This is a genomic window from Pseudomonas sp. NY15437 (assembly GCF_048068435.1).
GTDB classification, from domain to species: domain Bacteria; phylum Pseudomonadota; class Gammaproteobacteria; order Pseudomonadales; family Pseudomonadaceae; genus Pseudomonas; species Pseudomonas nitroreducens_B.
This window is the reverse complement of the sequence record NZ_JBLUQC010000004.1, coordinates 169068-284410: the sequence shown is the minus strand read 5'-3', so window position 1 is coordinate 284410 and position 115343 is coordinate 169068. Positions and strand designations below refer to the sequence as shown.

Below are 115343 nucleotides of genomic sequence, written 5' to 3'. Positions count from 1 at the left end.
CGAGCGCCGTGCCGGCAAGCAGCAGAACGAGCAGGGTCTTCAACTTCATAGGGAAACTCATGTAGGACAGGCGGACACGGAAGCGCCGGATTATCCGCCCCGATTTCCGAATGTTCCAGATCACCCTCCAGAAGCTGCGGCTATCCGCCGCAGCCGCGCACGTTTCGTTCAGCCGGCGTTCAGGCCCGTATACCGTCAGGCCGACACCACGAAGATCGCGATGATCAGGCCCATGCCGAGGAACCAGACCAGCGAGCGCAGCAGCGCCAGGTCGGCGATGTAGAAGATCAGGTAGAGCAGGCGGCTGGTGACCCAGGCGATCGCCAGGCGGTCGATGGTGGCGGGTTCGGCGTTGTTGACCACGTAGGCGATGATCACCGCGGCAGCGAAGGCCGGCGTCACCTCGAAGCTGTTCATCTGGAAGGCATTGGCGCGCTTGCGGTAGCCCTCCAGGGTGGCGAGGAAGGTGCGCGGGTCATGGTTCTGCCGCGGGCCGAAGCCGCCGCCGGTGAACTTGGCGATGCTGGTGCCCACGTAGGGCAGGAAGATCGCGATCAGGACGCACCAGAAGGCAATGGGCATGGCGATACTCTCGTCGAGGGGAAAGCGCGCAGCTTAGGCCATTGATGCAGGCTGGGTCCTTGACCGGCCTGGCACCCCGGCACGTAGCGCGAGCCAATTCTCAGAGCTTCATCACCAGCATGCCCGCCAGCACCAGGCTGCACGCCGCCAGTCGCGGCAGGCCGAAAGGCTCCTTGAGGAAGCGCATGCCCAGCAGCACCACCAGCAGCACGCTGGTCTCGCGCAGGGCGGCGGCCTCGGCGATGGAACCCAGCTGCATGGCCCAGAGCACCAGCCCATAGCTGAGCAGCACGCAGAAGCCCACGCTCAGGCCGAGCTTCCAGTCGTTGATCCAGAATTTCGCGAAGGCCCGGGTGCGCCCCACCAGTGCGACCAGCGGGAACGGCAGGCCGGACAGCAGCGACAGCCAGACCAGGTAGTCCAGCGGCCGAGGCCAGAGCTTCAGCGCGTTGCCGTCGGTCCAGGTGTAGCTGCCGATGCACAGGCCCATCAGCAGCACGGTGGGATAGGCGATCCACGGCAGCGTCGAGCCGCCGCCCCCCTTGAGCAGGAACAGCATGCCGAGGGGGATCAGCAGGATGCCGAGGATCTGCTTGTCGCTCAGGTGCTCGCCGCCGAAGGTCAGGGTCAGCGCCAGCACCACCAGCGGCGACAGCCCCCGCATCAGCGGGTAGACCAACCCCAGGTCGCCGACCTTGTACGCCTGGATCAGCAGCACCCGGTAGACCAGTTGCAGGGCGACGGCGGTCAGCAGCCAGGGCCAGACCGCGGCCGGCGGCACCTCGATCCACGGCAGCAGGAGCAGCGCGGCGGCCAGGCCGACCACGTCCATGCAGGCCACCACCAGCAGGCGGTCGTTGCTGAACTTGACGAGGGTGTTCCAGGTGGCGTGCAGCAGGGCGGCGAGCAGCACCAAGGTGGTGGCGAGCACGAAGACGAACTCCTGGTATAGACCAGCCTGATTCTACCCCGAGCCACCCTGTCGCCGGCAAGCACGGGGTATTTCGGACATTTCCATCTGACTCCTCAGCGGTAACTGGCCTAGACTGGGCATTTTCGCCAGCACGAGCACCTGCCATGCCCCGCTTGATCAAGTTCCTCACCGGTTACATCCTCGTCACCCTGCTCTCCGGCTGCGGCTACAACGCCATGCAGGCCGGCGACGAACAGGTGAAGGCCGCCTGGTCGGAGGTCCTCAACCAGTACCAGCGCCGCGCGGACCTGATCCCCAACCTGGTGGGTGCCGTGAAGGGCTACGCCGCCCATGAGGCCAGCGTCCTGACCCAGGTGACCGAGGCGCGCGCCAAGGTCGGCAGCACCACGATCAATGCCGACCAACTGGACGACCCGGAAGCGGTCAAGCGCTTCCAGCAGGCCCAGGGCCAGCTCAGTTCGGCGTTGTCGCGCCTGATGGTGGTGTCGGAGAACTACCCGCAACTCAAGGCAGACGCCCTGTTCCAGAACCTGCAGACCCAGCTGGAAGGCACCGAGAACCGCATCACCGTTGCCCGTGGCCGCTACGTGAAGGCCGTGCAGGAATACAACGTGATGATTCGCCAGTTCCCGCAGGTGATCACCGCGAAGATCTTCGGCTACAAGCCCAAGGCCAACTTCAGCGTGGAGAACGAAGCGGCCATCTCCACCGCGCCGAAGGTGGACTTCGGCACCCCGCCGGCGCAACCCGCGCAATGACCTTGCCGCGCTGGCTGCTGGCCGCCCTGCTGCTGTGCTGGGCGGCCTTGCTGCAGGCGGCGCCGGTCGCCATCCCGCCGCTCAGCGCCCGCGTCACCGACCTCACCCAGACCCTCGACACCGCCCAGCGCGTGCAGCTGGAAAGCCAGCTCGCCGCCCTCGAACAGCGCAAGGGCGCGCAACTGGCCGTGCTGCTGATTCCCACCACCGGCGAGGACAGCATCGAAGCCTACGCGGTGCGCGCCTTCGAGCAGTGGAAGCTGGGCCGCAAGGGCGTGGATGACGGCGTGCTGCTGGTGGTCGCCAAGAACGACCGCACGCTGCGCATCGAGGTCGGCTACGGCCTGGAAGGCACCATCACCGACGTGCAGGCCGGGCAGATCATCCGGGAACAGATCGTCCCGCACTTCAAGAGCGGCGACTTCGCTGGCGGCGTCCAGGCCGGCGTGGACAGCCTGATCGCGCTGATCGAACCGCCTGCCGTAGCGCCCGCCCCGGACAGTGCCGACGACGAGCTTCCACGGACCGGACCGGCCGAGCATTACAGCGACGCCTATTCCAACCACAACGCCAGCGCCGCCGCGGACATCCCGCCGGCGCGCCTGCTCGGCCTGCTCGCCCTGCTGGTGGGGGTGCCCCTGCTGTGCCTGCTGTTCCCGGTGCAGTGGCTGCGCCAGCGCAGCATGGGCCGCTACCTGCTGTGCAGTGCACTGGTCGGCAGCGCGGCCTCGGCCGTGCTGCTGTTCAGCGAAGCCAATCCGGCCGCCTTGCAGCAGCAGATGATAGGTTCCTTCTCGATCCCGCTGGTGCTGTACATTTTCTTCCTGCCACCGATGTGGCTGACCTCGGGCGTACTGCAGCTGCTGTGGATGATCCTCAGCTCGATCGGCCGAGGCGGCCGGGGTGGCGGCGGTGGAGGCGGCGGCGGTGGCTTCCGTGGCGGCGGCGGCTCCAGCGGCGGTGGCGGTGCCTCGGGCCGCTGGTAACCTGCCCTACAGGGCGGAAACGCCCTGTTCTTCCTCGCGGATCGAACGCAGCACCTGGCGCTGCAGGTCGATGAACTCGGCGCTGGCGGCCATGTCCTCGTGGCGTGGGCGACCGAGCTTCACGTCGAAGGTGGTCTTGATCCGCCCCGGCCCCAGGCCCATCACCACGATGCGGTCGGACAGGTACACCGCCTCTTCCACGTCGTGGGTGACGAACATCACCGTCAGCCGGTGGGTTTCCCAGATGCGCGTGAGCAACTCCTGCATCTGGTGGCGGGTCATGGCGTCCAGCGCGCCGAAGGGCTCGTCCATCAGCAGGATCTTCGGCCGATAGGACAGCGCACGGGCAATCGCCACGCGCTGCTTCATGCCGCCGGACAGCTCGTTCGGATAGGCCTCGGCGAACTTCGTCAGCTTCACCAGGGCCAGGTGCTCGTCGGCGATCTCGCGGCACTGCGCGCGGGGCAGGCCGGCCGCCTTGAGGGCGAACTCGACGTTCTGCCGCGCGGTGAGCCAGGGCAGCAGGGTGTAGGACTGGAACACCACGCCACGGTCCAGCCCAGGCCCGCTGATAGGCACGCCATCCACCTTCACGCTGCCGCTGTCGAAGTCCTCGAGACCCGCGGCGATGGACAGCAGCGTGCTCTTGCCACAGCCCGAAGTGCCGACGATGGAGACGAACTCGTTGTCCGCCAGGGTCAGGTCGATATGGCGCAGCACCTCGCGGCGCGACTGGCCGACGGCAAAGCTCTTGTTCAGGCCGGAGATTTCCAGGGTCGCCATCAGCTGCGCCTCCGGTTGTAGCGGAACAGGACCTTCTCGCCGGCGCGCATGGCCTGGTCGGTGACCAGCCCGAGGAAGCCCAGCAGGAGGATGTAGCCGATGATGGTGTCGGTCTGGAAGAAGCGCTGGGACACCGTGATGCGGTAGCCCAGGCCGGAGGTGGCGGCCACCAGTTCGGCCAGCACCAGCCAGGTCCAGGCCCAGCCGAGGCTGATCCGCAGGGCATCCCAGATGTCCGGCAACGCGCTGGGCAGGACGATCTTCAGGAGAATGCGGCGATCCGGCATGCCCAGGGTGCGGCCGAGGCCGACGAAGTCCGCCGGCACGCGCTTGATGGCATCCATCACCATCAGCACCTGCTGGAAAAAGGTGCCGATCCAGATGATGAGGAATTTCTGGAAGTCACTGGTACCGGCCCAGAGGATGGTCAGCGGGACGAAGGCGACCACCGGCATGTAGCGCACGAAGTCCACCAGCGGTTCGCTGGCGGCCTTCCAGAAGCCATAGCAGCCGGCAAACACGCCGATCACGATGGACATCGCCGAGGACACCACGAAGGCCACGGCAATGCGGTACACGCTGACCTTCAGGTCCGCCCACAGGGTGCCGTCGGCGGCCAGCTTGAGCATGCGCGCCCAGACGTCGCCGGGCGCCGGCAGGAAGATCTTCGGCACCGCGCCGCTGGCGCCAGCCAGCCACCAGAGCAGCGCCAGCAGGACGAACACGGCGCCGCCGATGAGCAGGAAATGACGCTGTGCGATCGGCTTGCCAATCGTGAACAGCGGGTGGGATTTACGGGCTTTCATGTGCGGCTCGTCGAACGGAGGAAACGCGCGCCGGCCCCGGGGCTGGCGCGCGCAGTGCTTCAGAGGATCAGAGCGCCTCGACGAAACGCGCGTCGATGGCCTGCGCCGGAGTGACCGGCTGCTGCAGGATGCCGGCTTCGCTGGCGGCCTTCTGGATGTGCTCGAAGGAGCCTTTCTGGAAGGCGCCCTTCAACTCGGCCTGGTTCTCCTTCACCGAGTAGAAGTGCACGCCGTCAAAGGCGCTGGTCAGCTCGGCCTCGTCGGCGCCCACGCCCTTGGCGATGGCGGCGCGGCCTTCGGCCTTCTGCTCGTTGAAGTGTTTCAGGCCGGCTTCCCAGCTCTTGATCAGCGCCAGCACCTGGCCGGGACGCTCCTTCAAGACTTCGTCGCGGACCACGAACACGTCGCTGATGATGCCCGGGTCATCCGAGCCCTTGTACAGCAGGTTGACCTTGGGGTTCTGCTGCTTGGCGGCGGACAGGTACGGCTCATAGGTCACGGCGGCGGGCACTTGCCCTGCGATCAGCGCGCTGCCGGCGTTGGCGGCGGGCATCGGCACCGGCTGCACGTCGGCGAGGGTCAGGCCGGCCTTGCGCAGGGCGCTGTGCAGGAGGATGTCGCTGGTGGTGCCTTCCTCGTAGGCGACCTGCTTGCCCTTGAGATCGGTCAGGGTCTTGATCGACGGATCGACGATCAGCGCGTCGGCGCTGGTGCTCTGGTCCAGCAGCAGGACGATCTTCACCGGCAGGCCGGCGGCGACCATGGCCATGGCGGTGTGGGTGGCGAGGTTGCCGCCGTCGATCTGGCCGCTGGCCAGGGCGGCGTTCATGTCCTTGTCTTCGGTGAAGTTGACCAGTTCGACCTGCTCCAGGCCGTTGGCCTTGAAGGCGCCGGCCTGTTCGGCGACGTACCACTGGCCATAGCCCAGCCAGGGCTGCATGCCCATCTTGAAGGTGCCGGCTTCGGGCTTGGTGTCGGCCTTGATCGCGGCGGCGTGCGCGGCGCCGGCCAGCAGCAGGCTGGCGCAGGTGGCCACGGCCAGTTGGCGCAGTGCGGAGGCGAAGGTGGTGTGCATGGTCTCTCCCCGGTCGTTGTTGTGCAGACACATTCTAGGAAACGAGTGCTGCTGGAGCGGCGGGGAGCTCGCGTCGGCCCATGCCCGCCGTGGGCGGGCAAAGGCTCACATTCAATCGACGCAAATGCAAAGGTTTTCGCCGCGGTTCGGCTTGGCTCCGGGCACGCTGGCAATCACCGGTGGGCGTCAGCCATCACGGCTGGGGAATGGCGTCGTCCTTGAACTGGTCCTTGATGTAGAGGATCTCGGTGCGGCCGTGGGGCGCCGGCTGGCCGTCCGGGCCGATGTTGACGAAGACCATCTTGTCGACCGTGAGGATGCTCTTGCGGGTGATCTTGTTGCGCACTTCGCAGGTCAGGGTGATCGAGGTGCGGCCGAACTCGGTGGCGGTGATGCCCAGCTCGATGATGTCGCCCTGGCGCGCGGAGCTGACGAAGTTGATCTCGGAAATGAACTTGGTGACCACGCGCTGATTGCCCAGTTGGACGATGGCGTAGATCGCCGCTTCTTCGTCGATCCATTTCAGAAGGCTGCCGCCGAACAGGGTGCCGTTCGGGTTGAGGTCTTCAGGCTTGACCCATTTGCGGGTGTGGAAATTCATGGAAGCTCCTTCTTGGGAGGGGTGCGCCTCGTGAGCGCGATGACGGGGAAAGCCCCGCCGGCTATGCAAGTCTGGCCCTGGTTGGCGACCGGCAGCTTGCCGTAGCTCAGTGCCTGTTCCAACGCAGTCATGCCGGCGCGCAGCCGATGTTCAGCCGAGGCCGGCTTCGGCGCGGTACCGCGCCGCCTCGTCGACCAGCCAGTCGCGGAACGCGCCCAGAGTGGCCGACTCCACCTTGCGTTCGGGAATCATCAGGTAATAGGCATTTTCGCTCAAATAGGCATGTTGCATCGGCACGATCAGCCGGCCATCGGCCAGTTCCTGCTGGATCAGCATCGGCGGAATCAGCGCCACGCCCATGCCATGCATGGCCGCCTGGGCGAGCATGGAAAACAGCTCGTAGCGGGTGCCGCTCATGTCGTGGGCGACGCTCATGCCCAGCGAGCCGAACCACTGGCGCCAGGCGTAGGGCCGGGTGGTCTGCTGCATCAGCGGCAGTTCGGCGATCTGCGCCGCGGACAGTTCCCTGCGCCCGCCCAGCAGCTCCGGGCTGCACACCGGCACCGGGTTCTCGTGCATGAGGAAGTTGGCCACCGTACCGGACCACACCCCGTCGCCAAAATACAGCGCGGCATCGAACTCGGTGTCGGCGAAGAGGAAGGGCCGGGTGCGGTTGGTCAGGTTGACCGTGACTTCCGGGTGCAGGCGCTTGAAGTCCTTGAGCCGGGGCAGCAGCCACTGGGTGGCGAAGGTCGGCACCACCGCCAGCTCCAGCGTACCGCCACCCTGCTGGCCCATCACCGCCAGGGTGTCGCGCTCCACGGCGTCCAGGCGCTGGGCGACGCGGCGGCTGTAGTTGAGCCCCGCCTCGGTCAGTTTCACCCCGCGTCGCGAGCGACGAAACAGCTCGACGCCAAGGAACTCCTCCAGCGTGGCGATCTGCCGGCAGATGGCGCTCTGGGTCAGCGACAGCTCATCGGCGGCCTTGGTGAAGCTCTCGTGGCGGGCGGCGGATTCGAAGGCGACCAGCGCCGCGGTGGTCGGTATCTTGCGTCGCATCGAATGCCTCTTCGGAATATCGTGATGCACAGGAGTCGCCAAGAACGCCTTGATTAAAGGCTTACTGGCGCTCACAGCGGAAACCAGGCAATTACGGAGTGAGAAAATAGCACAACAGCGTGCGAATTAGTCGGTTGCCCGGCTTCCCGACGGCTGACTAGGATGGCCCACACCTGGCCCGCCTAGACTTGTCGGGTCCTTACATTGTCTGTTCGAGGTTTCCATGGCCACCAAAGCAAGCTTCAACTGGGAAGATCCGCTGCTGCTGGATCAGCAACTCACCGAAGAAGAGCGCATGGTGCGCGACAGCGCCCACCAGTTCGCCCAGGACAAGCTGGCCCCGCGCGTGCTGGAAGCCTTCCGCCACGAGCAGACCGACCCTGCGATCTTCCGCGAGATGGGCGAAACCGGCCTGCTCGGCGCGACCATTCCCGAACAATACGGCGGCAGCGGCCTGAACTACGTGTGCTACGGCCTGATCGCCCGTGAAGTCGAGCGCATCGACTCCGGCTACCGCTCGATGATGAGCGTGCAGTCTTCCCTGGTGATGGTGCCGATCAACGAATTCGGCAACGAAGCCACCAAGCAGAAATACCTGCCGAAACTGGCCAGCGGCGAATACATCGGCTGCTTCGGCCTGACCGAGCCGGACCACGGCTCCGACCCGGGCTCGATGATCACCCGCGCGAAGAAAGTCGACGGCGGCTACCGCCTGACCGGCGCCAAGATGTGGATCACCAACAGCCCGATTGCCGACGTCTTCGTGGTCTGGGCCAAGGATGACGAAGGCCAGATCCGTGGCTTCGTCCTGGAGAAAGGCTGGGAAGGACTGTCCGCCCCGGCGATCCACGGCAAGGTCGGCCTGCGCGCCTCGATCACCGGCGAGATCGTGATGAACAACGTGTTCGTCCCCGAGGAAAACGCCTTCCCCGACGTGCGCGGCCTGCGCGGCCCGTTCACCTGCCTGAACTCCGCCCGCTACGGCATCTCCTGGGGTGCCCTGGGCGCCGCCGAAGCCTGCTGGCACACCGCCCGCCAGTACACCCTGGACCGCAAGCAGTTCGGCCGCCCGCTGGCCGCCAACCAGCTGATCCAGAAGAAGCTGGCCGACATGCAGACCGAGATCACCCTCGCCCTGCAGGGCTGCCTGCGCCTGGGCCGGATGAAGGACGAAGGCACCGCCGCGGTGGAAATCACCTCGATCATGAAGCGCAACAGCTGCGGCAAGGCCCTGGACATCGCCCGCATGGCCCGCGACATGCTCGGCGGCAACGGCATCTCCGACGAGTTCGGCGTGGCCCGTCACCTGGTCAACCTGGAAGTGGTGAACACCTACGAAGGCACCCACGACGTCCACGCGCTGATCCTCGGCCGCGCCCAGACCGGCATCCAGGCGTTCTTCTAAGCGCCTCGCGCCGGCCGGCTTCTTCAGAGCCGGGCCGGCGCCCGTTTTACCTCTCGCCCGAGAGGCCCCGGGGAGGACCGTGGCGTCCCCGCACTGCGCCCTCCCCGCCCCTATTCCCGTTGCAGGTGATTCCATGTCCGGCGCCCTTTCGCACATCCGTGTCCTCGACCTCTCCCGCGTTCTCGCCGGCCCCTGGGCCGGGCAGATCCTCGCCGACCTCGGTGCGGAAGTGATCAAGATCGAGCGTCCCGGCAGCGGCGACGACACCCGCGCCTGGGGCCCGCCGTTCCTCAAGGACGCCGAAGGCCGCGACACCAGCGAAGCGGCGTATTACCTGTCGGCGAACCGCAACAAGAAATCCCTGACCATCGACTTCACCCAGCCCGAAGGCCAGCGCCTGGTACGCGAACTCGCCGCCCAGTCGGACATCGTGCTGGAGAACTTCAAGGTCGGCGGGCTCAAGGCCTATGGCCTGGACTACGAGTCGCTCAAGGCGCTCAACCCGAAGCTGATCTACTGTTCGATCACCGGCTTCGGCCAGTTCGGCCCCTACGCCAAGCGCGCCGGCTACGACTTCATGATCCAGGGCCTGGGCGGCCTGATGAGCCTGACCGGCCGCTCCGACGCCGAGGAAGGTGCCGGCCCGGTGAAGGTCGGCGTGGCGCTGACCGACATCCTCACCGGCCTGTACTCGTCCACCGCGATCCTCGCCGCCCTCGCCCACCGCGACGTCAGCGGCATCGGCCAGCACATCGACATGGCGCTGCTGGACGTGCAGGTCGCCTGCCTGGCCAACCAGACCCTGAACTACCTGACCACCGGCAAGCCCCCGCGCCGCCTGGGTAACGCGCACCCGAATATCGTGCCGTACCAGGACTTCCCCACCGCCGATGGCGACTTCATCCTCACGGTTGGCAACGACGGCCAGTTCCGCAAGTTCGCCGAGGTGGCGGGCCACCCGGAATGGGCCACCGACGAGCGCTTCGCCACCAACCAGGCGCGCGTGGCGCACCGCGAGGTGCTGATCCCGCTGATCCGCCAGGCCACCGTGATGCGCACCACCGCCGAGTGGATCGCCGTGCTCGAACAGGCCAGCGTGCCCTGCGGTCCGATCAACGACCTGGCGCAGGTGTTCGCCGACCCGCAGGTGATCGCCCGCGGCCTGCGCGTGGACCTGCCGCACCCGCTGGCCGGCAGCGTGCCGCAGGTGGCCAGCCCGATCCGCCTGTCCGAGACCCCGGTGCAATACCGCAACGCACCGCCAACCCTCGGCCAGCACACCCACGAGATCCTCGAAGGCGTGCTCGGCCTGGACGAAGCGGCGATCGGCAAGCTGCGCGAGAGCGGCGTGATCTGACTCTCACCGTCTTGCGATGAACCGCCCGTAGGGCGAATAACGCTCCAGGCGTTATCCGCCGCCCGTCGACTCCGAAGCTCGGAACGGCGGATGAAGCGTGCCGCTTCATCCGCCCTACGACCGATATTCGGCGCCCGCCCGTGCGGGCGCCCAACGATCCCCGCACGACGCCCGCGCCAGGGTTTTCACGGCCCCTGGCGCGGGCGCGACGGGGAGCCTGGGCGCGACCGATTGCGCGAACGCGACCAAAAGCCTTTGGCTTGTCCGGCGCCATGGCTATAATCCGCAGGCTTCACTAACGACCGGCACAGCCCGGTCGTTCCCGCCACCCGTCCGAGGGGCGCTGCAGCAGGTCGATTCGCTTCGGCTTGTCAGGCTCGGATGGGGCGCGTCACGGTCGGCATCGCCGATCGCCAAACGCATCAACGGCGCCCATTCGCAGACAACGAATGGAGAGTTACAGCATGAGCGCTGTCATGACGCCTGCCGGTTTCACCGACTACAAAGTCGCCGACATTTCCCTGGCCGCCTGGGGCCGCCGCGAGCTGATCATCGCCGAGTCCGAAATGCCGGCACTGATGGGCCTGCGCCGCAAGTACGCCGCCAGTCAGCCGCTGAAAGGCGCGAAGATCCTCGGCTGCATCCACATGACCATCCAGACCGGCGTCCTCATCGAGACGCTGACCGCGCTGGGCGCGGAAGTCCGCTGGTCGTCCTGCAACATCTTCTCCACCCAGGACCAGGCCGCAGCCGCCATCGCCGCCGCCGGCATCCCGGTATTCGCCTGGAAGGGCGAAACCGAGCAGGAATACGAGTGGTGCATCGAGCAGACCATCCTCAAGGACGGCAAGCCGTGGGACGCCAACATGGTGCTGGACGACGGCGGTGACCTGACCGAGATCCTGCACAAGAAATACCCGCAGATGCTCGAGCGCATCCACGGCATCACCGAAGAGACCACCACCGGTGTGCACCGCCTGCTCGACATGCTCAAGGCCGGCACCCTGAAAGTCCCCGCGATCAACGTCAACGACGCGGTCACCAAGAGCAAGAACGACAACAAGTACGGCTGCCGCCACAGCCTGAACGACGCCATCAAGCGCGGCACCGACCACCTGCTGTCGGGCAAGCAGGCCCTGGTGATCGGCTACGGCGACGTGGGCAAGGGCTCCGCCCAGTCCCTGCGCCAGGAAGGCATGATCGTGAAGGTTTCCGAGATCGACCCTATCTGCGCCATGCAGGCCTGCATGGACGGCTTCGAGCTGGTCTCCCCGTACAAGAACGGCCTGAACGACGGCACCGAAGCCTGCGTTGACGCCGCTCTGCTGGGCAAGATCGACCTGATCGTCACCACCACCGGCAACGTCAACGTCTGCGACGCCGGCATGCTGAAAGCGCTGAAGAAGCGCGCCGTGGTGTGCAACATCGGTCACTTCGACAACGAGATCGACACCGCCTTCATGCGCAAGAACTGGGCCTGGGAAGAGGTCAAGCCGCAGGTGCACAAGATCCACCGCACCGGCGCTGGCGCCTTCGACCCGGCCAACGACGACTACCTGATCCTGCTGGCCGAAGGTCGCCTGGTGAACCTGGGCAATGCCACCGGCCACCCGAGCCGCATCATGGACGGCTCCTTCGCCAACCAGGTGCTGGCGCAGATCTTCCTGTTCGAGCAGAAGTACGCTGACCTCTCCGCGCAGAAGAAAGCCGAGCGTCTGACCGTCGAAGTACTGCCCAAGAAGCTGGACGAAGAAGTGGCCCTGGAGATGGTCAAGGGCTTCGGTGGCGTCGTCACCCGCCTGACCCCGAAACAGGCCGACTACATCGGCGTGACCGTGGAAGGCCCGTTCAAGCCGGACACCTACCGCTACTGATGCGCCGGAGGGCAGACGAGCAATCGTCTGCCCTCTTTGCCATCTGGAACACGACCGCATGAACCTGCCGGACAGCTACAACCAGGCCTGGCTCTTCGCCGCCGGCGCTCACGCCGGGCAGACGCTGACCGCCTCGACGCTGCCCTATGCCGTGCACCTGGCGATGGTCGCCAACGAAGTCATGGCGGCCGACCGCGAAGCGCCTGTCGAGCGCCTGGCGGAGACCGTCCAGATCGCCCTGCTGCACGACGTGCTCGAAGACACCGCGGTGCCCTTCGAGGAACTGCAGGCGCGTTTCGGCGAGTTCGTCGCCGATGGCGCCCGGCACCTGAGCAAGGTGCTGAATGGCCAGAAGCTGTCGTTGGACACCCAAAGGCTGGCGACCGGCGCGCCGCAGTATGCGATCGTCAAGCTGTGCGACCGGATCACCAACCTGCAGCCGCCACCCTCGACCTGGGCGCGGAGCAAGATCGCCGACTACCACGTGGAGTCGCAGTGCATTCTGGATGCCCTCGGCGATGTCCACGGGCCCAGCGCCGAGCGACTGCGTGCGAAGATAGACAACTACCGCCGTTACTTCTGAAGTCGACGGCACATGCCGGCAGCCACGCCATGACGGGGCGCCGAAGGAACGACCATGAGTCAGAAAGAACGCCGTTTCAGCTTCGAGTTCTTCCCCGCCAAGACCGAAGCCGGCCATGAAAAACTGCTGGCCACCGCGCGCCAGCTGGCCGCGAAAAAACCCGACTTCTTCTCCTGCACCTACGGTGCCGGCGGCTCCACCCGCGACCGCACCCTGACCACCGTGCTGCAACTGGACGGCGAAGTGCAGGTGCCGACCGCGCCGCACCTGTCCTGTGTCGGCGACACCAAGGGCGAGCTGCGCGCGCTGCTGGCCCACTACAAGGACGCCGGCATTCGTCGTATCGTCGCCCTGCGCGGCGACCTGCCCTCGGGCATGGGTATGGCCAGCGGCGAGCTGCGCTACGCCAACGAACTGGTGGAATTCATCCGCGCCGAAACCGGCGACCACTTCCACATCGAAGTTGCCGCCTATCCGGAAGTTCACCCGCAGGCACGTAATTTCGAGGATGATCTGGCGAATTTCGTGCGCAAGGTCAAAGCCGGCGCCGACTCTGCCATCACACAATACTTCTTCAACGCCGACAGCTACTTCCATTTTGTCGAGCGAGCGGAGAAACTCGGTGTCAGCATTCCGGTCGTACCGGGTATCATGCCGATCACCAACTACACCAAACTGGCCCGCTTCTCCGACGCCTGTGGCGCGGAAATCCCCCGTTGGATTCGCAAGCAGCTGGAAGCCTACGGCGACGACATCGCCAGCATCCAGGCCTTTGGTGAGCAGGTCATCACCGACATGTGCGAACGTCTGCTCGAAGGCGGCGCACCCGGTCTGCATTTCTACACCCTGAACCAGGCTGAACCCAGCCTGGCGCTCTGGAACAACCTCAAGCTCCCCCGCTGAGGATCATTGCTCCGGGCTTACCGTCCGCGATCCCGGCCAGCGCAACGCCGGCGCATCGTGGACGGAGTGCTTCCAGCCAGCGGCTGAGCGCTCGCCCCGAGCTTGAAATCACGCGCCCTCGAGCCGGCAGGTCGCCGGCCTACAGGAACCCCGCATGTCCTTTTCTTCCCTCGGTCTCTCCGAGGCCCTGGCTGGCGCCGTTGAAGCCGCCGGCTACGCGCGCCCCACTCCCGTTCAGGAACGCGCCATCCCCGCCGTACTGCAAGGCCGCGACCTCATGGTTGCCGCCCAGACCGGCACCGGCAAGACCGGCGGCTTCGCCCTCCCGGTGCTCGAACGCCTGTTCCCCGAAGGCCACCCGGACCGCGAACACCGCCACGGCCCGCGCCAGGCCCGCGTCCTGGTCCTGACGCCGACCCGCGAGCTGGCTGCCCAGGTGCACGACAGCTTCAAGGTCTACGCCCGCGACCTGCCCCTGAAAAGCGCCTGCATCTTCGGCGGCGTCGGTATGAATCCGCAGGTCCAGGCCGTCTCCAAGGGCGTCGACGTGCTCGTCGCCTGCCCCGGTCGCCTGCTCGACCTGGTCGGCCAGGGCAGCATCGACCTGTCCCACGTGGAAATCCTCGTCCTCGACGAAGCCGACCGCATGCTCGACATGGGCTTCATCCACGACGTGAAGAAGGTTCTCGCCAAGCTGCCGCCCAAGCGTCAGAACCTGCTGTTCTCGGCGACCTTCTCCAAGGACATCGTCGACCTCGCCAACAAGCTCCTGCACAACCCGGAGCGCATCGAGGTCACCCCGCCGAACACCACCGTCGAGCGCATCGAGCAGCGCGTATTCCGCATCCCGGCGGTGCAGAAGCGCGCCCTGCTGGCTCACCTGGTGACCATGGGCGCCTGGGAGCAGGTGCTGGTGTTCACCCGCACCAAGCACGGCGCCAACCGCCTCGCCGAATACCTGACCAAGCACGGCCTGCCGGCCGCCGCGATCCACGGCAACAAGAGCCAGAACGCGCGCACCAAGGCCCTGGCCGACTTCAAGGCCAACGACGTTCGCATCCTGGTCGCCACCGACATCGCCGCCCGCGGCCTGGACATCGACCAGTTGCCCCATGTGGTGAACTACGAGCTGCCCAACGTCGAGGAAGATTACGTCCACCGTATCGGCCGTACCGGCCGCGCCGGCCGTACCGGTGAAGCCATCTCGCTGGTCGCGCCGGACGAGGACAAGCTGCTCAAGGCCATCGAGCGCCTGACCAAGCAGCGCATCCCCGATGGCGACATGCAAGGCTTCGACCCCGACGCCGTGCTGCCGGAAGTCCAGCAGCCCGAGCCGAAGGAAGCCCCCCAGCGCCAGCCGCGCAAGGACAAGGCCAAGCGCGGCGAGCGCAAGGACCGCAACAAGGACAAGCCGCAGCAGGCCCAGGCCGAAGCGCAGCAGCACCCTGCCGCTTCCGACGCCGCCGAAGGCGCCGAGGGCGACAAGCCCGCCGGCAAGCGCCGCCGTCGTGGCGGTCGCGGCAAGAAGAAAGGCGATGGCCAGGGCGGTGACGCCCAGCCCAACTCCAACGCCAATGCCCAACCGCGTCAGCCCCGTGAGCCGCGCCAGCCCCGCCAGGAGCAGCAGGCCAAGCCGGCCCGCGCGCCGAAAGTCGATGGCAACCGCGATCCGGAAGAATTCCTCGACGACGATTTCGACAACTTCGGCAACCGCGCCGACTATGTCAGCCCATTCCCGGACAAGGACCAGCAACGCGGCCAGCGCCGCCGTGGCGGTCAGGGTCAAGGCCAGAGTCAGGGCCAGGGCCAGCAGCGTCCCCGCGGCCAGGGCGGCCAGGGCGGCCAGGGCAGCGGTCAAGGCCGTGGCCAAGGTCAAGGTCAAGGTCAGGGCAAGGCCGCGCGCAAGCCTAACGGCACCGGCCGCAGCCAGGGCCAGGGCGGCAACGGCCAGGGCAAGCCCGGTCAGCGCAAGCGTGGCGGCAAGGCCCCGGCCTCGCGCATGAATGACGCTCCGCTGCGCGAACCGAGCGAGTACGGCGCCGCCAAGCCGACCCGCCAGCCGGTGGTGATCAACAAGCGCGACCTGGTCCGCTCCGACCGCTTCCCCACGCCGGAGCAGTTGGAAGAGCTGGAACCGCGCCGCAAGACCGAGCGTCCCGCGCTGCTGACCCGCAACCGCGACTGATGCTGCAGAAGAAACCGCCCTCCGGGGCGGTTTCTTTTTGCGCGCGATTCCGGCAATGCCCAATCCTGCAAGAGCGCCCCATGGGCGCTAATCGCGGGCATGGCCCGCTCCTACAGTTACCGGCCGGCTCCGGCGTGCCCCCTGTGTGTAGGAGCGGACTCCGTCCGCGATCAGTTCCGCGCGAGGGATCATCGCGGACGAAGTCCGCTCCTACGAGAGCCAATCCAGCCCCGCCGATCAGGCACAAAAAAGCCGCCCGAAGGCGGCTCTTTCAGCGTGGCACACGCCTCACAGCACCTGCCGCAGGAAGGACTGCGCACGCGCGTCCTTGGGCTGGGCGAAGAATGCCGCCGGGGCGGCGTCTTCCAGCAGCTTGCCGTGATCGAAGAACAGCACGCGGTCCGCCACTTCACGGGCGAAGCCCATCTCGTGGGTCACGCAGACCATGGTCATGCCTTCCAGCGCCAGGGTCTTCATCACGTCCAGCACCTCGCCGACCATCTCCGGGTCGAGCGCCGAGGTGGGCTCGTCGAACAGCATCACCTTCGGGTCCATGCACAGCGCACGGGCAATCGCCACGCGCTGCTGCTGCCCGCCGGAGAGACGCGACGGGTATTCGTTGGCCTTCTGGCCGATACCGACCTTCTCCAGCAGCGCGCGGGCCTTGGCTTCTCGCTCGGCCTTGCCGCGCTTGCGCACGACCTTCTGCGCCAGGCACAGGTTCTCCAGCACGGTCATGTGCGGGAACAGGTTGAAATGCTGGAACACCATGCCGACTTCGCGGCGGTAGGCGTTGATGTCGGTCTTCGGGTTGGCGAGGTCGACGCCGTCGATGCTCACCGAACCGGAGTCGAATTCCTCCAGGCCGTTGAGGCAGCGCAGGAAGGTGGACTTGCCCGAGCCGGACGGCCCGATCACCACCACCACTTCGCCCTTGGCCACGCCGGTGGTGACGTCATCCACCGCGCGCACGACGTGCCCGCGGGTGTCGAAAACCTTGGTCAGGTTACGCACTTCAATCACTTTGGCCGAGCCTCCGCTCTAGGCGCCCCGCCAGATGCGACAGCGGCAGGTTGATCACGAGGTAGAGCGCGGCGACGCAGAACCAGATCTCGAAGGTGGAGAACGAGGTGGTGATCGCTTCGCGGCCACTCTTGGTCAGTTCGGTAATGGCGATCACCGAGACCAGGGACGTGTCCTTGACCAGGCTGATGAACTGCCCGGCCAGCGGCGGCAGCACGCGCTTGAATGCCTGCGGGAGGATCACGTGGCGCATCGACTGCGCGGCGTTCAGGCCCAGGGAGCGCGCGGCTTCGTCCTGGCCACGGGCGATGGACTGCACGCCGGCGCGGACGATCTCGGCCACGTAGGCGCCGGTGAACAGCGCCAGCGCCGCCACCCCGGCGAATTCGCGGGAGAGGTTCAGCACGGTGCCGATGAAGAAGTAGAAGATGAAGATCTGCACCAGCAGCGGCGTGCCGCGCACCAGTTCGACGTAGAGGGTCGACAGGTCGTGCAGGGTCGGGTTCTTCGACAGTCGGCAGAGACCGGTGAACAGGCCGATGACCAGGCCCAGCGCGCCGGAAACGAAGGAGATCCACAGCGTGGTCCACAGGCCCCAGGTCAGCGGGCCGGCGGCCCAATGGCGGGTCGAGCCGACCACATCGCCCTCGGCGACGTCATCGTTCTCCGAGAACTGCAGGCTGTCGGCGGCCACGGTCAGCACCTGCTGCTTGCCGTCTTCCTCCACCAGCGTGACGCGGGCGTTGCCGCCCTGCTCCTCGATCTTCTCCACCCGCGAAATGCCTTCAGCGCGCTGCGGCTCTTCAGCCTGGTAGGCGAAGTACTGCGGGACGCGGTTCCAGCGCCACTCGTAGGAAATCAGCGATGTGGAGTACCAGAGGGCCAGACCGATCAGCAGGAGGATCAGTCCGGTCAGCCCGTGCCAGGGCCAGGTTGCGCGTTTCGTTCTAGCCACGAATCTCTACCGTGAAAATGCGAACGCGCAGGCTCGGGGCCTGCGCGTCGGGTCGACCTGCGTCAGACGTGGATTATTCCATGTCCTTGAGCCAGTCGGCGTTCTTGAACCACTTGTCGTGCAGACGATCGTAGGTGCCGTCCTCACGGATCTGCTTGAGGAAGTTGTTGATGAAGTTGATCGAGTCGTAGTCGCCCTTCTTCAGGCCGAAGGCCAGCGGCTCGTAGGTGAACGGCTGGTCCAGGTGCACCAGCTTGCCGGCGCCGAACTTGCTCACGCCGACGACGTTGTAGGGCGAGTCGTAGATGAAGGCATCGGCCTTGCCATTGACCACGTCCATGACCGCTTCGGGCTCGTTGTCGAAGCCGTGGTACTGGGCCTTGGAAAGCTGCTTCTTGGCGACGAATTCGCCGGTGGTGCCGATCTTCGAGGTGATGCGGTATTTCGCGTCGTTCAGGTCCTTGTAGGACTTGATCTCGCCTTGCAGCTCCTTGCGGATCAGCAGGGTCTGGCCGACCACGATGAAGGGATCGCTGAAGTTGACGCGCAGGTTGCGTTCCTGGGTCAGGGTCATGCCCGAGCCGATCATGTCGAACTTGTCGGTGAGCAGGGCCGGGATGATGCCGTCATAGGCGGTGGAAACCAGCTCCAGCTTGACGTTCATCGACTTGGCCATGGCCTTGAGCAGGTCCACTTCGAAGCCGACGATCTGGCCGCGCTTGTTGGTCATCTCGAACGGCATGTAGGTCGGGTCCATGCCCACGCGCAGGGTGCCGCGCTTGGCCGCTTCATCGATGGCGCCGGCCTGAGCCGCGCTCACGCTGACCAGGGCGCAGACGCCCATCACCAGCGATGCCAGGTACTTTTTCATCCCCATACTCCCAAGCAAGTGAAAGAACGTATTGTTTTGTCCAGCGATCGAACCAGGCGCGGCAAGGGCCTGCCGAGCGCGCAAAGGGAGCGAAGCGTACCCGATGCGGCGGATATCTCAATCTTTTCTGGATAGCTGGCGCAGGGTACCAGCAGCGGAGCGAGGGGAAAACAGGCTAAACCGCCGCGCCGCCCCCACCCGTGCAGGATGGGGGCGGCGCGCGATCAGGATTGCGCGGCGGGCAGGGCCATGGCGCCCTGGTCCGCGACCGGCGCCAGGGGCACGGCGGGCGCGTGGGCGTCCGTCTTCAGCGAATGGCGCCACGGGCCGATCCACTGCTCCTTGTCGCCCTGCCAGAGCGCCAGGTGCAGGCGCGACAGCGCCACCGGGTCGCTCAGCAGCGCCAGGCGGCGGTTGCCGTCGAGCTGCTCGGGGCCGGCCTCCAGGGCCTTCTCGACCAGCGCGGCGCGGGTCGCCTCGATGGCCGCGGAGTGGCCATGACGGGCGGTGCCCATGGCGCAGGCCAGGGCGTTCAGCACCGGGTCCACGGCGGACCGGACGAAGCCGTCCTTCAGGGCCTGCCAGCGGTTCTGGTAGGTGTATTCGTCGGTGGCACGCAGCTCGCGCGGAGTGTCGTATTCCTCGGGAATGAGGAACAGCTTCTCGTCACGCGAGGCCAGGCCCAGCTTGACCCGGCTGCTGATCACCGACACCGGAATGGACAGCATCAGCGCGCCGACGATGGGCGAGAGCCACCACAGGAAGCGCGGGTTCAGCCACGCCACCAGCAGCGCCCAGCACAGGCCCAGCAGGGTTTGCAGGCCATGGCGACGGATCGCCTCGCTCCACGGGGTGTCGTCGTCATCACGCTGCGGCGACTTCCACTGGGCTTCCCAGCCGAGGAACGCGGCCAGCACGAAGCGGGTGTGGAAGAGCATGCGCACCGGCGCCAGCAGCACCGAGAAGAACATCTCCAGGAGCATGCTCAGCGTCACCTTGATCACGCCACCGTAGGCCTTGGCGCCCTTGGCCCAGATCAGCATGACGCTGAGCAGCTTGGGCAGGAACAGCAGGGTCAGGGTGGTGGAGAACAGCGCGATGGCCTTTTCCGGGTGCCACTGCGGCCAGATCGGGAACAGCTGGCGCGGCTCCAGGAAGTACTGCGGCTCCATCAGCTGGTGCACCGCCAGCAGCGCGGTAGACAGCACCAGGAAGAAGAACCACAGCGGCGCCGACAGGTAGGACATCACGCCGGTGAGGAACACCGCGCGGTGCACCGGATGCATGCCCTTGACCAGGAACAGGCGGAAGTTCATCAGGTTGCCGTGGCACCAGCGGCGGTCGCGCTTGAGCTCGTCCAGCAGGTTGGGCGGCAATTCCTCGTAGCTGCCTTCCAGGTCGTAGGCGATCCACACGCCCCAGCCGGCACGGCGCATCAGCGCGGCTTCGACGAAGTCGTGGGAGAGGATCGCACCGGCGAAGGAGCCCTTGCCCGGCAGCGGCGCCAGGGCGCAGTGCTCGATGAAGGGTTTTACCCGGATGATCGCGTTGTGGCCCCAGTAGTGGGATTCGCCCAGTTGCCAGAAGTGCAGGCCGGCGGTGAACAGCGGGCCGTACACGCGGGTGGCGAACTGCTGCATGCGCGCGTAGAGGGTGTCCATGCCCGACGCCTTCGGGGCGGTCTGGATGATGCCGGCCTCGGGGTTGGCCTCCATCAGGCGCACCAGCTTGGTCAGGCAGTCGCCGCTCATGACGCTGTCGGCGTCCATGACGACCATGTACTTGTACTGGCCGCCCCAGCGACGGCAGAAGTCGTCGATGTTGCCGCTCTTGCGCTTCACCCGGCGCCGACGGCGGCGGTAGAAGATGCGACCGAAGCCCAGAGCTTCCTTGCACAGCTCGATCCAGGCCTTTTCTTCGGCCATGGCGATGTCGGGCTGGTTGGTGTCGCTGAGCACGAAGAAGTCGAAGCGATCCAGCTCGCCGCTGGCCGCCACGGACTCGTAAGTCGCCCGCAGGCCGGCGAAGACGCGCGGGACGTCCTCGTTGCAGATCGGCATGACGATGGCGGTGCGCGCATCGGCGGCAATCGGCTCGCTGCCCGCGCTGCTGCCGGAGATACGGTAGCGGTCGCGGCCGGTGAGCAGTTCCCAGAAGCCCATCAGGGCCGTCCAGAAGCCGGCCGACACCCAGCAGAAGAGGATGGCGAAGAGCGCCAGCACGCCGAACTGGATGACGTAGGGCAGCACCTGTTCCAGGGTCTGCAGGAAGGTCTGGCGGTTGATCTCTTCGAGATCGACGAAGGCCCAGCCCTGGTAGGGCAGGATGCCTTTCATGTAGTAGGTGGCGACGCTGGTCTGGCCCAGCATGAGCAGGACCAGGATGAACCGGCGCAGCGAGCCGACCCGCTGCCAGCGCGCCTTGGGCAGGTCACGGACCGGCTTGGACGGGTTGCTGCGGCCGGTCAGGCGGCGCCAGCCGCGCATGAGCGGGTTGGTGCGCCAGGGTTCGGGGATCACCTTGGTGCGCTGGATCGGCGGCGCGGCCTTGAGGTAGGTGCGGCCGTTGTCGTCCATGCCCAGCATCTGGGCGTCGTCCAGGTCCTGGCCGTAGCCATGGCGCAGGCGCGCGCCGACCGAAGCCAGCGCCGCGTCCTCACCCTGAACATCGCCAGCGAGCCGCTCGTGCAGCTCGCTGAAGGAACCGGCCTGGGCCAGCGCCTCACGCTCCTGCGCCGAAAGAGGCAGGTGCGCGAGGTAGTCGGCCACCGGCGCGGTGGTAGCGGAAGAGTTATTCATCGGCAGGCAGCTGGTAGCTCCAGGTTTCGGAAATGGTCTGGCCGCCGTTCACCAGGGCAGCGCGCATTTCCGTCGGCTTCTTCGGATCCTTGACCTTGATCCGCAGCGTCAGGCGCCATCCCTGGGTAACTGCGTTGTAGCGCAGGCTGTTTTCCTTCACCTCGGCGTTGTCGTCGGTGCTCACCTGGGTGCTCACCGGCGCATCGCCAGCCAGGGCCTTCAGGGTCGGGCCGACGAAATCGACGACCAGGGCCACGCTGCCATCGGGCTGGCGGATCAGGTTCTTCTGCTTCACGTCACCGACCGAGCGCAGGGTCTGCATGACCCAGGCGTTCTTCGGATCGTGCAGGGCCTGCTCGTCCTTGGTCCAGCGCATGCGGTAGGCGAAGTCCAGCGGCTCGCCGGCTTCCGGACGCTTCTCGGGGTTCCAGAAGGCCACGATGTTGTCGTTGGTCTCGTCCGGCGTCGGGATCTCCACCAGCTCGATGGTGCCCTTGCCCCAGTCGCCCTGCGGCTCGACCCAGGCGGACGGACGCAGGTCGTAGCGGTCGTCCAGGTCTTCGTAGCGGGAGAACTCGCGGCCGCGCTGCAGCAGACCGAAACCTTTCGGGTTCTCGACGCTGTAGGCGCTGACGGACAGGTGTTTGGGGTTGTTCAGCGGGCGCCAGATCCACTCGTCGTTGCCAGCATGGATCTGCAGGCCGGTGGAGTCATGCAGTTCCGGACGGAAGTTGTGCTCCGCGGAGGGCTGGTTGGAGCCGAACAGGAACATGCTGGTCAAAGGCGCCAGGCCCAGCTTGCTCACCTTGTCGCGCAGGAACACGCGGGCCTTCACGTCGACCACGGTGTCGTTGCCCGGACGGATGGTGAAGCGGTACGCGCCGGTCGCACGGGGCGAATCCAGCAGCGCGAAGATCACCAGGTGCTTGTCCTTGGGCTTGGGCTTCTCGATCCAGAACTCGCGGAAGCGCGGGAATTCCTCACCCGAGGGCAGCGCGGTATCCAGCGCCAGGCCGCGGGCGGAGAGGCCCCACCACTGATCCTTGCCGATGATGCGGAAGTAGCTCGCGCCCAGGAAGGTAGCGATTTCGTCCTGCTTGTCGGGGGAGTTGATCGGGTACAGCAGGCGGAAGCCGGCATAGCCCAGATCCTTGGTGGCATTGGCGTCGAACTTCAGCGAACCGAAGTCGAAACGAGAGGGATCGTACTTGATCTCCTTGACGTCGGTCGCCGTCACCTCGTTGATCTTCACCGGGGTATCAAAGTGCATGCCCTGGTGATAGAAGCTGATCTTGAAGGGGGTCTTGTCGCCGGCCCAGTAAGCCTTCTCGTTACGGAAGCGGATCTGCTGGTAATCCGCGAACTTCATTTCGCTGAATTCCGATGGCAGGTTGCTCGTCGGTGCGCTGTACTTCTCTGCAGCCAGCGACTTGGCCTTTTCGCCAACGTCGTCGAGATCGAAGGCCCAGGCGTGGGTAGCGCTCAACGCCAACAGGGCGGAGCCGACCAGTCCGCGAAGGATGTGGCGCGAAAGCGGTTGTTGAACGGAACGGAAAATCACGAGTCCCCCTCGTCCGTGAACACAAAACGATTAAAGCCAGCAAAGGCGATGCCAATCTGCTGGCGATTGAATTCCGACCCCAGTGAGCCTGAATGATTCCCCGCTTTTTTACACGGGTACTTCGGGCTCCCGGAGACGCATTGTTCTAAGTACATAGCCCTAACCATCATCCCACGGCGATATGACAAGCTGCCGCGCGTTCAAGCCTCCAGTAGAAAGGTCACCGGGCCGTCATTGACCAGGTGGACCTGCATGTTGGCGCCAAAACGGCCGGTGGCGACCAGCGGATGACGCTCCCGCGCCTGCTCCACGAGTAGATCGAACAACGCGGCGCCCTTTTCAGGTGGCGCCGCGCTGGAAAAGCTTGGACGCAGCCCCTTTCGGGTATCCGCGGCCAGGGTGAACTGCGAGACCAGCAGCAGGCCGCCGCCGACATCGCTCAATGAAAGGTTCATTTTACCTTCATCGTCGCCAAACACTCGATAGTTAAGCAGCTTGTGCAACAAACGGTTCACGCAGGCCTCGTCATCCTGGGGTTCGACCCCCACGAGAACCAGCAAACCGTGGTCGATGGCGCCGACGATTTCGCCCTCGACCTCGACGCGGGCGCCGCGCACCCGCTGGATCAGCCCCTTCATTCAGCCTCCGGCGGCAGGTTCAGCAGGCGCCGGCCGATCTCGTTGGTGGCCCGCACCAGCGCATCGGTAATGCCCGGCTCGCCCGCCACGTGGCCGGCGTCGCGGACGATCTGCAGTTCGCTGTTGGGCCAGGCCTTGTGCAGCGCCCAGGCGTTGTCCAGCGGACAGACCACATCGTAGCGGCCATGCACGATCACTCCCGGCAAGTGGGCGATCTTGTGCATGTCGCGCAGCAGCTGGTCCGGTTCGAGGAAGCCGTCGTTGACGAAGTAGTGGTTCTCGATGCGCGCGATCGACAGCGAGCGGTGCGGGTCGGCGAAGCGCTCCACTACCGCCGGGTTCGGCCGCAGCGTGGCGGTGCGGCCTTCCCAGGTGGACCAGGCGCGCGCGGCGTGCATCTGGGCGATCTGGTCAGGGCCGGTCAGGCGGCGGTGGAAGGCGTGCAGCAGGTCATCGTGTTCATCGGCAGGGATCGGCGCCAGGTAGTCCTCCCAGTAATCGGGGAACAGGCGGCTCGCGCCTTCCTGGTAGAACCAGCGGATTTCCTGCGGGCGGCAGAGGAAGATGCCGCGCACGATCAGCGCCAGCACGCGGTCGGGGTGGGTCTGGGCGTAGGCCAGCGACAGCGTCGAGCCCCACGAGCCGCCGAACAACACCCACTTGTCGATGCCCAGGTGCTCGCGGATGCGCTCGATATCCTGCACCAGGTGCCAGGTGGTGTTGTTCTCCAGGCTGGCGTAGGGCGTGGAACGGCCGCAGCCGCGCTGGTCGAAGGTGACGATGCGGTAGATGTTCGGATCGAAGAAGCGCCGCGACATGGCATCGCAACCGGAACCCGGGCCGCCATGGATGAACAGAACCGGCAATCCGTCGGGCGTACCGCTCTCGTCTATATAGAGAACGTGCGGCTCCTCGACGGCCAGTTCATGGCGGGCGTAAGGCTTGATTTCCGGATACAAAGTTTGCATGGCTCGCTCCTGGATCAGTGCGTACGGTCGCTCCGGACCAGTAACCATCCTAGGGCCTGTCGCTCATTGGAGAGAACGTCGCGTTGCCGCGGCGCGACTTCCATCGACAGTCTTCGGCCCCCACGGTGTCGGGCATGATACTCGGGCCAGCGCAAAACCCATACGGGAGTTAGTGAGCCATGCCACGGAAGTTGTTTCTTTCTCTACTGCTCGCGCTGTTCGCCCTCGCCGGTTGCGGCCGGGACGACCCGCGGGCGCAGCTGGATGCGGCGGTCAAGCAGTTGCAGGACAACCTCGAGGCCAAGAATAGCGGGGCGGTGATCGATCAGCTCGCCGGCGACTTCCGCGCCAACGGCGAGTTCGACCGCGACTGGGCGCGGCGCACCATGGCGCTGCTGTTCCTGCGCCACCAGCAGGTCAAGGTGATCCTGCTGCGCAGCACCAGCCAGCTCGATCCGACCTACCCCAATCGCGGCCATACCGTCGCGCAGGTGGCCCTCACCGGCGCCGAGAACCTGATTCCCGACAGCGCCGGGCATTATTCGGTGAAGCTGGAATGGTGGCGCGACGGCGCCCAATGGAAACTGGCGAGGCTGGACTGGCAATGACGTCTCCCCTGCAACACCGTATCCGCGCCGCCGGCCTGCTGGTGCGCCGCGACGAGATCCTGCTGGTGCGCCATGAGGTGGGCGGCGACGTGTACTGGATTCCACCAGGGGGCGGTTTCGAGTCGGACAAGGACCAATCGACCCGCGACACCGTGCGCCGCGAATGCCGGGAGGAAACCGGGCTGACGGTGGACGTCGGCCCGCTGGTGTACGTGCGCGAGTTCGCCGAGCCGCTGGCCGGGCGCTTTCACATGGAGCTGTTCTACCGCGTGGACGCCTGGGACGGCCGCGTCAGCCTGGACAACCTGCGCGGCCTGGGCGGCGACGAGTTCGACATCCGCGAGGTCGCCTGGGTCCCGCGCCAGGAACTACCGCGCCTGCCCTCCTACTACCCCGCCGAACTGCTCGACGACGTGTGGGAGCGCCTGGCCGAGGCGCAGCCGCTGATCCGCCACCTCGGCCTGCAGCGCTAGCGGCGTTACTGCACCGGTTCGCTGGTGGGCTTGGCGATGATCGCCTGCAGCTCGGCGGTCATGGGGAATTCCAGGTTGAGGTTCTTCGGCGGGATCGGCTGCTCGAACCAGCGCTGGTAGATGCCCTTGATCTCGCCGGACGAATAGAGGTCGGCCAGGGTCTTGTTGACCAGGGCGAGGAACTGCGGATCGTCCTTGCGCACCATGCAGGCGTAGATTTCCCGCGACTGCGGCTCGCCCACCACCACCCAGTGGTGCGGGTCGCGGGCCTTGGCCTTCTCGCCGTAGAGCAGTGCGTCGTCCATGTAGAAGGCCACGGCGCGGCCGGACTGCAGCATGAGGAAGGCCTCGCCGTGGTCCTTGGCGCTGACCACGTTCATGCCCAGCTTGTGCTCGGCGTTGTAGGCCTTGAGGTAGCGCTCGTTGGTGGTGCCGGCGGTGGTCACCACGTTCTTGCCCTTGAGGTCGTCGAAGCCCTGGATGCCGCTGTCCTTGGCGGTCAGCAGCTGGCCCTTCACGTAGATGAAGCCGTAGGAGAAGGCGACCTGCTTCAGGCGCTCGGCGGTGACGCCGGTGGAGCCGCACTCCAGGTCGACCGTGCCGTTCTGCACCAGCGGGATGCGGGTCTGCGACGTCACCAGGTTGTACTTCACCGCCAGGTCCGGCTTGCCGAGCCGCTGGCGGATGCGCTCGACCACCTTGCCGGCCAGCTCCACCGAGTAGCCCATGGGTTGGCCGCTGTTGTCGCCCAGGTAGGAAAACGGGACCGAGGCGTCGCGATAACCCAGGGTTATCGTGCCGCGCTCGGCGACTTTCTTCAGCGTACCGTCCAGGGCCTCGTTCGCCTGCGCCAGTGCGCAGACCAGGCTGGACGCCGCCAGCATTCCGAGTACGAGTCGTTTCATGGGTTCGATCCCTCTTGTTGTTGTGAGTCGTGGTTCAAGGCCGAGCGGCGATGACGGTGATTTCCACCCGCACGGACGGTCGCGCCAGCAGCGCCTGCACCGTGGTGCGGGTCGGCGCGCAGCCGTCGGGCAACCAGGCGGACCAGACAGCGTTCATGGCCTCGAAGTCGGCCGCGATGTCCTTGAGGTAGATGGTCGCACTGAGGAGGTTCGCCTTGTCGGTGCCGGCCTCGGCCAGCAGTGCGTCGATCTTCGCCAGCACCTCGCCGGTCTGGCCCTGGATGTCGGTGGCCTGACCCGGCACCTGCCCGGAGAGGAACACCAGCGAGCCGAAGACCATGGCGCCGGAAAGTCGGTCGTTGGTGGCGATACGGGTGAGTTGCATGGGGAGTCTCCTGTCCGAGGGAATCAGCCGGCCAGCCGCTCGGGCGTCAGGCCGCTGGTGTCGATGCCGGGTTTGCGCCCACCGATCTGCGCGGCGATCAGTTGCGCGCTGCCGCACGCCAGGGTGAAGCCGAGCGCACCGTGGCCAAGGTTCAGCCACAGCCCGCGTGGCCCGCAGGCGCCCACCAACGGCACGCCGGTGGGCGTCGCCGGGCGCATGCCGGCCCATTCGATGGCCGCGCCGTAATCACAGGCTTCGGGCAGCGTATCCGCCGCCTGCTGGCGAATCAGCGCCAGCCGCTTGGGCTCCAGGCGCGGGTCGAAACCGACGATGTCGACCATGGCGGCGATACGCAGGCGGTCGCCGATGCGCGCGTAGACCACCTTGCGGTCGTAATCCGTCAGGCTCACGTCCGGCGCGTGGTCGCCGGCACGGATCGGCGCGGTCAGGCTGTAGCCCTTGAGCGGATAGAGCGGCAGGCGCGGCCCGCCCGGCAGCAGCGCCGCGCTGCGGTAGCCGGCGGCGAGCACGACATGATCGGCCGCGACGCTCTCCCCGCCCGCCTCCACGCCGATCACGGCGCCATTGCGCAGCGTCAGCCGCGACGCGGGATGGCCATAGAGAATCCGGCAACGGCCAGACGCTTCGAGCCGCTCGGCCAGCCGCTGGCAGAACAGGAAACAATCGGCGACCTCCTCGTCCGGCGTATGAATGCCACCCACGAAGGGCGCCCGCTCCAGCGCCGGGTCCAGCGCGCGGCACTGCTGCGCTGAGAGCACCAATTGCGCGGCCGGATCCGACAGGCTCTGCCGCGCGCTGCGGAAACTGCCTTCGTCGCGGAAGGCCACGAGCTTGCCGTTGCGCCGCCAGTCGAAGCCATCCAGCCCGCCCTCGCGCCACTGCGCCAGGGTGGCCTGGCTGAACAGCGCGAGGCGCAGGAGGTGTTTCGCGTTGGCTTGGTTCACCGAGCGCCGGCAGGCGGCAGTGAATTCCAGCAGCCAGCGCCACTGCGCCGGGTCCAGGCGCGGGCGCAGGCGCAGCGGGGAGTCCCCACGCAGCAGCCAGCCCAGCGCCTGCTGCGGCACGCCGGCATCGGCCAGCGGCGCGACATAGCGGTAGGACAACTGGCCGCCGTTGGCGAAGCTGGTTTCCAGCCCGGCCTGATCCCGCGCCTCCAGCACGGTGACGTCGAAGCCTTCGAGGACCAGCGCGTGCGCCGTGGCCAGTCCGACCACGCCCGCGCCGATGATGCAAACCCGCTGTGCCATTGCCGCCTCACTGCCCTTTCGATCCTGGCCTCGACCTTAGTGCCGGGTGACAGGCGGCGAACAATGAATAAACATGGGCAACTCATAACCTTGCGTTATACACGCGCGATATCCACACGAGGGAAGCCATGCGCCTGCGCCATATCGAAGTGTTCCAGGCCATCCGCGAGACCGGCTCGGTCAGCGGCGCCGCGCAGTTGCTGCACGTCTCGCAGCCGGCAGTGACCAAGGTGCTGCAGCATGCCGAGCAGCAACTGGGCTTCCCGCTCTTCCTGCGGGTTCGCGGAAAGTTGCAGGCAACTCCCGAGGCACTGGAGCTGGAGCGCGAAGTGGCCAAGGTCAGCGAAAGCCTGCAGGGCGTCCGACGCCTGGCGCAGAGCCTGCGCGGCCAACCGGAGAACCGCCTGCGCGTGGGCGCCACGCCAGCCATGGCGTTGTCGCTGCTGCCGCCGGTGATCCGCGAATGGACCAACCGCTATCCGCAGAGCAGTTGCGAGCTGGCCACCCAGCACTCCCGCGAACTGGTGCAGAACCTGCTGATGCGCGAGCTCGACCTCGCCCTGACCCTGCAACAGACCGACCATCCCGGCCTGCGCTCGCAGCCCATCGCCAGCGGCCCGCTGGCTGCCCTGGCGCCGCGCGGCCACTGGCCGGACGAGCGCCTGGGCCAGCCCCTGACGCTGGACGAACTGGCCGGCGAGCCGATGATCGGATTGTCCACCTCCGACCCGCTGTCAGCCCGCCTGGAAAGCCACCTGGCCAACGTCGAACCGCCGCCGCGCGTGCGCATCGCGGTGCAGACGTACGCCCTGGCGCGCACACTGGTGGAAGCGGGAACAGGACTGGCGCTGGTGGATCCCTTCACCGCGCTGGGTGCGGACGCACGCCTGACGGTGCAGCGCACCCTCACGCCCACTGTGAAAGTGACGCTCTACGCCCTGACCCGCGCCGACGAAACGCCGCCGCATACCCAGGCGCTGCTGTTGGAGATGCTGGTGCGGCATGCCGAGGGGCAACTGGCGCAGCATCGCTTGGAATAAAAGACAGCCCCTGCCGCCCCGGGGCAACGCCGCCGGGATGCGTGGTCCGGCGGCGCCGCGCCGACGGTCCGGTGCGGCAGGAAGCTGCGTAAAACTCAGCGGCCGTAGCGCTCGCGGCCCCAGGCGAGGAAGGTTTCCAGCATCTTGCGGAGCACCTGGGCGGTGGGCGCGGCGAGGTCCTCGCGGTAGCCGAAGGGCGCCTGCTCATCCATGTAGTTGCACTGGGCGAGTTCCAGCTGCACGGCATGGACGTTGTCCTGCGGCTGGCCGTAGTGGCGGGTGATGTGTCCGCCCTTGAAGCGGCCATTGAGGATGTGCCGGTAGGCCGGGGCGTCAGCGCAGACGGCGACCAGTCGCTCGGCCACTTCCGCATCGCAGCTCGCGCCGCTGTGGGTGCCGATGTTGAAATCCGGCAGCTTGCCGTCGAACAGGTGCGGGATCAGCGAGCGGATCGAGTGGGCATCCCACAGCAGCGCGTAGCCGAACTCGGCCTTCAGGCGCGCCAGCTCGTCGGCCAGGGTGCGGTGGTACGGCGTCCAGACCTCGGCGAGATAACGCGCGCGCTCCTCGGGCGACGGCGCCAGGCCATCCTTGAACAGCGGGCGGCCGTCGAACAGGGTGTCCGGGTAGAGGCCGGTGGTGGCGGTGCTGTACAGCGGCTTGTCATCGGACGGGCGGTTGAGGTCAATGACGTAGCGCGAGTAGTTGGCGGCCAGGGTGCTGGCGCCCAGCTCCTCGGCGAAGGCGTAGAGCCGCGGGATGTGCCAGTCGGTGTCGTCCAGCCCGCGGGCCTCGTCCACCAGGCCGGCTTCCACGGCCGGTGTCAGGCGCGTGCCGGGGTGCGGCATGCTGATCAGCAGGGGCACGCGGCCGCGTTTGAATTCGAGAACGTTGTCCATGGGGTGCTATCTCCAAACCTAGCGAGATGTATTCGTTGTTCTTGGGAGCAGCGGTTTCCTGCTGCAAATCCGTGCCACGGCTCCCTCTCCCCCGCCCTCTCCCTGAAGGGAGAGGGGGCTGTCCGTGCCGGCTGATGGTGCAGTTTCATCCCGCACCGAACGGTCCCCTCTCCCGCTTGCGGGAGAGGGTTAGGGAGAGGGGCCTTTGCGTTTGGCTCCGCAGCGTGGCTGTTCGCGAGCAAGCTCGCTCCTACGAAAAGCAAGCTCACTGCTCTTCGCCGTGACGAATGACGCGCTTGGGCAGGTCGCCGCCGAGCCAGTAGGCGAGTTCGGCGGGGCGCTGGATGTCCCAGGCGATGAAGTCGGCCACCTTGCCTGCTTCCAGGCTGCCGTGGCTGTCGGCCATGCCCAGCGCGCGCGCGGCGTTGAGCGTGACGCCGGCCAGCGCTTCTTCCGGAGTCAGGCGGAAGGCGGTGCAGGCCATGTTCAGCATCAGGCGCAGCGACAGCGCGGGCGAGGTGCCGGGGTTAAGGTCGCTGGCGATGGCGATGTGCACGCCGTGCTTGCGCAGGGCCTCCATCGGCGGCAGCTGGGTTTCCCGCAGGACGAAGAAGGCGCCCGGCAGCAGCACGGCGACGGTGCCGGCCTCGGCCATGGCGATGGCGTCGCTCTCGTCCATGAATTCCAGGTGGTCGGCGGACAGTGCCCCGTAGCGCGCAGCCAGGCTGGAGCCGTGCAGCGAGGACAGCTGTTCGGCGTGCAGCTTCACCGGCAGGCCCAAGCGCTTCGCCGCCTGGAACACCCGCTCGACCTGCGCCGGGGAAAACGCCAGGTGCTCGCAGAAGGCGTCCACCGCGTCCACCAGGCCTTCCTCGGCCAGCGCCGGGAGGATGTGATTGCACACCTGCTCGATGTAGTCGTCGGCGCGACCGGCGTACTCCGGCGGCAGCGCGTGGGCGGACAGGCAGGTGGTGCGCACCGTCACCGGCAGCTCCTGCTCCAGCCGGCGGGCCACGCGCAGCATGCGGCGTTCGCTGTCCAGGTCCAGGCCATAGCCGGACTTCACTTCCAGCACGGTGACGCCGTCGGCCAGCAGCGGCCGGGCGCGCTTGATGGCGCTGGCCAGCAGTTCGTCCTCGCTGGCCTCGCGGGTGGCGCGCACGGTGCTGGCGATGCCGCCGCCGGCAGCGGCGATCTCGGCATAGCTGACGCCGTTCAGGCGCTGCTCGAACTCGCCGCTGCGGTCGCCGCCGAACACCAGGTGGGTGTGGCAGTCGATGAAGGCCGGCGTGACCCAGGCGCCGCCCAGGTCGGTGCTCTGCACGGGGCGCTCGGGCAACTCGGCGCGCGGGCCGATCCAGGCGATGCGCTCGCCTTCGGTGATGATCGCGGCGTCCTCGATGATCGAGTAGCGCCCATCCTTCATCGTCGCCGCGTGGCAGTGCTGCCAGAGGTGTTTCATTGCAGTCTCCCGATGCTCGCGCCCACGCTGTTCAGGGCCGCCGGGTTGGCCAGCAGCTCGGCGGTGCGGGCGATGTCCGGCGCCAGCCAGCGGTCGCTGTCGTAGGCCGGCACCTGCTCGCGCAGCAGGCTCCAGGCGCAGTCGGTGCCGACGCCGAAGCGCTGCGGCTTGAGGAATTCGAAGGCCTGGGCGGCCAGCAGGAATTCAATGGCCAGGATGCGCCGGCTGTTGTCCAGGGCACGGCCGAGCTTGAGCGCGGCGCTGGTGCCCAGGCTCAGGTGGTCTTCCTGCAGACCGGAGGTGACGAAGTTGTCCAGCACGGCGGGTTGCGCCAGCTGGCGGTTCTCGCCGGCCAGGGAAGCGGCGACGTACTGGGCGATCATCATCCCGGAGTTGACGCCCGGTTGGCTGACCAGGAAGGCCGGCAGGCCGCTGACCAGCGGATTCACCAGACGGTCCAGGCGGCGCTCGGAAACCCCGCCGAGCTCGGCCACGGCGATCGCCAGCAGGTCGGCGGCCATGGCCACGGACTCGCCATGGGGGTTGGCCTGGGACACCACCCGGTAATCGTCCGGCGTGCCCAGCACCAGCGGGTTGTCGGTGGCGGAATTGAGTTCGGTCTCGATCTGCTTCGCCGCGTGCTCCAGCTGGTCGCGGCAGGCACCATGGATCTGCGGCATGGAGCGGATGCTCAGGGCGTCCTGGGTGCGGATGCCACGGCTCGAGGCGATCACCTCGCTGCCTTCGAGCAGCGCCCGCAGGTTGGCGCCGACCTTCTGCATGCCCGGGTGCGGCTTGAGCGCGATGATCTGCGCGTCGAAGGCGTCGATCTGCCCGCGCAGGGCTTCGAAGCTCATGGCGCCGATCACGTCGGCCCACTGCGCGAGGCGGGTCGCCTCGTCGAGGGCGAGGCAGCTCAGGCCGGTCATGCACGGCGTGCCGTTGACCAGGCAGAGCCCGTCCTTGGCGCCCAGCTGCACCAGCTCCAGCCCTTCGGCGGCCAGCGCCTGGTAGGCCGGCACCACGTCGCCGCGATAGCTCACCTCACCGATGCCCAGCAACGCGACGCCAACGTGGGCCATGTGGGTCAGGTAGCCCACCGAGCCCTGCGCCGGCACGCGCGGGGTGATGCCGTGGTTGAGCAGCGCCACGAGCGCTTCCACCACGCGGCGGTGCAGGCCGGATTTGCCGTGGCTGTAGTTGGCAATGGCGGCGGCGATGATGGCGCGGGTCTGTTCGTCCTTCAGCGGCTCGCCGACGCCGCAGGCGTGGCTGAGCAGGGTGTTGCGCGACAGCTGCGCCAGTTGCTCGCCCTGCAGCACCACGTTGCACAGCGCACCCAGGCCGGTGCTGATGCCATAGGCCCGCTCACCCCGGCTGACGATGCGCTCGACGATGCCGTGGGCGTTGTCGATGCGCGCCCAGGCGGCCGTCGACAGTTGCAGGCGTGCACCCTGGCGCGCCACCGCGACCAGGTCCTGCCAGCGCAGCGGGCCGTTGCCGAAGGTGATGGTGGTAGAGGACGACATGCAAGACTCCTGTAGGCGGGGAAGCGCCTTCCCCGCCGGCGAATGGTGTTACAGCGCGGCGACGCGGCGCTGGACGAAGCGGTCGACGTACTCGTCGGCGGGCTTGTGCAGGATGTCGGTGGGCGCGCCCACCTGGATCAGCTGGCCGTCCTTGAGGATGGCGATGCGGTTGCCGATGCGCACGGCTTCATCGAGGTCGTGGGTGATGAAGACGATGGTCTTGTGCAGGGTCTTCTGCAGCTCCAGCAGCTGGTCCTGCATGTCCGCGCGGATCAGCGGGTCGAGGGCGCTGAAGGCTTCGTCCATGAGGATGATGTCGGTGTCCGCGGCCAGTGCGCGGGCCAGGCCCACGCGCTGGCGCATGCCGCCGGAGAGCTGGTGCGGGTAGGACTTCTCGTAGCCCTTCAGGCCCACGGTGGCGATCCAGTGCAGCGCGCGCTCCTGGCACAGCGCCTTGCTCTCGCCGCGGATCTTCAGGCCGTAGGCGACGTTGTCGAGCACGCTCTTGTGCGGCAGCAGGCCGAAGCTCTGGAACACCATGCTGATCTTGCGCCGGCGGAAGTTCTCCAGCGCGGCGGCGTCGTAGGCGAGCACGTCCTCGCCATCCACCAGGATCTGCCCGCTGGTGGGGTCGATCAGGCGGTTGAAGTGGCGCACCAGGGTCGACTTGCCGGAACCGGACAGGCCCATGATGACGAAGATTTCCCCGGCCTCGATGGACAGCGAGAGGTCGTTGACGCCGACCACGCAGTCGGTGGCGGCGAGCACCTCGGCCTTGCTCTTGCCCTGGCGGATCATCGCCAGGGCGGTGTCGGCCTTGGCGCCGAAGATCTTGTAGACGTTCTTGACCTGGATCTTGCTCATTTGCTGGCCTCATGGTGGCGCGAGCGGCCGTAAGCCTGGGTGATGCGGTCGATGACCACGGCGAGGATGACGATGGCCAGGCCCGCTTCCAGGCCCTTGCCGACGTTGAGGGTCTGGATGCCCACCAGCACGTCCTCGCCCAGGCCACGGGCGCCGATCATCGAGGCGATGACCACCATCGACAGGGCCATCATGGTGGTCTGGTTGATGCCGGCCATGATGCTCGGCAGCGCCAGCGGCAGCTGCACGCCGAACAGTTGCTGGCGGCGATTGGCGCCGAAGGCGGTGATGGCTTCCATCACCTCGCGGTCGACCTGGCGAATCCCTAAGTCGGTGAGGCGGATGAGCGGCGGCGCGGCGTAGATCACGGTGGCGAAGATCGCCGGCACCTTGCCCAGGCCGAACAGCATCAGCACCGGGATGAGGTACACGAAGCTGGGCATGGTCTGCATGATGTCCAGCATCGGCAGCAGCACGGCGCGGAAGCGGTCGCTGCGGGCGGCGACGATGCCCAGCGGGATGCCGATCAGCACCGAGATGATGGTCGCTACCATCATCAGCGCGAGGGTCTGCATCAGCTTGTCCCACAGGCCCACGGCGCCCACCAGGAACAGCAGCCCGACGATCACCACGGTCGGCAGGATGCGCCGGGTGGCGTGCCAGGCGATGCCGGCGACGATGGCCAGCATCAGCCACCAGGGCGTGGCTCGCAGCACACTCTCCAGGTTGACGATGGCCCACAGCAGGGTGTCGGAGATGTGGCGGAACACGTCGCCGTAGTTGGTAACCAGGGCATCGACCCAACCGTTGACCCAGTCGGCGATGGAGAAAGTGAAGCGTTCGGGAAACATGGTACGTACTCGTCAGGAGTGGGCATCACCGGAAGGAGCGGGCTCCCTCCGGATTCGACGGCTTGAGCGTCTGCCTGATCTGCTGCGCTCGGCCAGGCGGCGTTGAAAGCCGGCTCGGACTGCTCATTTACCACGGGTAAACTCCGCGTCCTCACCGTCTCTCGCCTTGCCTGGCCGTCGCTCGCGACGATCAGGGATCAGGCGCTCAGAGCGCGGCCTGGACCTTCTTCGCAGCGTTCTCGCTGACCCAGGTGGTCCACACCTCCGGGTGCTCCTTGAGGAAGGCCTTGGCCAGTTGCTCGGAGGTGAGCTTTTCCTTGGCCATCTTCGCCAGGTTCTGGTTCAGCAGGTCAATCGGCAGGTTGACCTTCTCCAGCACGGCCACCAGCTCCGGGGCCTGGTCGTGGAAGGTCTTGGACAGGCCGACCTGGATCTTCACGTCCTTGTTCACACCCGGCTCATCCAGCTTCACCAGGTCGGCCTGGCCCATCAGCGGCGTCGGCGACCAGTAATAGAAGAGAATAGGCTCCTTGCGCTTGTAGCTCGACAGCACGGCGGCATCCAGGGCCGGGCCGGTGCCGGGACGGAAGTTGGTGTACTTGTCCTCGAGGCCGTACTTCTTGAGCATCTCGGAGTTTTCCAGCTCGCAGGTCCAGCCGGCCGGGCAGTTGTAGAAGCGGCCCTTGCCCGGCTCTTCCGGGTCGCGGAACAGTTCGGCGTACTGGCCGAGGTCGGTGACGGACTTGAGCTTCGGCGCCTTGGCTTCGATGTTGCGCGCCTTGTCGCCCTCGATCACGAAGCGCGGCACGTACCAGCCCTCGGTGGCGCCGACGATGGGCGCACCCACGCCGACCACCTTGTTGGCGGCGGCGGCCTTGTTCCAGGCGTCGCTGCGGCCGACCCACTCTTCGCTGAAGATCTGGATGTCGTTGTTCGCCAGCGCCTGCTCCATGGTGATGGAGTTGCCCGGCAGGCTGTCGGTGTCGCAGCCGTAGCCGTTCTTCAGGATGATCTGCATGAGGTCGGTGAGCAGCATGCCGCTCTCCCAGTTCAGACCGGCGAATTTCACCGGCTTGCCGCTTTCGCACCAGCCGGCGGCCTGCGCCGACGCCATGGTGCCGCCCAGCAGACCGGCGGAAAGGAACAGGCCCAGCAGCGTCTTCTTGGTGTTGTTCATCTGATGCTCCTAAACGTGAATGAGGTTGGGGCAGTGCAAGGGCCGCGCCTGCTTGTGGCCGCGCGGCCGGCCGGGTCTGTTCAGGTGCGGGCCGGCAGGATCAGCCGGTCCGGTACTGCCCGCGTAACGCGGCGGGCGACCAGGTAGTAGAGAACGGCCGGGACCACCAGGCCGATGATCCAGGAGATATCCACGCCGCCCAGGGCGTCCACCAGCGGGCCGGTGTAGAACTTGGTGGAAATGAACGGCAGCTGCACCAGCACGCCGATCACGTAGACGCTGATGCCGGGGAGGTTCCAGCGGCCGTAGCGGCCCTCCGGGTCGGCCAGCGCCGGCACGTCGTAGTGCTCGCGGGTGATGCAGTAGTAGTCCACCAGGTTGACCGCACTCCACGGGGTGAAGAAGGCCAGCAGGAAGAGGATGAAGGACTTGAACGCGCCGAGGAACGAATGCTGGCCGAGCAGCGCGATCAGGGTCGCGGCGCCGACGATCAGCAGGACGAACACCAGGCGCTGCAGGCGGCTCACTTCCAGGTGACCGCGGAAGCCGCTGATCACCGTGGCGATGCACATGAAGCTGCCGTAGGAGTTCAGCGTCGAGATGGTGATCTTGCCGAAGGCGATGCTGAAGTACAGCAGCGCGGCGACCGCGCCACTGCCGCTCAGGCCGACAATGTAGGCCACTTCATGGCCGGCGAACTGGCCGTTGGCGCCGGCGGCGGCGAACACGCCGAAGATCATCGCCACCTGTGCGCCGATCACCGAGCCGGCGCCCACGGCGAGGAAGGTCTTCAGCGAGGAGGTGCTGCTGGGCAGGTAGCGCGAGTAGTCGGCCACGTAGGGCCCGAAGGCGATCTGCCAGGACGCCGCCAGGGACACCGCGAGCAGGAAGCTGCTCCAGCTGAAGTGGCGGATCTGCAGCAGCGCGCCGACGTCGCTCTGGCTCATCAGCCGGCTGAACAGGTAGACGAAGGCGATCACCCCGATGACGCTGGCGATGCGGCCGATGACGTGGATCACCCGGTAGCCGAGCACGGTCACCAGCACGATCACGCTGGCGAACATCAGGATGCCGACGCTGTCGCTGACGCCGAACAGCTGGCCCAGCGCCTGGCCGGACAGCACCGTGCCGGTGGCGGTGAAGCCCAGGTACATCAGGCACACCAGCACGATCGGGATCGCCGCGCCGTAGACGCCGAACTGCACGCGGCTGGAGATCATCTGCGGCAGGCCGAGCTTCGGCCCTTGCGCCGCGTGCAGCGCCATCACGCCGCCGCCGAGCAGTTGGCCGATGAGCAGGCCGATCAGCGACCAGAACACGTCGCCGCCCAGCACCACGGCCAGGGCGCCGGTGACGATGGCGGTGATCTGCAGGTTGGCGCCCAGCCACAGGGTGAACTGGCTGTAGAGCTTGCCGTGGCGCTCGGCCTCGGGGATGTAGTTGATCGAACGGACTTCGATCAGGGGTTTGGAGCTATCACTGGCCTGGGACATCGTTATTGTTCTCCCGAAGGGAATTCTTTTCTGTCGATGTACTGCTGCTTGACGGACCGGGCCGCCGCACCACGCCGTGCGGCGGCCCTCTCCCTGGTCCTGCGTTTCTGCTACTGCGTTACTTGCCGGTGATCATCGGCAGGTTCAGGCCCTGCTCCTTCGCGCAATCGATGGCGATCTGGTAGCCGGCATCGGCATGACGCATCACGCCGGTGCCTGGGTCGTTGGTCAGCACCCGGGCGATACGCGCCGCCGCTTCGTCGGTGCCGTCGCAGACGATGACCATGCCCGAGTGCTGGGAGAAGCCCATGCCCACGCCGCCGCCATGGTGCAGCGAGACCCAGGTGGCGCCGCTGGCGGTGTTCAGCAGGGCGTTGAGCAGCGGCCAGTCGGACACGGCGTCGGAGCCGTCCTGCATGGCTTCGGTCTCGCGGTTCGGGCTGGACACCGAGCCGGAATCCAGGTGGTCGCGGCCGATCACGATCGGTGCCTTCAGCTCGCCGCTGCGCACCATCTCGTTGAACGCCAGGCCCAGCTTGGCGCGCTGGCCCAGGCCAACCCAGCAGATGCGCGCCGGCAGGCCCTGGAAGCTGATGCGCTCCTTGGCCATGTCCAGCCAGCGGTGCAGGTGGGCATCATCGGGGATCAGTTCCTTCACCTTGGCGTCGGTCTTGTAGATGTCCTCGGCGTCGCCCGACAGCGCGGCCCAGCGGAACGGACCGACGCCACGGCAGAACAGCGGGCGGATATAGGCCGGGACGAAGCCGGGGAAGTCGAAGGCGTTGGCCACGCCCTCTTCCTTGGCCATCTGGCGGATGTTGTTGCCGTAGTCGAAGGTCGGGATGCCCTGCTTCTGGAATTCCAGCATGGCGTTGACGTGCACGGCCATGGACTGCTTGGCGGCCTTCACCACGGCGGCCGGCTCGGTCTGCGCGCGGTCGCGGTACTGCTCCCAGGTCCAGCCGGCCGGCAGGTAGCCGTTGAGCGGGTCGTGGGCGGAGGTCTGGTCGGTGACCATGTCCGGACGCACGCCGCGCTTGAGCAGCTCCGGGAGGATTTCCGCGGCGTTGCCCAGCAGGGCGATGGAGATGGCCTTGCCTTCGGCGGTGTACTTCGCGATGCGCGCCAGGGCGTCGTCGAGGTCCTTGGCCTGCTCGTCGACGTAGCGGCTGGCCAGGCGGAAGTCGATGCGGCTCTGCTGGCATTCGATGTTCAGCGAGCAGGCGCCGGCCAGGGTCGCGGCCAGCGGCTGGGCGCCACCCATGCCGCCCAGGCCGGCGGTGAGGACCCAGCGGCCCTTGAGGTTGCCGTCATAGTGCTGGCGACCGGCCTCGACGAAGGTTTCGTAGGTGCCCTGGACGATGCCCTGGCTGCCGATGTAGATCCAGGAGCCGGCGGTCATCTGACCGTACATGGCCAGGCCCTTGGCATCCAGTTCGTTGAAGTGCTCCCAGTTGGCCCAGTGCGGCACCAGGTTGGAGTTGGCGATCAGCACGCGCGGGGCGTTGGCGTGGGTCTTGAAGACGCCGACCGGCTTGCCGGACTGCACCAGCAGGGTCTCGTCTTCATTCAGTGCCTTCAGGGTCTCGACGATCTTGTCGTAGCACTCCCAGTTGCGCGCGGCGCGACCGATGCCGCCATACACCACCAACTCCTTCGGGTTCTCGGCGACTTCCGGGTCGAGGTTGTTCATCAGCATGCGCAGCGGCGCTTCGGTCAGCCAGCTCTTGGCGTTCAATTGGGTGCCGCGCGGGGCACGGATTTCGACGTCGCGGAATTTGGTCACGGAAGGCTCCTTCGCTTGCTCGGATCGTTTAAGCCGGTGAGGGCTTGGCGGTTCGTTCGACAGTTTCGAAGGACTCGAAACCATCATGTCTATGCTTGTATGTACAAGTATAAGCAAAGCGAGGGCCAACCTTGCCTGGGGACGGTGCCGGGCAGTTGGCCAGAAAGGTCAAGCTATTGATTTAAAAGAAATAAAAATTGATCGCCGAGTTTCGAGAATGGCTGAAGGACATTTCCATCCTTCAGACAATTGCACCAGAAGAAAGCTTCACTGCACCGTTTCGTTGCGTTCGGTAACACCGCTCGCTACCAAGGGCCACAGATTGTATAGACAAGCTGATGCCGAGTGCGAAAATTGAAGCCCGCAGCGGCGTCGTTCGCGAGCAAGCTCGCTCCTACGAAGAGCGCACCGGTGCTTACCTGTAGGAGCGGGCTTGCTCGCGAACCGCTTCCCGCCGTGCTATTTCAACGCCGCATCGATCCGCGTCGCCGCCTCCGCCGTCACCCACTTCGACCACAGCTCCCGATGCTCGCGGAAGAACTTCGCCCGCACGTCCGCCACATCACGATGGTGCTCGGCCATGTCCGCCAGCAGCGCGTTGAACAGCGGCAGCGGCAGCTCGACCTTCTCGAACACCTGCACCAGCGCCGGCGCCTTGTCGTGGAAGTCGCGGGACACGCCGATGCTGATCTTCGCCGGCAGCGAGCGCGAGCCCTTCGGGTGCGGGTCGTTGGGGTCGGTGAGGGTCTTCCACGCCGCCTCGTCGAACGGCGGCTCCTCCAGTTGCACGAGCTTGAAACGGCCCAGCAATGGCGTCGGCGCCCAGTAATAGAACAGCACCGGCCGCCCCTGGGCGATGGCCGAGCTGATGGCCGCATCCAGCGCAGGGCCGGCGCCGGTGCGGAAGTTCACGTAGCTGCTCTCCAGCCCATAGGCCTTGAGCTTCTGCGTATTGACGATCTCGCACGTCCAGCCGGTGGGGCAGTTGTAGAAACGGCCCTTGTCCGGCTCCTCGTCGTCCTTGAACAGCGCCTTGTACCTGGGCAGGTCGCTGACGGATTTCAGCCCCGGCGCGGCGGCCTTGATGCCGCGCTTGGCATCGCCGTGGACCACATAGTCCGGCACCCACCAGCCTTCGCTGGCGCCCTTCACCGTCTCGCCGACGGAGAACACCTGGCCGGCCTGCTCCGCCTGCTGCCAAACGGTGCTGCGCCCGGCCCACTGCTCGCCGGTCACCTGGACGTCGTTCTGCTTCAGCGCGTTCTCCATGGTCACGGTGTTACCCGGCAGCGCGTCGGTCTGGCAGCCGTAGCCCTTCTCCAGGATGAAACGCAGCACCTCAGTGGTGAACATGCCGCTCTCCCAGTTCAGCCCGGCGAACACCACGGGTTTCGGATAGGGACAGGCGGCGAAGGTCTGCGCGCACAGGCCAAAGGCCAGCAGCAGCGCGAACAGGCAACGGGGGGTGGACATGGGCGTCTCCGGGCGCGTTGGTGTCCCATTGGGTGTAGCCGCGTATCAGCGATTTGCCCACGACCATCGGACTGGAAATGCCACCGGCGGTGACATTCACTGCCTACAGAGCGGCCCTACGCACCGGCGAATCGCCAGGGGTCCGGCCCCGTCGCGCCATGGCACAGCGATTGCTATACCTGTATATACAGGACCGATCCACGGTAACACTTCCCCCGACCCAGGATGCCCCCATGTCCGACACCCTGCTCCTGACGCCCGGCGAGTTCGACCTCGACCAGCTGCGCGCCATCTACCAGCACCAACCCGCCCTGCGCCTGGCGGATGAATGCCGCGAGGCCATCCTGCGCAGCGCGCAGACGGTCAGCCAGATCATCGCCGATCAGCGCACGGTCTACGGCATCAACACCGGGTTCGGCCTGCTGGCGCGCACCTCCATTGCCGAAGACCAGCTCGCCACCCTGCAGCGCAACCTGATCCTCTCCCACTGCACCGGCACCGGGCCGCTGCTGGACGACGCCAGCGTGGCGCTGATCATGGCGCTGAAGATCGGCTCCCTCGCGCGCGGTTTCTCCGGTGTCGGCCTGCCGGTGATCGAGACGCTGCTCAAGCTCTACCAGGCGCGGGTCTATCCCTGCATCCCGTCCCAGGGTTCGGTGGGCGCCTCCGGCGACCTCGCGCCGCTGGCGCACCTGTCCTCGACCCTGCTGGGCGTCGGCCAGGTGCGGCATCAGGGGCGCATCCTCGACGCCAGCGAAGGCCTCGCCATCGCCGGCGCCGAGCCGCTGGTGCTGGGGCCCAAGGAAGGCCTGGCGCTGATCAACGGCACCCAGGTGTCCACCGCCCTGGCCCTGCGCGGACTGTTCGCGGCGGAGAAGCTGTTCGTCTCGGCGGTGGTCGCCGGCAGCCTGACGGTGGAAGCGCTGAAAGGCTCGTTCGTGCCCTTCGATGCGCGCATCCAGGCGGTGCGCGGCCAACCGGGGCAGATCGCCGTCGCCGCGCTGTACCGCGAGTTGCTGCACGACAGCCCGATCAACCAGTCGCACATCGACTGCAAGCGTGTGCAGGACCCGTATTCCCTCCGCTGCCAGCCCCAGGTGATGGGCGCCTGCCTGGATCACCTGCGCTTCGCCGCAGGCGTTTTCCTGCGGGAGGCCAATGCCGTTTCCGACAACCCGCTGGTATTCAGCGCTGACGGCGACGTGCTGTCAGGCGGTAACTTCCACGCCGAGCCGGTGGCCATGGCGTCCGATGTGCTGGCGCTGGCGATCTCGGAGATCGGCGCGTTGTCCGAGCGGCGCATCGCCCAGTTGGTGGACCCGGCGATGTCCGGGCTGCCGGCCTTCCTGGTGAAGGAAGGCGGGCTGAACTCCGGCTTCATGATCGCCCAGGTCACCTCGGCGGCACTGGCCTCGGAGAACAAGACCCTGGCGCACCCGGCCTCGGTGGACAGCCTGCCGACCTCGGCCAACCAGGAGGACCACGTCTCCATGGCCACCTTCGCCGCCCGTCGCCTGCTGGACATGGCCGGCAATAGTGCCGGCGTGGTCGCCATCGAACTGCTCGCCGCAGCGCAAGGCGTGGACTTCCACGCGCCCTTGCAAAGCTCCCCGCAGCTGCAGGAGGTGCGCACGCTGATCCGCAGCCAGGTGCCGCATTATGCGCAGGACCGCTACTTCGCCCCGGACATCGCCGCCGCGCGGGCCTGGGTGGAGGAAGGAGTGATGAGCCGGTGGATCGAGTATTCGCGGTTGTACGAGTGACGGTGGCGTTTTACGCCATCGCGGGCATGGCCCGCTCCTACCAGGGGAGTTCGGCGCAAGGCGGTTCGCGAGCAAGTTCGCTCCTACGAAGAGCCATCTCCCCGGCTTTGGCTGTGAAGACTTCCAGGGAAATGTCCAAGCACTCCGAACGGCCCCGTTCAGGAGGCCTCGTTGAAGCGGAGTTTTAGGGGTTGAGCGGCATGGATGCCGCGAGAGCAGCGATGGGCCAGGGATGGTCCTTCGCGGCGTGCCCCTGAAACTTCGCTTCAACGAGGGAATTTTTCGCATAAGCGAAAAACCGGATGTCCGGGGCAAGACCTTTGCCTTCTTTGGGGCGTTTGCCAAAGAAGGTCGCCCGAGGGGGCGAAACACGGAATTCGCGCGTGCGCCGAAGCGGCGCTGGAACGCCTGAATCAAAGCAGCCAAACAGCGCCTGCAAGGCGCTTTTCACACAAACAGAAAGGGCGCCCCGAAGGCGCCCTTTTCTATTCAGCGTGGCTCAAGCTCGATCACGCAGATATCCGCCCTACCCTTCACCGTCAGCCGCCACTCGCGCAGCGCGCCGTCGCCTTCGGCGATCAGCGTGTCATGCAGCCCCAGCACCCCACGGGCGTCACCGTCCCATCCCACATGGATGCCCTCGCCCGCGCTGAACAGCAGCACCGTCGATGCGCTGCTGAATAAGTGCGCCGCACCCTCCAGCGCCAGCCATTGCAGCCGCGCCCGGTAGCGAGCGGGCGAATAGATCAGGTTGAAGTCGCGGATCGCGCCGCCCAGCAAGGTGCACTCCACCGCACTGGCGCCATCGAAGGCGAAAGCGTCGAGTGCGCGCAGGTCACGGGAATCGGTGCCATCCACGTTCAGGCGCATGCCCTCGCCTTCCAGCACACTGATCACGCGCTGGTAGCCGGTGAACGCGGAGAACGGCCCCGGTGCGCCGACATCGGCGATGGACACTCGCCAGCCGAAGCCTTCCAGGCCGTCGCCGGCGTCGCGGACGATCTCGCGGGTGGTGCCCGCGCCGTTCTTCCAGGGCATCGCCGGGTAGTCGGCGGCGCGCAGCAGCGTTACATCGGTCATGAACTGAAACGTCCTTCCAGGCGGTAGCGCGAGCCCGGATACAGCAGGCGCGCGCTGGTGACGGTGTTGCGCCCCGACCAGGTGCGCCGGCGAATCAGCAGGCACGGCTCGTGACGGTCGACGGACAGCAGCTTGCATTCCTCGGGGGTGGGCAGCACCGCCTCGACGACGTGTTCGCCCTCGCTCAAGGGAGCGACCTGGGTGAGGTAGGCGAACGGCGTCTGCCCGGTGAAATCCTGCTTCAGGTAATCCGGCGCCACGGCAGCATTGACGTAGCGGTCTTCGATCTGCACCGGGATATCGTTCTCGTAGTGCACGATCACCGAGTGGAAGATGCGCTGGCCTTCGCGCACGTCCAGCGCCAGGGCGCGTTCGGCACTGGCCAGTTCCTCCAGCAGGCTGATCACCACCAGATGATGCTTGTGCCCGCGGGCGGTGATTTCCTCGGCGATGTTCTGCACCTGGAACAGCGCCGACTGGCCCTTGGGCTCGGCGACGAAGGTGCCCACGCCCTGCATGCGCACCAGCAGGCCGTCGGCGGTCAGCTCGCGCAGGGCGCGGTTGATGGTCATGCGGCTGACGCCCAGTTCGTCCACCAGCTCCGCTTCGGACGGCACGCGATGGTGCGGCGGCCAGGTGCCGGACTGGATCTGCTGGACGATCAGCTGCTTGACGCGGGCGTACAGCGGCGCGGGAATTTCCCCCATCTGCGCGGCGAGCGACGAACCCTCGGCGGGCTGGGTTGGCGTGGGCGATGCGGGCACGGGAAACTCCTTGTCGTGACGACGGTGCGAAGCGACCAATCTGACTCCGGCATGTACCGGAATCGACCGGTGCATACAAGTCCTCTGACGACCGTCGGGTGCCTTGCAGTTTACGGCCTCTGCAAACGTCTGTATATGTATATACAAATTCCAAGAAACCCGCGAGGCCTCTGCGCATGTCCGTCCTGTTCGCCGAATCCGCCCTGCTGCCCTCCGGCTGGGCACGCAATGTCCGCTTCGAGATCGACGCCGACGGCCTGTTCACCGCGATCACCCCGGACGCCAGCGCGGAGGGCGCCGAGCGGGTCGCCGGGCCGCTGCTGGCGGGCATGCCGAACCTCCACTCGCACGCCTTCCAGCGCGCCATGGCGGGGCTGGCGGAAGTCGCCGGCAACCCCAACGACAGCTTCTGGACCTGGCGCGACCTGATGTATCGCCTGGTCGGGCGTCTGTCGCCCGAGCAGGTCGGCGTCATCGCCCGCCAGCTGTACATCGAGATGCTCAAGGCCGGTTACACCGGCGTCGCGGAATTCCACTACGTCCACCACGACGTCGACGGCAAGCCCTACGCCAACCCCGCAGAGCTGGCCCTGCGCGTGAGCCAGGCGGCCTCGAAGGCCGGCATCGGCCTGACCCTGCTGCCGGTGCTCTACTCCCACGCCGGCTTCGGCGGCCAGGCACCCAGCGACGGCCAGCGCCGCTTCATCAACAGCACCGGCAACTACCTGAAACTGATCGACGGCCTGCGCCAGCACCTGGCGACCCAGCCGCAGCAGAGCCTCGGCCTGTGCTTCCACTCCCTGCGCGCCGTGACGCCGCAGCAGATCGCCGAAGTGCTGGCCGCCGATAGCAGCGGCTGCCCGGTGCACATCCACATCGCCGAACAGCAGAAGGAGGTGGACGACTGCCTGGCCTGGAGTGGCCGCCGCCCGCTGCAATGGCTGTACGAGAACGTCGCGGTGGACGAGCGCTGGTGCCTGGTCCACGCCACCCATGCCGAGCCCGATGAAGTCACCGCCATGGCCCGCAGCGGCGCGGTGGCCGGCCTCTGCCTGACCACCGAGGCGAACCTGGGCGACGGCATCTTCCCGGCCGTGGACTACCTCGCCCAGCACGGCCGCTTCGGCATCGGCTCCGACAGCCACGTGTCGCTCAGCGTGGTCGAGGAACTGCGCTGGCTGGAGTACGGCCAGCGCCTGCGCGACCAGCGCCGCAACCGCCTATACGGCCAGGACCAGCCGATGGTCGGCCGCACCCTGTTCGACGCTGCACTGAGCGGCGGCGCCCAGGCCCTTGGCCAACCCACTGGGGAGCTGGCGGTGGGCAAGCGCGCCGACCTGCTGGTGCTCGATGGCGGCGACCCGTACCTGCAGACCGCCCGCGGCGACGCCATCCTCAACCGCTGGCTGTTCGCCGGCGGCGATCGCCAGGTGCGCGATGTGATGGTGGCCGGGCGCTGGCGCGTGCGCGGCGGCCGGCATGCGCTGGAAGAACAGAGCGCCCGAGAGTTCGCTGGCGTTCTCCACGAATTACTGGGCTGACCCGAACGCCTTTGTAGGATGGCGTGGAGCGCAGCGATACCCATCGATAGCCCAGCGCCGACAGCATGGGTATCGCTGCGCTCCACCCATCCTACGTCTGGCCTCTCCCTGTAGGAGCGAGCTTGCTCGCGAACCTGCACGACACGGAGCTATGCGGTTCGCGAGCAAGCTCGCTCCTACGAAAAGCACTCGAAACATGCCCCGATGAAAAAAACGCCCCTCGGGGCGTTTTTTCGTCAGGGCGCGGTCGTCGTCTCTCCCGCCCGCCAGATCAGGTCGTCGGTCTGGTAGCCGCGTTCGTGGGCCAGCTCGAGCAATTTCAGGCGGGTGGCATCGGGCACCACGGGCTGGCGCGAGAGCAGCCAGAGGTATTCGCGGTTGGGGTTGCCCACCAGCGCGGTCTGGTAGTCATCGTCGACGTAGAGCACCCAGTAGTCGCCCTTGGCCAGGCCCGGGAAGATCCGCGAGAAGGTGTTGTCGAAGCGCACCCAGAGCTTGTCCGTGCGGCCCGGCACCTGCGCTTCGGCGCGGCCGGTAGCCTGGTCCCATTCGCCGTCTTTGGTCAGGCAGCGGTTGGTCACCGCGATGCTGCTGTCTTCCTGCAGGCGGTAGCGGGCTTCGGATTGCGCGCACTGGCGCTGGAAGAACATCGGCTTGCGCGCCAGCTCGTACCAGGTCCCCTCGTACCGCTTGAGGTCGACCTGCACGGTCTGCGGCGGTTGCTGGGCAGCCCCCGCGCAACCGCCAAGAACCCCGAGGCAAGCCAGCCAGCTCATGGATCGAGAGATGGATCGAGGGATGTATCGACGCATTCGCTTCTCCTTGGCCGCCGGCTTCGCCCCGGATGCTTACTTCAGGCCCTGGGCGGAGAACAGCAGCACTTTGTCGCCAGCGTACTGGATGCTGATGAAGGCCTTCTCGTCACCCCAGGTGCAGCTGGAAACGCCCAGTGCGCCGGAGCATTCGGCGGGTTTGCCGAGCAGGCTTTCGACCTCGGCCTTGCTCATGCCGGTTTTGATCTTGGAATAGTTCTCCTGGTTCACTTTGCTGCAAGCGGCCAGGACGACACAGAACGCGACGAGCGCGAGGCGGCGGAAGGACATCGACGACTCCATGGTTTTGGGGGACAGGCCAACAAGCTTGGCACAGGGCGGCCGGTTCGGCCGCCGGGTTGGAGTCAGAAACGTGAGCCAGGTTCCGTGAGGAACGTCGCTTCTTCGGCGGTGGATTCGCGGCCGAGGATGGCGTTGCGATGGGGGAAGCGGCCAAAGCGCTCGACCACCACCTGGTGCTTGCGCGCGTAGGCGAGGTAGCCGGCGAACAGCACCTTCTCGCTCTCGCTGGCTTCGGCCTGCAACTGCTCGAACAGGCGCACCGCCTCGTTCTGGCTGGCCAGGTCCTCGGCGTGCTCCAGCACGAGGTAGACGAACACCCGCTCGATGCGCGGCAGCTGGCGGTCGAAACCGGCCTCCAGGCCCTGGCGCACCAGTTGCTGGGCGCGGGCGTCACCGGCATAAGCGCGCGGGCAGTCGCGGAAGACCATGCGCGGCAGCTGGTCCAGCAGCAGGATCAGCGCCAGCCAGCTCTGCGGCTCGCGCTCCCACGCCTGCAAACCACCGTCCAGGGCCTGGCGCACCAGGCCGCCGAAACGGTTCTCCGAGTCCACGTCCTGGCAGGCGCTCTTGCCGAACCACAGCGCATTGCGCTGGGTGGCGACCTCGTTGGCATCCAGTGCGCTACCGAACCACCAGTCGAGCAGGCTCTGCCAGGGCGCGGTGCTCATCAGCCTTCCTGGTGGTAGGCGGTGGCGCGTTCGACTTCTTCCTTCGAGCCCAGGAACACCGCGACGCGCTGGTGCAGGTTTTCCGGCTTGATGTCGAGGATGCGCTGGTGGCCGTTGGTGGCGGCGCCGCCGGCCTGCTCGATGATGAAGGACATCGGGTTGGCTTCGTACATCAGGCGCAGCTTGCCGGGCTTCTCCGGCTCGCGGGAATCGCGCGGGTACATGAACACGCCACCGCGGGTCAGGATGCGGTGCACGTCGGCCACCATGGAGGCGATCCAGCGCATGTTGTAGTTCTTGCCCAGCGGGCCTTCCTTGCCGGCCAGCAGTTCGCTGACGTAACGCTTCACCGGGGCTTCCCAGTGGCGCTCGTTGGACATGTTGATGGCGAATTCGGCGGTGCTGGTCGGAACGGTGATGTTCTCGTGGGTCAGCACGAAGCTGCCCAGCTCGCGGTCCAGGGTGAAGCCCTTCACGCCGTTGCCCAGGGTCAGGATCAGCATGGTCTGCGGGCCGTAGATGGCGTAGCCGGCGGCGACCTGGGTGGTGCCCGGCTGGAGGAAGGCTTCCTCGCGCAGGCTGTCGTTCTGGCTCAGGTACTCGGTGGGGCAGCGCAGCACGGAGAAGATGGTGCCGACCGAGACGTTGACGTCGATGTTGGAGGAGCCGTCCAGCGGGTCGAAGACCAGCAGGTAGGCACCCTTGGGGTACTTGCCGGGGATCTGGTAGGGATGGTCCATCTCCTCGGAGGCCATGCCGGCCAGGTTGCCGGCCCACTCGTTGGCTTCCAGGAGGATCTCGTTGGAGATCACGTCCAGCTTCTTCTGCACTTCGCCCTGCACGTTCTCGGTGCCCATGCTGCCCAGTACGCCGCCGAGGGCGCCCTTGGAGACGGCGTGGCTGATTTCCTTGCAGGCACGCGCTACCACCTCGACGAGGAAGCGCAGGTCGGCCGGGGTGTTGTGACTGCGGGTCTGCTCGATCAGGTAGCGGCTCAGGGTAACGCGGGACATGGAAGGCTCCAGGGGAGAAGAAGGTAGAAAAAATCAGGGCGCATTCTAGCGTGGAAACGTCCGCGACGCCTCCTGCACGGTGGCCTCGCCGAATGCTTGGAGCCCGCCGGGCACGGGCAGTTCCCCGACGCTCATCGGCGCCGCGACCTTCAGCCGCGTGACGACGCGCGCGGCAGCCCGGATGACGTTCGCCCAGGGGAGCAAGGCGGGTTTGGCGAAGCGATGGCGATTGGTGGTGGAATTGCGGGCATCGAGGCGAGAGCCGCCCTCACCCCAGCCCTCTCCCGAGGGGAGAGGGAGCCGTCCTGCGATTGCACCATTGCAGTGCCCCCTTCCGCATCGGCTGGGTACGCCCTTGCCCACCACGCCGATCAACACCCTCTCCCCCTGGGAGAGGGCCGGGGTGAGGGTCGCGCCTGGCGCTCACCTCACCCCGCATCGATCAGAAGTCCAGGCTCAACGCCAGGTTCACGCCCTGGGCCAGGTCGTCGCTGCTGCGGTGCGCGCTGTAGCCGCCGCGCAGCGACAGCTCCGGAGTCAGCTTCTGGGCGAAGCCGATGGTGGCGCGCTGCAGGTGGCTCTGCGGGGTATAGCCCTGTAGGCTGAAGCCGATGTCCGGCAGGCTGGTGAAGTTCATCCCGACATTCTGCGTGTCGTCGGCGTATTCGCGCTCCACGGCGACCTCGCCGAACAGCTGGGTTTCCTGCGACAGGTCCAGCTTGCCCTGCAGGCCGACGCCGAGGCGACGGGAATAGCGGTTCTGCTCTTCGAAGGCCAGCGCGGTGGAGCGGCCGCTGCCCTCGTCGTAGCCATCCACTTTCACCCGCGCCCAGTCGGCGCTGACGAAGGGCGACAGGTGCCAGTTCTCGCCACCCTGGGCAATGTCGTAGCCCAGGCGACCGCTGAAGGCCAGCAGGTTGCCGTCGGTGTCGGCCTTTTCCTCGACCTCGTGATTGATGATGGTGAACTTGCGGTTGGCGTCCTCGAAGTCGAGCTTGCCCCCGGTCACCGACGCGTCAGCCCACCAGCGGTTCTGCTGGAACTGCACGAACAGGCTGCCCAGGTAGCTGTTCAGCCTGTAGTCGGAGTCGTCCGAGCCCAGCTCCAGCTTCTGCCGGTAGAAGCCCAGCGAGCCGCCGACACGCCAGGCGTCGTCGAGGCGGTAGCTGGTGCCCAGGGTCAGGTTGGCGCCGTAGCCGGAATCATCGGCAGCGCTGTCCTGGTCGTCGTAGTCCAGGTGCTGGGCGCCGCCGGTGACGAAGCCGCGCCACTGGCCGGCGGCCTGCCAGTTTTCCCAGTCTGCCAGCCATTGGCTGCGCAACTGGTCCTGGTAGGCGTTGTAACTGCCCAGGGCCATCTCCGGCAGCATCGTGGCTTCCCAGGGTGCGGCGAGCACCGAGTAGGCGTAGTCGGCGATCAGGGTCTGGCCGGCGATGGTCGGGTGCACGCCGTCGTTGAAGATCAGCTTGGTCGGGTCGGGGTTGCTCCCGTGGCGGCCGTACACGGCGTTCTCGGGGCAGCTGTTGCCGCTGAAGCAGGTGCCGATCAGGTTCTGGTCGGTGGCCAGGCCATAGGCGCCCGGGTTGGCCAGCACTTCCTTGAACATCGCCGGGATGTTCAGCGGGATGACGTTGGCGTTGGACGCCGCCAGCTGGCTGACCAGTTCCTGGTTGAAGATGCCCGACAGCTGGGTGCCGAAGGATTGCAGCGCGGTGCCGTTGGTGGCCGGCGTCTGGCCCAGGTCGGGCAGCAGCCAGACCATGATGTAGCGCGCACCGGCATTGTGCAGGGCGTCCACGCTGTCCACCAGGCGGCCGGCCGCGGCGCGGGCCGTGGGGTCGTTGGTGATGCGCAGCTGGAGGAAGTCGTTGCCGCCGCCGGTGAGGTAGTAGAGCGCGTTCGGATCGGCGCGGTTGTTCACCAGGTAGCCGTCACGGGTGCGGCTACTGGAGCCGGCGGTGACGACCGAACCGCCCGGGGCGGTGATCGAATCGTAGATCTGGTCGGTACGGTAGCCGCCGACCGCCCAGTTGTTGCCGTCCACGGTGCCGGGGACCAGCGAGGTCGAGGGGTTGAGGTCGGTGCCACCGATCCCCAGCTTGCCGCCCAGGATCATCGGCGCGGTGGGGCCGAAGATCTCGCCGCTGCCGTCCAGGTAGGTCGGGCCGACGCGGTTGGTGAAACGGGTGCTGGCGCCAGCCGGGCCGCCGGCATCGGCGAACTGGCCGGAATCGCTCAGGCTGTCGCCGAAGACGACCAGGGTGGAATACGGCGAAGGGGCTGCAAGGGCCTGTGTGGCAATGGCCATCGCGCACGCAGCCGCCAGCGGGGTGAGCGCCTTTCTGATCATTCTGCTACTCCATGCGTTGTTGTTATTGGGGCAATCAGAAACCACAAGACAGTATCAGAATTTCTACAGGCGACACCCCTATCGTGCGGCGATCCGCGGCGATCAGCCCGTTTGACGACAACTCCGCAACAGGCTCAGCGCCATCAGCGCGAGCAGGCCGACGCCGGCCAGCAGCAACGCCCACAGACCGTAGCGTTTCCACTGTGTATCGGCTGTCGCGACAGTCGCGGGCACCGCTGCCGCCGGCGCCTGCAACGTGCCCTTGAGCCGCGCCTCGCCCATGCTCGCCAGGCGCTTGGGCTCGTACCCGGGCACCAGGGTGGTCAGCGGCAGGCTGCCGTCATTGATCGAATCGCTGCCCACGGCCAGTTCGTAGGGCGCGCCGCCGCGGGCGAGAAACACCAACTCGCTGGCGCGCACGCCGACGCTCAGGTGCGCGGTGGAACCGCCCAGACCGCCGCCGCGCGAGTCCACCTGCAGACGCAGTTGCCCCAGGCTGATGCCCGGCAGCTCCAGCTCTTCCTGGGTGATTTCCCCGCCCTGCCCCGGCAGGCGATACAGCACGCCGCGCGCCAGGGGCGTCCATTGCACATTGCCGTCGTGGCGGCCGGAGATCACCACCGGCGCCAAGGTGTTGTCCTGCTGCAGGGGAATCCGCACGCGCTCCACCGGCAGCGCCAGGGGCAGGCTCCAGCTGAATTCACCCTTGCTGTCGGCCTTGGCCGCCAGCGGCTCGGACCAGAGCATCGGCACCGGCCCGGTACTGCTGCGGCTGCCGCTGAGGATGGCGCCGACCAGTTGCGCCGCCTGCTCCGGCGATTCCCACCACAGGCGCAGGTAGCGCGCCGTCTGGCCGGGTAGCGGGATGTCGTTCTGCTCGATGCGCTGGCCATTGAAGTCCAGCCGCGCCAGCTGGCCTTCGCCCAGCGAGCGCCAGTGCTCCAGGTCGTCGCTGGCCTCGATGCGCAGGCGCTGGAAGCCGTCGCCCTCCGCCGTCCAGTCCAGTTGCAGGCGGTCCAGCGGCAGGTCGCCGGAACCGGTTTCCAGCAGCCAGCCGCGCAGCACCTGGGTCTTGTCCTGCGCGGGTGCGTTCGGGGTGATCTCCAGGATGGTGCCGGTGGTGCTGCGAACGATCTTCAGGTTGTCGCCCGCGGCGCTGCCGGTCGCGCCGCGCAGCGGGAAGATGCGCGCCTGCACCTCGCTGCGCACCTGTTTCTCGCTGGCCGCGCTGGTGCGCAGGCTGTAGGGCAGCGCCTCGCCTTCGGCGTTGAAGATGCGCAGGTCGCGCAGGTCGCCATGGCGCGCGGCGAACAGGACCTCGATGGGCAGTTGCACGCGGTACCAAGGGCCGTTGCCGGACACCTCCAGCGGCACCCGGTGGGCGAAGTCCGCAGGCGCCGGCGCGGCACCGGCGGCGTTGCCCAACAGGCTCGCCGCGGCGAGCAGGACGACGGATGTCAGCTTCATGCGCTGGGTTGCTCCTGTTGCAGGTGCTCTTGCGGCGCGGGCCGGCGTGGCGGCAGCGGCGCGAAGTAGCCGACGATCAGCATGAGGACGCCGACGCCGATGAAGGAAATGATGCGTTCCAGGCTGCCGCTGCTGGCGCGGTCGACGAAGAACAGCTTGGCCACGACCACGGCGATCAGTACCGCGCCGACCACCCAGAAGTCGCGGCGACCGCGCAGGTGCCCGACGATCATCAGGCCCAGGGCGATCAGCGCCCAGACGATGGACAGCCCGGCCTGCACCAGCATCGACTGGCCCAGCGCGTCGAACTCGAACGGCACGCCGCCCCAGTGGTGCGCGGTGCGGCACACGGCCATGGTCAGCAGGGCGAACAGCGAGGCGCCCAGCACAGCCTGCACCGGCAGGCGCAGGGTGGACTCGGCCACGCCCAGCTGCGGCAGGCCCAGGCGCGTCCACTGGAAGATGGCCGCCAGCACGATGAGCATGCCCAGCTCCAGGGGGTTCAACAGCGGCAGGTAAGGCAGCGGGTCGGCCGCGCCGTTGCTGAACAGGTTGACCAGCCAGAACCAGCCCAGCAGCGCCGCCGCGACGGGTGCGGCGGCGATGGCGCGGTACTCGCGCTCGAAGGCCGCCACCGGCCACGGCAGGCGCGCGACGCCGCCCATGAGGATCAGGAACAGGCTCGGTACCAGCGCCCAGCCAAGCCAGCGCCACGCGTTGTAGTGCTCGGCCAGGGCGAAGAACAAGTAGCGCAATTCCAGCGCCAGCACGCCGAGGATCAGCCAGCAGCCCAGCACGTGGGCTGCCTGCGCGGCTCGCGGTGGCAGCCACTCGGCGAGGCGACGCAGGGTGAAGAAGTGCACCGCGAATACCGCCAGCCAGCCGAGCCAGCCCAGCTCCGCCAGCGGGTGGTACTGCAGGTTCCAGGCGCTGGCCAGCGCCACCAGCGACACCGGCACCAGTGCCAGGCACAGCAGCGCCAGCGCGCGCCATTGCTCGCGGCGCGCCAGCAGCGACCAGAGGCCGACGCTGAGCGCCGCCACCAGCAGCGCCACGTGCTCGCGCTTCTCAGCGGGCACGAAGCGGGCGATCTCCCACAGGGCGGTCAGCGCCCACCAGCCGGCGCCCCACGCCAGCAGCAGGTGCGACAGTTGCGCCAGCCCCAGCCCACCCAGCGCCAGGTTGCGCTCGCGCTCACTGGCCCGGTGCAGGCGCCAGGCACCGATCATCGCCGCCAGGGCCAGCACCGCCGGCGTCCAGAAGCCCATGTGTGCCAGCGGTTTCAGGCCTTCGCTGGGCAAATCGCCGAACAGCGCCGCGCCGCCGAAGAGGAAGGCACCCGCACCGACCACCTGCAGCAGCAGGCCGAAAACGAAGGCCGCGCGCTGCTGCAACTGCAGGCTCAGCCAGAGGATCAGCAGGCCGCTGCCGGCCCATACCGCAGCGGCGGTCTGCCAGGGCAGCACGAAGAGCACGGCGAGGTTGATGAAGGCCAGGCCCAGCAGCAGGACGACGCTCAGGCCGAGCATCAGCCGGCGGTCGTCGCGCACCATGGCATCGCGCGCGGCGATCAGCATGGCGGCGATCAGCGCCAGGCCGATCAGCGAGGCGGTCACCAGCCCGCGCCAGCCGGAACCCAGGACGCCGCTGCCCTCGTCCGCGCCGTGCAGATGCAGGAGGAACACCGCCCCGCCCAGCAACTGCACCGCAAAGGCGCACGCCAGGAAGGTGCGCGAACGCAGGCGCAGCGCGGCGAACAGCGTAGCCAGGCCAGCCAAGGCCCAGGCCATGGCGGTGCCGTCCGCGCCCAGCAACAGGGGCGCGATGAGGTAGAGGATGGCCAGGCCAAAAGCTGCCAGCACCGGGCGGGCATTCGGCTCCCAGCTGCGCAGGGTTTGCGCGTCGGCAGTGCGCAGGTTCCAGAAACTGAACAGCAGCGCGACGCCGAGCATCAGCGCGCCCAGCGGTGCCCCGTCGAGCAGCGTCAGCGACTGCGGGTTGGCGCGCAGTTCGCCGAGGAAGGCCAGCGCCGCGCCGATTTGCAGCAGCAGGGCGAAGATCCGCGCCAGCGGCCGCTGTTGACGCAAGCCGAGCCAGAAGATGCCGGCGCCCTCCACCGCCCAGGCGGCGGAGGTCCAGCGCGCATCCAGGCCCAGGGGAATGGCCAGGGTGCCGAACACCACGCCCAGCGCCAGGCAGGTTTCCACCAGCAGCAGCGCGCGGCCGGCGGTACGCCCGGCCAGCAGGCGGGCAAGAAGCATGTAGAACAGGCCCAGCGCCAGGGCGCTGAACGCCGCGCCGAACGCCAGGTGCTGGATGATCGCGTATTGCAGGCCGAAGCCCACCAGCGGCGTGCCGAACAGCACGGTGCCGTCGACATAGTCGGTCTGCCGCGCCGACCAACGCAGCAGCGCCTCGCGGGAATCGTCCTCCGGCGCACCGGCGGCTTCGCGCAGCCGACGGCGAGCGAACAGCAGGCCGATGGCGACGTAGGTCAGGAAGAACAGGATCAGGAACGGCTCGGTGGTGGCGAACAGCTCCGGCTGGTAGGAGCGCAGCCCCCAGGCCAGGCCGATGCCGAAGGTACCGAAGAAGCCGATCAGGTTGAGCATGCGCCAGGCCTTGAACCAGGCGATGGCGAAGATGCCGGCGTTGAGCAGGGCGAAGTAGCTGAACAGCGCGACATGGCTGCCGCCGCCGGTGGACGCCAGGATCGGCGCGGCGAAACCGCCCAGGGCGGCGGCCGCGGCAAGGCCCACGGCGTCCTGCAGGATGGCGAGCATCGCCGAGAACAGGGTGACCGCCACCAGCAGCACGAAGCCGGCTTTCGGGTCGATCAGCACCTCGCCGTGGTTCATCGCCGGGTACAGCTTGATGCTGGCGAACACCGTCAGGTAGAGCACCGCGACACCGGTTCCCTGGAGGATTAGCGCATAGGCCGGACGCCGGTGGCGCAGCCACCAGCCGAGCCCGAGCAGCGCCAGCGCGACGGCGGCGGTACCGATGTACGGCCCCTGCGGCGGCAGGGTCATGCCCTCGGTGGCGTAGCGCAGCAGGAAGGCCAGGCCGAGGAACAGCAGCACCACGCCGACGCGCAGCACGGTATTGCCGCCCAGCAGCCAGTCACGGGCGGCGCCGAAGGCGCGGTCGAACAGGGACGGAGCGGGCGGAGACGGCGGCGGCGCGGCAGGCGCCGGTTGCGGTTGGGCCTCGGGGGCTTCGGTGCGGGCCTGGGCGACGGGCGTTTCCAGCGGTTCCAGCACCAGGTCCGACCACTCGATGGGCGCTTGTGCCCGTGCGGCAGCCGCCGGGGCCGGTGCCGGCTCGTCGGCGGGCAGTTCGATGTTCCAGTCCAGGTCACTGGCGGCCGGCTCGCTGACCGGCGCCTCGGCTTCCGGCTCGGATTCGGCAGCAGCGCTCGGCATCGGCGGCGCGGCGGCGTCGCTGCCCGCCGGCGGCGTCTGCGCGCTGGCGCTGCGCTCCACCTGCAGCAGCCGCTCGTACAGGGCCTGGGTGCCCTGGTCGAAGCGCGCGCCGAAGGCCTTCAACTCGCCGCGAAGGCTGGCGTTCTCCCGCTTCAGGCTGTGCAGGGCGAACGTCTGCCCCAGCGCGAGCCCCGCTACCGCGCCCAACACCGCCCCGGTGATCGACTCGCCCGCAGCGGCGCCGATGACCAGGCCGACCAGCATGAAAATCCATTGCATGCTTTCGAATCCTTGAGGTTCTGTGCGAATCCATCCCGATCCGGACGGCAACGTCCGGCAGCTGAGTATATCGGCCCGAGTCCCTGGCCTGCGCTCACGATCTCACAGCTTCGAAGATTCAGACGTCTTCACAACGCCCCGCGGACACGGGGAGCGGGTTTCTTTTCGCAGGGCACGCCATGCGCCCTGCCCGGCCCCGATGGCTTTTGGCAGGAGCGAGCTTGCTCGCGAACCTCCCCACTCCGGCGTAGGCGGCGAAGCGTTCGCGAGCAAGCTCGCTCCTACAGGGCCGCACCGCGGAACCCGGCGGATACGGGCCTTTCGGCAGGCGAAAAAAAGCCGGGCAGATGCCCGGCTTTTTGTGCGGCTGATCGAATCAGACCTTGGCGCGTTCGTAGCGCTTGCGGTCGTTTTCGTTGAGCAGCTTCTTGCGCAGACGGATCGACTTCGGCGTCACTTCCACCAGCTCGTCATCGGCGATGAATTCCAGCGCCTGCTCCAGGGTGAAGCGGATCGGCGGAACCAGGGCGATGACTTCGTCCTTGCCCGAAGCGCGCATGTTGTCGAGCTTCTTGCCCTTGGTGGGGTTGATCACCAGGTCGTTGTCGCGGCTGTTGATGCCGGCCAGCTGGCCTTCGTAGATTTCGTCGCCTGGGCCGAGGAACAGCTTGCCGCGGCTTTGCAGGGTTTCCAGCGAGTAGGTCAGCGCGGTGCCGGTGGCCATGGAGACCAGTACGCCGTTCTGGCGGTTGGACACTTCGCCGGCCTTGATCGGGCCGTAGTGGCTGAAGGTCGAGGTCAGGATGCCGGTGCCCGAGGTCAGGGTCAGGAAGTTGTTACGGAAGCCGATCAGGCCACGCGCCGGGATGGTGTATTCCAGGCGCACGCGGCCCTTGCCGTCGGGAATCATGTTGGTCAGATCGCCCTTGCGCAGGCCCATCTGCTCCATCACCGAGCCCTGGTGCTGCTCTTCGATGTCGATGGTGACGTTCTCGTAAGGCTCCTGCTTCTCGCCTTCGGCGGTCTCGATGATCACCACTTCCGGACGGCCCACGGCCAGCTCGAAGCCTTCACGACGCATGGTTTCGATCAGTACCGAGAGGTGCAGTTCGCCACGGCCGGAGACCTTGAACTTCTCCGGGGAGTCGCCTTGCTCGACGCGCAGGGCCACGTTGTGCAGCAGTTCCTTGTCCAGACGGTCCTTGATGTTGCGGCTGGTGACGAACTTGCCTTCCTTGCCGGCGAACGGCGAGTCGTTGACCTGGAAGGTCATGCTCACGGTCGGCTGGTCAACGGTCAGCGGCGGGCGCGCTTCGACGTGCTGCGGGTCGCACAGGGTGTCGGAGATGAACAGCTCGTCCATGCCGGACACGCAGACGATGTCGCCGGCTTCGGCTTCAGCGACTTCGATGCGCTGCAGGCCCGAGTGGCCCATGATCTTCAGGATACGGCCGTTGCGCTTGGTGCCGTCGTCGCTGATGGCCACGACCGGGGTGTTGGTCTTGATCTTGCCGCGGGCGATACGGCCGATGCCGATCACGCCGAGGAAGCTGTTGTAGTCCAGCTGGGAAATCTGCATCTGGAACGGACCGTCCACGTCGACTTTCGGCGCCGGAACGTGGTCGATGATCGCCTGGAACAGCGCGTCCATGTTGTCGTCCATCTTCTCGTGGTCCATGCCGGCGATGCCGTTCAGGGCACTGGCGTAGACGATCGGGAAGTCCAGCTGCTCGTCGGTGGCGCCGAGGTTGTCGAACAGGTCGAAGATCTGGTCGATGACCCAGTCAGGACGCGCGCCCGGACGGTCGATCTTGTTCACCACGACGATCGGACGCAGGCCGGCCTTGAACGCCTTCTGGGTCACGAAGCGGGTCTGCGGCATGGGGCCGTCCTGGGCGTCGACCACCAGCAGTACGGAGTCCACCATCGACATCACGCGCTCTACCTCGCCGCCGAAGTCGGCGTGGCCGGGGGTGTCAACGATGTTGATGCTGTAGTCATTCCATTTCAGGGCGGTGTTCTTCGCCAGGATGGTGATGCCACGCTCTTTTTCCTGGTCGTTGGAGTCCATCACGCGCTCGTTTTCCGCTTCTTTGCGGTCGAGGGTGCCGGACAGGCGCAGGAGCTTGTCTACGAGGGTGGTCTTGCCATGGTCGACGTGGGCGATGATGGCGATGTTGCGCAGTTTTTCGATCACAGTGTCAGTCTCGATAGTGAATCTTCGGCTGCCGTTTCGGCAGCGGGGGCCGGGCCGTGGCGCGGCGGTGCAAAAGGTCAGGGCGTGAGCCTACGCACCGAATGTGTCGGGAGGTCGGTGGCGGATGCTGCCGCCGAACAGTCCGGGCTGGCGGCGTTGGTCCGCGCCTTTATTGCGGACGGTAAACACGCACATTGGTGTGCCCTTCGTTGACCAGGTGGTGGGCGTGCAGGCGACTCATGACGCCCTTGTCGCAATACAGGAGGTACTGGCGGTTGGGGTCCAGTTCCTTGAACTTGCTATTGATCGCGTAGAACGGCATCGGCAGCACTTCGATGCCGTCGATGGCCAGCGGTTCATCTTCCTGGGCGTCGGGGTGACGGATGTCCACCACGATCTGCCCGGGCAGCACCTCGTCGACCATTTCCACCGGCAGGTCCTTGCCCAGTTCGTCGATCACGCGGTCGACGGTCATCTGGGTGGAGCGCTCCAGGGCGCGGTCGAGCACGGCCATGTCGAACTTGGATTCTTCGTGGTCGACACGGTACGGCTTGGCCTGGGTGGTCGGGTTCACCGAGATCACGCCGCAGTACTCGGGCATGTGCTTGGCGAACTCGGCGGTGCCGATCTTCGTCGCGGTGTCGATGATGTCCTGCTTGTGGCTGACGATCAGCGGGCGCAGCACCAGGGTGTCGGTCACCCGGTCGATCACCGAGAGGTTCGGCAGGGTCTGGCTGGACACCTGGGAGATCGCCTCGCCGGTGACCAGGGCATTGAGCTCCAGGCGCTCGGCCACGCGGCTGGCCGCCCGCAGCATCATGCGCTTCAGGGTGACGCCCATGTAGCTGTCGTCGACCTTGGTGAGAATCTCGCCGACCACTTCCTCGAAGGGCACGCTGACGAACAGCACGCGCTGGGAACGACCGAACTTCTCCCACAGGTAATGCGCGACTTCCATCACGCCCAGCTCGTGGGCACGGCCGCCGAGGTTGAAGAACACGAAGTGGCTGATCATGCCGCGGCGCATCATCTGGTAGGCCGCCACGGTGGAGTCGAAGCCACCGGACATCAGCACCAGCACCTGCTCCAGCGCGCCCAACGGGTAACCGCCCAGGCCATCGTGCTGGGCATGGATCACGTAGAGGCGGTCGTGGCGGATTTCCACGCGCACTTCCACTTCCGGGTTCTTCAGCGAAACGCCCGCCGCGCCGCAGTGCTGACGCAGGCCACCGCCGACGTAGCGCTCCACATCTATAGAGGTGAACGGGTGCTTGCCGGCGCGCTTGCAGCGCATGGAGAAGATCTTGCCCGGCAGCTTGTCGCCGAAGTGCTGCTTGCACTTCTCGAGGATGTCGTCGAAATCGCCCAGCGGGTATTCGTGCACGTCCAGGAAGTGGCCGATGCCCGGCGTGCAGGTCAGGCGCTCGATCATCTCGCGCAGGACCTTGGCGTCGGTGACCTGGGTCTCGACCTCGAGGTTGTCCCACTCGCCTTCGACCAGCAGTTCGGGGTCGAGGTCGCGGAGCACCGTGCGAATGTTCTTCGCCAGCTGGCGGATGAAGCGCTTGCGCACCGGCCGGCTCTTGATGGTGATTTCCTGGAAGACCTTGACGATGAGTTTCATGCGAACCGGGCGATTGCCATGGGACTGAAAAAAAGGGGCGGAATTATATCCGAAATTGCTCAAGACTTGAGCAGAAATCGGAGACTTTCTTTTGAGTGCACCAAAATGGACTTATGCACCATGAGGGAGCACCAAAGCAGTGCACTATTGTGGCGCGAAATCCCGTCCCCCTCGCCGTAACCCGTGATTTCAGGGCCCCTGCCCATTTACGGGCACTGGCACGCAACTTGCTCTCTTGTGAGGCAGGTTGCCCTGGCGGAGTATTCCGGCCGGCATCACCCGATACTGGGGCATAGAAAAGCTCCCAGCTCTAATCCCTCCTGGAGGACAGCATGTCGTACAAGTCGCAACAACTGATCAAAGATCATGACGTGAAGTGGGTTGACCTGCGCTTCACCGATACCAAAGGCAAGCAGCAGCACGTCACCATGCCCGCCCGCGACGCCCTGGACGATGAATTCTTCGAAGCCGGCAAGATGTTCGACGGTTCCTCCATCGCCGGTTGGAAAGGCATCGAAGCCTCCGACATGATCCTGCTCCCGGACGACAGCACCGCCGTGCTGGACCCGTTCACCGAAGAGCCGACCCTGATCATCGTCTGCGACATCATCGAGCCGAGCACCATGCAAGGCTACGAGCGCGACCCGCGCAACATCGCCAAGCGCGCCGAGGAATACCTGAAGTCCACCGGTATCGGTGACACCGTATTCGTTGGCCCGGAGCCGGAGTTCTTCATCTTCGACGAAGTGAAGTTCAAGTCCGACATCTCCGGCTCGATGTTCAAGATCTTCTCCGAGCAGGCTTCCTGGAACACCGACGCCGACATCGAGACCGGCAACAAAGGTCACCGTCCGGGCGTCAAGGGCGGCTACTTCCCGGTACCGCCGGTCGACCACGACCACGAAATCCGTACCGCCATGTGTAACGCCCTGGAAGAAATGGGCCTGACCGTGGAAGTGCACCACCACGAAGTGGCCACCGCCGGCCAGAACGAGATCGGTGTGAAGTTCAACACCCTCGTTGCCAAGGCTGACGAAGTGCAGACCCTGAAGTACTGCATCCACAACGTGGCTGACGCCTACGGCAAGACCGTGACCTTCATGCCGAAGCCGCTGTACGGCGACAACGGCTCGGGCATGCACGTGCACATGTCCATCTCCAAGGATGGCAAGAACACCTTCGCTGGCGAAGGCTATGCCGGCCTGTCCGACACCGCCCTGTACTTCATCGGCGGCATCATCAAGCACGGCAAGGCCCTGAACGGCTTCACCAACCCGGCCACCAACTCCTACAAGCGTCTGGTTCCGGGCTTCGAAGCCCCGGTCATGCTGGCCTACTCGGCTCGCAACCGCTCCGCCTCGATCCGTATCCCGTACGTTTCCAGCCCGAAAGCCCGCCGTATCGAAGCGCGCTTCCCGGACCCGGCTGCCAACCCCTACCTGTGCTTCGCCGCACTGCTGATGGCGGGCCTGGACGGCATCCAGAACAAGATTCACCCCGGCGATGCCGCCGACAAGAACCTGTACGACCTGCCGCCGGAAGAGGCGAAGGAAATCCCGCAGGTGTGCGGCAGCCTGAAAGAGGCGCTGGAAGAACTCGACAAGGGCCGTGCGTTCCTGACCAAGGGCGGCGTGTTCACCGACGAGTTCATCGATGCCTACATCGAGCTGAAGTCGGAAGAAGAAATCAAGGTGCGCACCTTCGTGCACCCGCTGGAATACGACCTGTACTACAGCGTCTGATCCACGAATACCTATAAATAGCGACACCATTAAGGCCTCCTTCGGGAGGCCTTTTTTATGGGCTCAGGAAAGCGGACGCGCCTTGTATGCGCGCGCCATGCGCGCGGTCGCGGGCGTGGCCCGCTCCTACAGGTCCGGGCTTAATCCCTGCAGGAGCGAGCTTGCTCGCGAACGGATTTCCCGGCAACGCCGGTGCCGGGCGGTTCGCGAGCAAGCTCGCTCCTACGAAGAGCCGCAGGATCAGATGCCGCCGTCCGCCGGCGTGCCGTGTTCCTCGTCGTCCTCGCGGCGCGGCTTGCGCATGCGCGAGAGCTGCACGTTCAGGCGCGGCATGGAGAGTTCCAACCCCGCCTTGTCGAGCTTCTGCCGCAGGCGCAGGTTGAAGGCGCGCTGCACCTCCCACTGGCGGATCGGCGCGGTCTTGAAGCGGAAGCGCAGGATCGCCTGACCGGCGTCGAAGCTCTCGATGCCCTGGATTTCCAGCGGCGACCAGATGGCGCGGTTGATGGTGCGGTCGCCGCGCAACTCGCCGGAGACCTCCTTGACCAGCGCCAGCGCATCGTCGATGGGCATGGTCGCCGGCACCGGCCAGCGGAACATGGCGTAGCCGAACTGCCGCGAGTAGTTCTTGATGCTCTTGATCTCGCTGAACGGGATGGTGTGCACCACGCCGTCCAGATCGCGCAGGCGCACGGTGCGGATGGTCAGGCCCTCCACCGTGCCGAGGTGCCCGCCGACGTCCACGTAGTCGTCGATGGACAGCGAGTCCTCGATGATGATGAACAGGCCGGTGATCAGGTCCGCCACCAGCGACTGCGCACCGAAGCCGATGGCCAGGCCGATGACGCCGGCACCGGCGAGCAGCGGCGTGACGTTCATGCCCATGTTGGCCAGGGCGACGATCAGCGCGATCACCGCGATGGCCACGAACAGCACGTTGCGGATCAGCGGCAGCATGGTCAGGGCGCGGGCGTTGGCGCTCTTCTTGCCGCCCAGGCCGAGGCTGTGCTGCACCGCGGTGTCGGTGAGAATCCACACCAGCCAGGCGACCAGCAGCGTGGTGCCGAAGCTGAACAGCTTGAGGCTGATCTGCGAACCATCACCCTCGGCGAAGCGGATCAGCGACATGCCCCACACGCGCAGGCCGATCTCCAGGAAGAACAACAGGCTGGCGAGGTGCAACAGCGTGTAGCCGAAGTTCTGCAACTGCTCGATGTACGGCGCGTGCCGGCGCGCGCCGCGCCGTGTCGAGCGCAGGTGGGCGCGGCGGATCAGCCCGTTGACGGTCATCGCCACCACCGCCACGGCGGCGCAGACCAGGGCGCGCCGCAGGGCATAGCTGCTGTCGCCGGCGGTAACGATGGTGGCGAACAGCGAGATGCCCACCAGCACCAGCACGGGCAGGAACCAGATCGAGCCGATCAGCTCCACCAGGTCGCTCAGGCCACGGCGCTTCAGGCGACGCTCCAGCGGCTGGTTGCGGATCAGATGGGCGATGGGCCGGCGGAATTGCAGGACGAACAAGGCGGTGAGCAGCGCCGCGCAGATGTTCGCCAGCGAGCCGACGAACAGCGAGATGTTCATGCCCAGGCTCTCGATCACCCGCGGGTCATGCATCACCTCGCCCAGCGCGGCGAGGCTGCCGATCAGCCACAACGGGCGGAAGGCGCGGCGCCGCAGGATGTCCAGCGCGCGCATGCGGTGCGGGCCGCTGAGCAGCGACAGGGATATCACGCACAGCGCCGAGAACAGCGTGCCGCACACCAGGGTGTAGGCGATCACCATGGCCACCAGCTTGCCGAGCGAACTGGGCAGCACCACGGACAGGTAGACGGTGATCAGGAAGGCCACCAGCCAGGGGCCCAGCTTGCGCAGGGCGAACAGCAGCAGGTCGCGGGTCTTGGGGTGCTGGGGCAGCTCGCTCTCCAGGCCGAAGCGCTGGCGCATGCGCCCGGCGAGCCAGCGCAGGCCCAGGGCGACGCAGGCCCAGATGAGGATCACCAGGGCGAAATCGAGGATCATCCCCGGCCACTCGGCCAGCGACGGCGTGCGCGCGTCCAGCTCGTAGCCGGCGCCCTGGAACAGTTCGGACCAGCGCACCACAGGGCTGTTGGCGCCCTCGAACTGCCGCTCCAGGCTGCCCAGGGTGTCGCCGATCAACCCGAGCACGCCGCCCTGGTCCTCGGAACTCTTCTGCGTGGCGTCGCGCAGTTGCTTGAGCTTCTTCAGCAGGTCGGCGCGCTGCTGGTCATTCTCCAGGGTCTTGATCACCTGGTTCAGCGACTGCTCCAGCTGGGCGTCGCTGACCTTCGCCTCGCCACTGCCCGTCACCCCGGCCAGCGGCCCGGGAAGCGCCGCCTGCGCCGGTCCGGCGACGCACCAGCCCAGACCCAGGCAGCACAGCAACAGCCACTGACGAAGCAGGTAACGAATTGGAATCACAGACATACCCCACAACCATGGACAATGACGCTCGCCGCATCATACAGACGCCGGCGCCAGGCTCGGACCCGTCCCGCGCAGGAAAGGTCCCCCGGCGAGCAGCAGCGCACAACGCGCGGCGCCCTCCTGAAAGACAATAGGCAACTTGCCAGCCGCCGCCGGCGGTGCAAGGCTTGGCACGACCATCCGGAGATTCTTCATGCGCCTGATCCTTACCGCCCTGCTGCTCGCCGCCGCATTGCCAGCCAGCGCGCAGATCTACAAGTACACCGACGCCGACGGCAAGACGGTGTTCACCAACCAGCCCCCCACCGACGTCGACGCCAAGCCGGTGGAACTGCCGCCGACCAACACCGTCGGCCCGCAGGCGCCGGTCGTTGCGCCGAGCGAAAGCGACACGGGCAGCCAGGCCAGCAACACCTACGCCATTCTCGCCCTGAGCAACCTGCCCGATGACGAGGCGCTGCGGCAGAACAACGGCACCTTCACGGTCAACGTGGTAGTGCAGCCGGCCCTGTCGCCGGCCCATCAACTGCAACTGGTCCTCGACGGCCAGCCCTACGGCGCACCGACCAGCAGCACCAGCATCGGCCTGGACAACCTCGACCGCGGCGACCACACCCTGGCGGTCCAGGTACTGCAAGGCAGCCGCGTGATTCAGGCCAGCGCGCCGGTGAGCTTCACCCTGCAGCGCATCAGCACCCACAGCCCGCAACGACCGAAAGTCCAACCCCGGATGGGCGGCTGACGATGCGCCTGCTGCTGACCCTCCTGTTGTCGACCCTGCTGTCGGCGCTGAGCTGCCTGCCGGCCAGCGCCGAGGTGTACACCTACATCGACAAGGAAGGTAATCGCGTCTTCACCGACCAGCCACCGCGCGGCAACGCGCAGAAACTGCAACTGGCGCCGACCAACGCCCAGCCGGGCGCCCCCAATGGCGTGCGCATGCCGCCGCCGCTCTATGCCCCGGCCACCCCGGCGCTGCCGCCCGGCCCGCCGGCGTACCAGCTGCTGCGCATCATCGTGCCGGAGCCCGACGCCACCGTGCGGGCTAACGACGGTGCGCTGATCGTCTCCGCCACCAGCGACCCGGCCCTGCTCCCCGGCCACCTCTACCGCCTGCTGCTGGACGGCAAGCCGGTCGGCGAGCCCGGCCGCAGCCCGGTATTCCCGCTGTACAACATCGACCGCGGCACCCATCAGTTGTCGGTGGAGATCGTCGATACCCTCGGGCGCACCATCGAACAGACGCCCAACCAGCCCTTCCACATGTTCCGCGTCTCGGTCGCCGAAGCGACCACCCTCGACGCCACGCCGGACTTCAACGCCGCCAGTCGTTGAGTCCGGCGCACCGGTCAGCACAAATGCACCATAACGGTGCATATGCCTGCACCACTTTCTATACTCTCCCCATTTCAGGTCACGCTCGAGGGCCGATCCGGCCGTCCGCGCACCGCCAATCAGCGCGGTGCCGCTAAATACGCGTCTTTTCAGGGCCTGGTTTGCTTTTTGCATTTTCCCGCACAGTCTTGGGACATCTCCTACACCATGCCTACAGAAACCCAGCTCCGCCTGTTGCTCGACAACCTCACCACGGCGGTGATCCTGCTCAATGCCGAGCTGCGCCTGGAGTACATGAACCCGGCGGCGGAAATGCTGCTGGCGGTCAGCGGCCAGCGCAGCCACGGGCAGTTCATCAGCGAGCTGTTCACCGAATCGCCCGAGGCGCTGCAGTCGCTGCGCCAGGCGGTGGAAGAGGCGCACCCGTTCACCAAGCGCGAGGCGACCCTGACCTCGCTGACCGGCCAGACCATCACCGTGGACTACGCGGTGACGCCGATCCTCGACCGCCGCAACACCCTGCTGCTGTTGGAAGTGCACCCGCGCGACCGACTGCTGCGGATCACCAAGGAAGAGGCCCAGCTGTCCAAGCAGGAGACCACCAAGCTGCTGGTGCGCGGCCTGGCCCACGAGATCAAGAACCCGCTGGGCGGCATTCGCGGCGCGGCACAGCTGCTGTCCCGCGAGCTGCCGGACGAATCGCTCAAGGACTACACCAACGTCATCATCGAAGAAGCCGACCGCCTGAGGAACCTGGTGGACCGCATGCTCGGCTCGAACAAGCTGCCGCAGCTCTCGGTGACCAACGTCCACGAAGTGCTGGAGCGCGTCTGCAGCCTGGTGGAAGCCGAAACCCAGGGCAGCATCCCGCTGGTGCGCGACTACGACCCGAGCATCCCCGACCTGCTGATCGACCGCGAGCAGATGATCCAGGCGGTGCTCAACATCGTGCGCAACGCCATGCAGGCGATTGCCGCGCAGAACGAACTCAAGCTGGGGCGCATCACCCTGCGCACCCGCACCCTGCGCCAGTTCACCATCGGCCACACGCGCCACCGCCTGGTGTGCAAGGTCGAGATCATCGACAACGGCCCCGGCATCCCGGCTGAACTGCAGGACACCATCTTCTATCCCATGGTCAGCGGCCGCGCCGACGGCACCGGCCTGGGTCTTGCGATTACCCAGAACATCATCAGCCAGCACCAGGGCTTGATCGAATGCGAGAGCCATCCCGGCCACACCGTGTTCAGTCTGTTCCTGCCCCTGGAACAAGGAGTCCATTGACCATGAGCCGATCAGAGACCGTCTGGATCGTCGACGACGACCGCTCCATCCGCTGGGTACTGGAAAAGGCCCTGCAGCAGGAAGGCATGACCACGGTCAGCTTCGACAGCGCCGACAGCGTGATGAGCCGCCTGGGCCGGCAGCAGCCGGACGTGATCATCTCCGACATCCGCATGCCCGGCGCCAGCGGGCTGGACCTGCTGGCGCAGATCCGCGAAGTGCACCCGCGCCTGCCGGTGATCATCATGACCGCGCATTCGGACCTGGACAGCGCGGTGGCCTCCTACCAGGGCGGCGCCTTCGAATACCTGCCCAAGCCGTTCGACGTCGACGAGGCGGTCTCCCTGGTCAAGCGCGCCAACCAGCACGCCCAGGAACAACAGGGCCTGGAAGCGCCGGCCAACCAGACGCGCACCCCGGAAATCATCGGCGAAGCGCCGGCGATGCAGGAGGTGTTCCGCGCCATCGGCCGCCTCTCCCACTCCAACATCACCGTGCTGATCAACGGCGAATCCGGCACCGGCAAGGAGCTGGTCGCCCACGCCCTGCACCGCCACAGCCCGCGCGCGGCCTCGCCGTTCATCGCCCTGAACATGGCGGCGATTCCCAAGGACCTGATGGAATCCGAGCTGTTCGGCCATGAAAAAGGCGCCTTCACCGGCGCGGCCAACCAGCGTCGCGGGCGCTTCGAGCAGGCCGACGGCGGCTCGCTGTTCCTCGACGAGATCGGCGACATGCCCGCCGATACCCAGACCCGCCTGCTGCGCGTGCTGGCCGACGGCGAGTTCTACCGCGTCGGCGGCCACACCCCGGTGAAGGTGGATGTACGGATCATCGCCGCGACCCACCAGAACCTGGAAAACCTGGTGCGCGAGGGCAAGTTCCGCGAGGACCTGTTCCACCGCCTGAACGTCATCCGCGTGCACATCCCGCGCCTGGCCGACCGCCGCGAGGACATCCCGGCGCTGGCCCGCCACTTCCTCGCCCGCGCCGCCCAGGAACTGGCAGTGGAACCCAAGCTGCTGAAGCCGGAAACCGAGGAATACCTGAAGAACCTCGGCTGGCCGGGCAACGTGCGCCAGCTGGAGAACACCTGCCGCTGGATCACCGTCATGGCCTCCGGTCGCGAGGTGCACATCGACGACCTGCCGCCGGAGCTGATGACCCAGCCCCAGGACAGCGTGCCGGCCGCCAACTGGGAACAGGCCCTGCGCCACTGGGCCGACCAGGCGCTGGCGCGCGGCCAGTCCAGCCTGCTGGACACCGCCGTGCCGGCCTTCGAGCGGATCATGATCGAGACCGCGCTCAAGCACACCGCCGGCCGCCGCCGCGACGCCGCCGTGCTGCTGGGCTGGGGCCGCAACACCCTGACCCGCAAGATCAAGGAACTGGGCATGAAGATCGACGGCCCGGACGAGGATGGCGAGGACTGAGGTCCTTTAGCGATAAAGGGGCCGGAAGCCCCCTTTTTTTGTTCCATCGCGCCTCGCCGTATGCGCGGTGCCGGCTCGGGCCAATCGCGGACGGAGTCCGCTCCTACGCGCCAGATAACCCCTGTAGGAGCGAGCTTGCTCGCGAACCGCCCCACCACTGGCGCCGACGGATAGCCCGTTCGCGAGCAAGCTCGCTCCTACAGAAAGCGTGGCGGCACCGCCGATGTTCGTTCACATACCTGCACTTTCTATCCCCACAACCTGTGGATAACCCTGTGCACGGAACGGGGAAGGAACGTGCTACAGCCCAGAGCACGCGCGGTCTGTGGGTTTGCCTGGTTTCTGTGCAGGACTTTCCAGCTTGCCCACATCCACTGTGCGCCCGCCTGTGGATAAGCTTGGGGCAAGCCGCTGCGCTCCACGCCCGGCGCGGCTTTGCGCGGATCGATCAGAAAACGCTCAATCCATCGCGAAGCCGTGCTGACGCCAGGCTTCGTAGACGGTGACCGCCACGGTGTTGGACAGGTTCAGGCTGCGGCAACCGGGACGCATCGGCAGGCGCACGCGCTGTTCGGGGGGCAGCGCATCACGCACCTCCTCCGGCAGGCCACGGCTCTCCGGGCCGAACAGGAAGGCGTCGCCGCGCGCGTAGGCCACCTCGTGGAACGGCTGCGAACCCTTGGTGGTGAAGGCGAACAGGCGCGGCCGGCCCAGCTGCTCCAGGCACTCCTCCAGCGTCGCGTAACGCTTCACGCTGGCGTACTCGTGGTAGTCCAGCCCGGCGCGGCGCAGGCGCTTGTCGTCCAACTCGAAGCCCAGCGGCTCGATCAGGTGCAGGCTGCAACCCGCGTTGGCGCACAGCCTGATAATGTTGCCGGTGTTGGGGGGGATTTCCGGTTGAAAAAGGATTACGTGGAACATGCAGCGCTCCGAGCCTGAGAACGGCGGGCATTCTACCCCCGCGCAGGCGCAAATGCGGCCCAGGCCCTGGCTGAAGGTGATGGTTTCGCTGGGCGTGCTCGGCCTGCTGCTGGGCCTGATGCTCGGCCGCCTGGTCAATCCGCCGCACGACGGCCCGCCGCAGATCCTTGCCGTAGAGCCGTCGGCGACGGGGCTGGTGCTCGTCCTGGACGCGCAGCCTGCCGTGCGTGCCGGGCACCTGGAAGGCGCCCTGGCGTTGCACATCGCGGCCCGCGGCACGCCACGGCAGGGCCAGTTGCGGATCGACGACGCGCCGGTGCGTTGGAAGCTGGAGCCACAGGAGAAGGGGGTTCTGCTGACGCTGCTGTCGACCCGGCGCCTGCAGGGCGCCTGGGACAGCGCCGAGATCAAGGGCCAGTGGCGGCTGACGATCAGCGCGCGGCCCGAATAAAAGCGGGGTTTTCCCGGCCTGCCTGGTCCGGGGCCCCGAAGTGGGAAGCGAACCCTCCGACGGAGGATCGCGGCATAAAAGAGGGGTTTCCCCGGCCTGCCTGTACCAGGACCCCTAACGGGTGCGTGGCGCGCCATGGACGCGCGCCTGCGGGCATAAAAAGGGGGTTTTCCCGGCCTGCCTGTACCAGGACCCCCGAACCGGTTGCGACGGCCACCGCTTCGGGTGGCGCGCTCGCACGTTGTAAAAGAGGGGTTCCCCAGCCTGCCTGTACCGAGGCCCCTGAAATCGCTGTTGTCAGGGGTATTGCAGAGGGCGTGCCAAGATCGCCCCTGGTGTCGCACAGCACCTCGGCTGACCGCCTGAAAGCCAGTAACGACGGGGCTTTCGGTGGATTTCCAAGAGCCCGTGCGCACACCGCGGAGCGGCCAATACCGAGGCTGCAGACCGCCACCCGCCTGCGCCCCTCTAGTGCGCACGCACCAAACTTGAACGCCGCGCGGCTGCGCTTTCCTGTAGGAGCAAGCTCGCTCCTACGAAGAGCCTGAGGCTTACTCACAGCATTCCTGGGCAACTGCGGGAACAGTCTGTGGATAAATGCGCGGAACCGAAGGGGCACATGGCTTGCGCGAGACCGATCAAAAATTGACCAAACAAAGCGCCAGACAAAGAAAAAGGCGCCCGAAGGCGCCTTTGTCATGCGGCGTCAGTGCTTACTGGGCCGGGATCTCGCCGGAAGCCTGCATGCGGGCGATTTCCTGCGCGTACAGCGCATCGAAGTTCACCGGGGACAGCATCAGCGCCGGGAAGGAGCCGCGCACCACCAGGCTGTCGAGGGTTTCGCGGGCGTACGGGAAGAGGATGTTCGGGCAGAAGGCACCCAGGGTGTGGCTCATGCTGGACGCGTCCAGGCCCTTGATCAGGAAGATGCCGGCCTGCTGCACTTCAACGATGAACGCGGTTTCTTCGTTGTTCTTCACGGTCACCGAAACGGTCAGCACCACTTCGTAGAAGTCGCCATCGAGCTGCTTCTGACGGGTGTTGAGGTCCATGGCGATGCTGGGCTGCCACTCCTGGCGGAAGATTTCCGGAGCCTTGGGCGCCTCGAAGGAGAGGTCGCGCACGTAGATGCGCTGCAGCGAGAACTGCGGGTTGTTGTCTTGTTCGGCTGCGCCGTTGCTGGCTTGTTCAGTCATTTCGGGACCTTCTTGTGCATCGTTTCAGTAATGAGGGATCACGCCGAGAGCAGCGTATCCAGCTTGCCCGCGCGTTCCAGCGCGTAAAGATCGTCGCAGCCGCCGATGTGGGTTCCGTCGATCCAGATCTGCGGCACCGAGGTGCGGCCCGCCTTGCTGGCCATCTCAGCGCGAACGCCCGGCTTGCCGTCCACGGAGATTTCCTCGTAGGCGACACCCTTCTTGTCCAGCAGGGCCTTGGCGCGGATGCAATAAGGGCACCACGCGCTGGTATAGATCAAGGTCGACGGCATCTCACTTCACCAGGGGGAGGTTGTCACCACGCCAGCTACCGATGCCGCCGGAAAGCTTGGCAGCGGTGTAGCCGGCCTTCTGCAGCACGCTGCACCAGGTGCCCGAGTGCTGGCCCATGCCATCGACCACGATGATGGTCTTGGCCTTGTGTTTGTCCAGTTCGCTCATGCGCGCGTTCAGTTTGTCCGCCGGGATGTTCAGCGCGCCGACGATGTGGCCGGTGGCGAATTCCTTGGTCGGGCGGATATCCAGCACCACGGCCTGCTCGGCGTTGACCATGGCGGTCAGCTCGCGGGTGGACAGGGCGCGGCCGCCCTTGCGCATTTCGTGCAGGGCCAGCAGCACCAGCAGGATGACCAGAGCACCGACCAGCAGGTAGTGGTGGGTGGCGAATTCGATCAGACGAGGGAGAAACGAAGACATGCGCAAGACATCCAGACGTAAAAATGCCGGCCAGTATACACGCGCGTATCTGACGGCTGAACCCTGCGGATCATGGCGTCTGTCGGCACCAATCGGTAAAATGTCGGTCCTTTTCTGACCCCTATTCTCGGAAAGAGCCGTACCTATGACTGCAACGCGCAAACCGCTGGTCCTGATCATTCTGGACGGCTTCGGCCATAGCGATAGCCCTGAATTCAACGCCATCTACGCCGCGAAGAAGCCCAACTGGGACCGCCTGCTGGCGAGCCAGCCGCACGGCCTGATCTCCGGCTCGGGCATGGACGTCGGCCTGCCCGACGGCCAGATGGGCAATTCCGAGGTGGGCCACATGAACCTGGGCGCCGGCCGTGTCGTCTACCAGGACTTCACCCGCGTCACCAAGGCCATCCGCGACGGCGAGTTCTTCCAGAACCCGGTGCTGACCGGCGCCGTAGACAAGGCCGTGAGCGCCGGCAAGGCCGTGCACATCCTCGGCTTGCTCTCCGATGGCGGCGTGCACAGCCACCAGGACCACCTGATCGCCATGGCCGAACTGGCCGCGCAGCGCGGCGCGCAGAAAATCTACCTGCACGCCTTCCTCGACGGCCGCGACACACCGCCCAGGAGCGCCGAGCCGTCGCTGAAACTGCTCGACGACGCCTTCGCCCGCCTGGGCAAGGGCCGCACCGCCAGCATCATCGGCCGCTATTTCGCCATGGACCGCGACAACCGCTGGGACCGCGTGGAAGCCGCCTACAACCTGATCACCGAGGGCGCCGCCGAATACACCGCCGACACCGCCGTGGGCGCGCTGAACGCCGCCTATGAGCGCGGCGAGAGCGACGAGTTCGTCAAAGCCACCCGCATCGGCGAGCCGGTGCGCGTGGAAGACGGCGACGCCGTGGTGTTCATGAACTTCCGCGCCGACCGCGCCCGCGAGCTGTCGCGCGCCTTCGTCGAGCCCGGCTTCAAGGAGTTCCCGCGCCAGCGCGAGCTGCACCTGGCCGAGTACGTGATGCTCACCCAGTACGCGGCGAGCATCCCGGCGCCCAGCGCGTTCAAGCCCGAATCCCTGGACAACGTGCTGGGCGAATACCTGGCCAAGAACGGCAAGACCCAGCTGCGCATCGCCGAGACCGAGAAATACGCCCACGTGACCTTCTTCTTCTCCGGCGGTCGCGAAGAGCCGTTCGAAGGCGAAGAACGCATCCTCATCCCCTCGCCCAAGGTCGCCACCTATGACCTGCAGCCGGAAATGAGCGCGCCGGAAGTCACCGACAAGATCGTCGACGCCATCGAGCACCAGCGTTTCGACGTGATCATCGTCAACTACGCCAACGGCGACATGGTCGGCCACACCGGCGTGTTCGAGGCCGCGGTGAAAGCCGTCGAGTGCCTGGATACCTGCGTCGGTCGGATCGTCGAGGCGCTGGACAAGGTCGGCGGCGAAGCCCTGATCACCGCCGACCACGGCAACGTCGAGCAGATGGAAGACGCCATGACCGGTCAGGCGCACACCGCGCATACCTGCGAGCCGGTGCCGTTCGTCTACGTCGGAAAGCGCAAGGTCAGCATCCGCGAGGGCGGCGTGCTCGCCGACGTGGCCCCGACCCTGCTCAAACTGATGGGTCTGGAGCAGCCCAAAGAGATGACCGGCCAATCGATCATCACCCTGCTGTAAGGTCCCCGATTGCGCGGGAACGTGAGCCAGCTCCCGCCGGTCAGAGCAAACGCCCCACGCCATGCGGTGTGGGGCGTTTGTTTTAGCGCCCGCCACGGGCATACTAGCCCGGTCCAGAATCCAGGTGCCCGCCGCCCAATGCCTCGCGCCCTCCTCCCGCTGCTGCTGATCTGCCTCCTGAGCCCGCTCGCGGTCGTCGCCGACGAACGTGCCGACACCCAGCGCCAGCTGGAGCAGACGCAGAAAGACATCAACGAGCTGAAGAAGAACCTGAAGAACATCCAGGACGAGAAGTCCGGGGTGCAGAAGCAGCTCAAGTCCACCGAAACCCAGATGGGCGACCTGGAAAAGCAGATCCGCCAGATCCAGGACGAGATGAAGAAGAACGAGGAAGAGCTGCAGCGCCTCGACAACGAGAAAAAAAAACTCCAGGGCGCGCGCCTTGAGCAGCAGCGCCTGATCGCCATCCAGGCCCGCGCCGCCTACCAGAGCGGCCGCCAGGAATACCTCAAGCTGCTGCTGAACCAGGAACACCCGGAGAAGTTCAGCCGTACCCTCACCTACTACGAGTACATCAACAAGGCGCGCCTGGAGCAGCTCTCGGCCTTCAACGAGACCCTGCGCCAGCTGAGCAACGTCGAGCAGGAAATCACCTCGCAGAAGGACGAGCAGGTCGCCCAGCAGGCCGCCCTCGAAGCCCGCCGCCAGGAACTGGCCGACGCCCGCAAGGCGCGCCAGGAGACCCTGGCCAAGCTCAACAGCGACCTGAAGGACAGCAGCAGCAAGCTCAAGGATCGCGAGCAGAGCCAGGAAGACCTCAACAAGGTCCTCAAGACCATCGAGGAAACCCTCGCCCGCCAGGCCCGCGAAGCCGAGGAAGCGCGCCAGCGCGCCCTGGCCGCCGAGCGCGAGCGGGTCAAGCGCGAGCAGGAACTGGCCAGCCGCGGCGAGAAGCCGGAAACACCGTCCAAGCGCCCCGACTACAGCGGCCCGCTGGTCTCCAGCGGCGCGGGGTTTGGCGGCGCCTTCGCCGCCACCAAGGGCAAGCTGCCCTGGCCGGTGGATGGCCGCGTGCTGGCGCGCTACGGCAGCCCGCGCGGCGACGACCCCCGCGCCACCTGGGATGGCGTACTGATCGGCGCCTCCGCCGGCAGCACCGTGCGCGCGGTCCATGGCGGCCGCGTGGTGTTCGCCGACTGGCTGCGGGGCTCAGGCCTGCTGGTCATTCTCGACCACGGTGGTGGCTACCTCAGCCTTTATGGGCATAATCAAAGTCTTCTGAAGGACGCCGGCGATACCGTCAAAGCGGGCGATCCCATTGCAACCGTGGGAGCCAGCGGGGGTCAGAGTACCCCGGCGGTGTATTTTGCCATTCGCCATCAGGGTCGCCCGGCGGACCCTTCGACCTGGTGTCGCACGCAGGGATAAGCGGCGATCACGCATTAGGAGCCAAACATGTCGCAAGCTTTCCGTCTCACTACCCTGGCCCTGGCCTTGCTGCTCGGTGTCGGTGCGGCCCAGGCCGCCGACGCGCCGGCCGCATCCCCCGTGGCCAACGGCAAGGAGGCTCCGCTGCCGCTCGATGAGCTGCGCACCTTCGCCGAGGTCCTGGACCGGGTGAAGGCGGCCTACGTCGAGCCGGTGGACGACAAGACGCTGCTGGAGAATGCCATCAAGGGCATGCTCAGCAACCTCGACCCGCACTCGGCCTACCTTGGCCCGGAGGAATTCGCCGAGCTGCAGGAAAGCACCAGCGGCGAGTTCGGCGGCCTGGGCATCGAGGTCGGCAGCGAAGACGGCTTCGTCAAGGTGATCTCGCCCATCGACGACACCCCGGCGGCTGCCGCGGGCATCCAGCCGGGCGATTTGATCGTCAAGATCGACGGCAAGCCGACCAAGGGCCAGTCGATGAACGAGGCGGTGGACAGCATGCGCGGCAAGGCCGGCTCGCCGATCACCCTGACTATCGTTCGCGGCGGCGGCAAGCCGTTCGACGTCGAACTCAAGCGCGCCATCATCAAGGTCAAGAGCGTGCGCAGCCAGATGCTCGAACCGGGCTACGGCTACCTGCGCATCACCCAGTTCCAGGTGAACACGGGCGAAGAGACCGTCAAGGCGCTGTCCAAGCTGCGCAACGACAACAAGGGCAAGCTCAAGGGCCTGGTGCTGGACCTGCGCAACAACCCCGGCGGCGTGCTGCAGTCGGCGGTGGAAGTGGCCGACGCCTTCCTCACCAAAGGGCTGATCGTCTACACCAAGGGCCGTATCCCGAACTCCGAGCTGCGCTTCTCCGCCGACCCGGCCGACCCGAGCGACGGCGTTCCGCTGGTGGTGCTGATCAACGGCGGCAGCGCCTCGGCGGCGGAAATCGTCGCCGGCGCCCTGCAGGACCAGAAGCGCGCGATCCTCATGGGCACCGACAGCTTCGGCAAGGGCTCGGTGCAGACCGTGCTGCCGCTGAACAACGACCGCGCCCTGAAGCTCACCACCGCGCTGTACTACACCCCCAACGGCCGCTCCATCCAGGCCCAGGGTATCACCCCGGACATCGAGGTGGAACGCGCCAAGGTGACCCGCGAGCAGAGCGATTTCGACGGCTTCAAGGAAGCCGACCTGCAAGGCCACCTGGCCAACGGCAACGGCGGCAAGGACCGCCCGACCGCCGCTGGCAAGGCGCCGGTGGATCGCCCCCAGGACGCCGACTACCAGCTCAGCCAAGCCCTCAGCCTGCTGAAAGGACTCAGCGTCAGCCGCGGCAACAACTGACCGATGCGCCCGGCCCGGCTACTGCTCGGCCTGTGCCTGGGCGCGCTGCTGTGCCAGCCGGTGGCCGCCGCGCCCCGGCCGGACGGCAGCAAGCCGCTGGTGAGCATCGTCATCGACGACCTCGGGCAGAACCTGGCGCGCGATCGCCAGGTGCTCGACATCTCCCCCGCCATCGCCCTGGCGATCATCCCCGACACGCCCCACGCCGCGGAATTGGCGCGCGAGGCGCACCATCGCGGGCGCACCGTGCTGCTGCACATGCCCATGGACCCGGCCGGCGGTGACTACGCCTGGCGCCCCGAACTGACCCAGGACGAGCGCGCCCGCCGCCTCGACGCCGCGCTGGCGAAGGTGCCCTACGTACAGGGCGTGAACAACCACGAAGGCAGCCGCATGACCGCCGACCGCCCGGCCATGGCCTGGCTGGCGGCCGAACTGCAGCGGCGCCACCTGTTCCTGCTCGACAGCCGCACCAGCGCCGCCACGGTGGCCGCGGCCGAGGCGCAGAAGATCGGCCTCGCCAGCCTGTCGCGGGACGTGTTCCTCGACGACGACCCGAGCGAAGCGGCGGTGCTGGAGCAGATGCAGCGCGGCCTTGCCCTGGCGCGCAAGCAGGGCACGGTCGTGATGATCGGCCACCCGAAGCCGGCGACCCTGGCGGTGCTCAGGCGCGTGCTGCCGAGCCTGAAGGCACAGGGCTTCGAGCTGGTGCAGCCGCCGCTGATGATCGCCGAACGCGGCAACCGCGCCATGGCGGGGCATGGGCGGGATGGGATCTACCGCTAACTTTTCAACCAGCGCAGGACGCTTTTCGTAGGAGCGAGCTTGCTCGCGAACAGCCCCGGCACCAGAGTTTCCGAGAGCGGTTCGCGAGCAAGCTCGCTCCTACAAAGAGCAGTAGGACCTGGGTGCCCGGACTGCAGGCTTACAGATAGTTATTCGTCGCCTGCTCGACGAAACCCTCGGCGCGCATCTCGTCCAGGGCCTTCTGCAGCTTCGCCACCACCTCGTCGGGGGTGTCCTTGTTGATCGCCAGGTACAACTGGGCCTCGTTGAAGCGCAGCACGGTCTGCAGGCCGGACACGCCTTCCTGCTTGGCCAGGTAACGACCGACCGGGTCGGTGGTGGCCCACAGGTCGATCTCGCCGGTGGTCAGCTTCTTGACGTTTTCCTGGTCGCGCAGCGCGTTGATCACCGGGATGCCCTGGCTTTCCAGGTTCTGGCTGACCGCGTCGTTCTTGTAGGCGCCCAGCTTGTACTTGGCCGCGTCCTTGAGGTCCTTGACCTTGATGGTGCTGCCCGGCGGCGCCAGCAGGACCCAGTTGGTCTTGGCGATCGGGCCGACCCACTTGAACAGCGGCACCCGCTCGGGGGTGTAGGTGGTGGAGAACAGCCCGTAGTCGGGCTTGTCCAGCGCCAGCTTGTACAGGCGATCCCAGGGGAAGCGCAGGCTCAGGGTGTACTGGATGCCGGCGCGCTTGAACATCTCGCGGACGATGTCGGCGCTGATACCGTCGATGCCGTCATCGCGGGCGAAGTTCTTGTCGTCCACCGCCATGTTGAAGGGCGGGAAGTTCTCGGTGAGCAGCACCATCTTGTAATCGGCGGGCAACTCGGCGCGGGCCGTGGCGGCCCCCAGCAACAGACCCAGGGTCAGGGTCTTGATCAGGACTTTCAGCATGGTCATACCGCTCGCGTGGTTATCGTTATTGGGCTTGCGGCATCCCTGCAGAGGGGACGGACTACTTCGCTCGTCTGCCTTCCATGGCCAAACCGGCGCCGAGGGGTGTCGGCGCCAAACGCGAAGGCCGGCGAGTGGCCGGCCTTCGGGTGTTACAGGTAACTGTTGAGCACGTCGTCGACGAAGCCTTCGGCGCGCATCTTGTCCAGGGCGCCCTGCAGCTTCTGCACCACCGCATCCGGGGTTTCGCGGTTCAGCGCGAGGTACAGCTGGTCGCTGTTGAAGCGCAACACGGTCTTCAGGCCGGTGACGCCCACCTGCTTGGCCAGGTAGCGGCCGGCCGGGTCGCCGCTGGCCCACAGATCGATGGAGCCTTCCTGCAGCTTGCCGGCGTTTTCCTGGTCGCGCAGCGCCAGCACCGGCTCGAAGCCGTGCTTGGCGAGGTAGTCGGCCATGGCGTCGCCCTTGTAGGCACCCACGCGGTACTTCTTCGCCTCGTCCAGGTTGTTCAGGGTGATCGTGCTGTCCGCCTTGGCGAGCAGGACCCAGTCGTCCGGGCCGATCGGGCCGACCCACTTGAACTGGTTCTCGCGCTCGGGCAGCCGCGCGGTGACGAACACGCCGTAGCCGGGCTTCTCCAGCGCCAGCTTGTAGATGCGGTCCCAGGGGAAGCGCAGGGTCAGGCTGTACGGCACACCGGCACGCTTGAACATCTCCTTGACGATATCCACGGCGATGCCGTCGATGCTGTCTTCCTGGGCGAAGTTCTTGCCGTTGATGGCCATGTTGTACGGGGGGAAGTTCTCGGTGAGCAGCACCACGCTGTAGTCCGAAGAATCCGTTTCAGCCCTTGCCGCGCAGGCCAGAAGCAGGCCGCAGCCTAGCCATGCGAGCAGAATGCGCTTCAGCATCGAGATATTCCTGCGTAAGACGTTTCTGAGAAGCGGCAGAGCTTACTCGGAGATTTGACGCCAATAAACCCTATGAATATGGCAATGGGATATGAAACCGCCATTACCTTGACCGAAGCCTTCAGCTAGCAAGCTTCGTGCGCAGCAGGGGATGCGCCCAGCGGACGCAGGGGTGGCTCAGGGTGAGCCAGCGGGCCGGGAGAACCCCGGCCCGGAGGGAATCAGCGCACGACGATGCCGCGGCTGGCCAGGTAGGCCTTGGCCTCCGGCACGCTGTATTCGCCGAAGTGGAAGATGCTCGCCGCGAGCACCGCGTCGGCCTTGCCTTCGAGGATGCCGTCGGCCAGGTGCTGCAGGTTGCCGACCCCGCCCGAAGCGATCACCGGAACGCCCACCGCCTCGCTGATGGCGCGGGTCACGCCGAGGTCATAGCCGCTCTTCACGCCGTCCTGGTCCATGCTGGTGAGCAGGATCTCACCGGCGCCCAGGCCTTCCATCTTTTTCGCCCACTCCACCGCGTCCAGCCCGGTGGGCTTGCGGCCGCCGTGAGTGAAGATTTCCCAGCGCGGGGCTTCGCCGGGGGCCGACACTTTCTTGGCGTCGATGGCCACCACGATGCACTGCGAGCCGAAGCGTGCGGCGGCTTCGCCGACGAACTCCGGGGTGAACACCGCGGCGGTGTTGATCGAGACCTTGTCCGCACCAGCATTGAGCAGGTTGCGGATGTCCTGCACCGTCCTGACGCCGCCGCCCACGGTCAGCGGGATGAACACCTGGCTGGCCATGCGCTCGACGGTATGCAGGGTGGTGTCGCGGCCATCGACGCTGGCGGTGATGTCGAGGAAGGTGATCTCGTCCGCGCCCTGCTCGTCGTAGCGGCGGGCGATTTCCACCGGGTCGCCGGCATCGCGGATGTTCTCGAACTTGACGCCCTTCACCACGCGGCCGTTGTCCACGTCGAGGCAGGGAATGATGCGTTTAGCCAGGGTCATTGCTTTCTCCGAAAGCAGCCTCAAGCGACAAGCCTCAAGCTGCAAGTAAGAGCTTGTGGCTTACGGCTTGCCGCTTGCCGCTTCACGATCGCACAGCGCCTGTGCTTCGGCGACGTCCAGGGTACCTTCGTAGATCGCGCGGCCGGTGATGGCGCCGACGATACCGGGGGTGCGGGCGTCCAGCAGCTTCTGGATATCACCCAGGTTGTGGATGCCGCCGGAGGCGATCACCGGGATGCGCGTGGCGTTGGCCAGGGCGGCGGTGGCTTCGACGTTGCAGCCCTGCATCATGCCGTCCTTCGCGATGTCGGTGTAGACGATGGCGGAGACGCCATCGGCTTCGAAGCGCTTGGCCAGGTCGATGACTTGTACTTCGCTCACTTCGGCCCAGCCGTCGGTGGCGACGAAGCCGTCCTTGGCGTCGAGGCCGACGATCACCTTGCCCGGGAAGGCCTTGCACGCTTCGGCGACGAACTCCGGCTGCTTGACCGCCTTGGTGCCGATGATCACGTAGCTGACGCCGGCGCGGACATAGTGCTCGATGGTTTCCAGCGAGCGGATGCCGCCGCCGATCTGAATCGGCAGGTTCGGGTAGCGCTTGGCGATGGCGGTGACCACGTCACCGTTGACCGGCTTGCCCTCGAAGGCGCCGTTCAGGTCCACCAGGTGCAGACGGCGGCAGCCGCCCTCCACCCATTTGGCGGCCATGGACACCGGGTCGTCGGAGAACACCGTGGCGTCCTCCATCAGGCCCTGGCGCAGGCGCACACAGGCGCCGTCTTTCAGATCGATTGCGGGGATGATCAGCATGGGTTGAACCTGCTCGAATCCAAAGATGAATGGGGTCGGGTCAGCTCTTTTCGAGCGCCCACAAGTCGCTTTCGATGCTCTCGAACCGGTCTTTCAGGTGAGCCTGCACATCGAAGATCGCCTTGTTGTAGAACAGCGGGCCGAGCTCGCGCAGGAAGACGTCCAGCGCCTCCTCGGCCTCGAAGGAACCGACGTCCAGCTCGAAGCGGTCTTCGAGGAAGCGCTGGATCGCCCGCGCCGCGCTCTGGCGCTGGGCGCCGTCGAGTTCGAGGATCGCCGGCTTGTCCTTCTGACGGGCCATGGCTTACCAGCGACCGTCCCAGGCGGCGAAGTTCTGCAGCAGCTGCAGGCCGTGGGTATGGCTCTTCTCCGGGTGGAACTGCACGGCGAAGCGCGAGCCATCGGCCAGCGCGGCGGCGAAATCGACGCCGTAGTGGCCGCGGCCGACCACCTGGCGCGGGTTGCCGGCCTGGATGTAGTAGCTGTGCACGAAGTAGAAGCGCGCCTGGTTCGGGATGTCGTGCCACAGCGGGTGATCCACGCTCTGCGCCACTTCGTTCCAGCCCATGTGCGGCACCTTCAGGTGCTCGCCGTCCTCGTGCAGGTCCTTGCCGAAGAAGCGCACCTGGCCGGGGAACACGCCGATGCAGTCGACGCCGTCGTTTTCCTCGCTGTGCTCCAGCAGCGCCTGCATGCCGACGCAGATGCCGAGGAACGGGCGGTCCTGGCTGACTTCGCGCACCAGGGCATCGAAGCCCAGGCGCTTGATCTCGGCCATGCAGTCGCGGATCGCGCCGACGCCGGGGAACACCACGCGGTCCGCCTCGCGGATCACGTTGGCGTCGCTGGTCACCAGCACGCGCCCGGCGCCCACGCGCTCCAGCGCCTTGGACACCGAGTGCAGGTTGCCCATTCCGTAATCGATGACGGCTACCGTCTGCATTACAGGCACCCTTTGGTGGACGGCATCTGGCCGGCCATGCGCTCGTCCAGCTCGATGGCCATGCGCAGCGCGCGGCCGAAGGCCTTGAACACCGTCTCGATCTGGTGGTGGGTGTTGTGCCCGCGCAGGTTGTCGATGTGCAGGGTCACCTGGGCGTGGTTGACGAAGCCCTGGAAGAATTCCATGAACAGGTCGACGTCGAAGCCGCCGACGCTGGCGCGGGTGAACGGCACGTGCATCTGCAGGCCGGGGCGGCCGGAGAAGTCGATGACCACGCGCGACAGCGCTTCGTCCAGCGGCACGTAGGCATGGCCGTAGCGGCGGATGCCCTTCTTGTCGCCGATGGCCTTGGCGAAGGCCTGGCCGAGGGTGATGCCGATGTCTTCGACGGTATGGTGGTCGTCGATATGCAGGTCGCCCTTGCACTCGATGTCCAGGTCGATCAGGCCGTGGCGGGCGATCTGGTCCATCATGTGCTCGAGGAAGGGAACCCCGGTATCGAAGCGGGCCTTGCCCGTTCCATCCAGGTCGATGGAAACCTTGATCTGGGTCTCCAGGGTGTCGCGCGCGACGGATGCCTTGCGTTCGGCCATCACCAGCTCCACAGCTAACACTGCACGTAATTATAAGAAGGGCCGGCATTATAGGCGCGGCAGGCGCCGCGCGGCTATGGGCGGTGGTCGGCGCCGGCCGATCGTCCTACACTGCGCGGCTCGCCTTCCGAGGATTGCCCATGCCCGTCGTCGTCCAGCACCTGACCCAGCCCAGCGACCAGGACCGCCAGGACCTGCTGAAGATCTACGCCGACGCGCCCCAATGGCTGCTCGCCCCCTTCGCCGACGCCAGCGAACTGGTCGAACGCGGCCTGGCCGAAGGCCGGCTGTTCACCGGGCGCTTCAATGACCGCCTGCTGGGCGCCGCCTGGGTCGAGCGCGACGGTGAAACCTGGCGACTTTCGCGCCTGTGCGTGCGCCAGGTGACCCGCTACCGCGGCGTGGCCCACCGCCTACTGGAAGAGGCGCAGCGCCTGGCTGTGCTGCAGGGCGCCGCACTGCGCCTGAGCGCGCCTGCCGACCAACCCCAGGCCGCACAGTTTGCGCGGCATCTGGGCCTGACACTGCAACCGGCCTGATCCCGGCGCCACCGGGAACCGCTGGCGATCACGCCGTTCCAACTCGGCAACACCGGCACCGCCCATTCGGGCTGGGGCGCCGCTGCGTCATTGGTATACTTCCCGCGACTCCAACCCGTCGCCTGAACAAGGACCCGTCCATGAAAGCGTTCGGCAAAATCATCGGCATCATTGCCCTGGTCCTGCTGCTGCTCATCGTCGCTGCCGGCTTCGTGCTGACCCACTTCTTCGACCCGAACGACTACAAGGACGAGATCCGCCAGCTCGCCCGGGACAAGGCCCACCTCGAGCTGAACCTCAAGGGTGATATCGGCTGGAGCCTGTTCCCCTGGCTGGGCCTGGAGCTGCACGACACCAGCGTGGCGACCCTGCAGGCACCGGACCAGCCGTTCGCCGACGCGCAGTTGCTGGCAATGTCCGTGCGCGTGCTGCCGCTGCTGCGCAAGGAAGTGCAGATGAGCGACATCCGCGTCGAAGGCCTGACCCTGACCCTTAACAAGGACAAGAACGGCGTCGGCAACTGGGAAAGCATCGGCAAGCCCGTCGACGCCACCAACGGCTCATCGCCGGCCGCGCAACCGGCGCCCGCGCCGAGCGAGCAGGCCAAGGCGGACGCACAGCAATCCCACCAGGCCATGAAGCTGGACATCGACAGCCTGAGCGTGAAGAACGCCCGCATCGATTACGCCGACGCCCAGAGCGGCAAGAACTACAGCGTCGAAGGCATCGAACTGACCACCGGCGCCATCCGCGAGGGCAGCAACATTCCGCTCAAGCTCAGCGCCTACCTGGGCACCAACCAGCCGGTGATCCGCGCGCGCACCGAGCTGACCGGCAGCCTGCGCTTCGACCGCGCGCTCAAGCGCTACCAGCTCGAAGACGCCAAGCTCTCCGGCGAAGTCTCCGGCGACCCGTTCCAGGGCAAGACGGCGAGCTACAGCGCCCAGGGCCAGCTGGTGCTCGACCAGGCCGCCCAGGTCGCCGAGTGGAACGGCCTGAAGGTCACCGTCAACCAGCTGCGCGCGCTCGGCGAGATCAAGGCCCGCGAGCTGGACAAGGAACCCAAGTTCGACGGCGGCCTGTCGCTGGCGCCGTTCAACCTGCGCGAATTCCTCCAGGGCATCGGCCAGACCCTGCCGGAGATGGCCGACGCCAACACCCTGACCAAGCTGGAGCTGGCCACCCGCATCAGCGGAACCCGCAACAGCCTGACCCTGGGTGACATCAAGCTGAAGCTGGACGACAGCAGCTTCAGCGGCAACCTCGGCATCGCCGACTTCGGCAAGCAGGCGATCCGTGCCCAACTCTCCGGCGACCAGCTGAACCTGGACCGCTACCTGCCGGCCAAGGTCAAGCAAGCCCAGGACGCCACCAACAGTGCGCGCAAGGCGGAAGTCGCCAGCACCGAACAGAACGCCATCAAGGGCGACACCCCGCTGCCCAGCCAGCCGACCCAGCAGGCCTGGAGCGACGCCCCGCTGTTGCCCATCGCCCGCCTGCGCGCGCTGGACCTGGACGCCAACCTGAACCTCGGCCAACTGACCCTGGACAAGCTGCCCATCGACAACGCCGTGCTCAAGCTGCGCGGCCAGGGCGGCCTGCTGAATCTCGACGACCTGCGTGGCGAGCTATACGACGGCAAGTTCAACGCCAGCGCCACCCTTGACGTGGGCCAGGACGTGCCGACCCTGCAGGCGAAGAAACACATCGCCGACGTGCCGGTGGAGCGCCTGCTCGAATCCCAGGGCCAGAAGCCGCCGGTGAAGGGCCTGCTCGACCTCGACGCCGACCTCACCACCCAGGGCAACAGCCAGAAGGCCTGGATCGACAATCTCAACGGCACCGCCCACTTCGTCCTGGCCCAGGGCGTGCTGCTCAACGCCAACCTCGAACAGCAGCTGTGCCAGGGCATCGCCACGCTCAACCGCAAGTCGCTGAGCGGCGAACATGGCGGCAAGGACACACCGTTCCACGAGCTGCAGGGCAACCTGGTGTTCAAGAATGGCGTCGCCAGCAACCCCGACCTCAAGGCCAGCATTCCCGGCCTCTCCGTCAAGGCCGACGGCGACATCGACCTGCGCGTGCTGGGCATGGACTACCGCGTCGGCGTCACCATCGAAGGTGACAAGAGCGACATGCCCGACCCGGCCTGCGAGGTGAACCAGCGCTACGTCGGCATCGAATGGCCGCTGCGCTGCCGCGGCCCGCTGGAGCTAGGTGCCAAGGCCTGCCGCCTGGACAAGGACGGCATCGGCAAGATCGCTGCACGGTTGGCCGGGGACCGGCTGAACCAGAAAATCGAAGAGAAGCTCGGCGACAAGGTCAGTCCCGAACTCAAAGACGCACTCAAAGGGCTGTTCAAGAAGTGACACCGCAACGCTTCAACTCGGCCGTGCTCGACTGGTTCGAGACGCACGGCCGCCATGACCTGCCCTGGCAGCAGAACATCACGCCGTACCGGGTGTGGGTGTCGGAAATCATGCTGCAGCAGACCCAGGTCAGCACCGTGATGGGCTACTACGACCGCTTCATGACCGCGCTGCCGACCGTGGCGGATCTCGCCAACGCGCCGGAAGACGAAGTGCTGCACCTGTGGACGGGCCTGGGCTACTACACCCGCGCGCGCAACCTGCACAAGACCGCGAAGACGGTGATGGAGCAGCACGGCGGCGAGTTCCCCCGCGACGTCGAGCAGCTCGCCGAGCTGCCCGGCATTGGCCGTTCCACCGCTGGCGCCATCGCCAGCATTTCCATGGGCCTGCGTGCACCGATCCTCGACGGCAACGTCAAGCGCGTGCTGGCGCGCTACCTCGCCTGCGAGGGCTACCCGGGCGAACCCAAGGTCGCCAAGCAGCTATGGGAGGCCGCCGAGCGTTTCACGCCGCAGGAGCGGGTCAACCACTACACCCAGGCGATGATGGACCTGGGCGCGACCCTCTGCACCCGCAGCAAGCCGAGCTGCCTGCTCTGCCCGCTGCGCGAGGGCTGCCGTGCGCACTTCCTCGGCCGCGAGACCGACTTCCCGGTGTCCAAGCCACGCAAGGCACTGCCGCAGAAGCGCACGCTGATGCCGATCCTGGCCAACCGCGAGGGCGACATCCTGCTCTACCGTCGCCCCTCGACCGGTCTCTGGGGCGGCCTGTGGAGCTTCCCTGAGCTGGACGACCTGGCCGCGCTCGACCCGCTGGCCCAGCGCCATGCCCTGCGCCTGGGCGAGCGCCGCGAGCTGCCCGGCCTGACCCACACCTTCAGCCACTTCCAGCTGGCCATCGAGCCCTGGCTGGTGCGCGTCGAGGACGCGGCGCCCGCCGTGGCCGAGGCCGACTGGCTCTGGTATAACCTCGCCACCCCGCCGCGGCTCGGCCTTGCCGCCCCGGTGAAGAAGCTGCTCAAACGAGCCGCCGATGTGTTGAATGCAGGAGAAATGTCATGACCCGACTGGTGATGTGCCGCAAGTACAAAGAAGAGCTGCCCGGCCTCGATCGCGCGCCCTACCCCGGCGCCAAGGGCCAGGACATCTACGAGCACGTCTCGAAGAAAGCCTGGGATGAATGGCAGAAGCACCAGACCATGCTGATCAACGAGCGTCGCCTGAACATGATGAATGCCGAGGATCGCAAGTTCCTCACTGCCGAGATGGACAAGTTCCTCTCCGGCGAGGAATACGCCCAGGCCGAGGGCTACGTCCCGCCCAGCGCGTAAGCTTCGGTATTATTTGAAAAATTTTTTCGCGGCACGCTTGACACCCCTTCCGAAAACCCTTTTAATGCGCGCCACGTTGCCCAGGTAGCTCAGTTGGTAGAGCAGGGGATTGAAAATCCCCGTGTCGGCGGTTCGATTCCGTCCCTGGGCACCAAGCCTTCCGAAAGCCCCTGAAATCGCGAGATTTCAGGGGCTTTTTCATTGCGCTCCGCACAAGTCACTCCCCCGTCTCACCGCCCCGACGATTCGTATCGAATGTTTGCTTAACTGCAGTGTCTACTGGCACGTAGCACATCGATCTTTCAGAATCATGACCATCCGGACGATTCTCGCCATTCAGTGGGATACCCTCCGGGATTCGATGTTTCGTAGCGGAGTCACTGTGCGCAAACTCATAAGCTGGTGGAATTCCCGGGGTAACCTGGTTTCCCTGTCTGCCCTCTTCCTGCTGGTGCCGGTGATCGGCCGCTACAGCCTTGGCTGGGGCTCCCCGCTGGGCTACCTGTCGGACCTCGCGCTCGGCACGCTGCTGGTCGTCGCGCTGCACAACCGCCGACTGTTCATCGCGATTCCGGTCATGCTCATCTGGGCGCTGTCGGTCATCGGCACAGCCGAGCTGGTCAGCGCCGTGGGCCGCATGCCTGCGCCGGAAGACCTGCATTTCCTCGCCGACCCGACCTTCGTCGCCAACTCCACCGAGGGCGGTGGCCTGAACCACCTGCACCTGGCGATCCTGATCGGTGCGGGCATCCTGCTCTGCGCCCTGCTCTGGCGCCGCCGCGAAAAGGCCCTGCCGCGCTACGCCTACGCCGTGCCGGCCGCACTCCTGGCCGCCCATGCCGGCGTGCAGTACGTCCAGCCCAGCGATGCGGAGATGTGGAAGCAGTTCAACCTGCCCCACCAGCTCGTCTCGCGCGCCATCACCGGTGGCGAGATGGCCTACCAGGACTGGCGCGACCGCGACCTGCCGGAAGTCCGCCCGGATGTCACCGGCCTGACCCAGCACGATCTCAACGGCACCCCGCTGCTGGCCGGCCGCGGCCAGGCGAAGAACGTGCTGATCATCGCCATGGAGGGGATTCCCGGCGCCTACGTCGCCACCAACCGTGCGGCGCTGAGCAGCAGCTACGAAGAATCCATGATGCCGCGCCTGAGCACCTGGGCCGAGCGCGCCATGACCACCCCGGACTACGTGGTGCATAGCCACCAGACCATCCGCGGCCTCTACGCCATGCTTTGCGGCGACTACAGCAAGCTGGACAACGGCACGCCCAAGGGCGTCGAGCTGCTGGGCAACCCGACCCGCGCCGCCGAATGCCTGCCGGCGCAGATGCACCAGGCCGGCTTCAGCACCCACTTCCTGCAGGGCGCCGGGCTGCGCTTCATGGCCAAGGACAAGGTCATGCCGGCCATGGGCTTCGACAAGACCCTGGGCCGCGACTGGTTCAAGAAGAAGCCCTACCTGGAATTCGCCTGGGGCATGGATGACAAGGCCTTCTTCGAGGGCGCCCTGGACTACGTCGGCCAACTGCGCCAGAAGAAAGAGCCGTGGATGCTGACGCTGCTCACCGTCGGCACCCACCAGCCCTATTCGGCCACGCCCGAATACCTGGCCAAGTACCCGACGCCGCGCCAGGCGGCGGTGGCCTACCTGGACGACGCCGTCGATGCGTTCCTCAAGGGGCTGGAAGAGAAAGGCGTCCTCAAGGACACCCTGGTGATCGTCACCTCCGACGAATCCCACGGCATCGACAACGTGCGCCTTGCCTCGGCCTGGGGCCTGAACCTGATCCTTGCACCGGAACAGGCCGCGCTGCCGCCGGTGAAGGCGGGCGTCTACGGCCACGTCGACCTGGAGTCCTCGGTGCTGGACTACTTCGCCATCAAGGCGCCCCAGGATATCGCCGGCCGCTCGCTGTTCCGTGAATACAGCACGGGCCGCGAGATGGTGTCGTTCACCAACGGCATGCAGCGTTACCACGACGGCAAGGGCACCTTCACCGAGTGCGACTTCCAGCAGGTGTGCCGGCGCTACCAGAGCGATGGCTTCATCGCCGACACCGCCAAGTTCGAAGGCCGTTTCAGCGGCCGCGACGCGCGCCTGATGACCGCCCGCGCGGACCTCCTCGACCAGTCGGTGACCAAGGCGCAGTCGGCGCGCGAATACCAGTTCGCCACCAAGGAGCGCATCCGCCTGAAGCCGCAGATCGACAACGAGTACACCGACAACCTGATCGGCGCGCAGTACCTGGAATTCCCGGCCAACACCCACACCACGGTGCGCCTGAAGATCCGCGCGATCCAGATGGACGCCAATGGCGCGAAGGTGACGCTCAAGACGCGCTCCTTCGAAAAACCGGTGCCCATCCAGATGCCGGACTTCCCGCTGGTGAAGCGCAACCAGCCGCTGGAAGTGACCTTCGGCTTCGACAACGAGGAGGCACGCAAGGCGTTCTCCTTCCACCTGCTGGCCGAAGGCAAGGGCGTGATCGAAATCACCGACTTCCATGTACTGACCCAGCCGCGCAAGTCGACGATCAATGCCACCGGGTCCGGCGGCACCGGGCTCGCCGACGCCAAGCCGCTGCCGATCCCGCGCCTGTCCGGCCACCCGAACCTGATGGCCAGCCAGCCGCCGGAAGGCCAGGACGACATCACCCCGGCCGAGACGCTGGACGATCCCAACCCGCAGCTGCGGCAGATGATGCAGTAACGCGATCCGGCGGCCCCAGGGCCGCCGGACTTTTACTGGCCGGTCCAAACTGGCACTATCGCGCCCCCGCGCCCACCTGATGCCCTCATCCGGCGCGGCTAGTTCAGCCCAGGCGACAACGCCGAGCGGCAATGCGACAACTTGCCACTACAGCCGACGACCGCGGCAGATGGGCGCTTGGCGCACTCTGGAGTGCGTGTTAGGTTGCCCCTCGCCAGGATGGCCCCGATTCTGCAGTAACCCCGCTGCGAAAGCGTCCGAATAACAAAAGAGGAGCCCCCTATGGCCACGGCCATACCCGCACTGGAAATCCGTAACCTGCACAAGCGTTACGGTGACCTGGAAGTGCTCAAAGGCATTTCCCTGACCGCCCGCGACGGCGATGTGATTTCCATCCTCGGCTCCTCCGGTTCCGGTAAATCCACGTTCCTGCGCTGCATCAACCTGCTGGAGAACCCGCACCAGGGCCAGATCCTGGTCGCCGGTGAAGAGCTCAAGCTGAAGAAGTCCAAGGACGGCTCACTCATCGCCTCCGACAGCAAGCAGATCAACCGGCTGCGCAGCGAACTGGGCTTCGTCTTCCAGAACTTCAACCTCTGGCCGCACATGAGCATCCTCGACAACATCATCGAGGCCCCGCGCCGCGTGCTGGGCAAGACCCGCGCCGAAGCCACCGAGATTGCCGAGGCCCTGCTGGCCAAGGTGGGCATCTCCGACAAGCGCCACTGCTTCCCCGCGCAGCTTTCCGGCGGCCAGCAGCAACGCGCCGCCATCGCCCGCACCCTGGCGATGCAGCCCAAGGTCATTCTCTTCGACGAGCCGACGTCGGCACTGGACCCGGAAATGGTCCAGGAAGTGCTTAACGTTATCCGCGCGCTCGCCGACGAGGGTCGCACCATGCTGCTGGTCACCCATGAAATGAACTTTGCACGCCAGGTATCCAGCGAGGTGGTGTTCCTCCACCAGGGCCTGGTAGAAGAGCAGGGACCGCCGCAGCAGGTATTTGACAACCCGCAATCGGCACGCTGTAAACAATTCATGTCCAGCCACCGCTAACGGAGCATCACTGCATGAACAACTATAAGAAGATCGTTCTGGCTATCGCGGCCACCTTCGCACTGGGGAGCCAGGCCATCGCCGCGGACAAACTGCGCATCGGCACCGAAGGCGCCTACCCGCCCTTCAACGGTATCGACGCCAGCGGCCAGGTCGTCGGGTTCGACATCGAGATCGGCAAGGCGCTGTGCGCCAAGATGAAGACCGAGTGCGACGTCGTCACCTCCGACTGGGACGGCATCATCCCCGCCCTGAACGCCAAGAAGTTCGATTTCATCGTCGCCTCCATGTCGATCACCGACGAGCGCAAGCAGGCGGTGGACTTCACCAACCCCTACTACACCAACAAGCTGCAGTTCGTGGCGCCCAAGTCGACCGACTTCAAGACCGACAAGGGTTACCTGAAAGGCAAGGTGATCGGCGCGCAGCGCGCGACCATCGCCGGCACCTGGCTCGAAGACAACATGGCTGACACCGTCACCATCAAGCTGTACGACACCCAGGAAAACGCCTACCTCGACCTGTCCTCGGGCCGCCTCGACGGCGTGCTGGCGGACAAGTTCGTGCAGTACGACTGGCTGAAAAGCGACGCCGGCAAGGACTTCGAGTTCAAGGGCGAGCCGGTGTTCGACAACGACAAGATCGGCATCGCCGTGCGCAAGGGCGATCCGCTGCGTGACAAGCTGAACGCCGCTCTGAAGGAAATCGTCGACGACGGTACCTACAAGAAGATCAACGACAAGTACTTCCCCTTCAGCATCTACTGATGCACGTGCCGCGCCGCCCGTCCCGGGCGGCGCGCGCCTTCAGGCGTGACTCCCCATGATTTTCGACCTGCACGGCTTTGGCGATCAGTTGATCGCCGGCACCTGGATGACGCTCAAGCTTTCGCTCGCCGCAGTCTGCGTCGGACTGATCCTCGGCCTGCTCGGCGCCGTCGCCAAGACCTCGAAGAACACCTTCCTGCGCATGCTCGGCGGCTTCTACACCACCGTGGTGCGCGGCGTACCCGAGACACTCTGGGTACTGATGATCTATTTCGGTACCGTCACCGGCCTGAACGCCATCGGCAACCTGTTCGGCTACCCCGAATTCGCCCTCTCGCCCTTCGCCGCGGGCACCTGCGCCCTGGGCCTGTGCTTTGGCGCCTACGCCACTGAAGTCTTCCGTGGCGCGCTGCTGGCGATCCCCAAGGGCCACCGCGAAGCCGGCCAGGCGCTGGGCCTCTCCGCGCCGCGGATCTTCTGGCGCATCGTGCTGCCGCAGGTATGGCGCGTGGCACTGCCGGGCCTGGGCAACCTCTACCTGATTCTGCTGAAGGACACCGCACTGGTCTCGCTGATCACCCTCGACGAGATCATGCGCAAGGCCCAGGTCGCCTCCAACGCGACCAAGGAACCCTTCACCTTCTACATGACCGCGGCCTTCATCTACCTGGGCCTGACCGTCTTCATCATGGCCGCCCTGCACTTCCTCGAGCGTCGCGCCGGCCGTGGCTTCGTGAGGAACGAGCTATGACCGATTTCGAGCTGATCCTCAAATGGCTGCCGAAGATGCTCCAGGGCGCCACGCTGACCCTGGAGCTGCTGGCCATCGCCGTGGTCGCCGGCCTGTGCCTGGCGGTGCCGCTGGGCATCGCCCGCGCCTCGCGGCACTGGTACGTGCGCGCAGTGCCCTACACCTACATCTTCTTCTTCCGCGGCACGCCGCTGCTGCTGCAGCTGTTCATCGTCTACTACGGCTTCGCCCAGTTCGAGAGCGTGCGCAAGGGGCCGTTCTGGCCGTACCTGCGCGACCCGTACTGGTGCGCCCTGCTGACCATGACACTGCACACCGCGGCCTACATCGCCGAAATCCTGCGCGGCGCCATCCACGCCATCCCGGTGGGTGAAGTGGAAGCCGCCCGCGCGCTGGGCATGTCCCGGCGCCAGGCGCTGTTCCACATCATCCTGCCGCGCGCGGCGCGCATCGCCATGCCGGCCTACAGCAATGAGGTGATCCTCATGCTCAAGGCCAGCGCCGTGGTGTACACCGTGACGCTGTTCGACATCATGGGCATGACGCGCACCATCATCGCGCGCACCTACGAGGCCATGCTGTTCTTCTGCCTGGCCGGGGTGTTCTACCTGGTCATCACGCTGCTGCTGACCCGCATCTTCCGCCTGCTGGAACACTGGCTGAAGGTGGACTCCATGCAAGGCCGCTGACCGGCGCGCCGACCGCCCACGGGGCCGTTATAATGCGCGCCCCGTGGCTTGCCCTCCTCGCACCGTGCTCCCGAACGACGCGCCCCTGACCGGCTCCAACCTGCTCCAGCGCTTCCAGGCACTGGATGGCTTCCTGCTGGCCAATCAGGCGCTGTGGCGGCCCAAGCCCTTCACCGTGCTGGAGCTGCCGTGGGAGCACGATCACCCCGAGCTGGCCGCCTGGCTGCGCCGCCGCAGCCTCGAGGACGCCGACGCGGCGCACAACAGCCCCGCGCAACTCGACGCTCCCGCGCCCTTCCCCGCGCTGGCTGCCAGGGCGGCCGAGCTGGCTGCCGTCGGCGAGCTGCCCGGCACGCCGCTGGGCGCGTTGCCCAATCTGCTCACCGTCGATGTGCCCGGGCGGAAGTGGCAGCAGATCGAAGCCTTCGCCAGCCGCCTGGCATTCGCCGAGGCGCCGCGCCAGTGGCTCGACTGGTGCGCCGGCAAGGGCCACCTGGGTCGCCTGCTGGCGCGCGACGGCACGCCGCTGCTGAGCCTGGAGTTTGACAACGCCCTGGTGGAAGACGGCCAGCGCCTGAGTGACCGGCTTCGGTTGCACGCCCATCATCGTCAGCAGGATGTGCTGGCGCCCGACGCCGGCCAGCATCTGCAGCCCGAACACACCGCCGTCGCCCTCCACGCCTGCGGCGATCTGCACGTGCGCCTGTTGCAACTGGCCAGCACCCGCGGCTGCCGCCAGCTCGCGGTGGCGCCCTGCTGCTACAACCGCATCGACAGCGAGCACTACCAACCACTCTCCCAGGCCGCGCAACAATCGGCCCTGCAACTCTCCCGCGACGACCTGCGCCTGCCACTGGCAGAAACCGTGACCGCCGGCGCCCGCGTTCGCCGCCAGCGGGATGGCTCGATGGCGCGACGGCTGGCCTTCGACCTGCTGCAACGGGAAGTCCGCGGCGTTGACGCCTACCTTCCCATTCCCTCCGTGCCGCCGACCTGGCTGGACAAATCCTTCGCGGACTACTGCCGCGAGCTGGCCGCACTCAAGGGCCTGGCCCTGCACGACGACCTCGACTGGCCGCAACTGGAAAGCCAAGGCTGGCAACGCCTGGCCCAGGTACGCAACCTCGAACTGGTGCGCGGGCTGTTCCGCCGGCCGATGGAATTGTGGCTGCTGCTTGACCGGGCATTGTTCCTCGAAGAGCAGGGCTATCGCGCCACCTTGGGTGCCTTCTGTGCCACCCGCATGACCCCACGCAACCTGCTGCTGCTCGCCGAACGCATCTGAGACGGGCGTTCCAGGGCTTCACTCACAGCCCCTGTGGATAACTCTGTTCGTAACTGCGGAAAAAAGTCCCGTTTCTGTCCTTCCAGACCGCCTCGCTGCGATCTGATCATTTTCTGAGCACACCAATATATTCTTTAAAAAACAAACAGTTACGAACAATCGTGATTGCGATCACATCCCATATGCGTTTTTTGCCCTACAGCGTTCGCCGTTGTGCATAAAGGGCCGACAAGGTCGTAGGAAATCAGCCATTCCTGTTGTAATTCCCGCTCCAATGGCGCTTCTTCGAACGGATTGTTGCGTAATCGCGACAATCGAATCTTGTTAATCGCTGCCTAGGCAGTATCATTTCGAAACATTTCACTGCCTAAGCAGCCATCTGTTTTGACATGAATCATTACGACGTCGCTGATTTCCCGTTCAAAGGCTCCATCGGCCAATTGCTGGGCGCCACCGCCATCCTCAAGGATCGCCTGCTGGACAAGCACCTGGCTCACCTGGACATCACGGCCGCGCAGTTCAAGGTGCTGTTCTTCATCGGCAACGACCGCGCCAATACGCCCGCGGAGCTGTGCCGCGAGCTGTCCATCGACAGCGGCTCCATGACCCGCATGCTCGATCGGCTCGCGCGCAAGGACTTGCTGCTTCGCGCGCCCTGCCAGAACGACCGCCGCAGCGTGCGGCTGAGCTTGAGCCGCGCAGGCCAGGCAGTGAACGACGAGGCCCCGCGCATCGCCGCCGCGGCGATGAACGAGCTGGTCGGCGGTCTTTCCCGCGATGAACTGCAAACCCTCACCGGCCTGCTCGACAAGATCCTGCGAGCCCACGGCGCCGGGGCTCATTGCGCGGCGCAGGAGCAAAGACCATGAGCCACCTCCGCATCGCCCTGCTGCCAGCCGCCGTATTCGCGGCCCTGCTGGGGCTGTCGGGTTGCGTCAGCTACTCGGGCCTCGGCACCAGCGGCAAGTCCGTTGACCCGGCCAGCCTCGACGGCACAGCGCTGTCGCCCGCCGCCTGGCCCAGCGAACACTGGTGGACCAGCCTGGGCGACCCGCAACTGGACAGCCTGATCAACGAAGCCCTGCAGGGCACGCCGGACCTGGACATCGCCAGCGCCCGCGCCCGCCAGGCCATCGCCGCGGCCCAGGCGCAGGATGCCGAACGCCTGCCCAGCGTCAAGGGTAACGCCAGCTACGCCGGCATTCGCGCCCCCGAAAGCGTCCTGCCGGCGCCGACCGGCGGCCGTTACTCGGCCGTGAAATACCTGTCGCTGAGCTTCAGCTACGACCTCGACCTCTGGGGCGGCCAACGCGATGCCTGGGAAGCCGCCCTCGGCCAGGCCAACGCCGCCGAAGTCGATCGCCAGGCCGCTGCGATCACACTCTCCACCAACGTGGCCCGCGCCTACAGCAACCTGGCCCACGCGTTTGTCGCCCGCGATCTGGCGCGCGATGAGCTGGAGCGCTCCCAGCACCTCTTCCAGCTCAGCCAGAAGCGCATGGACGCGGGGCTGGACAGCAAGGTCCAACTGCAACAGACACAGTCCCAGGTCGCCAGCGCGAAGCAGCAACTGGCTGCCGCGGAACAGGAGATCGCCAGCGACCGCATCGCCCTCGCCGTCCTGCTCGGCCAGGGCCCGGACCGTGGCCAGGAGCTGCAGCGCCCGCAGGTGCTCAAGCCCGGCGCGCTGAGCCTGCCATCGAACCTGCCGGCCGAACTGCTGGGCCGCCGCCCGGACATCGTCGCCGCGCGCTGGCGCGTCGAAGCCGCGTCGAAAAGCATCGATTCGGCGAAGACCGAGTTCTATCCCAACGTGAACCTGGGCGCGATGGTCGGCCTGGCCGCCCTGCACACCAGCGACGTGCTGAAGGCGCCGAGCCGGTTCTTCCAGGTCGCCCCGGCGATCTCCCTGCCGATCTTCGACGGCGGGCGCCTGCGCGCCAACCTGGCCGGCAAGGACGCCGACTACGACCTGGCCGTCGCGCAGTACAACAAGACCCTGGTCAACGCCCTCGGCGAAGTCACCGATGACCTCGGCAAGCTGCGCTCGCTGGAGCAGCAGATCGACGACCAGCGCGATGCCCGCGACATCGCCAAATCCAACTTCGACCTGGCCATGCGCCGCTACGGCGAAGGCGTCGGCAACTACCTCGACGCCCTCAGCGTGCAGCAGCAGCTGCTCCTCGCCGAGCGCCAGCTGGCCAACCTGGACGCCCAGCGCATCGACCTCTCGGTGCAACTGGTCCAGGCCCTGGGCGGTGGCTACCGGCCCGACACCCCTTCCACCTCCGCCCCGCTCGCCCAGGCGAGCGCGGCCGCCGCGCATTGAACGAGGCATCGACATGAGCACCGCCACCCAAGAGACGCCCAACAGCAATCCCAAGCGCAAACGCTGGCTGCTGATCCTGCTCGCCGTCGTGATCCTGGCCGGCCTCGCCAGCGTCGCCTGGGAAGTCCTCTACGGCCGTTGGCACGAGGATACCGACGACGCCTACGTGAACGGCAACGTGGTACAGATCACCCCCCAGATCACCGGCACCGTGGTCAGCATCGGTGCCGACGACGGTGACCTGGTGCAGAAGGGCCAGGTGCTGGTGAAGTTCGACCCCAGCGACGCCGACATCGCCCTGCAGCAGGCCGAGGCCAACCTCGCGCGCACCGTGCGCCAGGTGCGCGGGCTGTTCAGCAATGTCGACGGCTACAAGGCCGACGTCGCCACCAAGAAGGTCGCCCTGGCCAAGGCCGAGGCCGACTTCAAGCGCCGCCAGAACCTCGCCAACGACGGCGCCATCTCCCAGGAGGAACTGGCCCACGCCCGCGACGCCCTGGATACGGCACGCAGTTCGCTGACCAATGCCGAGCAGCAACTGGACACCAACCGCGCCCTGGTGGATGACACCGTGATCGCCTCGCACCCTGACGTCAAAGCCGCTGCCGCCAAGCTGCGCCAGGCCTACCTGGACGACGCTCGCGCGGTCATCATCGCGCCCGTCACCGGCTACGTCGCCAAGCGCACCGTGCAGGTCGGCCAGCGCGTGCAGCCGGGCGCCGCGCTGATGGCGGTGATCCCGCTGGACCAGGTGTGGATCGACGCGAACTTCAAGGAAACCCAGCTCAAGCACATGCGCATCGGCCAGCCGGTGGAGATCCGCTCCGACCTCTACGGCAGCGACGTGAAGTATTCCGGCACCGTGGACAGCCTCGGGGTCGGCACCGGCAGCGCCTTCTCCCTGCTGCCGGCGCAGAACGCCACCGGCAACTGGATCAAGATCGTCCAGCGCGTGCCGGTGCGCATCCGCGTCAATGCCGAGGAGCTGGCGAAGAATCCGCTGCGCATCGGCCTGTCGATGGACGTCAACGTCAGCCTGCACGACCAGAGCGGCCCGGCCCTGGCCCAGCAGCCGCCGCACCAGGCGGTGTTCTCCACCGACGTGTACCAGGAGCAACTGGCATCGGCCGACCAACTGATCGAAAAGCTGATCCAGGCCAACCTGGCCGACGCCAACCATCGCACCGCCCAGCGCTGATCTGCCCGCCGCCATGAGCCAGCCCAACAGCAGCAGCTTCAGCCCGCCCAGCCTGGTCATGGCCACCATCGGCCTGTCACTGGCGACCTTCATGCAGGTGCTCGACACCACCATCGCCAACGTCGCCCTGCCGACCATCTCCGGCAACCTCGGGGTGAGCTCCGAGCAGGGCACCTGGGTCATCACCTCCTTCGCGGTGAGCAACGCCATCGCCCTGCCACTGACCGGCTGGCTCAGCCGCAAGGTCGGCGAGGTGCGGCTGTTCATCGCCGCCACCCTGCTCTTCGTGATCGCCTCGTTCCTCTGCGGCGTCGCGCAGCAGATGGGCATGCTGGTGGGATTCCGCGCCATCCAGGGCTTCGTCGCCGGGCCGCTCTACCCGATCACCCAGACACTGCTGATCTCCATCTATCCGCCGGCGAAACGGGGGATGGCGCTGGCGCTGCTGGCGATGGTCACGGTGGTCGCGCCCATCGCCGGGCCGATCCTCGGCGGCTGGATCACCGACAGCTACAGCTGGCCGTGGATCTTCTTCATCAACGTGCCCATCGGCCTGTTCGCCGCCATGGTCGTCTACCAGCAACTGCGCGCCCGCCCAGTGGTGATCAAACACGCGCCCATGGACTACATGGGCCTGGCGATGCTGGTGATCGGCGTCGGCGCCCTGCAGATCGTGCTCGACAAGGGCAACGACCTGGACTGGTTCGAATCCGGCTTCATCATCGGCGGCACGGTGATCGCGGTGATCGCCCTGGCGGTCTTCGTGATCTGGGAGCTGACCGACAAGCACCCGATCGTCAACCTGCGACTGTTCGTGCACCGCAACTTCACCGTGGGAACCCTGGCGCTGGTTGGCGGCTACGCGGGCTTCTTCGGCATGAACCTGCTGCTGCCGCAGTGGCTGCAGACGCAGATGGGCTACACGGCGACCTGGGCGGGCCTTGCAGCCGCGCCGATCGGCATCCTGCCGGTGTTCCTCTCGCCGCTGGTCGGGCGCTACGCGAACAACTTCGACCTGCGCCTGCTCGCCGGCCTGGCCTTCCTCGCCATGGCGGCAACCTGCTTCATGCGCGCCGACTTCACCACCGAAGTCGACTACCTGCACATCGCCATGGTGCAGATGTTCATGGGCCTGGGCGTGGCGTTCTTCTTCATGCCGATCCTGAGCATCCTGCTATCCGACCTGCCGCCGGACCAGATCGCCGACGGCTCCGGTCTTGCGACCTTCCTGCGGACGCTGGCCGGCAGCTTCGCCGCGTCGCTCACCACCTGGATCTGGAACCGCCGCGCCACCATGCACCACGCCTACCTGACCGAGAACCTCAGCCAGTACGACCCGGCCACCCGCACCACCGTCGAACAACTCGGCGGCCCCGGCCAGCACAGCGCTGCCTTGCTGGAGCGCATGGTGGAAAGCCAGGCCTACATGATCAGCACCATCGACTACTTCACCCTGCTCGGCTGGTTGTTCCTTGCCATGCTGGTCGTCATCTGCCTGGCCAAGCCCCCCTTCGGCGCCAAGCCCGGCGCAGCGACCGCCGGAGGGCACTGACCAAAACTGCGGATCATTCTGACAAATCAGTGGTTTACACCCCCGGCGACGTGACTATAATGGCGCCCCTCCTTGCCGGTATAGCTCAGCTGGTAGAGCAACTGACTTGTAATCAGTAGGTCCCGGGTTCGATTCCTGGTGCCGGCACCATTCTCAAAAGCCCACCCGTCGGTGGGTTTTTGCATTTTTGAACTGAATCATTTCCACGCACTCCAATCGCTGGAGTAGTTGCGTATGACCGATTCAATGGTCGGATGCTCTAGGAGCATCTGTACTCATTGCGGTAGTCTTACGCGCTCGCCGTGAGCACGGGTGCCGTTATCCACTGGATCGCCCCGTTATCAAGCGACGTGGCGCAGGACGACTTTTGCAAAGGAATTTTCATAGATGCTGATCCCAGTGATCATTTGCGGCGGCGCAGGCAGCCGGTTGTGGCCAGTTTCGCGCGAAGCGCACCCCAAACCCTTCATGCCCCTTCCCGATGGGCAGAATCTTTTGCAGAAGACACTGCTCCGCGCCCTTGCCTTGGATAGCGTGTCGGAAGTAATGACCGTCACCAACCGCGAACTGTTTTTCAAGACCGAAGACGAATACCGCGCCCTCAAGCATCAGGCCACCTGCCTGAGCTACGTGCTGGAGCCGTTTGGCCGCAATACCGCTGCTGCTGTTCTTTCCGCTGCGCTGCAATTGAGTCAGGCCCACGGCCCGGACGCGCTGATGCTGGTTTTGCCTGCGGACCATTTGATCAAACACACCGATGCGTTCGCTGAAGCAGTCGCCAATGCGACGCGCCTGGCAGGCGCCGGCTGGCTCGTCACCTTTGGCATTGAGCCGCAGTACCCTGAGACCGGCTTCGGCTATATCGAAAGTGACAGCGATGTCCTTGATGGCGGCCGGAAGGTCAAACGCTTCGTTGAGAAGCCGAGCCTGGAGAAGGCCGAAGAGTACCTGTCTGCAGGCAATTACTTCTGGAACTCGGGCATGTTCTGCTTCCGAGTGGGCACTCTGATCGACGAGATGAAGATCCACGCCCCTGAGGTGCACGAAGCCGTAGAGGCCACCCTTGAGCAATCCCGCCTGACAGAGGCCCCCGCTCATCGCTGCCTGTCGCTTGAAGGCGACCTGTTCAAGAACGTCCCAGACATCTCGATCGACTACGCACTGATGGAGCGCTCTTCGAAAGTGGCCACCGTCCCCTGCAATCTGGGATGGAGCGATATCGGTTCCTGGAACGCCCTGAGCGAACTGACGCCGGAAGACACAAACGGCAATCGCTGCGAAGGCGAAGTGCTGGTCCATGGCGCCAATAACAACTATGTGCACAGCCCTGAACGCCTTGCCGCTCTGGTCGGAGTACAGAACCTCATTGTCGTGGATACTCCGGACGCACTGCTGATCGCGCATAAGGAGCATACCCAAGACGTCAAGCAGATCGTGGCGCAGCTGAAAAAGAACGGCCACAGCGCCCACCTTCTGCACCGCACGGTACACCGCCCTTGGGGCACCTACACCACACTTGAGGAAGGCCACCGCTTCAAGATCAAGCGCATCGTGGTCAAGCCGGGAGCATCGCTGTCGCTGCAAATGCATCATCACCGCAGCGAGCACTGGATCGTGGTCACCGGCATGGCTCAAGTGGTCAACGGCGACAGCACCATGATGCTCAACAGCAATGAATCGACGTTCATCCCCGCGGGACACAAACATCGGCTGGAGAATCCCGGAGTAATCGATCTCGTGCTGATCGAGGTGCAGAGCGGTGATTATCTTGGCGAGGATGACATCGTACGCTTCCAGGATATTTATGGTCGCGTTACGTGCTGACATCCCTTGGCACCTCCGATGCCCGCTCTTTTGCGGGCATTTTCCTAATACCGACCAAGAAGATTCTTCAATATTGGGCTCAACGGATTCCTGCCGTTTCATAACATGGAGCCGTACCGCTCGCATATCACAGGCATGGTGTTCCAACGATCGAAGCCAGTGACGGATCAACCGCAGCTGCAGTGCCCCACGCTTCACTATACGAAACGCCATATCAACAAGAGGAGCTTCAGGAGCCTTTATGTTCGGGATGTTAAGTAGCCTTTGGGATTATAGGGGATTCATCCTTTCCTCTATCCGAAATGAGTTCTTCGCGCGATTCGCCCGGAGCAAATTGGGTGGGCTCTGGATGATCATCCATCCACTTTCCCAAGTTGCCATCTACGCACTTGTACTATCGAATGTAATCCAGGCAAAACTCCCCGACATCGACCACAGCTATGCCTACGCGCTGTATCTGATGGCCGGCATAGTCGCCTGGAACCTGTTTTCCGACATAATCGGGCGTTACCTGACCTTGTTCATAGAGCAAGGCAACCTGATGAAGAAGATGAAGTTCCCGCGCATCACACTCCCCGCTGTGGTATTGGGATCTGCACTGCTCAACAACTTGCTGCTGATTATTTCTCTCGTCGTGGTATTCGCCCTGATGGGCCAAAAGATCACACCGGAAATACTTTGGCTGATCCCTCTCGTGCTCGTGACGACTGCACTTGCCACAGGAATCGGTCTGGTGCTCGGCATACTCAACGTATTTGTTCGAGATATAGGACAGGTCGTTCCAATTGTCATGCAGGTCTGGTTCTGGCTGACTCCCATCATTTACCCGGTCTCCGTCATTCCGGAGAAATTCAAGGGCTCGATGGCTTACAACCCCATGTTCCCGATTGTCAGCGCCTATCAGGATATCCTGGTCTACAACAAGGCTCCCGACTACATGAGCATTGCCTGGATCGCCGCTATTTCTATTGTACTCATGGCGTTCGGCCTGTTCCTCTTCCGTCGCGCAGCGCCTGAGATGGTGGACGTACTATGAACTCGCTAGAAGTAAACGAGATCGGCAAGGCATTTGTCGGCTATCGCTCCGAATGGCAGCGCATTGCCAGATGGCTCTACCTCCCGAGCAGGCCAAGTACCGAGCACTGGATTATCCGCAATATAAGCTTCTGCGTCGCAAGCGGTGAGGCCGTTGGCATCGTGGGCCAGAACGGCGCAGGAAAATCGACGCTGTTGAAAATGATTTCGGGAACCTTGCAGCCCTCCGAAGGCAGTATCCAGATCAATGGCCGAGTCTCAGCGATCCTCGAACTAGGCATGGGTTTCAACCCAGACCTGACAGGCAGGAAAAATGTCTATCATGCCGCAGGGCTGATGGGATTCACGACTGAAGAGATCGACCAGTTCATCCCGGATATCGAAGCCTTCGCTGATATTGGCGAATACTTCGATCAACCGGTGCGCACCTATTCTAGCGGTATGCAGGTTCGTCTGGCTTTCGGGATAGCAACCGCCGCTCGGCCGGAAATCCTCATCATTGATGAGGCCTTGGCGGTAGGCGACGCCGCTTTTCAGCGCAAGTGCTTCCAGCGAATCGAAAAGTTCATGGCAGAAGGAACAACCCTGCTCTTTGTAAGCCACGACATTGAAACTGTGAAGAAGATGTGCAACAGGGCAATCTTTATTAAAGAAGGACGCCTCGAAAGAATCGGCCCGGCAAAACAGGTCTGCGACGAATACGAACGCTACCTGTTCAGCGGAAAGTCATCCGCGAATCGTTCGTCCACGAGCGCCAAAAAGACTTCAGAGTCTAACGAGGCTCTTTATGACCCAGCCCTGACCACAGGGTGCGAAATGATCTATGGCAGCGGTGATGCAGACATAGTCGCGTGCTGGCTAGAAGACAACCTCGGCCGGAGAATCAACATCATCGAGTCTGGCACCACGTTCAGTTGGTGCTATCGCGTTCACTTCCACAGTGACGTCACGCACCCGATATTCTCCATGATGCTGAAGACTCGGGAAGGCATTGCAATCTTCGGAACTGATAGCACCACGCTGGGCGAACCCCTCCCTAGTCCGAGGGCAGGGGAGGTGCGCGACATTAAGTTCACTCTCACGTCGCCATTGGCTCCAGGAGTCTACTACTTCAACTGCGGAATTCGACTCGATACCTCTGGCGAAGCAGAGTTTCTATGCCGAAGAATCGACGCCGCACTCCTACGTGTAACCTCTACCGATCATACCACTACAGCCATAGGCATTGTAGAGATGCAGGCATCGCTTAAAGACATCTCGGTGAGCACGCATGATGCTTGACAGCCCTGTATTCATTCACTCCTTGTTCCGCTCCGGTAGTACTTACATTTTCAACACGTTCCGGAATGCGAAAAGCGACTTTTGGTGCTATCAGGAGCCACTGCACGAATTCATCCTGTCATCCAGAGAAACTCCGCAGAATCTCATCATTGAAAGTGATGCACTATTAACCGCCCTGCGTCACCCGAAGATGTCTGCCCCTCACTTCCAAGAGGTGTACGAGGTCGCAGAAAGCTGTCTTTCCCACCTATCGGCAGATATGTGCTATGCCGGCTACTTCGGTGAGGACAGCGTAACCAGTGGTGCCCCCTATTTCAGCTCACTCATCGAGGCAGCGAAAGGCCGACCGGTCATCGAAGAGTGCCGGACAGCATTGCGTATCGGTACGCTGAAGAAGGCACTGGGTGGCACGCATATCTACCTATGGAGAAACCCATGGGACCAATGGTGGTCGTATAAGACCTTTCCCTACTTCACACACGCGAACCAGGTAATCCTAGACTCCTGCACGGGACCGCAAGCGATCGGCATTCTCAAGGATGCCATTTCGTTTACCTCCAGCAATAAGACCACCATCGCCGAGCAATTCGAGTTCTTCTATCAAAGACCTCTTCCTGCAAGCGAAAGCTATCTGCTGTTCTACGTCCTCTGGTGCATGGCCCTAAGGGAAGGGCACTCCGCCGGTGATATTCTGCTGAATATTGACCGACTTTCGGAAAGCTCCGAGTACCGTCGGGAAATCTCGGCTCAACTGCAGCAGCACAATATAACCGGCCTGGATTTTTCAGACTGCAGAAGCCCACGCGCGGTGTATGACAAGGAAGAAATTCAGTTCTTCGAAGAAATCGAAGCCCGAGCGGCGGCAATTCTACTCGCGGGCGGCTGGACTCAGAGCGAGTTGGACGAGGTGCTTGCGCTACGCAAACGCTTTACCCCTGTCCACCAGTCGAACTCGGGGAAAGTTGATAGCAGCAATTCTCTAAGAGATGCGAGCCGGGCTCGCCAGCTCGTTATGCGCTATGAAAACAGCCAAAGCGAACTAGCACACCAGTTGGCGGCAAAGCACTGCGAAGCATCCGGGCTTCTCAGCGAGAATGAACACCTGAGTCAAATACTCAGCTCCAGAGAGGCCGAATTGGCAGATCTGAAGCTTGAGCTTCAGGCTGAGCAAGGTAAGCAAGGTCTCTTGGAGGCCAGTCTTGAAGAAGCACGCGAAAGCCAGCGAAAGTCCAATGGAGCAATATCCAACCTTCAGGACACCGTCACCATAGCCGAGCACGCACTAGAAAGACAGCGTACGGAGTTGGAGGACCTGAAGCAGGAATTGCAGAACCGGCATGACAGACTAGAGCTGCTCGAGCAGGAACGTGAAGAGGTGTTGGAAAGCCTCAGCACATCCAACAGCACGATAACTGACCTACAGAACGCTATCACTTTGGTGGAGCATGCTCTGAAAGAGCGAACCGTGGAACTGGCTGCGGCCAACAATCAGCTCGATGACATAATGAACAGCAAGTCTTGGCGTATTACCAAACCTCTTCGGCTCGGCTCAAGAGCCGTGAGGGCTATATCGGGCAAGGATTCTGAATTCCTCGTCCATACCAAACGGAAGATCAAGAGCCGTTGCGCTGCCTTTCTGAAATTTATTCTTCAGAACCCGGAACTCAAGCGGATAGTCTCCGTGAGACTGGCGCGCCACCCAAGGTTGAAGGCGAAGATTAAGAGAGTCGTCTGGGCATTGGACCGTAGACTGCGTAACTCCCCCCAAGACCAGCAGTTCGACATTCCACAAGAAAAATTCAACCCAGCGTCGGCGCCGATCAACTCGGTAGCAACCCAAAGCGCACCAGTGAGAAAAGAAGCCGGAATCAATCAGGACCAGAAGTCGCCACTCGAGTCCTATTTTTACAGCTAATACGGATATTTCATGAGCAAGATTCTAGCCCTCAGCTTCTTTCCAGCATTCACCCCACCGTCCAATGGAGGAGAGTCCAGGCTGTTCAATCTTTATTTTGAACTTAGCCGCTCGCACGAAGTAGTACTTCTCTCCTCCACCTTCCACGGGGTAGAGGAAAGTACTATCCAGCACGGAAGCAACTTCATTGAGCGACGAATCCCCAAGGACAATGCATTCGCTGAAAGCTGGAGCAAATTAAATACGTACGCGGGGAGTGGCAATGGCGACCTCTCCGCCCCCTCACTTGCCTTAGCTGCCAATTCGTTCGGGAACCTTCACTTAGCATATCTTGAAGAATATGCCGACGCCGACATCATTATCCACGAGTTCCCGTTCACTATTGGCTACGACATATTTGCCGGGGTGGACGGGAAGCCTCGCATCTACGACGCACATAACTGCGAGAGCGACCTTTACAAAGAGTTGCACGACTCCAAGGGCAACGCGGATGTTCCAGACTTGGTTATGGAGCTTGAGACAAGACTGCTCAAAGTCGCTGACATGTTGTTCTACTGCAGCTCTAATGACCTTGAACGCCTGAAGGAAATTTGTCCATCAGCATCTTTCGAAGCGACCTTCATTGCGAACGGCATGTCGCCAAAGGCCTCAAAGAGAGTCCCCAGCACGGCGGGTAAGTCGTTGGCCGCAGCCTTCATCGGCAGCGGGCATCCGCCAAACGCACTCGCGGCGAAACGGATCATTGAAAACATTGCTCCGGCGCTCCCAGAAATTACCTTCCACATCATTGGCACTTGCTTACCCGAAGGCAAATACCCGTCCAATGTCATTCGCCACGGCAGAGTAAGTGATAAGGAAAAGGAGCGGATACTCTGGGAAAGTCAGATCGCCCTTAATCCAATGGATCAGGGCAGTGGCTCCAACGTCAAAGTCCTAGACTACCTCTCCCATAGCATGGTAGTAATATCCAGCCAGTTCGGAATGCGAGGCATAGAAGCCAACGCCAACGAGCACTATGTGGCGGCCGACATTCAAGATTTCCCCCAGGCGATTCGGAGAATCATCAATTCTCCAGAGAAAATGTCGCATATCGCCGCCACCGGCGCGAAGCTTGCCAGTGAGCGATATACCTGGGCGAGCATTGCTGATCGCGCAAGCTTGGCAATCAATGAGTTGCTGTCGATCACCGGCCCCAACGCTGAAAAGCATGTCCTTGTCCTCAACGACTATAACTCATTCAAAATGGTCGGCGGTGGCGCCACGCGCACGCAGGGTATGTACAGCGCTGTCAAATCCTGGGCTCCGGTCATATTGATCTGCTTCTCTGACCGTGACTTTGGCGTAACCCAGGTAGACGAGCGCATACATGTCATCAGCGTTCCGATCTCGGCAGCGCACCGCGAGGAGCTGCATGAAACTAACCGGCAGTTCCACATCAGCGCTGACGACATCATTGCCGGCAAGCATTGCGCAGCCAACAGTGTATTCCTGTCCGTCTATCGCGCGCTTCGAAAAGACGCACGCTGCGTCATTATCGAACACCCCTACTTGTCACAGATTCCGGTCATGCATGGCGACCGGTTCATCTATTCATCGCAGAATGATGAGACACTGCTCAAGCAACGCCTTCTTCAATACCATCCTCTGCGAGACTCGCTGATTGCAGAGGTTACCCGCCTTGAGAAGCAGGCCGTAGAATGCGCCGCCGCGGTAGTTGCAGTATCCGAGGATGATGCTATAAGCCTACTGTCCGAGCGCCGCACAGCCGGCCCCTGTATTGTTGTCCGTAATGGAGCACTTGCGCCGGCGGAGCGAGATGAGCAACTCTTCGAAACTTGCCGACGCGAAATCCGCAGCAACTCAGTAGTATTTCTGGGTTCTGCACACATGCCGAACGTAGACTCTGCCAACTTCATCATTGAGCATGTCGCCGGAGACTGCCCCGATGTGGAATTCCACTTCGTTGGGTCGGTCTGTGGCGCTATTTCCACAAAGCCACCGAAGAACGTCAGGCTCTGGGGAGTATTGGATGATGGACAAAAGTCCTCTGTGTTGCAGTCCTGCAGAATTGCCCTGAACCCCATGATGAGTGGTGGCGGCTCGAACGTTAAGCTCGCCGACTATCTCGGCAACGGACTGTTTACGATAACCACCAGCTTTGGCCAACGTGGTTACCCTCAAGATATACAGGAACATATTTGCGTCTGCGAATCCAAAGAGTTCGCTGGCGCGATCAAGAACGCTCTTCAGCAACCGGACCTTTTCACTAAGGAAAAGCGCCTTGCCAGGCGAGAATTATTCGAAAAGCTTCTCTCGATGAGCTCTCTTGCTTCTGGATTCATCGGCTTGCTGAAGGGCCTTGAAAAAACAAGAAAGCGTGCACTATTTGTGACTTATCGGTATACCGCACCCGCGGCAGGCGGCGCCGAGGCTATGCTTCATCGGCTCCTGAAATCGCTGGGCAGCACCGACGAATTTATGATTGACGTAGTGGCGCCGGAAGTAGCCGTCATCAGTAACCATTCCAGGTTCGCTGAGCACTACGGCTTTTCTCCTGTCAGCGCGTTCCCAAATATGCCCAATACCCGATTCGCGCGCTTCCCACTCGACCCGCAGGATGAGCCGACCCAGGCTCTGGAAAGAGCGTGGCGTGTACAGACCTGCTTCGAACGCCAACTGCATCGCCAGCTGGAGGGGCAGTATCAGCAGACTGGGCTCGGCTGGGGATGGGGCTCACCTAGCTCAAACGATGAGAGTGCTTATCGCTGGGCATTCACCTCATGCGGGTTGTATCTCTCGAGCCCTATGGAAGTGAAGATCTCCGCCTACTCCCACGAAAAGGTCTCCATCACCGTCAGGGACTCGCAGGGCTTGCAACTACTATCCGTAGAAGCAGATCGAGACTTCGAACTACATTTCGATGCCCCGCAAGGCAGCATCGAAATATCGACATCCGTAGAGTACAGCGGCGACGATCCGAGGCCACTCGCTTTCTTGGTACGTGACCTTTACTTCGATGGCACCCGCCAATCCTTGGCATCCGCACTTGAGATCCCGCGAGGAATCGGTGCCGATGCGGTCTTCGACCATATGCTTGCGGCTGCCCGCGCGACCCGATTCCCAGCCGATCTAAGCTTGACCGACATTCGAGGGCCTCACTCTGCATCGATGGAGCGGTACATCGCAGAGCATGCTGCAGACTACGATCTGATCATTACCCACAATGTCGTATTCCGCCCCGCAGTGGTCGCAGTAGAACACGCCAATCGCAACAAAGTTCCTGTCGTGCTCATTCCGCATACGCACCTTGATGATGACTACTATCACTTCCCTGATCTTCACCAAGCAGCGCTGAATGCCGATCTGGTGTTGGCCTCTCCGAAGGCAGCTTGCAGATTCTATGAAAGGCTTGGGGCAAATTCGCATTATTTGCCGGCAGGGGTCGATTGCGCAGAGGCGTTTACCGAGCAGGATTGCGCCGCGTTCAAGGCCATTTGGCCCTCCAAGAAGCGCTTTGTGCTTGTTCTAGGACGAAAGGCAGGGGCCAAAGGTTATCGAGATGTAATTGCCGCAGTCGAAGCCATCAATGCACAAGGGGAAGAACTGCACGCCATCCTGATCGGACCGGATGACGACCAGCAGCCAATCTCGTCTCCTCACGCGACCTACCTCGGCATGCAGCCGAGAAGTGTTGTCCGCGGCGCGCTGCAATGCTCCGAGACGCTTGTGAACATGAGCTCCAGCGAGAGCTTCGGTATTGTCCTGCTGGAGGGATGGCTAGCCGGCACGGGCGTCATCGCGAATGAAAACTGTGCTGCATTCCATGACATGGCGACTGACGGACTGAACGCCTTGCTGACGTCACCCGAGAATCTTCGGTCGGCCATCCTGCGGGTAATTAGAGAGCCAGGGCTTAGGGATAAACTGGCTATCAATGGGAAGAAAACGGCGCAAGAGTACGACTGGTCGGAGGTCGGCTATGCGTTTAGCCACTTCTGCCGCCAGCTTGTAAACTAATCAGCCACCGGCCGCACTACCAACGCGCCAACAAGAAAGACTGGAGTATTTACTAATGAATTCTGCGATTGTAACCGGCATCACGGGCCAAGACGGCGCATATCTGGCTGAGTTGCTGCTGGAGAAGGGCTATACCGTCTACGGCACATACCGCCGCACCAGTTCCGTGAACTTCTGGCGAATCGAAGAGCTGGGTATCGCCCAGCATCCCAATCTGCACCTGGTCGAGTACGACCTGACTGATCTGTCCGCCAGCATTCGCCTGCTGCAGCAAACCAGTGCCACCGAGGTCTACAACCTCGCGGCGCAGAGCTTTGTTGGTGTGTCGTTCGACCAGCCAATCACAACCGCGGAAATCACCGGAGTGGGCCCGGTCAACCTGCTCGAAGCAATCCGCATCGTCAACCCGAAGGTGCGCTTCTACCAAGCGTCCACCTCCGAGATGTTTGGCAAAGTACAGGCCATTCCTCAGACCGAAGACACTCCGTTCTATCCGCGCAGCCCTTACGGCGTGGCCAAACTGTACGCGCACTGGATGACCATCAACTACCGCGAATCCTATGGCATCTTTGGCTGCAGCGGCATTCTGTTCAACCACGAGTCTCCGTTGCGTGGCCGCGAGTTCGTGACCCGCAAGATTACCGACAGCGTGGCGAAGATCAAACTGGGCAAACTCGACGTCCTTGAACTGGGCAACCTCGACGCCAAGCGTGACTGGGGCTTCGCAAAAGAGTATGTCGAAGGCATGTGGCGCATGCTGCAGGTCGACGAACCCGACACCTACGTACTAGCGACCAACCGCACCGAAACCGTTCGCGACTTCGTGCGTATGGCTTTCAAGGCCGCTGGTATCGCCATTCGTTTCGAGGGTACCGAAGAGAAAGAAATCGGCATCGACGAAACATCGGGCAAGGTCCTCGTCCGAATCAATCCGAAATTCTATCGTCCGGCCGAAGTCGAACTGCTCATTGGAAATCCGGCTCGTGCCACCGAGAAACTTGGATGGGCGCCGAAGACTACGCTGGAAGAACTCTGCCAGATGATGGTCGACGCGGACCTGCGTCGCAACGAGGCGGGATTCTCCTTCTGATGACTAATTCAGCCAAGCGCGTACTGATCACCGGAAGCCGGGGGTTTACTGGCGTTTATATGGCTGGCGAAATGGCTGCTGCGGGCTACCAGGTGATAGGCCTGGGCTCGCAGCCTGCCGCTGATGAGAACTATGTCCAAGCCAATCTTAACGATGCTGATGAACTGAATCGGCATATTCGCGAGATACAGCCGGATATCGTTATTCACTTGGCGGCGCTGGCCTTCGTCGGTCATGGCGACCCCAAGGCCTTTTACGACGTCAATCTGGTAGGCACTCGGAATCTGTTGCAGAGCCTGGCCAATAGTCAGCACCGCCCGGAGGCCATACTGGTCGCCAGTAGCGCAAACGTCTACGGGAACTCTTCGGAAGGGCAGCTTGATGAGCAGACTGCACCGCAGCCCGCAAACGACTATGCGGTCAGTAAACTCGCCATGGAGTACATGACGAAGCTGTGGATGCCACAGCTCCCGATGATCATCACTCGCCCCTTCAACTACACCGGCGTGGGCCAGGCAGAGAATTTCCTGCTACCCAAGATCGTCTCGCATTTTCGCAGAAAGGCAGACGTCATCGAGCTCGGCAATGTAGATGTAGCCCGTGACTTTAGCGACGTGCGTAGCCTCGTGGCCGCCTACCGACGCCTCATAGAAGCTGGCGCGTTCGGTCAGACGGTAAATGTCTGCTCAGGCAGAACCTATTCGCTGCGGGAAATCATTTCCTTGTGCAGCGAAATCTCCAACCATGAAATCGAGATCAAAGTGAATCCTGAGTTCGTGCGCAAGAACGAGGTGCGCACCCTTTCAGGGGATAACGGCCTGCTCAAAACCCTGATTGGTGAGTGGGAAGTACCGCCTATTCGAGAAACTCTCCACTGGATGCTGAACGCTTGATGAAAGTTATCCTGTCAGTCGAGCCCGTGCGCTTTCCGTTGACAGGTATCGGGCGCTATACGTACGAATTAGCACAACAGCTTCTGCAGTTGCCAGATGACATCGACTTACGCCTCTTCAATGGCTCAGGCTTTGTCGGCCAACTGCCTGTTGCGAACGAGTCAGCTAGCACCAGCCATTGGCTGAAGCGAATGGTACAGAACAGTCACCTAGCTACCGAGGCCTATCGAGTGATATCGCCCGTGCTAAAACGCCGGGCGCTTCGAGAGTACGAAGATTTTGTCTATCATGGCCCGAATTTCTATCTCCCCCCCTTCCCGGGTCGAAGCGTAGTCACCTTCCATGATCTCTCTCCCTTTCTCTGGAGCGACTGTGCACCTGCGGGGAGAGTGCGCTATATGCAGAAGGAGCTTCATCTCTCGATAGAAAGAGGGTGCGCCTTCATTACGGATTCCGAGTTCAACAGGCTTGAGCTCATCAGGCATTTCTCTCTTCCCCCTCAGATAGTCCACTCCGTGCCATTGGCGGCCAGCCAGGAGTTTTTCCCGCGCGCTGAAGAAGAGATAGCTTCGACACTCTCCAGACATGGCCTGTCGTTTGGTGGCTACTCGCTGTATGTGGGGACAATCGAACCCAGAAAGAACCTGATCAATCTTTTGCACGCCTACAAGAAGCTGCCCCTTACCATGCGACGAGGGTGTCCGCTCATACTCACAGGCTATGCAGGCTGGCGGAGCGAGGCCATTCATCAGGCGATAGGGGCAGCAGCCAGAGAGGGATGGGCCCGCTACCTCGGATTTGCCCCCGCCGCCGATCTCCCACATCTATTTGCCGGTGCCAAGCTCTTCTGCTTTCCGTCACTGTACGAAGGCTTTGGGCTGCCGGTTCTGGAGGCAATGCAGAGTGGTGTGCCAGTCGTCTGTTCCGACAGTTCTTCCTTGCCGGAGGTCGCTGGCAAAGCTGCCCTGTCCTGCCCGCCGGAAGACGTGGAACAAATGTCGACACTGTTACTTCAGGGACTAGAGGACGAAGTTTGGCGCCGGGCAGCGAAAGCCGCGGGTCTCGATCAAGCTGCACAATTCAGTTGGAAGCGCTGCGCACTTGGAACGCAGCAGGTTTATAAATTGGCGCTGGGTTCGTAATGCGGGTTCTTCATTTTTTCAAGACTTATTATCCCGACAGTTTCGGGGGAATTGAGCAGGTCATCTACCAGCTGGCGGAAACTAGCCGCCACTACGGAGTTTCCGCCAAAGTTCTAACCCTGAGCTCAGCGCCCGTACGCGAAAGAGTTGTGGGATCGCACTCGGTCCGGAGTTCAAGGCAAACGTTCAATATTGCCTCTACCGGTTTTTCGCTGTCCGCCTTTGCAGACTTCCGGGAACTCGCAAATAAAGCGGATATCATCCACTATCACTTTCCATGGCCCTTCATGGATATGGTTCACTTCGCGAGCCAAGTGAAGAAACCGTCGATTGTAAGCTATCACTCGGACATTGTGCGCCAGAAGCTTCTGTTGAAATTGTACACGCCACTCATGCATAAGTTTCTGTCCAGCATGGACTGCATAGTTGCCTCCTCGCCCAACTACGCCAGATCCAGCGAAGTGCTGGTGAGGCACAGCGACAAGGTCAGCGTCATTCCTTACGGACTGGACGAGTCGACCTATCCCGACCCATCCGAAGAATCCCTGCGAGCCTGGCGCAGCCGGTTGGGCCCCAAATTCCTGCTGTTCGTTGGAATGCTTCGCTACTACAAGGGGCTTAATCATCTACTGGATGCGCTGGCCGGACTCAATTTCCCTCTCGTTGTGGCCGGCTCAGGCCCGCTTGAGATGGAACTGAAAGCGCAAGCATCCCGCCTCAAACTGCAGAACGTCCAATTCCTGGGCGCGATAAGCGACTACGACAAGGCCGCTCTTCTAAAACTCTGCCATGCATTTGTCTTTCCCTCGCACCTCCGTTCGGAAGCATTCGGCATCTCACTGCTGGAGGCGGCGATGTACGGTAAACCATTGATTTCTTGTGAGATCGGGACTGGTACTAGCTTTATCAATCTCGACGGTATTACCGGGCTGACCGTTCCTGCTGGCGACTCGCAGAAATTGCGCAGTGCTATCCAGAAAGTCTGGCTCGATGATGACTTTCATGAACGCTGTGGCAACGCAGCGCGGCGGCGCTTCGAGACGACCTTTTCTGCCAGTACGATGACCGAGAGCTACGTAGAACTGTACAGATCCATTATCAATGGCTGACCAGTTCGCTGCCCGGTGACGCGAGGCTATTGATCCTTGCATCATCGACACCACAAGCTGACTGCTCAGTCATCCTTTTGCAGGGTTGCAGAGCCGCAACCCAGACACTTATCCTGCGTCATAGTAAGCAAAAAATAACTAATAAGAAGCAGGGGATGCCGCTTTGGAAAGACAGCATTCAGCGCTTGCCGTGTCTTACGCCAGTCCCGACTGCCCAGCCAAGGTTGCCATTTTGTTGTCGACCTACAATGGCGCCCCCTACCTTCGCGAGCAGTTGGAATCGTTGATCGAGCAGACGGTTCAGGATTGGGTCATCCACGCCTCGGATGATGGCTCCAGCGATGCCACTTTGGAGATTCTGCGGGAGTACCAGCGACATCTGGGCCCAAACCGCCTGCTGATCCACGCAGGGCCTCGCCAGGGATTTGCCGCCAACTTCCTTTCCTCGATCCGACGCACCCAGGGGCAGGCCGATTACTTCGCGTTCTGCGACCAGGATGACCTTTGGCAGCCTGACAAGCTCGAGCGCGGCCTGACTTGGGCAGCTTCGCATCCCGCGGACCTTCCCCTTCTTTACTGCTCGCGTACGCGTCTGATCGACGCTGACGGCCTGGGCATCGGCTTCTCGCCGCTGTTCCGCCGGGCCCCCAGCTTCGCCAATGCCCTGGTGCAGAGCATTGCCGGCGGCAACACCATGCTGTTCAACGCCGCGACCGCACGGTTGCTGAGCCTGACGCCCGACCATGTGCCGATCATTTCCCACGACTGGTGGACATACATCATCGTGACTGGATGCGGCGGCCGCGTGAATTACGATGCACATCCGGCGATCGACTACCGCCAACACGGCAACAACCTGATAGGCTCGAACTCGAGTGTCAGGGACCGACTCGTTCGGCTCCACCGCATGCTCAAAGGAACGTTCCGACACTGGAACGACGTGAATCTGGAGGCCGTTTCCTATTTCAGGCAGCACCTGACCTACGAAAACCAGCAGATCCTCGAGTTGTTCGGCAGTGCGCGCCGCGCGCCGCTGTATCGCAAGCTGTCGCTGATCAGCCAGTCAGGCGTTTACCGACAAACGCTTCCCGGCAACCTCGGACTGGTTGCCGCATCGCTCATGCAGAGGCTGTGACTCAATGACGATCCTCGTAACAGGCAGCGCTGGCTTTATCGGCTCCAACTTTGTCCTCGACTGGCTGGCTCGCCACGACGAAACCATCGTCAGCCTGGACAAGCTCACCTACGCCGGCAACCGCGAAAATCTGGCGAGTCTTGATAACGATGGGCGCCATCATTTCGTGCACGGCGACATCGGTGACGCGCAGTTGGTGTCCTCCCTGCTCCTTCAGTTTCAGCCACGCGCTGTGCTGAACTTCGCCGCGGAGTCCCATGTGGACCGCTCGATTCTTGGTCCGGAAGACTTTATCCAGACCAATGTGGTGGGCACCTTCCACTTGCTCGAAGCGGTACGCGCTTACTGGAACGCCCTCGAGGCGCCGCGCAAGGCGGAGTTCCGCTTCCTCCATGTATCTACCGATGAGGTCTACGGCACGCTGGAAGCCCAGGCTCCTGCCTTTACCGAGCAGCATCCCTACCAGCCCAATAGCCCCTACTCGGCATCCAAGGCCGCCTCCGACCATCTGGTGCGTGCCTACCATCACACCTATGGTCTGCCAGTGCTGACCACCAATTGCTCGAACAACTATGGGCCGTATCACTTCCCGGAGAAGCTCATACCACTGGTGATCCGCAACGCCCTCGCAGGCGAAGCGCTGCCGATCTACGGCGACGGCCAACAGATCCGCGACTGGCTGTACGTGAAGGACCATTGCAGCGCCATTCGCCGTGTGCTCGAGGCCGGGCAGGTGGGGGAAACCTACAACGTGGGAGGCTGGAACGAGAAAACCAACCTGGAAGTCGTTCATCACATCTGCGACACCCTGGATCGCGAGGCTCCACGCCAGGATGGACGCAGCTACCGTGACCAGATCAGCTTCGTGAAGGATCGCCCTGGCCATGACCGCCGCTATGCCATCGACGCCACTCGGCTGGAGCGGGAACTGGGCTGGAAGCCGGCAGAGACCTTCGAAACGGGCATCGCCAAAACAGTGCGCTGGTACCTGGATAACCAGGCCTGGGTGGAGAACGTTGCCAGCGGCGCCTACCGGGAGTGGCTCAGCCAGCAGTACGCATGAACGACATTCTAATCCTCGGTGGTAATGGCCAGGTCGGCTGGGAACTGCAGCGAGCATTGGCGCCGCTAGGTCGCCTGACGATCTGCGACCGTCAGCGGGGAAACCTTGAAGACCTGGACGGCTTGCGAAAGCTTGTTGAAAGCGAGCGAC

The 115343-nt window shown here is 64.9% G+C and carries 99 protein-coding genes, 2 tRNA genes and 1 riboswitch (2 of these 102 cut by a window edge); of the genes, 51 read left to right on the top strand and 50 right to left on the bottom strand.

What is annotated here, in order from left to right; all coding sequences use genetic code 11:
- The 3 genes from ACNFIA_RS11545 to ACNFIA_RS11535 all read right to left on the bottom strand — a co-directional run.
- Positions 1–49 carry the start of a c-type cytochrome gene (locus tag ACNFIA_RS11545; protein WP_259757785.1) on the bottom strand. The gene continues 419 nt to the left of window position 1, outside the view, so only the first 49 of its 468 coding nucleotides appear in the window; it begins with the start codon at positions 47–49; its stop codon lies beyond the left edge, outside the window.
- Positions 50–195: 146 nt separating this feature from the next.
- On the bottom strand, positions 196–582 hold the full coding sequence (locus ACNFIA_RS11540; protein WP_259757786.1) for an MAPEG family protein: 387 nt from the start codon (positions 580–582) through the stop codon (positions 196–198).
- Between the two features lie 100 nt (positions 583–682).
- Positions 683–1513, bottom strand: coding sequence for an EamA family transporter (locus ACNFIA_RS11535; RefSeq protein WP_416784924.1), 831 nt, complete (start codon positions 1511–1513; stop codon positions 683–685).
- 146 nt (positions 1514–1659) lie between these two features.
- Between ACNFIA_RS11535 and ACNFIA_RS11530 the strand changes: the two genes are divergently transcribed.
- Positions 1660–2274, top strand: coding sequence for a LemA family protein (locus ACNFIA_RS11530; RefSeq protein ID WP_416784922.1), 615 nt, complete (start codon positions 1660–1662; stop codon positions 2272–2274).
- Positions 2271–3260 carry a TPM domain-containing protein gene (locus ACNFIA_RS11525; protein ID WP_416784920.1) on the top strand — a complete coding sequence of 330 codons (990 nt, stop codon included), beginning with the start codon at positions 2271–2273 and terminating at the stop codon, positions 3258–3260. Before ACNFIA_RS11530 ends, ACNFIA_RS11525 begins: the two co-directional genes overlap by 4 nt.
- Positions 3261–3266: 6 nt before the next feature.
- Here the strand turns inward: ACNFIA_RS11525 and ACNFIA_RS11520 are convergent, their stop codons facing one another.
- The 5 genes from ACNFIA_RS11520 to gcvA all read right to left on the bottom strand — a co-directional run bounded on the left by ACNFIA_RS11520 (position 3267) and on the right by gcvA (position 7584).
- Positions 3267–4043, bottom strand: coding sequence for an ABC transporter ATP-binding protein (locus ACNFIA_RS11520; RefSeq protein ID WP_416784918.1), 777 nt, complete (start codon positions 4041–4043; stop codon positions 3267–3269).
- The gene (locus tag ACNFIA_RS11515) at positions 4043–4849 is read right to left on the bottom strand and encodes an ABC transporter permease (protein ID WP_416784916.1); all 807 of its coding nucleotides are present in this window, start codon (positions 4847–4849) and stop codon (positions 4043–4045) included. The genes ACNFIA_RS11520 and ACNFIA_RS11515 overlap by 1 nt, the downstream gene beginning before the upstream one ends.
- A 67-nt stretch (positions 4850–4916) precedes the next feature.
- Entirely contained in the window at positions 4917–5924 is a 1008-nt protein-coding gene (locus tag ACNFIA_RS11510) for an ABC transporter substrate-binding protein (RefSeq protein WP_259757792.1), read from the bottom strand.
- A 193-nt stretch (positions 5925–6117) separates the two neighbouring features.
- On the bottom strand, positions 6118–6525 hold the full coding sequence (locus ACNFIA_RS11505; protein ID WP_311197209.1) for an acyl-CoA thioesterase: 408 nt from the start codon (positions 6523–6525) through the stop codon (positions 6118–6120).
- Positions 6526–6675: 150 nt separating this feature from the next.
- The gene (gene gcvA / locus ACNFIA_RS11500) at positions 6676–7584 is read right to left on the bottom strand and encodes a transcriptional regulator GcvA (RefSeq protein WP_138523587.1); all 909 of its coding nucleotides are present in this window, start codon (positions 7582–7584) and stop codon (positions 6676–6678) included.
- Positions 7585–7807: 223 nt separating this feature from the next.
- Between gcvA and ACNFIA_RS11495 the strand changes: the two genes are divergently transcribed.
- The 6 genes from ACNFIA_RS11495 to ACNFIA_RS11470 all read left to right on the top strand — a co-directional run bounded on the left by ACNFIA_RS11495 (position 7808) and on the right by ACNFIA_RS11470 (position 15891).
- On the top strand, positions 7808–8989 hold the full coding sequence (locus ACNFIA_RS11495) for an acyl-CoA dehydrogenase (protein WP_416784913.1): 1182 nt from the start codon (positions 7808–7810) through the stop codon (positions 8987–8989).
- 133 nt (positions 8990–9122) lie between these two features.
- Positions 9123–10346 (top strand): CaiB/BaiF CoA transferase family protein, encoded by a 1224-nt coding sequence (locus ACNFIA_RS11490; protein ID WP_416784911.1) that lies wholly within the window; start codon positions 9123–9125, stop codon positions 10344–10346.
- Positions 10347–10675: 329 nt separating this feature from the next.
- A riboswitch (S-adenosyl-L-homocysteine riboswitch) is annotated at positions 10676–10787 on the top strand.
- A gap of 23 nt (positions 10788–10810) precedes the next feature.
- Positions 10811–12220, top strand: coding sequence for an adenosylhomocysteinase (gene ahcY / locus ACNFIA_RS11485; protein WP_416784910.1), 1410 nt, complete (start codon positions 10811–10813; stop codon positions 12218–12220).
- Positions 12221–12278: 58 nt separating this feature from the next.
- Positions 12279–12803 (top strand): HD domain-containing protein, encoded by a 525-nt coding sequence (locus ACNFIA_RS11480; protein ID WP_416784908.1) that lies wholly within the window; start codon positions 12279–12281, stop codon positions 12801–12803.
- A gap of 54 nt (positions 12804–12857) precedes the next feature.
- A complete protein-coding gene (gene metF / locus ACNFIA_RS11475; RefSeq protein ID WP_259757802.1) occupies positions 12858–13706 on the top strand; it encodes a methylenetetrahydrofolate reductase [NAD(P)H] in 849 nt (282 codons plus the stop codon).
- A gap of 154 nt (positions 13707–13860) precedes the next feature.
- Positions 13861–15891, top strand: a complete 2031-nt coding sequence (locus ACNFIA_RS11470) for a DEAD/DEAH box helicase (protein ID WP_416784906.1) — start codon at positions 13861–13863, stop codon at positions 15889–15891.
- A 288-nt stretch (positions 15892–16179) separates the two neighbouring features.
- Here ACNFIA_RS11470 and ACNFIA_RS11465 read toward each other — a convergent pair whose 3' ends face one another.
- The 7 genes from ACNFIA_RS11465 to pip all read right to left on the bottom strand — a co-directional run bounded on the left by ACNFIA_RS11465 (position 16180) and on the right by pip (position 24705).
- The gene (locus tag ACNFIA_RS11465; protein WP_416784904.1) at positions 16180–16914 is read right to left on the bottom strand and encodes an amino acid ABC transporter ATP-binding protein; all 735 of its coding nucleotides are present in this window, start codon (positions 16912–16914) and stop codon (positions 16180–16182) included.
- On the bottom strand, positions 16907–17869 hold the full coding sequence (locus ACNFIA_RS11460; protein ID WP_416784902.1) for an amino acid ABC transporter permease: 963 nt from the start codon (positions 17867–17869) through the stop codon (positions 16907–16909). Before ACNFIA_RS11460 ends, ACNFIA_RS11465 begins: the two co-directional genes overlap by 8 nt.
- A 73-nt stretch (positions 17870–17942) precedes the next feature.
- Positions 17943–18740, bottom strand: coding sequence for a transporter substrate-binding domain-containing protein (locus tag ACNFIA_RS11455; RefSeq protein WP_416784900.1), 798 nt, complete (start codon positions 18738–18740; stop codon positions 17943–17945).
- 224 nt (positions 18741–18964) lie between these two features.
- A complete protein-coding gene (gene mdoH / locus ACNFIA_RS11450; RefSeq protein ID WP_259757807.1) occupies positions 18965–21538 on the bottom strand; it encodes a glucans biosynthesis glucosyltransferase MdoH in 2574 nt (857 codons plus the stop codon).
- The gene (locus ACNFIA_RS11445) at positions 21531–23099 is read right to left on the bottom strand and encodes a glucan biosynthesis protein G (protein WP_416784898.1); all 1569 of its coding nucleotides are present in this window, start codon (positions 23097–23099) and stop codon (positions 21531–21533) included. The genes mdoH and ACNFIA_RS11445 overlap by 8 nt, the downstream gene beginning before the upstream one ends.
- A gap of 200 nt (positions 23100–23299) precedes the next feature.
- Entirely contained in the window at positions 23300–23737 is a 438-nt protein-coding gene (dtd, locus tag ACNFIA_RS11440; protein ID WP_259757808.1) for a D-aminoacyl-tRNA deacylase, read from the bottom strand.
- Positions 23734–24705, bottom strand: a complete 972-nt coding sequence (gene pip, locus ACNFIA_RS11435) for a prolyl aminopeptidase (protein WP_416784896.1) — start codon at positions 24703–24705, stop codon at positions 23734–23736. The genes dtd and pip overlap by 4 nt, the downstream gene beginning before the upstream one ends.
- 179 nt (positions 24706–24884) lie before the next feature.
- Here pip and ACNFIA_RS11430 point away from each other — a divergent pair, with 179 nt between their 5' ends.
- Together ACNFIA_RS11430 and ACNFIA_RS11425 are read left to right on the top strand one after the other, a co-directional pair.
- Positions 24885–25313 (top strand): hypothetical protein, encoded by a 429-nt coding sequence (locus ACNFIA_RS11430; RefSeq protein WP_416784894.1) that lies wholly within the window; start codon positions 24885–24887, stop codon positions 25311–25313.
- Positions 25310–25786, top strand: coding sequence for an NUDIX domain-containing protein (locus tag ACNFIA_RS11425; protein ID WP_259757812.1), 477 nt, complete (start codon positions 25310–25312; stop codon positions 25784–25786). The genes ACNFIA_RS11430 and ACNFIA_RS11425 overlap by 4 nt, the downstream gene beginning before the upstream one ends.
- Positions 25787–25791: 5 nt before the next feature.
- On the opposite strand, the gene ACNFIA_RS11420 is transcribed toward ACNFIA_RS11425, so the two are convergent.
- Genes ACNFIA_RS11420 through ACNFIA_RS11410 form a run of 3 tightly spaced genes read right to left on the bottom strand, consistent with a single transcriptional unit; the run spans position 25792 to position 28344 of the window.
- Positions 25792–26691 (bottom strand): transporter substrate-binding domain-containing protein, encoded by a 900-nt coding sequence (locus ACNFIA_RS11420; RefSeq protein WP_416784891.1) that lies wholly within the window; start codon positions 26689–26691, stop codon positions 25792–25794.
- A gap of 34 nt (positions 26692–26725) precedes the next feature.
- Positions 26726–27076, bottom strand: coding sequence for a RidA family protein (locus tag ACNFIA_RS11415; RefSeq protein WP_259757816.1), 351 nt, complete (start codon positions 27074–27076; stop codon positions 26726–26728).
- Between the two features lie 23 nt (positions 27077–27099).
- Complete coding sequence (locus ACNFIA_RS11410) at positions 27100–28344, bottom strand: D-amino acid dehydrogenase (RefSeq protein ID WP_416784889.1); 1245 nt, start codon at positions 28342–28344, stop codon at positions 27100–27102.
- Positions 28345–28472: 128 nt separating this feature from the next.
- Between ACNFIA_RS11410 and ACNFIA_RS11405 the strand changes: the two genes are divergently transcribed.
- Positions 28473–29384 carry a LysR family transcriptional regulator gene (locus ACNFIA_RS11405; protein ID WP_416784888.1) on the top strand — a complete coding sequence of 304 codons (912 nt, stop codon included), beginning with the start codon at positions 28473–28475 and terminating at the stop codon, positions 29382–29384.
- A 95-nt stretch (positions 29385–29479) separates the two neighbouring features.
- Here the strand turns inward: ACNFIA_RS11405 and hutG are convergent, their stop codons facing one another.
- The 9 genes from hutG to ACNFIA_RS11360 form a co-directional block, all read right to left on the bottom strand.
- Positions 29480–30283 carry an N-formylglutamate deformylase gene (hutG, locus tag ACNFIA_RS11400; RefSeq protein WP_416784886.1) on the bottom strand — a complete coding sequence of 268 codons (804 nt, stop codon included), beginning with the start codon at positions 30281–30283 and terminating at the stop codon, positions 29480–29482.
- A gap of 265 nt (positions 30284–30548) precedes the next feature.
- Positions 30549–31745 carry an imidazolonepropionase gene (gene hutI / locus ACNFIA_RS11395; protein ID WP_416784884.1) on the bottom strand — a complete coding sequence of 399 codons (1197 nt, stop codon included), beginning with the start codon at positions 31743–31745 and terminating at the stop codon, positions 30549–30551.
- Positions 31742–33274, bottom strand: a complete 1533-nt coding sequence (locus ACNFIA_RS11390) for an HAL/PAL/TAL family ammonia-lyase (protein ID WP_416784882.1) — start codon at positions 33272–33274, stop codon at positions 31742–31744. Before ACNFIA_RS11390 ends, hutI begins: the two co-directional genes overlap by 4 nt.
- Positions 33275–33322: 48 nt before the next feature.
- Positions 33323–34138, bottom strand: a complete 816-nt coding sequence (locus tag ACNFIA_RS11385; RefSeq protein ID WP_259757823.1) for a quaternary amine ABC transporter ATP-binding protein — start codon at positions 34136–34138, stop codon at positions 33323–33325.
- Entirely contained in the window at positions 34135–34989 is an 855-nt protein-coding gene (locus ACNFIA_RS11380; protein WP_045215843.1) for an ABC transporter permease, read from the bottom strand. Before ACNFIA_RS11380 ends, ACNFIA_RS11385 begins: the two co-directional genes overlap by 4 nt.
- 205 nt (positions 34990–35194) lie before the next feature.
- A complete protein-coding gene (locus ACNFIA_RS11375) occupies positions 35195–36103 on the bottom strand; it encodes an ABC transporter substrate-binding protein (RefSeq protein WP_416785430.1) in 909 nt (302 codons plus the stop codon).
- A 143-nt stretch (positions 36104–36246) separates the two neighbouring features.
- Positions 36247–37659 carry a purine-cytosine permease family protein gene (locus ACNFIA_RS11370; protein ID WP_259757827.1) on the bottom strand — a complete coding sequence of 471 codons (1413 nt, stop codon included), beginning with the start codon at positions 37657–37659 and terminating at the stop codon, positions 36247–36249.
- Positions 37660–37777: 118 nt separating this feature from the next.
- Positions 37778–39445, bottom strand: coding sequence for a urocanate hydratase (hutU, locus tag ACNFIA_RS11365; RefSeq protein WP_259757828.1), 1668 nt, complete (start codon positions 39443–39445; stop codon positions 37778–37780).
- Between the two features lie 459 nt (positions 39446–39904).
- Complete coding sequence (locus tag ACNFIA_RS11360; protein ID WP_416784879.1) at positions 39905–40918, bottom strand: ABC transporter substrate-binding protein; 1014 nt, start codon at positions 40916–40918, stop codon at positions 39905–39907.
- Positions 40919–41151: 233 nt separating this feature from the next.
- Here ACNFIA_RS11360 and hutH point away from each other — a divergent pair, with 233 nt between their 5' ends.
- Positions 41152–42681 (top strand): histidine ammonia-lyase, encoded by a 1530-nt coding sequence (gene hutH, locus ACNFIA_RS11355; RefSeq protein ID WP_416784877.1) that lies wholly within the window; start codon positions 41152–41154, stop codon positions 42679–42681.
- A gap of 489 nt (positions 42682–43170) precedes the next feature.
- Here the strand turns inward: hutH and ACNFIA_RS11350 are convergent, their stop codons facing one another.
- A complete protein-coding gene (locus ACNFIA_RS11350) occupies positions 43171–43761 on the bottom strand; it encodes a HutD family protein (RefSeq protein ID WP_416784875.1) in 591 nt (196 codons plus the stop codon).
- Positions 43758–44468 carry a histidine utilization repressor gene (gene hutC / locus ACNFIA_RS11345; RefSeq protein WP_259759485.1) on the bottom strand — a complete coding sequence of 237 codons (711 nt, stop codon included), beginning with the start codon at positions 44466–44468 and terminating at the stop codon, positions 43758–43760. Before hutC ends, ACNFIA_RS11350 begins: the two co-directional genes overlap by 4 nt.
- A gap of 233 nt (positions 44469–44701) precedes the next feature.
- On the opposite strand from hutC, the gene ACNFIA_RS11340 reads away from it, so the two are divergent.
- Complete coding sequence (locus tag ACNFIA_RS11340) at positions 44702–46066, top strand: formimidoylglutamate deiminase (RefSeq protein WP_416784873.1); 1365 nt, start codon at positions 44702–44704, stop codon at positions 46064–46066.
- Between the two features lie 236 nt (positions 46067–46302).
- On the opposite strand, the gene ACNFIA_RS11335 is transcribed toward ACNFIA_RS11340, so the two are convergent.
- The 9 genes from ACNFIA_RS11335 to thiI form a co-directional block, all read right to left on the bottom strand.
- Positions 46303–46842, bottom strand: coding sequence for a lipocalin family protein (locus ACNFIA_RS11335; RefSeq protein ID WP_416785428.1), 540 nt, complete (start codon positions 46840–46842; stop codon positions 46303–46305).
- 72 nt (positions 46843–46914) lie between these two features.
- Positions 46915–47169 (bottom strand): outer membrane protein assembly factor BamE domain-containing protein, encoded by a 255-nt coding sequence (gene bamE / locus ACNFIA_RS11330; RefSeq protein ID WP_024766664.1) that lies wholly within the window; start codon positions 47167–47169, stop codon positions 46915–46917.
- 74 nt (positions 47170–47243) lie between these two features.
- Complete coding sequence (locus ACNFIA_RS11325) at positions 47244–47849, bottom strand: DUF924 family protein (protein WP_416784871.1); 606 nt, start codon at positions 47847–47849, stop codon at positions 47244–47246.
- Entirely contained in the window at positions 47849–48862 is a 1014-nt protein-coding gene (locus tag ACNFIA_RS11320) for a class 1 fructose-bisphosphatase (RefSeq protein ID WP_259757841.1), read from the bottom strand. The genes ACNFIA_RS11325 and ACNFIA_RS11320 overlap by 1 nt, the downstream gene beginning before the upstream one ends.
- Positions 48863–49304: 442 nt before the next feature.
- The gene (estP, locus tag ACNFIA_RS11315) at positions 49305–51212 is read right to left on the bottom strand and encodes an esterase EstP (RefSeq protein WP_416784869.1); all 1908 of its coding nucleotides are present in this window, start codon (positions 51210–51212) and stop codon (positions 49305–49307) included.
- Between the two features lie 102 nt (positions 51213–51314).
- Positions 51315–52679, bottom strand: a complete 1365-nt coding sequence (locus ACNFIA_RS11310; RefSeq protein ID WP_416784867.1) for a DUF3999 domain-containing protein — start codon at positions 52677–52679, stop codon at positions 51315–51317.
- Positions 52676–56383, bottom strand: coding sequence for a DUF2339 domain-containing protein (locus ACNFIA_RS11305; protein ID WP_416784865.1), 3708 nt, complete (start codon positions 56381–56383; stop codon positions 52676–52678). Before ACNFIA_RS11305 ends, ACNFIA_RS11310 begins: the two co-directional genes overlap by 4 nt.
- A gap of 376 nt (positions 56384–56759) precedes the next feature.
- Complete coding sequence (gene typA, locus ACNFIA_RS11300) at positions 56760–58580, bottom strand: translational GTPase TypA (RefSeq protein ID WP_416784863.1); 1821 nt, start codon at positions 58578–58580, stop codon at positions 56760–56762.
- 169 nt (positions 58581–58749) lie between these two features.
- Positions 58750–60204 (bottom strand): tRNA uracil 4-sulfurtransferase ThiI, encoded by a 1455-nt coding sequence (gene thiI, locus ACNFIA_RS11295; protein ID WP_416784861.1) that lies wholly within the window; start codon positions 60202–60204, stop codon positions 58750–58752.
- A gap of 332 nt (positions 60205–60536) precedes the next feature.
- On the opposite strand from thiI, the gene glnA reads away from it, so the two are divergent.
- The gene (gene glnA, locus ACNFIA_RS11290) at positions 60537–61946 is read left to right on the top strand and encodes a glutamate--ammonia ligase (protein ID WP_259757849.1); all 1410 of its coding nucleotides are present in this window, start codon (positions 60537–60539) and stop codon (positions 61944–61946) included.
- A gap of 240 nt (positions 61947–62186) precedes the next feature.
- Here glnA and ACNFIA_RS11285 read toward each other — a convergent pair whose 3' ends face one another.
- Positions 62187–64394, bottom strand: coding sequence for a mechanosensitive ion channel family protein (locus ACNFIA_RS11285; protein ID WP_416784859.1), 2208 nt, complete (start codon positions 64392–64394; stop codon positions 62187–62189).
- 193 nt (positions 64395–64587) lie between these two features.
- On the opposite strand from ACNFIA_RS11285, the gene ACNFIA_RS11280 reads away from it, so the two are divergent.
- The 4 genes from ACNFIA_RS11280 (at position 64588) to ntrC (ending at position 68446) form a co-directional block, all read left to right on the top strand.
- A complete protein-coding gene (locus ACNFIA_RS11280) occupies positions 64588–65136 on the top strand; it encodes a DUF4124 domain-containing protein (protein ID WP_416784857.1) in 549 nt (182 codons plus the stop codon).
- An 11-nt stretch (positions 65137–65147) separates the two neighbouring features.
- On the top strand, positions 65148–65729 hold the full coding sequence (locus tag ACNFIA_RS11275; protein WP_416785425.1) for a DUF4124 domain-containing protein: 582 nt from the start codon (positions 65148–65150) through the stop codon (positions 65727–65729).
- A 207-nt stretch (positions 65730–65936) separates the two neighbouring features.
- Entirely contained in the window at positions 65937–67013 is a 1077-nt protein-coding gene (glnL, locus tag ACNFIA_RS11270) for a nitrogen regulation protein NR(II) (protein ID WP_259757856.1), read from the top strand.
- 2 nt (positions 67014–67015) lie between these two features.
- Positions 67016–68446 carry a two-component system response regulator NtrC gene (gene ntrC / locus ACNFIA_RS11265; RefSeq protein WP_259757858.1) on the top strand — a complete coding sequence of 477 codons (1431 nt, stop codon included), beginning with the start codon at positions 67016–67018 and terminating at the stop codon, positions 68444–68446.
- 459 nt (positions 68447–68905) lie between these two features.
- Here the strand turns inward: ntrC and trmL are convergent, their stop codons facing one another.
- On the bottom strand, positions 68906–69367 hold the full coding sequence (gene trmL, locus ACNFIA_RS11260) for a tRNA (uridine(34)/cytosine(34)/5-carboxymethylaminomethyluridine(34)-2'-O)-methyltransferase TrmL (RefSeq protein WP_259757859.1): 462 nt from the start codon (positions 69365–69367) through the stop codon (positions 68906–68908).
- Positions 69368–69419: 52 nt separating this feature from the next.
- Between trmL and ACNFIA_RS11255 the strand changes: the two genes are divergently transcribed.
- A complete protein-coding gene (locus ACNFIA_RS11255) occupies positions 69420–69818 on the top strand; it encodes a hypothetical protein (protein ID WP_416784854.1) in 399 nt (132 codons plus the stop codon).
- A gap of 713 nt (positions 69819–70531) precedes the next feature.
- On the opposite strand, the gene secB is transcribed toward ACNFIA_RS11255, so the two are convergent.
- Genes secB through ACNFIA_RS11240 form a run of 3 tightly spaced genes read right to left on the bottom strand, consistent with a single transcriptional unit; the run spans position 70532 to position 71731 of the window.
- The gene (gene secB / locus ACNFIA_RS11250) at positions 70532–71014 is read right to left on the bottom strand and encodes a protein-export chaperone SecB (protein ID WP_017517171.1); all 483 of its coding nucleotides are present in this window, start codon (positions 71012–71014) and stop codon (positions 70532–70534) included.
- A 38-nt stretch (positions 71015–71052) separates the two neighbouring features.
- The gene (grxC, locus tag ACNFIA_RS11245; RefSeq protein ID WP_024762249.1) at positions 71053–71307 is read right to left on the bottom strand and encodes a glutaredoxin 3; all 255 of its coding nucleotides are present in this window, start codon (positions 71305–71307) and stop codon (positions 71053–71055) included.
- 1 nt (position 71308) lies between these two features.
- Entirely contained in the window at positions 71309–71731 is a 423-nt protein-coding gene (locus ACNFIA_RS11240; RefSeq protein WP_138523680.1) for a rhodanese-like domain-containing protein, read from the bottom strand.
- Positions 71732–71876: 145 nt separating this feature from the next.
- Here ACNFIA_RS11240 and gpmI point away from each other — a divergent pair, with 145 nt between their 5' ends.
- The 4 genes from gpmI to ACNFIA_RS11220 all read left to right on the top strand — a co-directional run bounded on the left by gpmI (position 71877) and on the right by ACNFIA_RS11220 (position 76964).
- Positions 71877–73412, top strand: a complete 1536-nt coding sequence (gene gpmI, locus ACNFIA_RS11235) for a 2,3-bisphosphoglycerate-independent phosphoglycerate mutase (protein ID WP_416784851.1) — start codon at positions 71877–71879, stop codon at positions 73410–73412.
- Between the two features lie 138 nt (positions 73413–73550).
- Positions 73551–74840 carry a murein hydrolase activator EnvC family protein gene (locus ACNFIA_RS11230; protein ID WP_259757864.1) on the top strand — a complete coding sequence of 430 codons (1290 nt, stop codon included), beginning with the start codon at positions 73551–73553 and terminating at the stop codon, positions 74838–74840.
- Positions 74841–74867: 27 nt separating this feature from the next.
- Positions 74868–76178, top strand: a complete 1311-nt coding sequence (locus tag ACNFIA_RS11225) for a S41 family peptidase (RefSeq protein WP_416784849.1) — start codon at positions 74868–74870, stop codon at positions 76176–76178.
- A gap of 3 nt (positions 76179–76181) precedes the next feature.
- On the top strand, positions 76182–76964 hold the full coding sequence (locus tag ACNFIA_RS11220) for a divergent polysaccharide deacetylase family protein (protein WP_416784847.1): 783 nt from the start codon (positions 76182–76184) through the stop codon (positions 76962–76964).
- Positions 76965–77103: 139 nt separating this feature from the next.
- Here ACNFIA_RS11220 and ACNFIA_RS11215 read toward each other — a convergent pair whose 3' ends face one another.
- From ACNFIA_RS11215 to hisB, 7 genes are all read right to left on the bottom strand, one after another.
- Positions 77104–77859, bottom strand: a complete 756-nt coding sequence (locus ACNFIA_RS11215; RefSeq protein ID WP_259757868.1) for a substrate-binding periplasmic protein — start codon at positions 77857–77859, stop codon at positions 77104–77106.
- A gap of 152 nt (positions 77860–78011) precedes the next feature.
- Entirely contained in the window at positions 78012–78767 is a 756-nt protein-coding gene (locus ACNFIA_RS11210; RefSeq protein WP_416785422.1) for a substrate-binding periplasmic protein, read from the bottom strand.
- Between the two features lie 224 nt (positions 78768–78991).
- Positions 78992–79762 (bottom strand): imidazole glycerol phosphate synthase subunit HisF, encoded by a 771-nt coding sequence (gene hisF, locus ACNFIA_RS11205; RefSeq protein ID WP_416784845.1) that lies wholly within the window; start codon positions 79760–79762, stop codon positions 78992–78994.
- 60 nt (positions 79763–79822) lie between these two features.
- Positions 79823–80572: a 1-(5-phosphoribosyl)-5-[(5-phosphoribosylamino)methylideneamino]imidazole-4-carboxamide isomerase gene (gene hisA / locus ACNFIA_RS11200; protein WP_416784843.1), complete on the bottom strand. Its 750-nt coding sequence runs from the start codon at positions 80570–80572 to the stop codon at positions 79823–79825.
- A 40-nt stretch (positions 80573–80612) separates the two neighbouring features.
- Positions 80613–80873 carry a DUF2164 domain-containing protein gene (locus tag ACNFIA_RS11195; protein WP_416784841.1) on the bottom strand — a complete coding sequence of 87 codons (261 nt, stop codon included), beginning with the start codon at positions 80871–80873 and terminating at the stop codon, positions 80613–80615.
- Positions 80874–80876: 3 nt separating this feature from the next.
- Positions 80877–81515 (bottom strand): imidazole glycerol phosphate synthase subunit HisH, encoded by a 639-nt coding sequence (gene hisH, locus ACNFIA_RS11190; RefSeq protein WP_259757873.1) that lies wholly within the window; start codon positions 81513–81515, stop codon positions 80877–80879.
- Positions 81515–82108 (bottom strand): imidazoleglycerol-phosphate dehydratase HisB, encoded by a 594-nt coding sequence (gene hisB / locus ACNFIA_RS11185; RefSeq protein ID WP_152226950.1) that lies wholly within the window; start codon positions 82106–82108, stop codon positions 81515–81517. Before hisB ends, hisH begins: the two co-directional genes overlap by 1 nt.
- A gap of 140 nt (positions 82109–82248) precedes the next feature.
- Here hisB and panM point away from each other — a divergent pair, with 140 nt between their 5' ends.
- The 28 genes from panM to rfbD all read left to right on the top strand — a co-directional run.
- Positions 82249–82647 (top strand): aspartate 1-decarboxylase autocleavage activator PanM, encoded by a 399-nt coding sequence (gene panM, locus ACNFIA_RS11180; protein WP_416784838.1) that lies wholly within the window; start codon positions 82249–82251, stop codon positions 82645–82647.
- Positions 82648–82787: 140 nt separating this feature from the next.
- Positions 82788–85016, top strand: coding sequence for an AsmA family protein (locus ACNFIA_RS11175; RefSeq protein WP_416784836.1), 2229 nt, complete (start codon positions 82788–82790; stop codon positions 85014–85016).
- Positions 85013–86080 (top strand): A/G-specific adenine glycosylase, encoded by a 1068-nt coding sequence (gene mutY, locus ACNFIA_RS11170; protein ID WP_416784834.1) that lies wholly within the window; start codon positions 85013–85015, stop codon positions 86078–86080. Before ACNFIA_RS11175 ends, mutY begins: the two co-directional genes overlap by 4 nt.
- Positions 86077–86349: an oxidative damage protection protein gene (locus tag ACNFIA_RS11165; protein ID WP_015479334.1), complete on the top strand. Its 273-nt coding sequence runs from the start codon at positions 86077–86079 to the stop codon at positions 86347–86349. The genes mutY and ACNFIA_RS11165 overlap by 4 nt, the downstream gene beginning before the upstream one ends.
- 78 nt (positions 86350–86427) lie before the next feature.
- A tRNA-Phe gene (locus tag ACNFIA_RS11160) sits at positions 86428–86503 on the top strand.
- Positions 86504–86731: 228 nt separating this feature from the next.
- On the top strand, positions 86732–89062 hold the full coding sequence (locus ACNFIA_RS11155; RefSeq protein ID WP_416784832.1) for an LTA synthase family protein: 2331 nt from the start codon (positions 86732–86734) through the stop codon (positions 89060–89062).
- A 282-nt stretch (positions 89063–89344) separates the two neighbouring features.
- Entirely contained in the window at positions 89345–90118 is a 774-nt protein-coding gene (locus ACNFIA_RS11150) for an ABC transporter ATP-binding protein (protein ID WP_259757879.1), read from the top strand.
- A gap of 14 nt (positions 90119–90132) precedes the next feature.
- Positions 90133–90885 carry an ABC transporter substrate-binding protein gene (locus ACNFIA_RS11145; RefSeq protein WP_236171132.1) on the top strand — a complete coding sequence of 251 codons (753 nt, stop codon included), beginning with the start codon at positions 90133–90135 and terminating at the stop codon, positions 90883–90885.
- A gap of 55 nt (positions 90886–90940) precedes the next feature.
- Positions 90941–91636, top strand: a complete 696-nt coding sequence (locus ACNFIA_RS11140; RefSeq protein WP_259757880.1) for an ABC transporter permease — start codon at positions 90941–90943, stop codon at positions 91634–91636.
- Positions 91633–92325 carry an ABC transporter permease gene (locus tag ACNFIA_RS11135; protein ID WP_416784829.1) on the top strand — a complete coding sequence of 231 codons (693 nt, stop codon included), beginning with the start codon at positions 91633–91635 and terminating at the stop codon, positions 92323–92325. Before ACNFIA_RS11140 ends, ACNFIA_RS11135 begins: the two co-directional genes overlap by 4 nt.
- A gap of 64 nt (positions 92326–92389) precedes the next feature.
- Positions 92390–93610 (top strand): methyltransferase, encoded by a 1221-nt coding sequence (locus ACNFIA_RS11130; RefSeq protein ID WP_416785419.1) that lies wholly within the window; start codon positions 92390–92392, stop codon positions 93608–93610.
- 389 nt (positions 93611–93999) lie between these two features.
- Positions 94000–94479, top strand: a complete 480-nt coding sequence (locus ACNFIA_RS11125; RefSeq protein ID WP_259757882.1) for a MarR family winged helix-turn-helix transcriptional regulator — start codon at positions 94000–94002, stop codon at positions 94477–94479.
- Positions 94476–95939 (top strand): efflux transporter outer membrane subunit, encoded by a 1464-nt coding sequence (locus tag ACNFIA_RS11120; protein ID WP_416784826.1) that lies wholly within the window; start codon positions 94476–94478, stop codon positions 95937–95939. The genes ACNFIA_RS11125 and ACNFIA_RS11120 overlap by 4 nt, the downstream gene beginning before the upstream one ends.
- Before the next feature lie 13 nt (positions 95940–95952).
- Positions 95953–97137: an efflux RND transporter periplasmic adaptor subunit gene (locus ACNFIA_RS11115; protein ID WP_416784824.1), complete on the top strand. Its 1185-nt coding sequence runs from the start codon at positions 95953–95955 to the stop codon at positions 97135–97137.
- Positions 97138–97150: 13 nt separating this feature from the next.
- A complete protein-coding gene (locus ACNFIA_RS11110; protein WP_416784822.1) occupies positions 97151–98689 on the top strand; it encodes a DHA2 family efflux MFS transporter permease subunit in 1539 nt (512 codons plus the stop codon).
- 74 nt (positions 98690–98763) lie between these two features.
- Positions 98764–98839: transfer RNA gene (locus ACNFIA_RS11105), tRNA-Thr, on the top strand.
- 237 nt (positions 98840–99076) lie between these two features.
- Positions 99077–100513: a mannose-1-phosphate guanylyltransferase/mannose-6-phosphate isomerase gene (locus tag ACNFIA_RS11100; protein ID WP_416784820.1), complete on the top strand. Its 1437-nt coding sequence runs from the start codon at positions 99077–99079 to the stop codon at positions 100511–100513.
- A gap of 241 nt (positions 100514–100754) precedes the next feature.
- Complete coding sequence (locus tag ACNFIA_RS11095; RefSeq protein ID WP_416784818.1) at positions 100755–101549, top strand: ABC transporter permease; 795 nt, start codon at positions 100755–100757, stop codon at positions 101547–101549.
- A complete protein-coding gene (locus ACNFIA_RS11090; protein WP_416784816.1) occupies positions 101546–102829 on the top strand; it encodes an ABC transporter ATP-binding protein in 1284 nt (427 codons plus the stop codon). Before ACNFIA_RS11095 ends, ACNFIA_RS11090 begins: the two co-directional genes overlap by 4 nt.
- A complete protein-coding gene (locus ACNFIA_RS11085; protein WP_416784814.1) occupies positions 102819–104744 on the top strand; it encodes a hypothetical protein in 1926 nt (641 codons plus the stop codon). The genes ACNFIA_RS11090 and ACNFIA_RS11085 overlap by 11 nt, the downstream gene beginning before the upstream one ends.
- A 12-nt stretch (positions 104745–104756) precedes the next feature.
- Positions 104757–108761 (top strand): glycosyltransferase, encoded by a 4005-nt coding sequence (locus ACNFIA_RS11080; protein WP_416784812.1) that lies wholly within the window; start codon positions 104757–104759, stop codon positions 108759–108761.
- 55 nt (positions 108762–108816) lie between these two features.
- Complete coding sequence (gene gmd, locus ACNFIA_RS11075; RefSeq protein WP_416784810.1) at positions 108817–109851, top strand: GDP-mannose 4,6-dehydratase; 1035 nt, start codon at positions 108817–108819, stop codon at positions 109849–109851.
- Entirely contained in the window at positions 109851–110744 is an 894-nt protein-coding gene (locus ACNFIA_RS11070) for a GDP-mannose 4,6-dehydratase (RefSeq protein ID WP_416784808.1), read from the top strand. The genes gmd and ACNFIA_RS11070 overlap by 1 nt, the downstream gene beginning before the upstream one ends.
- Positions 110744–111886 (top strand): glycosyltransferase family 4 protein, encoded by a 1143-nt coding sequence (locus ACNFIA_RS11065; protein WP_416784806.1) that lies wholly within the window; start codon positions 110744–110746, stop codon positions 111884–111886. Before ACNFIA_RS11070 ends, ACNFIA_RS11065 begins: the two co-directional genes overlap by 1 nt.
- The gene (locus ACNFIA_RS11060) at positions 111886–112995 is read left to right on the top strand and encodes a glycosyltransferase family 4 protein (RefSeq protein WP_416784804.1); all 1110 of its coding nucleotides are present in this window, start codon (positions 111886–111888) and stop codon (positions 112993–112995) included. The genes ACNFIA_RS11065 and ACNFIA_RS11060 overlap by 1 nt, the downstream gene beginning before the upstream one ends.
- Before the next feature lie 232 nt (positions 112996–113227).
- A complete protein-coding gene (locus tag ACNFIA_RS11055; protein WP_416784802.1) occupies positions 113228–114130 on the top strand; it encodes a glycosyltransferase family 2 protein in 903 nt (300 codons plus the stop codon).
- A gap of 4 nt (positions 114131–114134) precedes the next feature.
- The gene (gene rfbB, locus ACNFIA_RS11050) at positions 114135–115193 is read left to right on the top strand and encodes a dTDP-glucose 4,6-dehydratase (RefSeq protein ID WP_416784800.1); all 1059 of its coding nucleotides are present in this window, start codon (positions 114135–114137) and stop codon (positions 115191–115193) included.
- A protein-coding gene (gene rfbD / locus ACNFIA_RS11045; protein WP_416784798.1) for a dTDP-4-dehydrorhamnose reductase crosses the window boundary here: on the top strand, positions 115190–115343 show its beginning. 752 nt of this gene lie beyond the right edge of the window; only the first 154 of its 906 coding nucleotides appear in the window; it begins with the start codon at positions 115190–115192; the stop codon falls past the right edge of the window. Before rfbB ends, rfbD begins: the two co-directional genes overlap by 4 nt.

Excerpts from the sequence above, each read along its gene's own strand:
- ACNFIA_RS11540 (WP_259757786.1), bottom strand. The coding sequence starts at position 582 with ATGCCCATTGCCTTCTGGTGCGTCCTGATCGCGATCTTCCTGCCCTAC.
- ACNFIA_RS11530 (WP_416784922.1), top strand. The coding sequence starts at position 1,660 with ATGCCCCGCTTGATCAAGTTCCTCACCGGTTACATCCTCGTCACCCTG.
- ACNFIA_RS11525 (WP_416784920.1), top strand. The coding sequence starts at position 2,271 with ATGACCTTGCCGCGCTGGCTGCTGGCCGCCCTGCTGCTGTGCTGGGCG.
- ACNFIA_RS11520 (WP_416784918.1), bottom strand. The coding sequence starts at position 4,043 with ATGGCGACCCTGGAAATCTCCGGCCTGAACAAGAGCTTTGCCGTCGGC.
- ACNFIA_RS11515 (WP_416784916.1), bottom strand. The coding sequence starts at position 4,849 with ATGAAAGCCCGTAAATCCCACCCGCTGTTCACGATTGGCAAGCCGATC.
- ACNFIA_RS11510 (WP_259757792.1), bottom strand. The coding sequence starts at position 5,924 with ATGCACACCACCTTCGCCTCCGCACTGCGCCAACTGGCCGTGGCCACC.
- ACNFIA_RS11505 (WP_311197209.1), bottom strand. The coding sequence starts at position 6,525 with ATGAATTTCCACACCCGCAAATGGGTCAAGCCTGAAGACCTCAACCCG.
- gcvA (WP_138523587.1), bottom strand. The coding sequence starts at position 7,584 with ATGCGACGCAAGATACCGACCACCGCGGCGCTGGTCGCCTTCGAATCC.
- ACNFIA_RS11495 (WP_416784913.1), top strand. The coding sequence starts at position 7,808 with ATGGCCACCAAAGCAAGCTTCAACTGGGAAGATCCGCTGCTGCTGGAT.
- ACNFIA_RS11490 (WP_416784911.1), top strand. The coding sequence starts at position 9,123 with ATGTCCGGCGCCCTTTCGCACATCCGTGTCCTCGACCTCTCCCGCGTT.
- ahcY (WP_416784910.1), top strand. The coding sequence starts at position 10,811 with ATGAGCGCTGTCATGACGCCTGCCGGTTTCACCGACTACAAAGTCGCC.
- ACNFIA_RS11480 (WP_416784908.1), top strand. The coding sequence starts at position 12,279 with ATGAACCTGCCGGACAGCTACAACCAGGCCTGGCTCTTCGCCGCCGGC.
- metF (WP_259757802.1), top strand. The coding sequence starts at position 12,858 with ATGAGTCAGAAAGAACGCCGTTTCAGCTTCGAGTTCTTCCCCGCCAAG.
- ACNFIA_RS11470 (WP_416784906.1), top strand. The coding sequence starts at position 13,861 with ATGTCCTTTTCTTCCCTCGGTCTCTCCGAGGCCCTGGCTGGCGCCGTT.
- ACNFIA_RS11455 (WP_416784900.1), bottom strand. The coding sequence starts at position 18,740 with ATGAAAAAGTACCTGGCATCGCTGGTGATGGGCGTCTGCGCCCTGGTC.
- mdoH (WP_259757807.1), bottom strand. The coding sequence starts at position 21,538 with ATGAATAACTCTTCCGCTACCACCGCGCCGGTGGCCGACTACCTCGCG.
- dtd (WP_259757808.1), bottom strand. The coding sequence starts at position 23,737 with ATGAAGGGGCTGATCCAGCGGGTGCGCGGCGCCCGCGTCGAGGTCGAG.
- pip (WP_416784896.1), bottom strand. The coding sequence starts at position 24,705 with ATGCAAACTTTGTATCCGGAAATCAAGCCTTACGCCCGCCATGAACTG.
- ACNFIA_RS11430 (WP_416784894.1), top strand. The coding sequence starts at position 24,885 with ATGCCACGGAAGTTGTTTCTTTCTCTACTGCTCGCGCTGTTCGCCCTC.
- ACNFIA_RS11425 (WP_259757812.1), top strand. The coding sequence starts at position 25,310 with ATGACGTCTCCCCTGCAACACCGTATCCGCGCCGCCGGCCTGCTGGTG.
- ACNFIA_RS11420 (WP_416784891.1), bottom strand. The coding sequence starts at position 26,691 with ATGAAACGACTCGTACTCGGAATGCTGGCGGCGTCCAGCCTGGTCTGC.
- ACNFIA_RS11415 (WP_259757816.1), bottom strand. The coding sequence starts at position 27,076 with ATGCAACTCACCCGTATCGCCACCAACGACCGACTTTCCGGCGCCATG.
- ACNFIA_RS11410 (WP_416784889.1), bottom strand. The coding sequence starts at position 28,344 with ATGGCACAGCGGGTTTGCATCATCGGCGCGGGCGTGGTCGGACTGGCC.
- ACNFIA_RS11405 (WP_416784888.1), top strand. The coding sequence starts at position 28,473 with ATGCGCCTGCGCCATATCGAAGTGTTCCAGGCCATCCGCGAGACCGGC.
- hutG (WP_416784886.1), bottom strand. The coding sequence starts at position 30,283 with ATGGACAACGTTCTCGAATTCAAACGCGGCCGCGTGCCCCTGCTGATC.
- hutI (WP_416784884.1), bottom strand. The coding sequence starts at position 31,745 with ATGAAACACCTCTGGCAGCACTGCCACGCGGCGACGATGAAGGATGGG.
- ACNFIA_RS11390 (WP_416784882.1), bottom strand. The coding sequence starts at position 33,274 with ATGTCGTCCTCTACCACCATCACCTTCGGCAACGGCCCGCTGCGCTGG.
- ACNFIA_RS11385 (WP_259757823.1), bottom strand. The coding sequence starts at position 34,138 with ATGAGCAAGATCCAGGTCAAGAACGTCTACAAGATCTTCGGCGCCAAG.
- ACNFIA_RS11380 (WP_045215843.1), bottom strand. The coding sequence starts at position 34,989 with ATGTTTCCCGAACGCTTCACTTTCTCCATCGCCGACTGGGTCAACGGT.
- ACNFIA_RS11375 (WP_416785430.1), bottom strand. The coding sequence starts at position 36,103 with ATGGCGTCGGCGCAGGCCGCCGGCTGGTGCGAAAGCGGCAAGCCGGTG.
- ACNFIA_RS11370 (WP_259757827.1), bottom strand. The coding sequence starts at position 37,659 with ATGTCCCAGGCCAGTGATAGCTCCAAACCCCTGATCGAAGTCCGTTCG.
- ACNFIA_RS11360 (WP_416784879.1), bottom strand. The coding sequence starts at position 40,918 with ATGTCCACCCCCCGTTGCCTGTTCGCGCTGCTGCTGGCCTTTGGCCTG.
- hutH (WP_416784877.1), top strand. The coding sequence starts at position 41,152 with ATGTCCGACACCCTGCTCCTGACGCCCGGCGAGTTCGACCTCGACCAG.
- ACNFIA_RS11350 (WP_416784875.1), bottom strand. The coding sequence starts at position 43,761 with ATGACCGATGTAACGCTGCTGCGCGCCGCCGACTACCCGGCGATGCCC.
- hutC (WP_259759485.1), bottom strand. The coding sequence starts at position 44,468 with ATGGGGGAAATTCCCGCGCCGCTGTACGCCCGCGTCAAGCAGCTGATC.
- ACNFIA_RS11340 (WP_416784873.1), top strand. The coding sequence starts at position 44,702 with ATGTCCGTCCTGTTCGCCGAATCCGCCCTGCTGCCCTCCGGCTGGGCA.
- ACNFIA_RS11335 (WP_416785428.1), bottom strand. The coding sequence starts at position 46,842 with ATGAGCTGGCTGGCTTGCCTCGGGGTTCTTGGCGGTTGCGCGGGGGCT.
- bamE (WP_024766664.1), bottom strand. The coding sequence starts at position 47,169 with ATGTCCTTCCGCCGCCTCGCGCTCGTCGCGTTCTGTGTCGTCCTGGCC.
- ACNFIA_RS11325 (WP_416784871.1), bottom strand. The coding sequence starts at position 47,849 with ATGAGCACCGCGCCCTGGCAGAGCCTGCTCGACTGGTGGTTCGGTAGC.
- ACNFIA_RS11320 (WP_259757841.1), bottom strand. The coding sequence starts at position 48,862 with ATGTCCCGCGTTACCCTGAGCCGCTACCTGATCGAGCAGACCCGCAGT.
- estP (WP_416784869.1), bottom strand. The coding sequence starts at position 51,212 with ATGATCAGAAAGGCGCTCACCCCGCTGGCGGCTGCGTGCGCGATGGCC.
- ACNFIA_RS11310 (WP_416784867.1), bottom strand. The coding sequence starts at position 52,679 with ATGAAGCTGACATCCGTCGTCCTGCTCGCCGCGGCGAGCCTGTTGGGC.
- ACNFIA_RS11305 (WP_416784865.1), bottom strand. The coding sequence starts at position 56,383 with ATGCAATGGATTTTCATGCTGGTCGGCCTGGTCATCGGCGCCGCTGCG.
- thiI (WP_416784861.1), bottom strand. The coding sequence starts at position 60,204 with ATGAAACTCATCGTCAAGGTCTTCCAGGAAATCACCATCAAGAGCCGG.
- glnA (WP_259757849.1), top strand. The coding sequence starts at position 60,537 with ATGTCGTACAAGTCGCAACAACTGATCAAAGATCATGACGTGAAGTGG.
- ACNFIA_RS11285 (WP_416784859.1), bottom strand. The coding sequence starts at position 64,394 with ATGTCTGTGATTCCAATTCGTTACCTGCTTCGTCAGTGGCTGTTGCTG.
- ACNFIA_RS11280 (WP_416784857.1), top strand. The coding sequence starts at position 64,588 with ATGCGCCTGATCCTTACCGCCCTGCTGCTCGCCGCCGCATTGCCAGCC.
- glnL (WP_259757856.1), top strand. The coding sequence starts at position 65,937 with ATGCCTACAGAAACCCAGCTCCGCCTGTTGCTCGACAACCTCACCACG.
- ntrC (WP_259757858.1), top strand. The coding sequence starts at position 67,016 with ATGAGCCGATCAGAGACCGTCTGGATCGTCGACGACGACCGCTCCATC.
- trmL (WP_259757859.1), bottom strand. The coding sequence starts at position 69,367 with ATGTTCCACGTAATCCTTTTTCAACCGGAAATCCCCCCCAACACCGGC.
- ACNFIA_RS11255 (WP_416784854.1), top strand. The coding sequence starts at position 69,420 with ATGCGGCCCAGGCCCTGGCTGAAGGTGATGGTTTCGCTGGGCGTGCTC.
- secB (WP_017517171.1), bottom strand. The coding sequence starts at position 71,014 with ATGACTGAACAAGCCAGCAACGGCGCAGCCGAACAAGACAACAACCCG.
- grxC (WP_024762249.1), bottom strand. The coding sequence starts at position 71,307 with ATGCCGTCGACCTTGATCTATACCAGCGCGTGGTGCCCTTATTGCATC.
- ACNFIA_RS11240 (WP_138523680.1), bottom strand. The coding sequence starts at position 71,731 with ATGTCTTCGTTTCTCCCTCGTCTGATCGAATTCGCCACCCACCACTAC.
- gpmI (WP_416784851.1), top strand. The coding sequence starts at position 71,877 with ATGACTGCAACGCGCAAACCGCTGGTCCTGATCATTCTGGACGGCTTC.
- ACNFIA_RS11230 (WP_259757864.1), top strand. The coding sequence starts at position 73,551 with ATGCCTCGCGCCCTCCTCCCGCTGCTGCTGATCTGCCTCCTGAGCCCG.
- ACNFIA_RS11225 (WP_416784849.1), top strand. The coding sequence starts at position 74,868 with ATGTCGCAAGCTTTCCGTCTCACTACCCTGGCCCTGGCCTTGCTGCTC.
- ACNFIA_RS11220 (WP_416784847.1), top strand. The coding sequence starts at position 76,182 with ATGCGCCCGGCCCGGCTACTGCTCGGCCTGTGCCTGGGCGCGCTGCTG.
- ACNFIA_RS11215 (WP_259757868.1), bottom strand. The coding sequence starts at position 77,859 with ATGCTGAAAGTCCTGATCAAGACCCTGACCCTGGGTCTGTTGCTGGGG.
- hisF (WP_416784845.1), bottom strand. The coding sequence starts at position 79,762 with ATGACCCTGGCTAAACGCATCATTCCCTGCCTCGACGTGGACAACGGC.
- hisA (WP_416784843.1), bottom strand. The coding sequence starts at position 80,572 with ATGCTGATCATCCCCGCAATCGATCTGAAAGACGGCGCCTGTGTGCGC.
- ACNFIA_RS11195 (WP_416784841.1), bottom strand. The coding sequence starts at position 80,873 with ATGGCCCGTCAGAAGGACAAGCCGGCGATCCTCGAACTCGACGGCGCC.
- hisH (WP_259757873.1), bottom strand. The coding sequence starts at position 81,515 with ATGCAGACGGTAGCCGTCATCGATTACGGAATGGGCAACCTGCACTCG.
- hisB (WP_152226950.1), bottom strand. The coding sequence starts at position 82,108 with ATGGCCGAACGCAAGGCATCCGTCGCGCGCGACACCCTGGAGACCCAG.
- panM (WP_416784838.1), top strand. The coding sequence starts at position 82,249 with ATGCCCGTCGTCGTCCAGCACCTGACCCAGCCCAGCGACCAGGACCGC.
- ACNFIA_RS11175 (WP_416784836.1), top strand. The coding sequence starts at position 82,788 with ATGAAAGCGTTCGGCAAAATCATCGGCATCATTGCCCTGGTCCTGCTG.
- ACNFIA_RS11165 (WP_015479334.1), top strand. The coding sequence starts at position 86,077 with ATGACCCGACTGGTGATGTGCCGCAAGTACAAAGAAGAGCTGCCCGGC.
- ACNFIA_RS11150 (WP_259757879.1), top strand. The coding sequence starts at position 89,345 with ATGGCCACGGCCATACCCGCACTGGAAATCCGTAACCTGCACAAGCGT.
- ACNFIA_RS11145 (WP_236171132.1), top strand. The coding sequence starts at position 90,133 with ATGAACAACTATAAGAAGATCGTTCTGGCTATCGCGGCCACCTTCGCA.
- ACNFIA_RS11140 (WP_259757880.1), top strand. The coding sequence starts at position 90,941 with ATGATTTTCGACCTGCACGGCTTTGGCGATCAGTTGATCGCCGGCACC.
- ACNFIA_RS11135 (WP_416784829.1), top strand. The coding sequence starts at position 91,633 with ATGACCGATTTCGAGCTGATCCTCAAATGGCTGCCGAAGATGCTCCAG.
- ACNFIA_RS11125 (WP_259757882.1), top strand. The coding sequence starts at position 94,000 with ATGAATCATTACGACGTCGCTGATTTCCCGTTCAAAGGCTCCATCGGC.
- ACNFIA_RS11120 (WP_416784826.1), top strand. The coding sequence starts at position 94,476 with ATGAGCCACCTCCGCATCGCCCTGCTGCCAGCCGCCGTATTCGCGGCC.
- ACNFIA_RS11115 (WP_416784824.1), top strand. The coding sequence starts at position 95,953 with ATGAGCACCGCCACCCAAGAGACGCCCAACAGCAATCCCAAGCGCAAA.
- ACNFIA_RS11110 (WP_416784822.1), top strand. The coding sequence starts at position 97,151 with ATGAGCCAGCCCAACAGCAGCAGCTTCAGCCCGCCCAGCCTGGTCATG.
- ACNFIA_RS11100 (WP_416784820.1), top strand. The coding sequence starts at position 99,077 with ATGCTGATCCCAGTGATCATTTGCGGCGGCGCAGGCAGCCGGTTGTGG.
- ACNFIA_RS11095 (WP_416784818.1), top strand. The coding sequence starts at position 100,755 with ATGTTCGGGATGTTAAGTAGCCTTTGGGATTATAGGGGATTCATCCTT.
- ACNFIA_RS11090 (WP_416784816.1), top strand. The coding sequence starts at position 101,546 with ATGAACTCGCTAGAAGTAAACGAGATCGGCAAGGCATTTGTCGGCTAT.
- ACNFIA_RS11085 (WP_416784814.1), top strand. The coding sequence starts at position 102,819 with ATGATGCTTGACAGCCCTGTATTCATTCACTCCTTGTTCCGCTCCGGT.
- ACNFIA_RS11080 (WP_416784812.1), top strand. The coding sequence starts at position 104,757 with ATGAGCAAGATTCTAGCCCTCAGCTTCTTTCCAGCATTCACCCCACCG.
- gmd (WP_416784810.1), top strand. The coding sequence starts at position 108,817 with ATGAATTCTGCGATTGTAACCGGCATCACGGGCCAAGACGGCGCATAT.
- ACNFIA_RS11070 (WP_416784808.1), top strand. The coding sequence starts at position 109,851 with ATGACTAATTCAGCCAAGCGCGTACTGATCACCGGAAGCCGGGGGTTT.
- ACNFIA_RS11065 (WP_416784806.1), top strand. The coding sequence starts at position 110,744 with ATGAAAGTTATCCTGTCAGTCGAGCCCGTGCGCTTTCCGTTGACAGGT.
- ACNFIA_RS11060 (WP_416784804.1), top strand. The coding sequence starts at position 111,886 with ATGCGGGTTCTTCATTTTTTCAAGACTTATTATCCCGACAGTTTCGGG.
- rfbB (WP_416784800.1), top strand. The coding sequence starts at position 114,135 with ATGACGATCCTCGTAACAGGCAGCGCTGGCTTTATCGGCTCCAACTTT.